Annotated in this window: 97 protein-coding genes and 3 pseudogenes (2 of these 100 cut by a window edge); 72 read left to right on the top strand and 28 right to left on the bottom strand. The window is 41.3% G+C overall.

The genetic code is table 11. The features are described from left to right. The 5 genes from metH to BACPLE_RS08945 all read right to left on the bottom strand — a co-directional run. Positions 1-2,408: the 5' portion of a methionine synthase gene (gene metH, locus BACPLE_RS08965; RefSeq protein ID WP_007561063.1), read on the bottom strand. It extends 355 nt beyond the left edge of the window; only the first 2,408 of its 2,763 coding nucleotides appear in the window; its start codon is at positions 2,406-2,408; its stop codon lies beyond the left edge, outside the window. A gap of 24 nt (positions 2,409-2,432) precedes the next feature. After that, complete coding sequence (gene smpB / locus BACPLE_RS08960; protein ID WP_007561061.1) at positions 2,433-2,891, bottom strand: SsrA-binding protein; 459 nt, start codon at positions 2,889-2,891, stop codon at positions 2,433-2,435. Then, the gene (locus BACPLE_RS08955) at positions 2,891-3,460 is read right to left on the bottom strand and encodes a YIP1 family protein (protein WP_007561059.1); all 570 of its coding nucleotides are present in this window, start codon (positions 3,458-3,460) and stop codon (positions 2,891-2,893) included. Before BACPLE_RS08955 ends, smpB begins: the two co-directional genes overlap by 1 nt. Positions 3,461-3,837: 377 nt before the next feature. Continuing rightward, on the bottom strand, positions 3,838-4,665 hold the full coding sequence (locus BACPLE_RS08950) for a hypothetical protein (RefSeq protein ID WP_007561057.1): 828 nt from the start codon (positions 4,663-4,665) through the stop codon (positions 3,838-3,840). Between the two features lie 126 nt (positions 4,666-4,791). Further along, positions 4,792-5,301: a DMP19 family protein gene (locus BACPLE_RS08945; RefSeq protein ID WP_007561054.1), complete on the bottom strand. Its 510-nt coding sequence runs from the start codon at positions 5,299-5,301 to the stop codon at positions 4,792-4,794. 292 nt (positions 5,302-5,593) lie between these two features. Here BACPLE_RS08945 and BACPLE_RS08940 point away from each other — a divergent pair, with 292 nt between their 5' ends. From BACPLE_RS08940 to BACPLE_RS18850, 21 genes and pseudogenes are all read left to right on the top strand, one after another. After that, the gene (locus BACPLE_RS08940; RefSeq protein ID WP_007561052.1) at positions 5,594-6,295 is read left to right on the top strand and encodes an iron-sulfur cluster assembly scaffold protein; all 702 of its coding nucleotides are present in this window, start codon (positions 5,594-5,596) and stop codon (positions 6,293-6,295) included. Positions 6,296-6,315: 20 nt separating this feature from the next. Continuing rightward, entirely contained in the window at positions 6,316-7,326 is a 1,011-nt protein-coding gene (locus BACPLE_RS08935) for a GGGtGRT protein (protein WP_007561050.1), read from the top strand. A 344-nt stretch (positions 7,327-7,670) separates the two neighbouring features. Continuing rightward, on the top strand, positions 7,671-8,888 hold the full coding sequence (locus tag BACPLE_RS08930) for a site-specific integrase (protein ID WP_007561048.1): 1,218 nt from the start codon (positions 7,671-7,673) through the stop codon (positions 8,886-8,888). A gap of 87 nt (positions 8,889-8,975) precedes the next feature. After that, on the top strand, positions 8,976-9,917 hold the full coding sequence (locus tag BACPLE_RS08925; RefSeq protein WP_007561045.1) for a hypothetical protein: 942 nt from the start codon (positions 8,976-8,978) through the stop codon (positions 9,915-9,917). Between the two features lie 302 nt (positions 9,918-10,219). After that, the gene (locus BACPLE_RS08920) at positions 10,220-10,705 is read left to right on the top strand and encodes a hypothetical protein (protein WP_007561043.1); all 486 of its coding nucleotides are present in this window, start codon (positions 10,220-10,222) and stop codon (positions 10,703-10,705) included. Positions 10,706-10,763: 58 nt separating this feature from the next. Beyond that, entirely contained in the window at positions 10,764-12,557 is a 1,794-nt protein-coding gene (locus tag BACPLE_RS08915) for a hypothetical protein (protein WP_007561042.1), read from the top strand. Positions 12,558-13,034: 477 nt separating this feature from the next. Then, a complete protein-coding gene (locus BACPLE_RS08910; RefSeq protein WP_007561039.1) occupies positions 13,035-13,229 on the top strand; it encodes a hypothetical protein in 195 nt (64 codons plus the stop codon). Positions 13,230-13,464: 235 nt separating this feature from the next. Beyond that, a complete protein-coding gene (locus tag BACPLE_RS19710; protein ID WP_235777919.1) occupies positions 13,465-13,803 on the top strand; it encodes a hypothetical protein in 339 nt (112 codons plus the stop codon). A gap of 473 nt (positions 13,804-14,276) precedes the next feature. Continuing rightward, the gene (locus BACPLE_RS08900; protein WP_007561037.1) at positions 14,277-15,296 is read left to right on the top strand and encodes a DUF3871 family protein; all 1,020 of its coding nucleotides are present in this window, start codon (positions 14,277-14,279) and stop codon (positions 15,294-15,296) included. Positions 15,297-15,430: 134 nt separating this feature from the next. After that, on the top strand, positions 15,431-15,721 hold the full coding sequence (locus BACPLE_RS08895; protein ID WP_007561035.1) for a type II toxin-antitoxin system Phd/YefM family antitoxin: 291 nt from the start codon (positions 15,431-15,433) through the stop codon (positions 15,719-15,721). Next, positions 15,709-15,984, top strand: coding sequence for a Txe/YoeB family addiction module toxin (locus tag BACPLE_RS08890; protein WP_007561033.1), 276 nt, complete (start codon positions 15,709-15,711; stop codon positions 15,982-15,984). The genes BACPLE_RS08895 and BACPLE_RS08890 overlap by 13 nt, the downstream gene beginning before the upstream one ends. A gap of 85 nt (positions 15,985-16,069) precedes the next feature. After that, on the top strand, positions 16,070-16,342 hold the full coding sequence (locus BACPLE_RS08885) for a hypothetical protein (protein ID WP_007561031.1): 273 nt from the start codon (positions 16,070-16,072) through the stop codon (positions 16,340-16,342). 10 nt (positions 16,343-16,352) lie between these two features. Then, complete coding sequence (locus tag BACPLE_RS08880) at positions 16,353-16,799, top strand: JAB domain-containing protein (protein WP_040312914.1); 447 nt, start codon at positions 16,353-16,355, stop codon at positions 16,797-16,799. A gap of 155 nt (positions 16,800-16,954) precedes the next feature. Beyond that, positions 16,955-17,542 carry a tyrosine-type recombinase/integrase gene (locus BACPLE_RS08875; protein WP_007561027.1) on the top strand — a complete coding sequence of 196 codons (588 nt, stop codon included), beginning with the start codon at positions 16,955-16,957 and terminating at the stop codon, positions 17,540-17,542. A gap of 442 nt (positions 17,543-17,984) precedes the next feature. Further along, the gene (locus BACPLE_RS08870) at positions 17,985-18,353 is read left to right on the top strand and encodes a hypothetical protein (protein WP_007561026.1); all 369 of its coding nucleotides are present in this window, start codon (positions 17,985-17,987) and stop codon (positions 18,351-18,353) included. An 11-nt stretch (positions 18,354-18,364) separates the two neighbouring features. Beyond that, positions 18,365-18,694, top strand: coding sequence for a hypothetical protein (locus BACPLE_RS08865; RefSeq protein WP_007561024.1), 330 nt, complete (start codon positions 18,365-18,367; stop codon positions 18,692-18,694). Between the two features lie 12 nt (positions 18,695-18,706). Next, positions 18,707-19,414: a hypothetical protein gene (locus tag BACPLE_RS08860; protein WP_235777918.1), complete on the top strand. Its 708-nt coding sequence runs from the start codon at positions 18,707-18,709 to the stop codon at positions 19,412-19,414. 27 nt (positions 19,415-19,441) lie between these two features. Further along, positions 19,442-20,098, top strand: a complete 657-nt coding sequence (locus BACPLE_RS08855; RefSeq protein ID WP_007561020.1) for a hypothetical protein — start codon at positions 19,442-19,444, stop codon at positions 20,096-20,098. A gap of 39 nt (positions 20,099-20,137) precedes the next feature. Continuing rightward, complete coding sequence (locus tag BACPLE_RS08850) at positions 20,138-20,626, top strand: lipocalin family protein (RefSeq protein ID WP_007561018.1); 489 nt, start codon at positions 20,138-20,140, stop codon at positions 20,624-20,626. Between the two features lie 211 nt (positions 20,627-20,837). After that, entirely contained in the window at positions 20,838-21,431 is a 594-nt protein-coding gene (locus BACPLE_RS08845; protein ID WP_007561016.1) for a putative polyvalent protein kinase domain-containing protein, read from the top strand. 165 nt (positions 21,432-21,596) lie between these two features. Continuing rightward, positions 21,597-21,773 (top strand): annotated as a pseudogene (locus BACPLE_RS18850) (GGGtGRT protein); the annotation flags it as partial. Positions 21,774-22,226: 453 nt separating this feature from the next. Here the strand turns inward: BACPLE_RS18850 and BACPLE_RS08835 are convergent. Both BACPLE_RS08835 and BACPLE_RS08830 read right to left on the bottom strand, forming a co-directional pair. Next, positions 22,227-23,447 (bottom strand): BACON domain-containing protein, encoded by a 1,221-nt coding sequence (locus BACPLE_RS08835; protein WP_007561014.1) that lies wholly within the window; start codon positions 23,445-23,447, stop codon positions 22,227-22,229. 365 nt (positions 23,448-23,812) lie between these two features. After that, a complete protein-coding gene (locus BACPLE_RS08830; protein WP_167535720.1) occupies positions 23,813-25,006 on the bottom strand; it encodes a multidrug effflux MFS transporter in 1,194 nt (397 codons plus the stop codon). Positions 25,007-25,149: 143 nt separating this feature from the next. Here BACPLE_RS08830 and BACPLE_RS08825 point away from each other — a divergent pair, with 143 nt between their 5' ends. After that, complete coding sequence (locus BACPLE_RS08825; protein ID WP_007561012.1) at positions 25,150-25,986, top strand: helix-turn-helix transcriptional regulator; 837 nt, start codon at positions 25,150-25,152, stop codon at positions 25,984-25,986. Position 25,987: 1 nt separating this feature from the next. On the opposite strand, the gene uxuA is transcribed toward BACPLE_RS08825, so the two are convergent. Together uxuA and BACPLE_RS08815 are read right to left on the bottom strand one after the other, a co-directional pair. Continuing rightward, the gene (gene uxuA, locus BACPLE_RS08820; protein ID WP_007561011.1) at positions 25,988-27,169 is read right to left on the bottom strand and encodes a mannonate dehydratase; all 1,182 of its coding nucleotides are present in this window, start codon (positions 27,167-27,169) and stop codon (positions 25,988-25,990) included. Positions 27,170-27,187: 18 nt separating this feature from the next. Next, positions 27,188-28,003, bottom strand: coding sequence for an SDR family oxidoreductase (locus BACPLE_RS08815; protein ID WP_040312912.1), 816 nt, complete (start codon positions 28,001-28,003; stop codon positions 27,188-27,190). 115 nt (positions 28,004-28,118) lie between these two features. Here BACPLE_RS08815 and BACPLE_RS08810 point away from each other — a divergent pair, with 115 nt between their 5' ends. Beyond that, entirely contained in the window at positions 28,119-28,985 is an 867-nt protein-coding gene (locus BACPLE_RS08810; RefSeq protein WP_007561009.1) for an AraC family transcriptional regulator, read from the top strand. A gap of 453 nt (positions 28,986-29,438) precedes the next feature. Here BACPLE_RS08810 and BACPLE_RS08805 read toward each other — a convergent pair whose 3' ends face one another. After that, entirely contained in the window at positions 29,439-29,732 is a 294-nt protein-coding gene (locus tag BACPLE_RS08805; protein WP_007561008.1) for a helix-turn-helix domain-containing protein, read from the bottom strand. Then, positions 29,707-30,006: a helix-turn-helix domain-containing protein gene (locus BACPLE_RS08800; RefSeq protein WP_040312769.1), complete on the bottom strand. Its 300-nt coding sequence runs from the start codon at positions 30,004-30,006 to the stop codon at positions 29,707-29,709. Before BACPLE_RS08800 ends, BACPLE_RS08805 begins: the two co-directional genes overlap by 26 nt. A gap of 321 nt (positions 30,007-30,327) precedes the next feature. Between BACPLE_RS08800 and BACPLE_RS08795 the strand changes: the two genes are divergently transcribed. Beyond that, positions 30,328-30,633 carry a helix-turn-helix transcriptional regulator gene (locus BACPLE_RS08795; protein ID WP_007561006.1) on the top strand — a complete coding sequence of 102 codons (306 nt, stop codon included), beginning with the start codon at positions 30,328-30,330 and terminating at the stop codon, positions 30,631-30,633. Between the two features lie 54 nt (positions 30,634-30,687). Here the strand turns inward: BACPLE_RS08795 and BACPLE_RS08790 are convergent, their stop codons facing one another. The 10 genes from BACPLE_RS08790 to BACPLE_RS08745 form a co-directional block, all read right to left on the bottom strand. Beyond that, the gene (locus BACPLE_RS08790) at positions 30,688-31,470 is read right to left on the bottom strand and encodes a PRTRC system ThiF family protein (RefSeq protein ID WP_007561005.1); all 783 of its coding nucleotides are present in this window, start codon (positions 31,468-31,470) and stop codon (positions 30,688-30,690) included. After that, positions 31,467-32,168 (bottom strand): prokaryotic E2 ligase family D protein, encoded by a 702-nt coding sequence (locus BACPLE_RS08785; protein ID WP_007561004.1) that lies wholly within the window; start codon positions 32,166-32,168, stop codon positions 31,467-31,469. The genes BACPLE_RS08790 and BACPLE_RS08785 overlap by 4 nt, the downstream gene beginning before the upstream one ends. 5 nt (positions 32,169-32,173) lie before the next feature. Next, positions 32,174-33,283 carry a hypothetical protein gene (locus tag BACPLE_RS08780; protein ID WP_007561003.1) on the bottom strand — a complete coding sequence of 370 codons (1,110 nt, stop codon included), beginning with the start codon at positions 33,281-33,283 and terminating at the stop codon, positions 32,174-32,176. Positions 33,284-33,319: 36 nt separating this feature from the next. Then, positions 33,320-33,541 carry a PRTRC system protein C gene (locus BACPLE_RS08775; protein ID WP_004326366.1) on the bottom strand — a complete coding sequence of 74 codons (222 nt, stop codon included), beginning with the start codon at positions 33,539-33,541 and terminating at the stop codon, positions 33,320-33,322. A 44-nt stretch (positions 33,542-33,585) separates the two neighbouring features. Beyond that, positions 33,586-34,647 (bottom strand): PRTRC system protein E, encoded by a 1,062-nt coding sequence (locus tag BACPLE_RS08770; protein WP_007561002.1) that lies wholly within the window; start codon positions 34,645-34,647, stop codon positions 33,586-33,588. Positions 34,648-34,665: 18 nt separating this feature from the next. Then, a complete protein-coding gene (locus tag BACPLE_RS08765) occupies positions 34,666-34,875 on the bottom strand; it encodes a hypothetical protein (RefSeq protein WP_039950479.1) in 210 nt (69 codons plus the stop codon). A gap of 18 nt (positions 34,876-34,893) precedes the next feature. Then, positions 34,894-35,109 carry a hypothetical protein gene (locus BACPLE_RS08760; RefSeq protein WP_007561000.1) on the bottom strand — a complete coding sequence of 72 codons (216 nt, stop codon included), beginning with the start codon at positions 35,107-35,109 and terminating at the stop codon, positions 34,894-34,896. Positions 35,110-35,401: 292 nt separating this feature from the next. Continuing rightward, positions 35,402-37,171: a DNA topoisomerase gene (locus BACPLE_RS08755; RefSeq protein ID WP_007560996.1), complete on the bottom strand. Its 1,770-nt coding sequence runs from the start codon at positions 37,169-37,171 to the stop codon at positions 35,402-35,404. A gap of 75 nt (positions 37,172-37,246) precedes the next feature. Next, positions 37,247-37,507 carry a DUF4099 domain-containing protein gene (locus tag BACPLE_RS08750; protein WP_007560994.1) on the bottom strand — a complete coding sequence of 87 codons (261 nt, stop codon included), beginning with the start codon at positions 37,505-37,507 and terminating at the stop codon, positions 37,247-37,249. Between the two features lie 53 nt (positions 37,508-37,560). After that, positions 37,561-39,378, bottom strand: coding sequence for a DUF3945 domain-containing protein (locus BACPLE_RS08745; protein WP_007560992.1), 1,818 nt, complete (start codon positions 39,376-39,378; stop codon positions 37,561-37,563). A 748-nt stretch (positions 39,379-40,126) separates the two neighbouring features. Between BACPLE_RS08745 and BACPLE_RS08735 the strand changes: the two genes are divergently transcribed. From BACPLE_RS08735 to BACPLE_RS08725, 3 genes are all read left to right on the top strand, one after another. Then, positions 40,127-43,438: a glycoside hydrolase family 2 TIM barrel-domain containing protein gene (locus BACPLE_RS08735; RefSeq protein WP_117652419.1), complete on the top strand. Its 3,312-nt coding sequence runs from the start codon at positions 40,127-40,129 to the stop codon at positions 43,436-43,438. Between the two features lie 238 nt (positions 43,439-43,676). After that, positions 43,677-46,739 (top strand): SusC/RagA family TonB-linked outer membrane protein, encoded by a 3,063-nt coding sequence (locus tag BACPLE_RS08730; protein WP_081458114.1) that lies wholly within the window; start codon positions 43,677-43,679, stop codon positions 46,737-46,739. 11 nt (positions 46,740-46,750) lie between these two features. Beyond that, positions 46,751-48,382: a RagB/SusD family nutrient uptake outer membrane protein gene (locus BACPLE_RS08725; protein WP_007560982.1), complete on the top strand. Its 1,632-nt coding sequence runs from the start codon at positions 46,751-46,753 to the stop codon at positions 48,380-48,382. A 103-nt stretch (positions 48,383-48,485) separates the two neighbouring features. On the opposite strand, the gene BACPLE_RS08720 is transcribed toward BACPLE_RS08725, so the two are convergent. Beyond that, a complete protein-coding gene (locus BACPLE_RS08720) occupies positions 48,486-49,388 on the bottom strand; it encodes a family 16 glycosylhydrolase (protein ID WP_007560980.1) in 903 nt (300 codons plus the stop codon). 295 nt (positions 49,389-49,683) lie between these two features. On the opposite strand from BACPLE_RS08720, the gene BACPLE_RS08715 reads away from it, so the two are divergent. The 34 genes from BACPLE_RS08715 to BACPLE_RS08560 all read left to right on the top strand — a co-directional run bounded on the left by BACPLE_RS08715 (position 49,684) and on the right by BACPLE_RS08560 (position 100,457). After that, entirely contained in the window at positions 49,684-51,477 is a 1,794-nt protein-coding gene (locus BACPLE_RS08715) for an alpha-L-fucosidase (RefSeq protein ID WP_007560978.1), read from the top strand. Next, entirely contained in the window at positions 51,455-53,065 is a 1,611-nt protein-coding gene (locus BACPLE_RS08710) for a sulfatase family protein (protein WP_007560976.1), read from the top strand. Before BACPLE_RS08715 ends, BACPLE_RS08710 begins: the two co-directional genes overlap by 23 nt. Positions 53,066-53,089: 24 nt before the next feature. Then, on the top strand, positions 53,090-54,262 hold the full coding sequence (locus BACPLE_RS08705; protein ID WP_007560974.1) for an iron-containing alcohol dehydrogenase: 1,173 nt from the start codon (positions 53,090-53,092) through the stop codon (positions 54,260-54,262). A gap of 264 nt (positions 54,263-54,526) precedes the next feature. Continuing rightward, positions 54,527-58,498, top strand: a complete 3,972-nt coding sequence (locus BACPLE_RS08700) for a hybrid sensor histidine kinase/response regulator transcription factor (RefSeq protein ID WP_007560972.1) — start codon at positions 54,527-54,529, stop codon at positions 58,496-58,498. Between the two features lie 132 nt (positions 58,499-58,630). Then, the gene (locus BACPLE_RS08695; RefSeq protein WP_007560970.1) at positions 58,631-61,729 is read left to right on the top strand and encodes a SusC/RagA family TonB-linked outer membrane protein; all 3,099 of its coding nucleotides are present in this window, start codon (positions 58,631-58,633) and stop codon (positions 61,727-61,729) included. 19 nt (positions 61,730-61,748) lie between these two features. Next, complete coding sequence (locus BACPLE_RS18590) at positions 61,749-63,785, top strand: RagB/SusD family nutrient uptake outer membrane protein (RefSeq protein ID WP_007560968.1); 2,037 nt, start codon at positions 61,749-61,751, stop codon at positions 63,783-63,785. A gap of 5 nt (positions 63,786-63,790) precedes the next feature. Further along, positions 63,791-65,515 (top strand): hypothetical protein, encoded by a 1,725-nt coding sequence (locus tag BACPLE_RS08680; RefSeq protein WP_007560966.1) that lies wholly within the window; start codon positions 63,791-63,793, stop codon positions 65,513-65,515. A 15-nt stretch (positions 65,516-65,530) separates the two neighbouring features. Further along, entirely contained in the window at positions 65,531-66,085 is a 555-nt protein-coding gene (locus tag BACPLE_RS08675; protein WP_007560964.1) for a hypothetical protein, read from the top strand. Between the two features lie 95 nt (positions 66,086-66,180). Beyond that, positions 66,181-68,004: a beta-porphyranase A gene (locus BACPLE_RS08670; protein WP_117892265.1), complete on the top strand. Its 1,824-nt coding sequence runs from the start codon at positions 66,181-66,183 to the stop codon at positions 68,002-68,004. Positions 68,005-68,054: 50 nt separating this feature from the next. Beyond that, complete coding sequence (locus BACPLE_RS08665) at positions 68,055-70,241, top strand: beta-porphyranase A (RefSeq protein WP_007560960.1); 2,187 nt, start codon at positions 68,055-68,057, stop codon at positions 70,239-70,241. A 5-nt stretch (positions 70,242-70,246) separates the two neighbouring features. Continuing rightward, positions 70,247-71,557: a hypothetical protein gene (locus BACPLE_RS08660; protein WP_007560957.1), complete on the top strand. Its 1,311-nt coding sequence runs from the start codon at positions 70,247-70,249 to the stop codon at positions 71,555-71,557. 410 nt (positions 71,558-71,967) lie between these two features. Then, complete coding sequence (locus BACPLE_RS19305; protein ID WP_007560953.1) at positions 71,968-72,162, top strand: hypothetical protein; 195 nt, start codon at positions 71,968-71,970, stop codon at positions 72,160-72,162. 401 nt (positions 72,163-72,563) lie between these two features. Then, a complete protein-coding gene (locus BACPLE_RS08655) occupies positions 72,564-73,529 on the top strand; it encodes a LamG domain-containing protein (RefSeq protein ID WP_007560951.1) in 966 nt (321 codons plus the stop codon). Positions 73,530-73,575: 46 nt separating this feature from the next. Beyond that, the gene (locus BACPLE_RS08650; RefSeq protein WP_007560950.1) at positions 73,576-74,067 is read left to right on the top strand and encodes a carbohydrate binding domain-containing protein; all 492 of its coding nucleotides are present in this window, start codon (positions 73,576-73,578) and stop codon (positions 74,065-74,067) included. Positions 74,068-74,304: 237 nt separating this feature from the next. Then, a complete protein-coding gene (locus tag BACPLE_RS08645) occupies positions 74,305-74,817 on the top strand; it encodes a hypothetical protein (RefSeq protein ID WP_007560946.1) in 513 nt (170 codons plus the stop codon). Between the two features lie 63 nt (positions 74,818-74,880). Further along, the gene (locus BACPLE_RS08640; RefSeq protein WP_007560944.1) at positions 74,881-76,611 is read left to right on the top strand and encodes a fimbrillin family protein; all 1,731 of its coding nucleotides are present in this window, start codon (positions 74,881-74,883) and stop codon (positions 76,609-76,611) included. A 111-nt stretch (positions 76,612-76,722) separates the two neighbouring features. Continuing rightward, positions 76,723-79,011, top strand: a complete 2,289-nt coding sequence (locus BACPLE_RS08635) for a DUF2264 domain-containing protein (RefSeq protein ID WP_007560942.1) — start codon at positions 76,723-76,725, stop codon at positions 79,009-79,011. Positions 79,012-79,031: 20 nt separating this feature from the next. Next, the gene (locus tag BACPLE_RS08630; RefSeq protein WP_007560940.1) at positions 79,032-80,603 is read left to right on the top strand and encodes a hypothetical protein; all 1,572 of its coding nucleotides are present in this window, start codon (positions 79,032-79,034) and stop codon (positions 80,601-80,603) included. A gap of 112 nt (positions 80,604-80,715) precedes the next feature. After that, positions 80,716-81,195, top strand: a complete 480-nt coding sequence (locus tag BACPLE_RS08625) for a hypothetical protein (RefSeq protein ID WP_147345519.1) — start codon at positions 80,716-80,718, stop codon at positions 81,193-81,195. 62 nt (positions 81,196-81,257) lie between these two features. Then, positions 81,258-81,431, top strand: a complete 174-nt coding sequence (locus BACPLE_RS19300) for a hypothetical protein (protein ID WP_007560936.1) — start codon at positions 81,258-81,260, stop codon at positions 81,429-81,431. Positions 81,432-81,624: 193 nt separating this feature from the next. Next, positions 81,625-82,008 (top strand): L-rhamnose mutarotase, encoded by a 384-nt coding sequence (locus BACPLE_RS08620; protein WP_007560934.1) that lies wholly within the window; start codon positions 81,625-81,627, stop codon positions 82,006-82,008. Between the two features lie 40 nt (positions 82,009-82,048). Then, positions 82,049-82,981 carry an aldo/keto reductase gene (locus tag BACPLE_RS08615; protein WP_007560932.1) on the top strand — a complete coding sequence of 311 codons (933 nt, stop codon included), beginning with the start codon at positions 82,049-82,051 and terminating at the stop codon, positions 82,979-82,981. A gap of 11 nt (positions 82,982-82,992) precedes the next feature. Next, positions 82,993-83,916 (top strand): amidohydrolase family protein, encoded by a 924-nt coding sequence (locus tag BACPLE_RS08610; RefSeq protein ID WP_025018820.1) that lies wholly within the window; start codon positions 82,993-82,995, stop codon positions 83,914-83,916. Next, positions 83,913-85,166: an L-fucose:H+ symporter permease gene (fucP, locus tag BACPLE_RS08605; RefSeq protein ID WP_007560929.1), complete on the top strand. Its 1,254-nt coding sequence runs from the start codon at positions 83,913-83,915 to the stop codon at positions 85,164-85,166. Before BACPLE_RS08610 ends, fucP begins: the two co-directional genes overlap by 4 nt. Positions 85,167-85,203: 37 nt before the next feature. Next, complete coding sequence (locus BACPLE_RS08600) at positions 85,204-86,220, top strand: zinc-binding alcohol dehydrogenase family protein (RefSeq protein ID WP_007560927.1); 1,017 nt, start codon at positions 85,204-85,206, stop codon at positions 86,218-86,220. Positions 86,221-86,249: 29 nt separating this feature from the next. Further along, positions 86,250-87,692, top strand: coding sequence for a tagaturonate reductase (locus BACPLE_RS08595; protein WP_007560925.1), 1,443 nt, complete (start codon positions 86,250-86,252; stop codon positions 87,690-87,692). Between the two features lie 42 nt (positions 87,693-87,734). Continuing rightward, positions 87,735-89,222: a UxaA family hydrolase gene (locus BACPLE_RS08590; protein ID WP_007560923.1), complete on the top strand. Its 1,488-nt coding sequence runs from the start codon at positions 87,735-87,737 to the stop codon at positions 89,220-89,222. A gap of 120 nt (positions 89,223-89,342) precedes the next feature. Continuing rightward, positions 89,343-91,898, top strand: a complete 2,556-nt coding sequence (locus BACPLE_RS08585) for a glycoside hydrolase family 2 TIM barrel-domain containing protein (protein WP_007560921.1) — start codon at positions 89,343-89,345, stop codon at positions 91,896-91,898. A 71-nt stretch (positions 91,899-91,969) separates the two neighbouring features. Then, positions 91,970-94,492, top strand: coding sequence for a glycoside hydrolase family 2 (locus BACPLE_RS08580; protein WP_040312738.1), 2,523 nt, complete (start codon positions 91,970-91,972; stop codon positions 94,490-94,492). Positions 94,493-94,500: 8 nt separating this feature from the next. After that, entirely contained in the window at positions 94,501-95,709 is a 1,209-nt protein-coding gene (locus tag BACPLE_RS08575; RefSeq protein WP_007560917.1) for a glycoside hydrolase family 117 protein, read from the top strand. Between the two features lie 26 nt (positions 95,710-95,735). Beyond that, the gene (locus tag BACPLE_RS08570; protein WP_007560915.1) at positions 95,736-96,686 is read left to right on the top strand and encodes a family 16 glycosylhydrolase; all 951 of its coding nucleotides are present in this window, start codon (positions 95,736-95,738) and stop codon (positions 96,684-96,686) included. 189 nt (positions 96,687-96,875) lie between these two features. Then, entirely contained in the window at positions 96,876-98,429 is a 1,554-nt protein-coding gene (locus BACPLE_RS19705; protein ID WP_235777917.1) for a sensor histidine kinase, read from the top strand. Further along, positions 98,354-99,193 carry a response regulator gene (locus BACPLE_RS19700; RefSeq protein ID WP_235777916.1) on the top strand — a complete coding sequence of 280 codons (840 nt, stop codon included), beginning with the start codon at positions 98,354-98,356 and terminating at the stop codon, positions 99,191-99,193. The genes BACPLE_RS19705 and BACPLE_RS19700 overlap by 76 nt, the downstream gene beginning before the upstream one ends. Then, positions 99,174-100,457 carry a sigma-54-dependent transcriptional regulator gene (locus BACPLE_RS08560; RefSeq protein ID WP_007560909.1) on the top strand — a complete coding sequence of 428 codons (1,284 nt, stop codon included), beginning with the start codon at positions 99,174-99,176 and terminating at the stop codon, positions 100,455-100,457. Before BACPLE_RS19700 ends, BACPLE_RS08560 begins: the two co-directional genes overlap by 20 nt. Before the next feature lie 3 nt (positions 100,458-100,460). Here BACPLE_RS08560 and BACPLE_RS08555 read toward each other — a convergent pair whose 3' ends face one another. From BACPLE_RS08555 to mobA, 6 genes and pseudogenes are all read right to left on the bottom strand, one after another. Then, positions 100,461-100,874 carry a hypothetical protein gene (locus BACPLE_RS08555; RefSeq protein ID WP_025018816.1) on the bottom strand — a complete coding sequence of 138 codons (414 nt, stop codon included), beginning with the start codon at positions 100,872-100,874 and terminating at the stop codon, positions 100,461-100,463. A 294-nt stretch (positions 100,875-101,168) separates the two neighbouring features. Next, positions 101,169-102,287, bottom strand: a pseudogene (locus BACPLE_RS08550) (TraM recognition domain-containing protein); the annotation flags it as partial. A gap of 121 nt (positions 102,288-102,408) precedes the next feature. Next, a complete protein-coding gene (gene ltrA / locus BACPLE_RS08545; protein ID WP_007560904.1) occupies positions 102,409-104,061 on the bottom strand; it encodes a group II intron reverse transcriptase/maturase in 1,653 nt (550 codons plus the stop codon). A gap of 639 nt (positions 104,062-104,700) precedes the next feature. Then, positions 104,701-105,621, bottom strand: a pseudogene (locus BACPLE_RS08540) (YWFCY domain-containing protein); the annotation flags it as partial. A gap of 62 nt (positions 105,622-105,683) precedes the next feature. After that, entirely contained in the window at positions 105,684-106,946 is a 1,263-nt protein-coding gene (gene mobB, locus BACPLE_RS08535; RefSeq protein ID WP_007560899.1) for a conjugal transfer protein MobB, read from the bottom strand. Continuing rightward, a complete protein-coding gene (mobA, locus tag BACPLE_RS08530; protein ID WP_040312737.1) occupies positions 106,931-107,353 on the bottom strand; it encodes a conjugal transfer protein MobA in 423 nt (140 codons plus the stop codon). The genes mobB and mobA overlap by 16 nt, the downstream gene beginning before the upstream one ends. Positions 107,354-107,449: 96 nt before the next feature. Between mobA and BACPLE_RS19295 the strand changes: the two genes are divergently transcribed. The 11 genes from BACPLE_RS19295 to BACPLE_RS08475 form a co-directional block, all read left to right on the top strand. Next, positions 107,450-107,626, top strand: a complete 177-nt coding sequence (locus tag BACPLE_RS19295; RefSeq protein ID WP_007560895.1) for a hypothetical protein — start codon at positions 107,450-107,452, stop codon at positions 107,624-107,626. Between the two features lie 539 nt (positions 107,627-108,165). Beyond that, positions 108,166-108,918, top strand: a complete 753-nt coding sequence (locus tag BACPLE_RS08520) for a ParA family protein (RefSeq protein ID WP_007560893.1) — start codon at positions 108,166-108,168, stop codon at positions 108,916-108,918. 5 nt (positions 108,919-108,923) lie between these two features. Then, positions 108,924-109,361: a DUF3408 domain-containing protein gene (locus tag BACPLE_RS08515; RefSeq protein WP_005776852.1), complete on the top strand. Its 438-nt coding sequence runs from the start codon at positions 108,924-108,926 to the stop codon at positions 109,359-109,361. 2 nt (positions 109,362-109,363) lie between these two features. After that, the gene (locus tag BACPLE_RS08510; protein ID WP_005776853.1) at positions 109,364-109,738 is read left to right on the top strand and encodes a DUF3408 domain-containing protein; all 375 of its coding nucleotides are present in this window, start codon (positions 109,364-109,366) and stop codon (positions 109,736-109,738) included. Then, positions 109,726-110,385: a DUF4122 family protein gene (locus BACPLE_RS08505; RefSeq protein ID WP_007560891.1), complete on the top strand. Its 660-nt coding sequence runs from the start codon at positions 109,726-109,728 to the stop codon at positions 110,383-110,385. Before BACPLE_RS08510 ends, BACPLE_RS08505 begins: the two co-directional genes overlap by 13 nt. 184 nt (positions 110,386-110,569) lie before the next feature. Then, positions 110,570-110,866 (top strand): DUF4134 domain-containing protein, encoded by a 297-nt coding sequence (locus tag BACPLE_RS08500; protein WP_007843736.1) that lies wholly within the window; start codon positions 110,570-110,572, stop codon positions 110,864-110,866. A 3-nt stretch (positions 110,867-110,869) separates the two neighbouring features. Next, the gene (locus tag BACPLE_RS08495; protein ID WP_005776857.1) at positions 110,870-111,193 is read left to right on the top strand and encodes a DUF4133 domain-containing protein; all 324 of its coding nucleotides are present in this window, start codon (positions 110,870-110,872) and stop codon (positions 111,191-111,193) included. Further along, positions 111,190-113,709, top strand: a complete 2,520-nt coding sequence (locus BACPLE_RS08490) for a TraG family conjugative transposon ATPase (protein ID WP_007560888.1) — start codon at positions 111,190-111,192, stop codon at positions 113,707-113,709. The genes BACPLE_RS08495 and BACPLE_RS08490 overlap by 4 nt, the downstream gene beginning before the upstream one ends. A gap of 5 nt (positions 113,710-113,714) precedes the next feature. Next, positions 113,715-114,329 carry a hypothetical protein gene (locus BACPLE_RS08485; RefSeq protein ID WP_185150572.1) on the top strand — a complete coding sequence of 205 codons (615 nt, stop codon included), beginning with the start codon at positions 113,715-113,717 and terminating at the stop codon, positions 114,327-114,329. A gap of 44 nt (positions 114,330-114,373) precedes the next feature. Continuing rightward, positions 114,374-114,733, top strand: a complete 360-nt coding sequence (locus tag BACPLE_RS08480; RefSeq protein WP_004294975.1) for a DUF3876 domain-containing protein — start codon at positions 114,374-114,376, stop codon at positions 114,731-114,733. Beyond that, positions 114,730-115,343, top strand: partial view of a DUF4141 domain-containing protein gene (locus BACPLE_RS08475; RefSeq protein WP_007560883.1) — the 5' portion only. It continues 16 nt past the right edge of the window; only the first 614 of its 630 coding nucleotides appear in the window; the start codon lies at positions 114,730-114,732; its stop codon lies off the right edge, out of view. Before BACPLE_RS08480 ends, BACPLE_RS08475 begins: the two co-directional genes overlap by 4 nt.

Here is a 115,343-nt window from a genome sequence, read left to right as displayed (position 1 = left end):
TCCACCTTTTCACGGATAGCCGTTTCCACAATCTGCTCGGCCGGTACCATCACGCCCAAGTCTATAATTTCATAGTTGTTGCACGCCATGACCACCGACACGATGTTCTTTCCGATGTCGTGCACGTCGCCCTTCACCGTAGCTACCAGCACCTTTCCAGCACTGCGGGTACCTTCTTCTTTTTCCGCCTCGATATAAGGCTGAAGAATAGCTACCGCCTTTTTCATGGTCCGTGCAGTTTTCACCACCTGCGGCAAGAACATTTTTCCCGAACCGAATAAGTCTCCTACATGATTCATACCTGCCATCAGCGGTCCTTCGATGATGCTCACCGCATTCGGATAACGTGAAAGCGCCTCCTGCAAGTCTTCCTCCAGATAATCCGAAAGTCCTTTCACCAGCGCATATTGCAGCCGTTCTTCCACCGTAGTATTATTCCTCCACAGTAGTTGAGCCGACGCACTTCCTTCTTGAGAAGCAGTACCTTCTTTCTCCTGCTTCAACCGTTCTGCCGTTTCAATCAAGCGTTCTGCAGCATCCGGCCGACGGTTCAGCACGACATCCTCAATCCGTTCCAGAATATCCTGCGGAATATCCGTATACAATACAGACGTAGCCGGATTGACAATTCCCATATCCATTCCCTGCTGAATGGCATGATACAAGAATACGGCATGCATAGCCTCACGAATGTAGTTGTTGCCACGGAAAGAGAACGACAAGTTGCTCACCCCTCCACTGACATGAGCCCCCGGCAGATTCTTACGTATCCATCCGGTAGCCTGAATGAAATCGACCGCATAATTATTATGCTCTTCAATACCCGTAGCTACGGCCAGCACATTAGGGTCGAAAATGATATCTTCAGGAGCAAATCCTACCTTATCTACCAGAATGCGATATGCCCGTTCGCACACCTCAATCTTGCGACTGTACGTATCGGCCTGCCCCTTCTCGTCAAAAGCCATGACGATGACTGCCGCTCCGAGCTGTTTTACTTCACGGGCATGCGCTATAAAGACCTCTTCTCCTTCCTTCAAGGAGATAGAGTTGACAATACATTTTCCCTGCACACATTTCAGTCCGGCACGTATCACTTCCCACTTGGAAGAGTCAATCATAATGGGCACACGGGCTATTTCCGGTTCCGAAGCCACCAGATTCAGGAAGGTAGTCATCTCTTGTGCGGCATCCAGCAAGCCATCGTCCATATTTACGTCGATGACCAAAGCGCCGTCTTCCACCTGCTTGCGGGCTATCGACAAAGCCTCATCGTATTTCTTCTCATTAATGAGTCGCAGAAACTTACGTGAACCTGCCACGTTACAGCGTTCACCTACATTAACGAAATTGATTTCCGGAGAAACTTCGAGCAACTCCAATCCCGACAACCACAAATGCGCGTGCTTCTTCACAGGCACACGAGGCTGTACCCCTTGTATCAGTTCCTGATACTTGGCTATGTATTGTTCCGTCGTACCGCAGCATCCTCCGATAATATTTACCAGCCCTTCTTCGATATACTCCTTCACTTCGGCAGCCATATCTTCGGGAGTCTGGTCATATTGTCCCAGCGAATTCGGCAATCCGGCATTCGGATAAGCACTGATATAATAAGGCGCACGTGAAGCCAGTTGTTCCAGGAAAGGTTTCAACTGACGGGCACCAAATGAACAGTTCAACCCGACGGAAAACAAGTCAGCATGTTCCACCGAAGCCAAAAAGGCATCCAAGGTCTGTCCAGACAAGGTACGTCCGGCAATGTCCGACACGGTAACCGACAGCATCAAAGGTACCCTACGTCCAATTTTTCCCATCGACAATTCTGCTGCCCGAATAGCCGCTTTGGCATTCAACGTGTCAAAAATAGTCTCAATCAGCAGGGCATCCACTCCCCCTTCCAGCAAGGCTTCCATCTGCTCACAATAAGCTGCCTGCAATTCATCAAAAGTCAGCGCACGAAAAGCCGGGTTATTTACGTCCGGACTCATGGAACAAGTCTTGTTGGTAGGCCCTACAGAACCCGCCACAAAACGCGGCTTTTCCGGATTCAATACTGTAAACTCATCGGCCATCCGGCGTGCCAGACGTGCTGCCGCAAGATTGATTTCCCGACAATAAGCCTGCACATGATAATCGGCCATCGACACCGAAGTGGCATTAAAGCTATTGGTTTCAATAATATCGGCACCTGCCACAAGGTATTTCCGATGAATATCTTCTATTACTTCCGGACGAGTAAGACACAGCAAGTCATTATTCCCTTTCAATTGCCCGGGAATATCCTTAAAACGTTCTCCCCGGAAATCAGCTTCCGAAAGATTATATTGCTGTATCATCGTACCCATGGCCCCATCGAGCACCAGAATACGTTCCCGTATCAGTTGTTGTATCGTCTTTGTCTGCATAGTTTTCGTGCACCATTATTTAATTTAGCGTTTGAACATACGGTCCATCATACGTCGGTCTTCTTTTTCCTTCAACGTCTGACGTTTGTCATACTGCTTCTTACCTTTGGCCAGCGCAATGACTACCTTGGCAAGTCCCCGCTCGTTAATATACATGCGAGTCGGCACAATTGTAAAACCAGGCTCATCAGAAGTACGCTGCAACTTGCGCAATTCTTTCTTTGTCAGCAGCAGTTTGCGGTCACGACGAGCCGTATGATTGTTATAAGAACCGTAGAAATACTCTGCAATGTGCATGTTCTTTACCCACAGTTCTCCACGGGAAAAGAAACAGAAAGTATCTACCAGACTGGCCTTTCCCTGCCGGATAGACTTGATTTCCGTTCCGGTCAGCACAATTCCGGCCGTGTACGTATCGATAAATTCATAATCGAACGACGCCCGCTTGTTCTTGATATTAATATTATTTGAAACAGGTCTCATCAATTCAAAATTACAGACAATTTATTAAACACAAATTCTATCATCACCGGAGAAAGCAGTATTAGAATGGAGGCGACAACCGTATAGGAAGTCAACTTACTCTCCGGAATTTCCAAAAAACGTCGTGCCCCTTCAAACACCACAGCCACAGTGTACAGCTGAAGAATCCAGTGAAGTATTTCAATGGAAATCAGCCCATTTACCATATCGAGCACAAACAGAACCGTCATAGAGTACCCCACAAACACTTGAAGAGTTTCCTTTGGAATATACTTATTGAACAGGTTCCAGCTGATTTTATCCAGCAGATACACCGCAACAAAAAATCCACCAAACAAAGACACGGCTATAGCGCAGCAGCGAGTTAAAGCCCACTGGAAAAACTCCGAGCTGACATCACGCCCGATAAAAGTACCTATAAATTCCGATAATCCGCACAATCCGATAAGCGGATAAACGTACTCCGACATCATCCTGCTTCCCTGCCCTTCAGCCGCTTCTTTTTCCCAAAAGCGTCCGGGTGAAGAAAGTAAAAATGCCATTTTATTGAACAATTCTTTATAATTCATTCCCAATTCTTTTCATTATGCGATGAAACGAATTGCAAATTTACAAAAAAGTATGAGATAAAGGAAAGAGGGACTTATCTTTTCAAGCTATTTAAAATTCGGTATTCCCAAAATAAAATCAGCCTAGAAAATTCAGAGAAAAACAGTGTATGGAAAAGACTTTCAGAGAGGTGTTTTAACGCCCCCAAAAATGTACTTACGTTTAAAACAAAACTCTTTTGTGTTTCAACTAAAACGCCCTTGCGTTTAACTCCAAACTCTTTGACGTTTGAATGTAAACGCAAGGGTGTTTTTTCAAAAAATAAAATCGGCACTATAAATAGCTGTATAAGCCATTTTATAATGCCGATTCTTATCTTTACGATTTATGTTTATTATTAATTAGCAGCAGTTTCTTTATACAAATCATATACTACCGTCTTAGTTCGTTTTTTATTGGTATCTTTTGTCGGTACAGTGTAACTGTTATTATTATATTCGTAATCTACTTCCAGTTTTTCGGGCTTCTCTCCATGAGCATTCTCATATTGAGCCAGTAAAGAAGACAAACTTACATAAACAGCATCTGAATATTTCACTGTATAATCATTTGCCCAAGCCTCAGATGTTTCTGCACCTTCTTCAGTAGAAGAATCATCTATACCCGTAAGCTGATAACGCAAATATAACTTCAGGGTCTTAGTCGTCACGTTATCTTCTTCAGGCACATAATACACATTCAAATGGTGATTTACCAACTCAGTACTTAAATTTTCATTGGTAGTACCTTTTTTCAGAAAATAGGCAGGAGTCAAAACCAAATATTTATTATATCCCCATATTCCACCACCATTTTCTCCTAAAGAATAGAGAGAAACTGTAGAAGTTACATCAGGTAAGGTTGACTCAGCATAACCTAAATCGTTCAAATAAACTGGGTCGCTTAACAATGTGACCGGTAATTTTTCTGTTTCTGCAGTCAAATCCACATCATTATACTGGCAATAAACAAAAGCCAACTTAGAACTAGCAGTAGTAGTAATAGTCTTATTAGGAACAAATTCCAAGCCATCGGGAGTTGAGAAAGTCACATTACCCCAGCCTGAATTCACTTCCAAATAACCGTAATATTCACTAATTCCATCATCTTCTGAGTTCAAACAAGAACTAAACCCCGCCATTGTTAATAATGCAGCAAAAATGACTGCCAATTTCTGTTTTTTCATACTCTATTCTACTCTTATCTTTAGTTTAATAAATATTTTTAGATTTAAAATTCACAAAATAAATACGAAAAGAAAAAAAGACTGCACGGGAACAGTGTTATTTTAACACAAATAAACTTTTCATGATTATTTTACTTCTGCAAAACTATCCAAATGCTCGTCTACATACGTCGCTATTTGTGCGGTAATCTGCTCCTCCTCTTCCATATATTGTTCTTCCAAATCATCAAAAGCTTCATATTGCTCATACATAGCCATGAATTCCTCTTCCGTACGTTCCTTCTCCAAATCCTCACGATGAGCATCGTATATTTTTTTAGCCTCGTATATTAACTTTGAAAACTCTTTTGCCCCAAACATACGCATCGCTTTGGCAAACGGATTATCAAAAATATACGGTCCGTATCCATTCTGGATAAGCTGTACGAAACCTCCTTCCATCACTTCCTCCCGAAAAAAATGATAGCCTAACAAAGTATGCTGATACCCGTTCAGCAACGGCATGGTATCCGCATTAATCTTTCCTCCTGTCACCTCCAGGTATTTATCGATAAATACTTTCAAAAAAGCATCCATTCCCTCTTCTGCCCCTTTGCGCAAATCCGCATCCGAAACCGTAATCTGATTCATTTCCATTCTATACCTAATAATTGTTACCTATCTCTATGCAAACCCATAACAGGGTATCTTTGCTGTATCCAGGACAAAGATACAAGTTTCTTTCAGAAGATGAAAAACATTTTGTCAACCGGAGTTTGCAAAACAGCCCAAACCGAAAAAAATATCATTAAAATGTAACAAAAAGTTTGGTTTCACCCGTTGCAGAACGAAATAAAACGACTAACTTTGCGAATGGATTAAGGAAGAAATTCCCTAATTCAGGGTTTACGAAATACCTATTTTTTATTACCAATAAAACGTAAAGAATATGACTTATTCACACGAAGTTGAACACATGTGTGTTGTAAAAAAAGGACCTAATCATGGTCCAGCTCCAATTCCTGAAGAAGGAAAATGGGTTAAATCAAAAGAAATTAAAGACATCTCTGGTTTAACTCACGGTATTGGTTGGTGTGCTCCTCAGCAGGGTGCCTGCAAGTTGACACTGAACGTAAAAGAAGGTGTTATCCAGGAAGCATTGGTTGAAACAATCGGTTGCTCTGGTATGACTCACTCAGCTGCCATGGCATCTGAAATCCTGCCGGGAAAAACCATCTTGGAAGCATTGAACACTGACTTGGTGTGCGACGCTATCAATACAGCTATGCGTGAATTGTTCTTGCAGATTGTGTACGGACGTACTCAGTCAGCTTTCTCTGAAGGCGGTCTGATGATCGGTGCTGGTCTGGAAGACTTGGGCAAAGGTCTGCGTAGCCAGGTAGGTACTCTGTACGGTACTTTGGCAAAAGGTCCTCGTTACCTGGAAATGGCTGAAGGCTATATCAAAACTATCGCTCTTGACAAGAACGACGAAATCTGCGGATACGAATTCGTTCACCTGGGCAAGTTCATGGATGAGATCAAGAAAGGCACTGACGCAAACGAAGCTTTGAAGAAAGTAACTGGTACTTACGGACGCTTCACAGCAGAACAAGGTGCAGTTAAACATATTGACCCACGTCACGAATAATATAAGGAGGAAAGAACATTATGATTAGAGAAGTAAAATTTGAAAGCCAGGACCGTCGTATCAAACAGATTCTTGCTGCTTTGAACGCTAACGGTATCAAAGACATCGAAGAAGCTAACGCTATCTGCGAACAATATGGTCTTGATCCTTATAAAACTTGTGAAGAAACTCAGCCTATCTGCTTCGAGAATGCAAAATGGGCTTACGTAGTAGGTTGCGCCATCGCTCTTAAGAAAGGTTGCAAAAACGCTGCTGAAGCTGCTGAAGCAATCGGTATCGGTTTGCAGTCATTCTGTATTCCGGGTTCAGTTGCTGATGACCGTAAAGTAGGTTTGGGTCACGGTAACTTGGCTGCAATGTTGCTGCGCGAAGAAACTAAATGTTTCGCTTTCTTGGCAGGTCACGAATCATTCGCTGCTGCTGAAGGCGCTATCAAAATCGCTGCTAAAGCAGACAAAGTACGTAAAGAACCTTTGCGTTGTATCTTGAACGGTCTGGGTAAAGACGCTGCACAGATCATCTCTCGTATCAACGGATTTACATACGTTCAGACTCAGTTTGACTACTACACTGGCGAACTGAAAGTTGTGAAAGAAATCGCTTACTCAGATGGTCCTCGTGCAAAAGTAAAATGCTACGGAGCTGACGACGTTCGCGAAGGTGTAGCTATCATGTGGAAAGAAGGTGTAGACGTATCTATTACAGGTAACTCTACTAACCCGACTCGTTTCCAGCACCCGGTTGCAGGTACTTATAAGAAAGAACGTGTTCTTGCAGGTAAACCTTACTTCTCAGTAGCTTCAGGTGGTGGTACAGGTCGTACACTTCACCCGGATAACATGGCTGCTGGTCCTGCTTCTTACGGTATGACAGATACTATGGGTCGTATGCACTCAGATGCTCAGTTCGCTGGTTCTTCATCAGTTCCTGCTCACGTAGAAATGATGGGATTCCTGGGTATCGGTAACAACCCGATGGTAGGTTGTACAGTAGCTTGCGCAGTTGACGTTGCTACTGCTTTGAATAAGTAATCTATACTTAATCAAATATATAAACTCCTGTAATCTAAATGGTTGCAGGAGTTTTTTATTTGCCGTAAATTATAGTTTAGGGATATTCTAATAGCCTTCTTTTTGGTTATCTTGTCTTATCAGGTAAGAAGAAAAATGATACTATAACAACCTAAAACATGGTTCCTCCAAAGGCTATTACAGTCAAGCCCAAAGCAGAACAATTGCCACTTAATTAAGCACTAAAAAAGTGATTTTTGCAGCCCATTTGCAGCCCAATTTGCCATTTTCAAAAATGGGCTGCAAAAACTTATATAATCAACTATAGTACAATGAGATATACTCCATTTTACAATCATTTTAATATGGAAAAACATTGTACGATGGTTTACTTTTCATTGAGAGAAAGTAAGCAAAACAAGAAAGGTTTATCACCTATTGAGGTTTCTATCTCCACAAACGGAAAAAGAATCTATTTCAGCACAGGTAAATATGCACGTTCTACAGACTGGAATAGAGAAAAACAGTTAGTAAAAGGTAAGAGTGAAGAAGCTCAATTAGTAAACAGCTATCTTACACAGCTAAGAAACAAAATATACCAGAAAGAAATTGAGCTACTTCAAATGGGCTACCTAATCACAGCAGAGCTACTAAAAGAAGCTGTTGCAGACAAAGTAGAAGCATTGAACGAAAAAAGCCTGTTCGAAGTCTTTGAAGAACATAACAGAGAACAGGAAAAGCTGGTTGGAAATGGAGTTTCTAAAGCTACTTATTGGATTTCGGTCTATACAGTAAGATTACTCAAAGAATTTGTTCAGCAGAAATACAAAAGAGAAGATTTATACCTACGTGAATTGAATCTGAACTTTATCCAGTCTTTTCATACATTCCTAAGAATAGACAAAGGAATGGCACAAAATTCATCTACCAAACATCTAAAACTACTTAAAAAGATTGTCAACCTTGCAGTAGCTAATTCATACATGGCTACCAATCCATTCATTACTTATAAGATAGAACGTGAACCCGTAGAAATAGACTTCTTAGATGAAGAAGAACTGAGAAAGATTATCAACTTTGACACTCCCCTACCCAGACTGGAGAGAGCAAAAGATATGTTCCTCTTTGGGTGTTTCACTGGATTGAGCTACATCGACATCAAAACCTTAGCACCAGAACATTTTGAAAAGGACAATACAGGTAGAATTTGGATTAAGAAACGCAGGGTAAAAACAGGAGTTCTATCACGCATCCCCCTACTCCCTATTGCCAAACTGATATTGGATAAATACAAAGGTGGAGAGAAATTACTTCCTATCCAAGACCCAGCAGATATAAACAAATACCTAAAGGATATAGCCATTTTGTGCGACATCAAAAAACGAATCACATTTCATACAAGCCGCCACACATTCGCAAGTACGGTTACTTTAGCTAATAATATCTCGCTGGAAGTCGTTTCTAAGATGCTTGGTCATACCAATACCAGAATGACGAACCATTATGCCAAACTGATAGATAAGTGCATAGGTGAACAGATGGACAAGCTCATGGACACATTTACAGGAGATTCCAACTACTAAGCCTTACAAACTATGATTATCCCATTTGCAGTATTTGTGAGTGGGATTTTCTTTTTTAATTTTGCCTATAACCAATAGATTTAAAATATGCAACCAATAGATAAATTTCAATGGAATAATATAAATAAAGAGAAAGAGTTATTAGAATATATTTCTATATTAGAAAATATATTTATCCCAGACTTTGACTTTGCAGATGAAGACCCTTTTTGCTATTATAATATATCCATTGTAACGGAAGAAGAGGAATCTCCAGAAAAATGGGAAGAAATAGGCAATCAGCCATTGATACCTGCTATATCAGAAACTTTACAGATATTCTCTGATAGATATAACAACAATCTAATATCCGAGTATTTTAATTATGGTGACTATTTAGGAAGTGCGTTAATCCAAAAATTCATAGCAGAATTAGAACTTGACGTAGAAAAATTTTGGATGCTTATACTTTTCATCTATGATTATAGTTATCATTATTATATAAATGGAGCAGAAAGAAAAGAATCACCTTATGAACAACTCCAAAAGTTTACTACATCTATAATAAATAACGTAGAAGATTTTAATGAAAATACTGGAACAACATTTATTAAACCCATAACTCTAAAACTATGCATAGAAGGAGAACCAGAAATCATTATAGATAGTCCTACCACAATCCATTATATAGCAAGCGCAACAGATACACTTGCGGAAAAAGAAAGTTTAAGCACTATGCCAGTAATGAAATATAAAGCAAAAGCACAAACATTTAAATCTACAAAAGATTCTCCACTCATAGCTTTTTTTGCAAAAATGTTTCTTAGTTTTTTTGATACACAAGAGCAAGTCGTAAAAAAAAGAAGAAAAGGAGCAAAACATTCTCAGAAAGAAGTTGACCTTATCTGCCAGTTGATAGCTTTTACAAAGCTATCCATTAAGGAATGTTGGAAACAGACAGAAAATGATACACTGAAAGCATTCTTAAAACAATACAAGAACTTTGAACCAAAAACAATAAACAGCATTTACCCCTCATTTAGATTATAAATTGTTTATCTTTTTTAGAAAATCCCATTACTCTATTCTCTCTAAAGGGAATAAAGTAGTGGGATATTTTATTCCTTAAACCTTACTCCATATCACTCTACTTTTGTACAGTCAAAGGAAATGAGATATATTCCTAAGCTAAGGGTAATAAAAAGCAATCAAGTTTTATTACCTATAACGAGGATAGAAAGCCCATACCTTTGCAACGTAATCAGAAATAAAACGGTGCGCACCTTTTAATGATGATTATCTGACAGTTCCCTCAGAATGGGAATAAAGTAAAAACTAAAAAAAGAAGAATCATGGAGTTTAATATTAATGGAACAGTTATTCCACAAGTAGAGAAGTACGATAATCAAGGTGCGCACAATGCCATCAAGTCAATGATGCAGAGAAAAGAAACTCTAAGCATTAGATTATATACCGACAAGGAAAACTATCCTTGCATTTGGGTAGAATCTTATAATGTTGCAGGTTTCAAATACTATGTCAATCCAGCTTCTTTCAAATGGATATACACTTATCTGACAACTGGAGAAAGTGAAGATGGAGGAATAAAGCCAACTGAACTTACCCCTTTTAAAGCAAACGAAGATAACAATTTTCAGTTATCCATATTGAAACAGCTCATTGAATCTGGAAAACGTGTGCAGTTCGTACCGTTGTTTCGTGAGGTCAATAATTATATCAGTGCAACCAGCGCATTTCTCCGTGGCAAGATATTCTTCCGAGTGGAACGCACGGATGAACTTCTGAACTACCTGCGTGAAAAAGAAGCTATAATCTGATAATTATTAACCTAAAGAGTGGGAGCTAAAAACTCCCCTCTTTTAAAACGAAAACAAGATGAATACTACATATATCAATATAGAAAAGAAGAACGGAAAAGTTCAATATCTGACAGAAGTCTTACCAGAAATTCCAACAAATACTATACTATATAAAAAACTGACAGGACTGGGAGCAACTTATGGCGAACTGAAAGCTGACAGAGATTCCATTATCCTAGAACCAAATGTTCCAGTAATCAAAGGTAAATGCAAAGACCCGAAACACACAAAGGACAATCTTATGGGAGTTTACGAGAATGTAACGGTAGATTCTATTGTAAAATACCTGCAAGCCAGTAAGGAAAAACATATAAAGCTATTATCCACTCCAGAAAGTTTTTCTAAGATTAAAGCTGCATTTGAAGAAATTGACAGGGACATTTATTCAACCTGCTATCTTTTATTCGACGAATGTCACAAGATTGTGAAAGATGTAGACTATAGAGAAAACATAACATTACCTTTCGATGATTTCTTCATGTTCGAAAACAAAGGGCTTGTGTCTGCTACTCCGCTGGATTTTACCGACCCAAGATTTTTTAAGCAGAAATTTCAGATAATGGAGATTCAACCCAATTTCGAATATGCCCAACCATTAAACCTATACCATACTAATAATGTGCTACAGGAATTAAAGAAACGAATCGGCAATACAGAAAAACCGATATTTCTCTTTATCAACTCTACGGAAACCATTTATTCAATTATGGATAAACTGGATATTCTGGAACAATCTACAGTATTCTGTGCATACAATAGTGTAAAGAACCTAAAGGATAAGAAGTTTAGTCAAGCCTATTCAGATTGGGATGCAGCCAAGATGAATAAATACAATTTTCTGACAAGCAGATTCTTTAATGCTCTGGATATTGAACTAGATTTCCAGCCAGAAGTTTTTATTGTAACCGATGTTACTATGGCTACCCAGAGCATAATAGACCCGTTTACCGATACCATACAGATAATTGGAAGATTCAGAAATGGAATAGCTTCAGCAAATCATATAACAAATACAGACTATAAATTTCAAGTAAGGTCAAAAGCCCAGTTACAGTTTAGAATCAATGTGTTTGAAGAAAATTATAAAATGCTCAAGGCATACTATGACAATGCAACCAATGATGAATTAAGGGATGCGGTCAAAGCAATACTTAATAATCATCCGCTCACTCCTTTATTAAACATAGATGGAACAAAGAACTGGTTTAAGATAGACAATTATCTGGCAGAAAATCTGGTACAGGGATATTACAACTGTTTTGATAAATTGATAGAGCACTACAAGCAATGCAAATCCTTTAAATTGAATTATGAATCAACCGCCTACAAATTGAGTGACACCGAAAGGCTTAAACGAGAAAACAAATCACTAAGCATTAAAGCTAAGCGTAGGGAAATTGTGGAACAACTGGAAATTCTGAAAGGGGATGAAACCAGCATAGCGATGGAACATAAAAGAGAACTTATCCGAACTGACGCTTTTATAGTTCAGGCTTATGATGAGTTAGGTAAGACAAAAATTGAGGAACTGAAATACTCCCAGTCCCAAATAAGAGAAGCCATAATACTTAAAAGGTACAATGAGAATCGGACAGGTACAGAGTTCATTGAAATGGTGAAAAACAAGTTTAAGACAGGACAATCCTATGAATTATCTCAGATTAATAAAATCAGGGATGAAATATACAGCTTATTGAATATGCCACCTATAAAGAAGAAACCAAAGGATTTTCTAAGTGATTTTTTTGAGCTAAGAGATTATTGGAAGAACAGACAAAGAGCATTATTTCTGGAATATGAAAAAGTTTAGTCAGATACAACATTTTATCATAAAACCTCTTATTATAACCCCTTTTCTAAAAATGTTGTACTTACCCGAAATGAAAGTCCAGATTCAATTTATCTGGATTTTCTTCTAAACTACAATACAGGCATACCAATAGTTTAAATTCAGAATATCCTCAAATTTGAATTTCCAATGTGTGACCCTAAGATTAGTTCCCCACCTATAAAGTAACTACCTTTATACTACCTCCAGTAGATAATCCCACTAACAAGATTCTCTATTTACAAATCATTCAATATTTCTAAAATGCAGGAATTTACCTATGAGCAAATCAGAGAAAAAGCATTAAGACAAGGAGTAAAAGATAACAGAGTTCATATAGGATTATGGGCTAATATTAATAACTATCTAAAGACAAGGAGAAAGAAAAATGGAAAGGTTACTACCTATTATATCTCATTGCAGAAACTGGCTTATTAACTTACTAATGCTTGAATTGATATGATAATCCACTTGCCAACTGGAAAGAAGTTCAACAACCGAAAGGAAGCCAAGATTTATTTTGGCACAGCCTACTATTATAAGATGGAACGTGAAAAGAAAGATTTAATGTTTACCCATAATGTTCAATCAGCTACTAATGAATATGAAGAAAAGATTAATACCAACAAATTGCGAGAACAGAGCAACGATTAATTATTCCATGCTGCCACATTTCAAATCTGCCAATATATTTAGGTTTTTCTGCCTGTCATTATTCAGAGATAAACACTACAATGTACGCAAGACTTTAGATGAACTGAAAAGAATCACAGGAGATAGTTTAAGCAATTTCAATAGTCAGTTTAAAGACTTCTTACGAATCAAGCATTACTATCTGGATAACGGATTTGAGAATAAGACCAAACGGTGCATATACCACATTCCACCTATGGAATTAAAATGCGTTACCTTTTCAAGAAAGATTATTGGAATTGAACTTGAATCAGAATATATAGGCTTTTTCATGCAGTTAGTTCTATTATCCAGATTTGCTGATATTGAACTATCCAAAAACAACATTATTGAGAAACTAAAAATGGATAAAAAGACCTATGAAAAATACATTATGGAATTGAAGTTGAAAGACCTTATAGATATTCATAATGACAAACTGATTCTTAAAGGTGAAGAATACATATTAGAAACTGATTTTAAACATCAAAGAATCCCCAGTACAGCAGAGCTGACTCCTAAATTCATACCGAAGTTCATTATAAAACACAAATAACCCTATCAGAGGGGAAAACAGCTATTATATTATATAATTAATACAAACAGCTTTTTCCCCTCTTAATACCTTAAATCTACTTTATAAGCACATAAAGTCTGATTTTTTTAACAGATACAACATTTAAGGTAAAAAATGGATTTTATAACCCCAATCCCAAAAATGTTGTACGGGATGCCATACCCCAATTTTATCCCCCCTCACACCAAGCAAAGGAAAAATGAAAATTGGCAGGCACCTACCCACCCCCAGATTCATTATAAATTTTACTATTTACCTCACATCATTGATAGACTTTATAGGATGATACACAAATACATAGATAATATAAATAGCCTAATCGTATCACACCTATAAATGTACCAAGAGTATTTGTAATCGTACCAAGAGGGAATCGAAGCAATTCATTGCTTCATGGCGATTCATTGCTCTGGAGTTAATTCAATCAATAATCATTTAAACAATTTATCATTATGAGAAATTTAGTTATTATGCCAGCTATGGCAAACAATCGTGAGAGAATGAATTTGGGTGAATATGCAGAAGAAGCTACCATTATCATGGACGAGCCAGTAAAGCCAGCCAATCATTTTATCGAAGCCAACACACAGGAGGTAACATTGAATCATTTGAAAAATGATTGCATTACACCAGTGTTCTCTAAAGACAATGAACTTACAATCAATCATGCTCAGTTTGTAGAAACAATACAGGATGCAGCACAATCTTTCTTTAGTGGTGAAAAGGTGGAACAAGCCACAATCAGAGCAAGCCACATTATCAAAGGTAGAATCCCTGAAGCTATCCATAAACCAGCCAATCAACTGTTGGAATCTGACAAGACTATCTATTATGAAAGGGCAGCTTTTAGCATTGATATTCCCACCATTTATGAAACAGTAGGAGGAAACAAGCTGAATCTCTCCATCGTAGGAGTAAGAGCTTACAACCAGATGAATCTATATTCAAAGAAAGTTCCTGAACTTTTCCGTTTGGCTATCGGATTCAAAAATCAAGTTTGCTGTAACATGTGCATCTTTACTGATGGTTACAAGGATGATTTGAAAGTAAGTAACACTACAGAGCTTTATCGTGCTGCACTGGAACTTTTCAGTAACTACAACCCAGCCAAACATCTTTATCTGATGCAGCAATTAGGTAACACTTCAATGAGTGAACACCAGTTCTGTCAAATAATAGGCAAGATGAGACTTTATCAATGCTTGCCAACAGGCTACCAGAAAGCACTACCCAGAATGTTGCTTACTGATACACAGATAAACAGTGTGGCAAAAGCATACATTAATGATGAAAACTTTGGCAGCTTTGAAAGTGAGCTTAATATGTGGAAATTCTACAACCTATTGACTGGAGCTAACAAGTCAAGCTATATTGATTCATTCTTAGACCGTTCTCTTAATGCTACAGAAATGGCTTTAGGAATCAATTCAGCTTTACATGGTGATGAGAAATATAAATGGTTCATTGATTAAATGAGCTTTATTGATTGAGAGAGAAAAGGGCATTCTTCATGGGTGTCCTTTTCTTAAATATCAAATAATTAACCGTTTATATTTGTAAGTACGCAAATAAGTACATATCTTTGTGCTATAACAAAGGAGGATTTATGAGAACAGCCAATTACACAGATTTAAGAGCCAACTTGAAAAGCTACATTGATGCGGTCATTGACGATTATGATACTGTAGTTGTCAATCGTGGTAATGGCAAAGGAGTAGTAATGATTTCTTTGGATGAATACAATTCTCTAAAAGAAACAGAATACATCATGTCGTCGCCCGAAACAATGGAAGCAATACATAAAGGCGAAGAGGATATTAAGAACGGAAATTCTATATCCCAGAATGAAGGTGAAAGCATAGAGGACTTCTTAAAACGGGTAGCATGTACAGAATAACATTATCAGAACAGGCACGAAAAGAATACCTATACTTTACCCAAAGCGGTAACAAAGCAATATTGAATAAAATCAAAAATTTACTGGAAGATATTGCGGCACATCCTTATACAGGAATAGGAAAACCAGAACCGCTTAAATATGAACTTGCAGGAAAATGGTCAAGAAGAATCAATGCAGAGCACAGAATTGTTTACTCCGTGCATGATGATATAATAGAGGTTTATATATTCTCTATGAGATACCATTATTCCAAGAAATAACACACATATTACTAATATTGAAGAAAGGACAGCTATTAAGTTAGTTGTCCTTTTTTATTTCTGCCAACATCTAAAATTTACAATCATGGATAAACAGATAGATAAACTTATAGACCATATCAGAGATTTAGAAAACCGTTTGGGTGAAGTGGATAACAACCTTAGATATATAAAGGTAGTACAGGCATTGAAACATTCCTTAGATAAATTGGATGATATGCTTAGAAATAACATCAAATTGCAGCGTGAATACCAAGCAATCTATCATAGATATTTCTATACAGGTTGCGGATTCTCCTTTTATGATAGAATCTGTAATTCTATACTGGATTATAAATATGGAAACAAACCTTTTTAAAATTGACATTATGAATATAGATTATAAAGTAGGAGAAGTGAAGCTTTCCTACAAACCCAAATTCAAGAATCAGCAAAAAGTAACCTGTTCAGAGGATGCTTATAAATATATGCTTTCTACATATAAGAAAGAAACTATATGCTACAAGGAATATTTCAAAGTCCTGTTCCTAAATCAAGCCAACCAAGTTTTAGGATATACTCTAATTTCAGAGGGAGGACTAACAGAAACAACAGCAGATGTTAGACTTATATTCCAAGCTGCATTACTTACTAATTCTGTAGCTTTAATTCTGGCACATAATCATCCAAGTGGAAACTTAAAGCCAAGCCCAGAGGATATAAGACTTACTAAACAAGTAAGGGATGCAGCACAGCTCATGCGAATAAAAGTCTTAGACCATATCATTCTTACTGATGCAGAATACTACAGTTTTGCTGATGAAGGAATGCTGTAGCATAAACAAGGGCACTCAATATTTTAGTTGGGTGTCCTTTATTAATAATATTCACTTTGGATAAAAATAATTGTTTCCTTAGTAATCAGTGAGTTAGTAAATCCAACTCAAAATTAATATTCACTCTTATTCATTTACTTATAAAACAGAACATTATGTCACTTAAATATTCAAACACGACAGCAGACTATCTTGTTTGGTCAGATGCAATGAACCTTATAAGAAAACTGGCTAAAGATGATAATTATAAAATATCACTTCTAATAGCTATTGGCTGTTTCACAGGATTGAGAATTTCTGATATTCTATCTTTAAGATGGAAACAGATATTAAATACAGACGAATTTACTGTAATTGAGAAAAAGACAGGAAAGCAAAGAACTATAAGACTGAATCCCCAATTACAGGAACATATCAGAGAATGTTACGAACATATAAAGCCAGTTGGAATAAATGCACCTATCTTAGTAAGTCAGAAAGGTACAGTCTTTTCAGTCCAGAGAATAAATATCATTCTTAAAGAAGTGAAGAAGAAATATAAGCTAAAGATTAAGAACTTTTCCTGCCATTCACTTAGAAAGACTTTTGGCAGACAGGTCTATAATATGAACAGTGAAAATTCAGAGCTGGCATTAGTAAAGCTCATGGAACTTTTCAATCATAGTTCTGTTGCCATTACTAAAAGATACTTGGGATTAAGACAGGAAGAAATATTGCAGACTTATGAATCTTTGAGTTTCTAAATTACAGGTAGGACAAATCAAGAACAAGGTTAGCTTTATATACCCCAATCAAAGTTTGTCCTACCTAAATTTTAAACTCCAGATATATCTAAAGTCTGATTATTTGTGTTTGGCATTTCAGCCTTATAGTAACAGGTCAAATCCATAAGTTTTTAGACTTTAGAACCACCTTAACCACTATATTCTATATTGGGAATAGCTGTTTGTAAATAGCCCAAAATATAGCCGCATAAAGAGTATATATGTTCCAAATCCTTTCCAGATTGTTAAAAATCAAGGATTCATACACTTTTATTCCTTTTATGTTTATTTGATAAATAATATATTAATATATTTGCAGAAAAATTTAAACATTGATAATCAGATGAAAGTTTGGTTATGTGTTCCCCAATGATTTTTTATTAATAGCTTATATAGGGAATAGATAAGCATAATATTTTTTATGAAGAAAATTCTATCAGTTTTATTATTAAGCTTGTTTACTTTACTTCCAATGCAAGTTCAAGGACAATTTGTGTCCTATAATCAAATTGAAAATGGAAAATACGAAGCCGTTATTTATTATAGTAGTACGACTGGACAAAAATCAACTTATGAGTTGGTAGTAACAGTAACTAATGATGTAGTAACAGCTATACATTTCGGGAATGGTGGTTCTGTACATTCTGGCTTCAACAATGAAGGATATACTTATTCTGGTGGGCAACTATCATTTAGTAGAGATTATCATGGAAATATAACTGGAGCATCTACAACTGTAAAAGTGACATATCCTAATGGAACTACACAATATTTTCAAATAGAATTATAAGATATACGGAAATGAAAGAAATTAGATTTCTGGCTATTTCATTATTGGTTGCATTAAGCATGGGATTTAGTTCATGTGCTACCAATATTCCGATAAGCCTTTTATGTAACGAACAACATATAGAAATTTATATTAATGAAGAATACGTAGGACGAGGATTGATTAACTATGTTGTTCCCAAAGGGACTGATTATATCAATGTTTCATGCAAAGAGAATGGTATTGAAATATACAATAGAAATTACTACGTAAAAGGAAAGAAAAATCAATTATTTGAATTGGATATCCCCAAAGATTATCGTTATTCTTCTGGACAGCAAATTAAACCTCAAATCAAATAATATAAGTCAATTATGAGAAGATTATTATTTTTAACAATGCTATTGTTTGTGTCTACGGTAATATGTCAAGCAGCCAAACGTCCTAAAATAGTCAAAATAACCGTCGAACCTAAAGAAGCGGCTATATATATAAACAATACTTTAGCAGGCTATGGATACGCTGAATTTACACACCCTAAGAAAAAGAATGAAGTTATAATCATACGATGTGAATGCAATGAATATAAATCCATACTAACTAAGTTCTATGGAGAAGATAAACGTAGCAGCATATCTTTTGCATTACAACAAGATGGGTTTTATCGTGCTTCTGCTGCGTCTGGTATTGTAAATAAATACTTCACAATCGATTTAGATTCCATTTATTACCAAATAGATGGAGATAAAGTAGATGTTTCACGTGCATGGAAATTACTTCATCAAATCCTTCTAAATTACTTTGATGAAATAGCCACTACAGATATATATGGAGGATACTTGCAAACCCCATGGCAATATAAAACATTCAATCTTTCTGAAAAACAAATTAGAAATAGAGTAACGATTAGAGATATTTCTACTCCTAAACGCGCTGCTTTCCAAATAAAGGTTTCATCTGAAGTTGCAGGAACTATGGCTGCAAGACATGGAGAATTTACAGAAGTTGACCGTATCCCTAAAGAGTTGGAACCTTTGATAGAAGAATTACAAACACGAATTGGTAAAGTTAGTAGTCTTTAATTTAAATCCTTTTTTAATATACAAATTATGAAAAAACTAGTATTTACTATTGGAATGGCATTTATTACATTTTTTCAAATAAATGCCCAAAGCTTTAAAGAAACATTTGATGCAAACTCACTTGAATGGACTGAATGTGCTTATGAAAGTAATAGTGGAACTGCTATTATTGACGAAGGGAAAATGACCATTATCTCAAAAGGTGAAAACAAAGGATTAGGAGTTGCCCTTACAGCCTTAAGTGGTGTAGCCACTAAAGTAGGAGAAAACACCTTTTTTGAAACACACTGCTATGCCCCACTTGATGTACAGAAACCTTTCAAGATAAGAACTCACGTCAATATTCAAAAATTAGCAAATGACCGCACGACAGGGCTGGTTTTTAACTATAGAGATGGGGGAAACTTCTACAGTTTTAACTTCAACAATGAAATGGTGCGCTTTGAACGTCGTGTGAATGGATTGGTAGTTGGTGCCATTCAGCAAGGAGTGAAATGGAAAGATAAAAAGAAAGTTGACCAAGAATGGGAACTTATAAGCGATGGTAACGTTCTTACATTCATTGTTGATGGAGTACAAATATTAAAAGTTCGTTATATGCCATTAGAATATTCTGGATTTGGTTACTATACATTTGGCAAACAAGAATTACAAGTTGATGATGTAGAATTCATTCAATTATAAAATAAATAATATAAATTATTTATAAACAATCCTATTACAATGAAAACATTAAGATTCTTAGGAATAACCTTGTTAACAGTCATGTTAGCTGTAAACTTTACAGCATGTAGTGATGAGGAAGAATCACTTGATTTAAACTCTTTAGAGGGTACTTGGATGCTTATTCACTCAAAAGGTTGGGAGTTATGCAGTAATGCCCCAGAAAAAGATGAATGGGATAAAGATTATGATTTTAGCACCCTTAATAGCGATAGTGAGAGAATAATAATTACAAAAATTGCAGATAATAAATATTCTTTCTCTTTTGGTTATTATACAGGTACTAATTGGTACAATGAACCAAGTACTACAGGAACGATTAATGGTCAAACAGCAGAGTTAAAAGATTCACCTTATTATTCAAATCCTGTTATTGAGAGTTTAACATCTGATAGAATGGTAGTACGAGTAACTTATAATGAAGTTTCCACTGGAGAAGAGGGACATTATCATAGCGGAGATATAACTAATACTTATATAAAGAAATAATACATAAGCAATAAGAACAGCATTTGAGCCTAAAAACTCTTATGCTGTTTCTTCTTTTATAGAGCTACTACATTTTAAGGAAATATCCAGATTATAAGCCCCAAGAAATAAAATGTCGTACCAATCATGGAAGTTAAAAAAGGAATAACTATCTTTGTTTTGAACTCATAAACATAAGATTTATGGAATATATAAATGAATTTCACAAAGAATGGATAGAACGCACTCGCCAATCAATAGCATCTTGGAGCAAGCAGCCTATATCGCTAGAAGAGAAAAGGAAACAGCAGGAACGCTTGAACCAACAGAGAGCTATAAGAGAGGGCAAACAAAAGAGCTGATTGACTTCGCCAATTCCAACAATTTATGGATTTCTCTTTCTGAACTAAATGTTGAATTTCTTAGTAAAGGTGGAGAAAACGAAGTCTATACAGGAAATAAAGATAATATCGTTATTAAACTGAATAATTTTGAATACGCAGGTGATGATTTGGAGAATTTCTTCATCCGCATAAATGCACACAACAAGTTATTTGGTAACGTACCTTATCAGATGATAGGTTTCGCCTATAATAGCCAACAAGAATTCTGTGCAGTTCTTATACAACCTTACATTTTGGCTGAACGAGAAGCTACAGAAGATGAAATAGCTACCTATATGAAAGCATTAGGCTTTGAAATGGACTATTACGACGAATATCATAATTCAGAATATGAAGTGTTTGATGTAGTTCCTAACAATGTACTTTATGGCATTGACGGTGATTTATACTTTATCGACACTCAAATCAGAACACGGTCTTAATCCAAATATGGATTTCTCTTACAAACGAAATTGCATTGGGAATTTGACCATAATGCAGCCCATTTTTATAATTAGTTCTTTTATTTATTTACACGGAGTTTATCTATTGCCACTATAGATTTGATTTATAGTTAATTAAGCTGGTTACAGGGATGCTCGGTCGCTGCTTCTTACGGTATGACAGATACTATGGGTCGTATGCACTCAGATGCTCAATTTGCTGGATCATCATCAGTTCCTGCTCACGTAGAAATGATGGGATTCCTGGGTATCGGTAACAACCCGATGGTAGGTTGTACAGTAGCTTGTGCAGTTGACGTTGCTACTGCTTTGAATAAGTAATCTATACTTAATCAAGATAATAAATCCCTGTAGCTCTATGAGTTATGGGGATTTTTATTTTGTCCGTACTTCATGGATAGAAGATAATTCCCTATTACTTTTTGCTTGCTTTTCTTCTTGTAAATAGTTATAGGTACATACTGATATTGAAGCTGAATATCGCTTTATTTGAGCTTGTTTTTTAAGGTTAAGAAGTGGCTGATTATCCTTGAAAATGGGCTGAAAAGAGGATATTTTGTGACCAATTTGTGACCATTTTCCCATTTTTTCAAAAGTGGTCGCAAAAATCAATTCATCTACCTAATACACAGAAAGATATATCATATTTAAAAGGACTTCCCAATGTACATTTTTTGTCCTTACAAATTCAAAGAAAACAGAATTTAAACAAAAAATGTACCCCTATTATCACTTAACGGAGCATAGGAGTACACTAAAATATTACACAAACGATTATTTCACCGGTTCATAAATCAGCGTATAGGTTTGAGTAATCACTTTGTCATTATATTTTGAATCGATTGTTTCTACAATCGTTTTAGGCAATCCAGTCGTTTCGTCAAAATGATAGGTATAAGTAGAAGACGTTTCCACATAACTTTCATCTCGATATACTTTACGTGTCACCATATAATTTATACTACGCTTGCCTATGTATCCATCAAAAAGCTTCAAATCACCTCCACCTAATAAACCTGTACTAAGATACTCATCAGAACCTATCATTCCCAACATTGCATTAATGTCAACATTCAGCTTTTCATTATTCAGATAATTACCATAAGTCATTGAGGTGAAACGAGGTTCGGCAATCGGCCCTACCTTTACCATGTTTCCATCTTCCCATAGAGCTGTAGCATACTCACTTTCCACAACCCTGCCTCCTTCGTCATACTTAATGAAGTATTCATCCGGCTCACCACCAGCTTCCATCAGTTCAATAACACGACCTGTAGAGATATCTACCTTATAAAGCATTGCAAAGTTATCCTCTGGAGTATCATAAAAATGAAAGGCTTCCGAAATCTGTCCGTTCTCACCATGGGTAAATACTACCGTTTCTTCAGGCCATTCATTGTATTTATAAGCGATACGAAGCGGACGATTCTGCTTGTCGTATATATAAGAAATATCATAAAGAGAAAATTCCTTAGAGCCTTCCATCAAAACCTTCTTCAAAAGATATTTTCCCGTTTCGGACTTCTGTATAGTCTGTTCTGCTTCTTTTCCTGTTGTCTGATTCACTTCTAACAAGGTGGTATCATTGTCAGCAATCACCATGATAGTAGCACTTCGATCTTTCCCCGTCGTATTTAACTGTAACTTCAAGTCCAATATCACATTTTCTCCAGCCTCGCCACTCTTGGGTTCAAAGTCTATCCAATCTGTCGATTCACCGGAACGTGTCGCTGTTCGGACAGAAGCCGTCCACTGGGCAGGTGCTGCAAACAATACCTCACCTGTTGACTGATCGGCATAAACTACCACTTTTTGATTTTCACTTTCAGGAACGGAAGGATCTGTATCTCCATCTCCATTCGGATTCTCCGGTGTCTCTGGAGCCGTAGATGTTACATCATCTTCGCTACATGCAAGTGTACCAGCCACCAAAAACAAAATAAAAACACCTCTCAATAATTGTTTACTTCCCCAATTCCATTGTCTAGTTTTCATAGATTTATTCTCATTTTATGTTATTTACAGGTGCAAAATTAGTATAAATTCATGAAATAGAATTTATACACGTGACTAATCAACAATAGATTCAACAGAGAAAACACTCTCACTGGCAGCACGCTCTTCCATACACTTGATTCTTAGATCAAGACCTGGGCGTGTAGAAAACAACTGGTTCAGTTGCAGGAAAACTGTCCGCCATCTGTTCCTGCAGCATTTTCAAATTCTGTAATAAAAGCACCATAGCCCAGAGAATTATACGGATACGCGCTTCATAAGATAAGTTTAGTTTATACAAAGATATAGAATTACACGTATCCATTTACTTAGAAATAATTGAGAAACAGAAAATTACCACAAACTCATTTACGGTAATATTGTGCCAATGAAAAAGCACGCCGAAGCGCTATGCGAGTGCAAACAAACGCACATACAGAACCAATAAAAAACAGCATTCCAGTAGAGACCATAATATTTCCCAGTCCTACAAGCGGAGAAACTACACCGCCAAAAGCAAAGCCCAATGCTCCCAGCAAAGCCGATGCCATACCCGCATTTGCCCGTTCACTATCCATCGCCAAGGTATTGGATGCGGTAAAAGTGAGTCCTAACATAGAAAGCAACGCCAAAAGCAGCACTTCATAAATCCAAAAACTGCAACCGGCACACAATGCTACACACAGAAGGAAAGAAGCGATTACCATTCCGACACTTCCCCTATATAAAGCTTGTTCCGGATGGGCAAATCTGACAGCCGAGGTCGCAGAAATGACAATGGCTATAGCATTGGCTCCAAAGCAGATGCTGAACATCAAAGGCGAAAAGCCATAATGCTCCTGCATAATAAAAGGAGAGGAAGCAATATTGGCGAACAACACTCCCTGAGCAAAACCAAACTGAAGGATATAACATACATACCGACGGTTGTGAATGACGGTAAGAAAACTCTTATACACATCTGACCAACGTGCATTCTGGCGACGTACAGCCGGCAGGGACTCCGCAAAATGCAGACTTCCAAGCAACAACAATATACCTAATCCGAACAATACCCAGAAAATACCGTGCCAGCCTACGCTTTCGGCCATTCCTCCTCCAGCCACCGGAGCTGCCACCGGAGCCACTCCATTGATAGCCCCAATAATAGCCAGCATCTTTGCCAGTTCCCTGCCGGAATACTTATCGGCTGCGATGGAGCGTGAAATCACAATTCCCCCGGCACCGGCTATTCCCTGCACCACTCTCCAGCCCACAAACTGCATGATGGTCCGAGAATAGAGACATCCCAACGTTGCCAAAAGAAACAGACACATGGCCACAATCAAAGGAAGCCGGCGACCATACTTGTCACTCAGCGGACCAAAGAACAATTGCCCCACGGCCAAACCTATCATGCTGGCCGTCAATCCTAACTGCACCTGTGAGGAAGTGGTATGGAAATAGTCAGTCATGGCAGGCAGAGTAGGCAGATACATATCAGTCACAAACGGACCAAATGCGGTTAATATACCTAAGAATACGAGAATAAATAATTGAGAATTGCTTCTTGTCATAATGTCCTTTTTTAAAACGCTGCAAAATTAGACATTATGACGAAGTTTTCATCTTCCTTTTACCGCACAAAATTTTTCAAAATCGGAACTATCTCATCTTTTTCTCGAAGAAAAACCGTATTTTTGTTTCATAAAACCATCTTCACATGGATATTTCCTTATTATCATCTCTCACCGCCATCCATTATGATGAAGGCAATCTGGCCTTTCTGAAAGCTTCCCTGCTCCATTTCGACTGTGGCATTCAACTACAATGCACCAGCGGAGAAGGTATTCTCTCCACCGGTGCACAGCAATTTCACCTACACAAAATGTCAGAACTTATTTTCTGGGAAGGAAGTATCATGCAACTTATAGATGCATCCGATGATTTTCACGTCCGCTTTCTGCTTTATCCCAAGAAGCTCTTTCTACAGGCAGCCATTTCACTCGACACCACGTATTTCAACTACATGAGAGAGTTTCCACAATACAACCACGAAGAAGAAAGCTGGAAAAACATCAGTCTATGGATGAACATGGGACAGTTGCTTTTTGCCCAGCCTCCTTCTGCATTCAGCGAACGGCTGGAACTGAATTTCCTGCAAGGTATGCTGATGTGGATTTTCAGTTCCATCCCCGACACGTACGTATCAGTGGCCGAATCGTACACCCGGAAGCAACTCTTGTTTCACAAGTTCATGCATCTGATTCACGAATATGCCGCACAAATGCATCAGGTATCGTTCTATGCCGGAAAGCTCTGCATCTCTCCGCGTTACCTGCACGAAATTACGGAAACCTACTCCAACGGAAAGACTCCGAAAGCGCTTATCGACGAACAGCTGACTGCCGAACTGAAAGTCCTGCTCAACAATCCGGCTTTATCCATTGCAGAAATAGCCTCCCTCTGCCAGTTTCCGGACTCTTCTTACCTGAGTCGTTTTTTCAAGAAAAATACCGGTATCTCTCCCAAAGAATACCGCACGCAAAAACAGCCCTGAATTATAGGAGTCCGCTTTCCATTTCATTACGAACTGCCGCCATCATGCCTTCCACTTGTGCCAGGGCAAACATACGTCCGCAGAAAGAGTAACCGGGATTGTATCCTTCTTTTTCATCGCCCAGCATCGTACGTCCATGATCTACTCGCATGGACAGTCCGGGATTTTCTTTCTCAAAAATACGGATTAGCTCCAGCAGATGACCTCTTCCTTCCAGATGTGATGTCTCTCTGAAATCTCCTTCGGGCAATATTTCCGTACTGCGAAGATGGACAAAGTGGGTTCTCCGGGCAAAACGACGGGCCAGTTCACGGGTATCATTCTGGCTTCCTGAGCTCAAGGAACCGGCGCAGAAAGTCAGTCCGTTATGCGGATTGTCCACGGCATTCAACAGCCAGTCGATGTCTTCTTCGCTGGTGACAATACGCGGAAGACCGAGCACCTGAAAAGGAGGATCATCCGGATGAATACACAGATTAACTCCATATTCATCGCACACCGGCATCACCGCATTCAGGAATTCACACAGATTTTCCCTCAACTTCTGGCGGTCTATTCCTTTATATAAAGCAAGCAGTTCGCGGAACTTACGGACGGGGTATTGTTCTCCCTCCTGAATGTTACCGTCGATAAACCCTTGCGTTTTTACAATAATCGTATCTATCAGCTCGGCTTTTTCCTCAGGAGTAATACGGCGGTCCAGTTCTTCCACCTTCTGCAATTCTTCCGGTGAATAATCACGTTCCGCTCCTTCACGCTGCAAAATCTTCAAGTCGAAATAGGCAAAACGTATCCGGTTAAAATAAAGCGAAGAACTTCCGTCGGGCAAGGCATAATGCAAATCTGTACGTATCCAGTCGATGACCGGCATGAAGTTGTAGCACACCGTCTTCACTCCACATTTCCCCAAATTAGCCAGACTGATTCTGTAATTCTCTATCAAGGCATCACGCTCAGGGCCGCCGTACTTGATAGCCTCGCACACCGGAAGGCTTTCTACAACCGACCATCTCATGCCGTACGATTCAATATAGTTTTTCAGGTCATTAATTGCCTCTGTGGTCCAAACCTCCCCGTTGGGCACCTCGTGAAGCGCCGTCACAATGCCTTCCACCCCAATCTGCCGAAGCATGGAAAGCGTGATGCGGTCTTTCTTACCAAACCATCTCCAAGTCTTTTCCATCGTTACCGTTCCCTTAAATTATACTCCACTGAATGAACTGAATCCTCCGTCGATGGGCAAAGTAACTCCCGTAATGAAGCTGGCCGCCTCACTGCACAGGAACTGTACGGCTCCATTCAGTTCTGAGATGTCACCAAAACGCCTCATCGGAGTCTTGGCTATGACTTTCCGGCTACGTTCCGTCAGCGAACCGTCAGGATTTATCAGCACAGCACGATTCTGGTTGCCGATAAAGAAACCGGGCGCAATGGCATTCACGCGAATCTTCTCACTGAACTTCAAGGCCATTTCCTGAGCCATCCAGCGAGTGAAATTCTCTACAGCACTCTTGGCCATGGAGTAGCCCGGCACACGGGTAATGGCTTCATAAGACGCCATAGAAGACACATTGATAATGCTACCGCTTTTCTGTGCGGCCATAACTTCCCCGAACACCAGGCAAGGATATACCGTACCGTTCAGGTTCAGGTCTACCACCTTGTTCAAGTCTTCCACCTTCATATCGAACACGTGCTGCGTTTCGGTCAGCGTACCTCCCGGGATATTTCCTCCCGCTGCATTGACCAGGATGTCTACTCTTCCCCACTGAGCCAGCACTTTTTCTTTCACTTCCCGCAAGCTGTCCATGTCGAGCACATTGCAGGTAAAACCGCAAACTTCTCCCCCGGTCGCTTGCAGTCTTTCCAACGTTTTTTCCACCCGGTCAGAATGTGCTCCAATCACTACAACTTTGGCTCCGCCCTTCAACAGGCCTTCAGATATGTTACTTCCCAATACCCCGGAACCGCCTGTAACTACAGCCACTTTTCCGGATACATCAAACAAACTGTTCATATTATGTCCATTTTTATCTGCCCCAAAGTTAGAGGAGAAATAAACATGAACATTTGCCAATTTTTGCAGGTTATTTGCGTAACTTTGCAGTATCTTACTTTTTCCTTTTCCTAACATGAGAAAGATACTCAATGAACAACTGGATATTACGGATGCCCACCCGCTGAAGGCCCGGTTCTACGATTACAAGAACTTCACTTATCCCTGGCATTTCCATAGTGAGTTTGAAGTGATTTACATCGAAAAGGGATATGGCCTGGGAATGGCAGGCGACGGCATGACCGATTTCTCCGACCAGCAACTGTTTCTTTTAGGTTCCAACCTTCCTCATTACCTGGAAAACGCACCGGAATATGACTTGAAGGAAGAATTAAGAGTGAACGGGGTTATCATCCAGTTTGAAAAGGATTTCATGCAATATGCTTTCTCGCACTACAGCCAGTTTCAAGGTATCAATCGCCTGCTGGAAGAGGCACAAAGGGGGCTGCTGTTTTCATTATCCAATTGCACGAATGATATTCCGCAGATAATAAAGCGCATCCCGCAAAAAGAAGGGGTGGGACAAATAGTGGAGTTCCTGCAACTGCTGGATGCACTGACGCATCTCACTCCCAAAAAAGTCATCTCCTCTCCTGCCTACGATCCGGTTCCAGCGCGGTTTAACGGACGAAAGATTGAAAAGGTCATGGCATTCCTCAACAAGCATTACACCCAGCCAATCTGCCTGGAGGATGTAGCCTCATACGCTGCCATGAACACGACTGCCTTCTGCCGTTTTTTCAAGGAAAACACCGGAAAAACATTCAGACAACATATCACGGACATGCGAATTGGCTATGCCTGCAAACTATTATTAAACGGGAAATGGAATATTTCAGAAATCAGTCTGGAATGCGGCTTTGAATCAGTTGCACACTTTAACCGATGCTTTAAAAAGCATACGGGGATGACTCCCACTTCTTATCGGAAGAAAATTCAATAAACTACATGTTATCAACACATTACCATTTTCTCTAAACGAGATAGAGATTAGCACTCAAAAACGCAAATACGTTTTCTCTCAAACATAAGTACATTTTAGTCTAAATACAAGTACATTTTAGATTAAACACCTTTGCGTTTGAAGTGAAACGTACTTGTGTTTCAAACAAGCCACAAAGCCATCCTTGAAAAAGCACATTTATATCATCATACAAACATGAAAAAAGCGACTATCTTTTTCAAGATAATCGCTTTTTTCTGAGTGATCCGCCTGGGGGCGGAACCTTATATTTTTTATCGCTAATAATCAATTACTTATCTTGTAGCTTACCATTTAGTCCACCTATTTCACCTCGATTGAACTTCTTTGTTCTGCACTGAGATACAACTCTTTGTCAGTAATGCAAAGATACTGATTTTTCTTTTGAAAATCAACGAATACCACAAGAAATGTTTACTGGAATGCCTCTTGCCTGTTTTTTTCAAGAAGTTCTTCTATATCAGATTCACGATAAAGTATTTTACCTCCAATCTGATAATAGGGTAAAATTCCATTATTCCTATATTCTTGTAAAGTGCGTCTTGATACTTTAAGGTAATTAGCCAGTTCCGAATCATTCATATATCTATGCCCATTGAGTGTTGGGGTATTATCTTTCAGAATACTTTCAAGTCTCATAAGCGTTTCTTTGAGTCTATTGTATATCTGAAGAATTTGTTCATTATCTTGTGTGATTACTTTGCTCATGACTGTTATGCTTTTCTATAAATTTCTGAATATCTTCTTTTTTATAATAAATCTTTTTCCCAATTTGAGAATAAGAGATTTGGTCTGTATCTCTAAGATTCTGTAACGTTCGGGGAGCGATTTTAAGAATCAGGCAAACTTCTTGATTATCCAACCATTCTCCTATCGTTTTATGTGAAGAAGCAGTTATCAATTTATCAATAGTATCAAGGAAATTTTCGATTTCCTTTAATGTCTTTTCATATGTGGCCGTTTCAATTCCAATGATTTCCATATCCAAAAGATTTTTGAGTTTGTACAAATGTATTTTGAATATGTATAAAGTACAAAATGTTGTCATCAGATGTCTTCAGGTAGCATCAAATATCAAGACTTGTATTTGTGTTAACCTGTTTTCAATTTCGTATTACATAGTTTACACTTTTGGTTTACATCAACATAAAATAGTAAAATTTTATATACTTGATTATCATGGATTTATAAGCATATCGGTCTTTGTCTCAGATTTAGGCATACTATTTTCATTACTATAAGTATATACTCTTAGAGTGCGCACGAAGAGAGTATCGATTTATTCACTTATAATATTGGAATTATGTCATATATAGATAATGAGATACTCGAAAGACTGATAGGAACTATGATAGAGGGATTTGCCCGCATTGAAAAGAAACTGGATCAGATGAACCGTCTGAAAGAATGTATGAACGGAGACAGACTGCTTGATAATGTGGATCTGGCAGAACTCCTTGGTGTGTCACAAAGAACATTGGCACGTTACAGGCAAGAGGGCAAGATTAAATATTACTCGGTTGAAAAGAACGGGAAATCATTCTATCTCGCCTCGGAGATACAGAGTTTCCTTCTCCAGCGAGGTAAGAACATAGTAAATAATAAGTAGCAAATAGAATAAGTGACCGTATTCTGATGGAAAGATGATACGGTCACTTATGCATTATACCGGGATTGCGGTTACTTTCAATGTCTCCAGATTGACATAGGCACCGCGATACAGTGTCTTTCCTTCCTTGAACATTCTCCATAATATGTCACATCCGATATGTGCCAGTGTGGAGTTAATGAACAAATCCTGTTTTTCCAGGGCTTCCGCCAAAGAACAGCTTGGTCCTGATTCTTTTTCCTTGATTTTCGCATAGTCCACTTCCTCGGTAATGACATTCATTTTAGGCATGGGAATATATTCCTGTGAAGAAGGTTGGAGAACTTTCTCACGTACCGTCCCGATGATGACCTGTCCTTTTGTCTGGCTGTTCCCGAAATCCATCCAGTATATAGGAACCAAATAGTCATTGAAGTTCTCTTTACGAGTTTTCTTTAGAAATTTCCAAATCTCAAGACGTGAACGTATATTGTCAGTGCAGGTAATAAATATGTTGGCTGTATCATATCCTGAAAATTTCTTCGTTGGGAAACATTTCGGTTCGGCAGTCCATGCGTATCCGAAGAAACGGTTGATGCGTGTGACAAGTGATACGGCCTTGTTCAGTCCCAGTTCCGTCTCACTGAAAAGCTGACGTCCTATATTGGCCTGGCTTACTGTGTCGGGATCGAATACGGTGACATGTAGTCCGGGATGGCCCAATGCTTGAAGTGCCATACTCATACGTGCCAAATTAGTTATCACTTGTGAGCCGGTACCTCCGGCTCCGATGACGAATACCGTTACCGGATGACGCGGATTGAGCAGGTAGCGGTCTGTAAAATGTATCTTTTTCATGGAAGTATGTCTTTAAGTTTTTTATTCATGGGCTTGAGTTCGTTCATGTCGAACGGATTGTTTCTTATGTTCTCGGTGACGATGACAAGATTTGAAACTGTAGGATTCACATTTCCTCCCAGATGGGAGAATTCGGTCAGCCAGAACCGTTTTTCCCAGTATTCCAGCAGGGAAAGGAAAGTCGGGTTCTGTGGCTTTTCCAGAGAGCTGCTGCCAAGGCAGACACTTGATCCGGTCACGTTGAAGAACGGGGCACGGAACAGCGGTGTCGTTTCCACCGGACGTTTTCCCTTGAAGGCGAACACGTCCATGCTTCCGTTTCTTACATGGTAGACAATTCCCGGCAGATTGAACATGCCGTCCTGTATATTGAGATTCTTGTGAAAGAACATCTGTCTTTTTCTGGGCGGATTGTACCAAATATATTCTTCCTGTCCTTTTCTCGGATTGCAGGCCAGCATATTTTCAGGGGCTCTGCCTGCCGGTATCCCGCTCATTTCCTCCGTATAGGATTCCAGCAGGGTATTCATGAATTCGTATGTGACGGGGATACCTGCCCCCATCTGTCCGCTTTTTCCGATGGGACGCAATTCTATGAAGTACCTGGTGTCAGAATTTCTTCTGTCTTCATACTTGTAGGCGATGATAGCAGCCTTCGGTACCATCATTTTCTGTATGTTTTTTGTCAGTTCATTCATGATGTTTATAAATTATTGGTAACATGTTCTACAAATTTCTCAAACCATTTCTCAAACCGTTCCGGATAGTTGTCCGGCTTGAACAGTTCCTCTGTTTCCGGTGTGATGAAGATAAAAGATACGGGAGTCTGGTTATATGTCTCCTGACAGTCGGCACTGAAGCAGCTTTCAACATCTTTTGTAACCGTATCCGTGATGGAATATACGAGTAGTATCTGGTAATTGAGCGGTGGTGGTTCAAAATCCTTTTCCTTTTCGCTTGCAAAATCATAGTCATAATTCATGATATGCGGACTGTCATTTGAGATCAGGGACATTCCTTCATTAATCAGCTCCAGCAGTCTTCTTTCATTGGCGTTGGAAGGATTACAGTTTCGGATATGCTCTTCCAGATTCCTGCAAAATGCTTTGGTGTACATCCGGCACAGTTTTCTGTGGATTCTTCCTTTTTCATATGACCTGAAGAGTTTTTCCTTTCTGTACAAATCCTTTTTCTCTTCGTTATCAAGTTGCTCAAAGTCCACACAGTCAATATAAGATTCCGACATCTCAAAATATGGGGTATCGGTTATATCCATCATCCAGTGATGCTTGATGAACCGCCTGATAAACTCCAGTGCGACCTTTTTAATTTCACCGTGCAGCCTTTCCGTAAAGTCTATCGGCATAAAGAAAAGCGTATAATCCGGCCATTCATGAAAATGGTAGATACAGAACTGGAGCCTGTCACCGACAAGTTCCAGATTCACATGATGAGATACTATGGAATCCAGCGCATTATATAGCAGGCATATTTTCTCTCTTGTGGAAGTCCTGCCTGTAGGATGGTATGGCAGCTCCACATCCAGGAGCTGCGCATACTTCATGGCTGAACGGTACAGGAAATCAAGATTCTCTTTGGTGGTGACATTTACCGTTGCATCCCTGTCATTCTCCACATACAGATCGGGAGCGATGGAAGGTATTCTCGTGTTCAGAAAACCATGAGGCTTTCTGCTGGAGGGAGTCTTCTTTTCTTCCTGCTCCTGATACCCCGGCTTATGTCCGTATTTTCGAGTTCCGATATGATAAGTCTGGCTAAATTTTCCAAAGCCCGTTCCGTAAGTTGTGTACATGGTTTCTTGTCTTTAAGTTGTCCTTTTTTCATGTCCTTACCCTTTCACTCCGATGGTTGTCTTGAATTCATATACCGCCCGGTCGTCCTCGATTTCAGGCCCATGTACGGTCGCGGTGGTCAGTTCTGGATAGTTCATTGAATAGAAGTCCATCACTTCAGCCGGAGACATGTTTACGTTCGGATCGTCCAGTACGATTTCCTGACTGTTTTTCTTCATCTTGAATACTCTTTTCATTCCTTTAATTTCCAGTGCCATATTGTTTATAGTTTATTGGTTTTACAAATCATTTATTTTGTATATCAGCAGTATACCATTTCTACCTGTGCCTCGTCCTTCATCCGGTACTCAGCCGGAAAATCCGGATATTCCGCATATGGGTCCTCTCTTAGAAGTTCCCTGTCATTCTCGTCTTCCGGATCGAAGCAGAATGTCTCATGTGTAGCCGGTGCAGTCTGGTATTCCCGTCCGTTTCCGTTCTGTACCTGTGCTGTTCCGTTCGGTATATGGCCGTTTGTCGGCTGCCGTACCTGTTGTTGTGGATAAGGAACCGTCTCAGGCTGGTAAGCCGGCTGCTGCGGATAGGGCTGCATTGTAGCTCCTTGTGGCATACTTGTTCCTTGCATTACGGGGCGGTTTGGAGCAGGTTGGATATATGCTCCGTTCGTTCCATATACCGGTTGAGGCATTTCCTGTGGAATCTGTTGTGGAGCAGGCTGCATGACAGGTTCAGGATTCATAGTATGGGTTGGTTGCTCCGGGAATATGCTTGTTTGCATACCGGGCTGTGGCTGACCGTTCATGTTGCCTTGTGGTTGGGGAATTACCGGTGCCGGTTCCTCTGTCATACCGAACAGACTTCCTTCGCTGGCCTGTTTCTGTACTTCCTGCATCTTTTCGTCAATCTCCTTCTGTTTTTCTGAAGGAGCCAGCACCCGTGCCTGTTTCAGCCATGTCATTGCTTCGGAGAACCTTTTTTCGACAGTTGCATCATCAGCCTTCTTGAGGAGCTTTTCCATCTTTTCACGTTTTTCCCTGGCTTCCTTTGATTCAGCCGGTACTGTTGGAGTTTTGGATGATTTGGCCTGTGATGTAGCCTTTTCTGCCTGTTTTTCGAAATTTTCCGCATTGACAAGCAGCCCCTGTACCTTCTGTATCGGTTGGAGTATGGTCTGCAGGAAGCCCATATCCAGTTCTGCCGGTGTTCCGTTCACTACCAGCGGCACCATGTTCTGCCGCGTATCCTCTTTCAGGCTGTTCCGCCTTGGCATGACTGCTACGCTCAGGCTGTTGTCCACTTTACGGATATTGATGTTCAGATCCGTACCCGCTGTAATCATCTGATAAATTGATTGAAAAAACATAATTGAAAAATTTTATGGTTATACATAAGTTTCCTTGAAGAATTCTTTCAGGACATCCTCCCTGTCCGGTCTGCTTGCAATATCACGCAGAGATTCCAGATAGTAGCCGATGTTTTTAGGCTCATCAACAGTATTGGGCAGACGTCTTTTGACCGGTCGGATATGTTCGCTCTGTGGCCATACAGCCGGCATGACAGGAGCGGAAGATATACATGTACTTGTTTTCATATATGTAGGTTTTATTGGTTAGAAAAACAGGAGTCCGACAATGAAAAAGATAAATGCTATCCTGACAATCAGTAGAAGAACTCTGAAAAGAAATCCTATGATTCCTCCGGTGAGCAGGAGCATTGCAATAATACCTGTAGGCATGATACCTTTTTCTGTCAGCATAAGTATTCCGATAACCAGTACCAGGGTTACCGCATGCTTGCTGATACTTTCGATAATCTGTAGTTTCATAATCCTTAATTTTATGAATGAATAATCCCATCGGGATGTGTTTTCCCGATTTTATAGGCCTCCGGCCTCTTGGATTGCCTTTTTGCGCAAGGCCTGGCAGGAAAAAATACCGGAGCGCAGCGAGGATGATTTTTTCCTGTCCAGCCAAGCCCTTGAGGGCAGCCTTGCGGCAAAAGGCAGGCAATCCAAGACCTTTGCCGCTTAAAAGCGGAAAAACATATTCTTTTCTGTACGGATACAAAAAAATGCAGACCTTCAGGCCTGCATTCTCTTGGTTGATTAGGTATAGATGTTATTCTTCTTTTGTGGAATAGGTGTTGAAAATGTCATCAGTCATTTCCTTGGCGAGAGTCCTGATCCTGTTCAGGAAGTCCTGTCCGGTTATCATTCCGCTTTCAAGTCCGGCCAGCTGTTTTTCCCAGTCTGCGGTGAGTGAAGTATCCGCAATTTTCTTTCCACGGATGGTTTCGTAGGTGAACATGCCTTTCGGGGTCGGAACGATATATTTCCCTGAATAACGGATATACTTACGGTTAACCAGTGTACGGATGATATTGGTACGTGAGGATACTGTACCCAGTCCGTTCTGTTCCATGTATTCCACCAGTTCTGCATCCGTGAACGGATTTACCGGCAGCTGTTTCTTGTGTACCATGTTGCATCCGCATACATTCAGAGTATCACTTTTCTCCACTTCGGGGAGTTCATTGACAGAATATCCTGATTTTGGAACCATGTCGGAACGCATAAACACATCATGCCAGCCGGCTTCAATGATTCTTGTTTGTTCGGCCTTGAAATGCTGTGCCGCACAAACCGCTTCAACATTTGTCGTTTCTATGCGGCATGGAGCCATGAATGTTTCAAGCATCCTTCCGGCTACAAGTCTGTAAACCTGCATTTCCTTTTCGGACATATTTCCGGGACGGATACCTGTAATGATGATGGCATGATGTACATTGGCTTTTTCTGCGTTTATTACGTGGCGGGACAAACTGGATATGTCAATACCTCCAGTTCCTTTAGCGGCAGGGAACAGCTCCCATGATAGCAGACGCGCCATGATTGGTGAAAGCGAGTCAAGCACATCCTCCGTCAGATAACGGCTGGAAGTCCGCGGATAGGAAATCAGTTTCTTTTCATAAAGAGACTGGGCGATGTCATACACCTCTGATGCGGTAAAACCATAGCGGATGTTCGCTTCCTTCTGAAGCTGTGTCAGGTCAAGCAGATCCGGTGGAAGTATTTCCTTTACGCTGTGACTGATACCTGTAATCTGTGCCTGATGTGCCAGCTTGCAGTCCTGAAAAAACATTGTTGCGGATTCTTTGTCGGGAAGATCCTGTGTGCGGCGCATCTTGAAGAGGATGCCGTCCTTTTGCAGGCTGATGTAGATGGGCCAGCTGTCCGATGAAATATGGTTCTCCCTTTCACGGTAGCGTCTGCTGATGGCAGCCAGTACCGGTGTCTGCACCCGTCCGAGGGAATTGTTGCCAAGGCCAGTCGCCTTACACATGGCATAGCTGGCGTTGATTCCGAGAATCCAGTCCGCCTTGTTGCGGCTGTCGGCAGAAAGGAACAGGCTGTCGTAGCAACTGTCCGGCTTCAGGTTTTCCATGCCTTTACGCACAGACTCGTCGGTAAGAGAGGAAATCCACAGACGGAAGCAAGGCAGTGTACAGTTCAGGTATTGATAGACATAGCGGAATGTCATTTCCCCGTCACGGCTGGCATCGGTAGCCGCAATGATGGTATCGCATGCCTGAAACACTCTCTCGATTACTTTAAGCTGGAGCACGGCATCAATGTCCGGTATCCATCCGTTCTCGGTGCGTGTATGCCGTACCATCAGTTCGAATTCGGACGGGATGAAAGGAAAGTCATTCCGTTCCAGCTTCTGGGTTCCGTAGTCCTTCGGCATGGCCAGTGACAGCATGTTCCCGAAAGTCCATGTAACCATGTAGCCGTTTCCTTCCACATATCCGTTTCTTACTTTGGTTGCACCGATGATTCTTCCGATTTCTTTTCCTACACTTGGTTTGTCTGTTAATATGGCAATCATGATAAATTCTGTTTTTATCTCTTTCCATACGGTAAGTCCGTATGGAAAGAGAGATGATACATTATGGTTTCTTATTTATTCACCTGAAGGGTTGATACCGTTTACGCTGATGACCGGATTTCCATTCTCGTCTTCAATCAGACTGAGTGTGGCGTCCATGGTCAGTGAAAATACAGGAGTCTTGATTTTAATGGACATGACATTGGTTTCCTCTCCCTGAAGGAGCAGGTCCATGTTTCCGTCCTTTTCAATTTGCGATCTGCTGATACCTACCGATTCCAGTTTCTCCCAGTCGATTTGTTCAGTCTTGTAGATATGATGATTGGTCTTGTTCATGTTCTTTCCTTTTTTAGTAATTGATGATTTGAATGATTTGAATCCCGTTCAGGTCAGACAGCCTGTTTTGCTCCCTTCTTCTGTTCCTGCTGCTGGGTATTGTCAGTCTGTGAAGCACGCTGTGAAGTATTGCGGCGCACATCCGGATTTTCCTGGAAATATTGCAGCTGTCCGGTGTTTGCGTTTACTTTCAGATAGGAATCGAACGGTTTGCCGTTGGGACCTTTCATACCCGTTACGAGGATAGCCTTTCCGTCCTGAAGATTAGCTCTTTCCTGTGCCGAAAGCAGGTGTCCGTAAACCTCAGCCGGGATGGCTGGTGCCTGTCGTTCGTTGAAACCGTCCGGAGTTCTGGAATACTGTGGTCTTCCGCTTGCCAGGTCCAGCTTGACGAATGACGAGAATTCCTCACCTTTACGGTTGATCATGTTCTCAAGATAGATGGGCTGCCCTTTGCGTAACGCTTCCTTGTCCTCCGGTGTGAGCTGTACCGAACAGATTTCCTTTGGTATGTAGATTTCTCCCGTTTCCGGATTGTGGCGCGTATATTGGAGCCCGCCTGTAACCTTGTCCATGGTAACAAAGGAAGAAAACAGTTCGCCGTTCTTTCGTTTCATATCCTCTACAAGGATGGTGTGTCCTTCGTTCAACGCTTTGAGCTGCATGGGGGAAAGCGGCACACCGCCGAGTGTCTGCTGGTTGAAGGCCTGGTCTTTCGGGAAGATAAATTCGATGCCTCTTCTTTCCGCACTATATTGCAGATTGGCATTAAACTCTTTACCTTGATTGGACTTCATTCCCTCTACGAATATCTGTTCTCCGTTTTTCAGTTTCTGGATTTCGTCCGGAGTCAAGGTTATCCCTTTGATTTCATTCGGGATATAGACATGCTCCTGCCGTACGGCTACCAGTTCGTTGGTATTCTTGTCAATGGAAATCAGACACGGCTCTGTCGTGTTGCCACGCAGGTTAAGGTCAGCCACGCGTCCCATGTTTCCACTTTCACGCAGGTTTTTCTTGTCCTCTTCCGTGAAGATATGTCCGAAATAAGGACGGTCCAGTTCAGGTTCCTTTCTGATACCGTGGATGCCCAGCATGACCTGCCCGCCGTTGGATATGAACGAAAGGCGTGCATCAAGTTTTGCGGTCAGTACCCCAGGAATGTTGAGTGTCAGCGGCATGGTTCTGTTGGTCTTGTATCCTTTCAACATGCTGTCAAGCTGTCCGGACTGCTCCAGCATTTCTTTGGATATGCCGAACTTACCCAGTTCCTCCCAATTAATCATGTTCTCGTTGTAGCGGTACGTGGGTGTCTGCTGACCTTGTGGTTCCTGCTGTTCGCGCCCCTGTGCGGCAGCTTCCACCTGTGATACCTGTTCAGGCTGAGCCTGTGTTGTCTGTTCCTGTTTCTTTGCCATTGTTGTTTCCTCCTCTTTTGTTTGACTGTTTTTCTGATTGTTTGCCTTCGGTACGATTTCATAGCGTTTCAGAAATTCCTTTACCGCGTCTGTCTTCTTGCCTTCGGCCAGGTCCTTGAGAGCCTGTTTGTTCTGCTTGTAATCGTTGAAGGTCATGCGGATAAGCCTGAAATGCGTAGGCTCCTTCAGCTGGCTCCAGAAGTTCTTGATGAAGTTTTCGAGAATACTCGAATTCTTGTCGAATTTCAAAAATGAGTTCTCGTTCTTCTCTTCCGGTGTAACCGTCTGATAATTGCCTTTCTCGTCCATCTTACTGATTACTCTCAAACCCTCCTTTGGGTCATTCTTGTTATGTACCAGCAGAAGTTCGTCAATTTGTTCCACATAAGGCTTTTCCGGTTTCTTAGTCCGGCCTTGCCTTTTTTCCTTGTCAGGACTGTTTTCTTGTGCCATAATCTTTTGTTTTGAGTGACTACTTGATTTGTTTCACAGTCCAAATGTAAAGTGATAAATTGAGTAAACAATTGATTTACAAATAGATGACATTAGATGTCATCAGGTGTCATCAAATGTCATACGAAGAATAGGAAAGAATGTAGAAACAGTAGAAAAAGAATGAAAAGAAGTAGGAAGAGTTGGAATAAAAGCATAGCAAAGCCACAGGACTATGCAGATCGGAGGGAGCTGAAATCCCTGTCTTATTTCGGGATTTGATAAACAGACTATGTTTTGTTATTTGGGAAAGTGGGTTTTCACAGTATTTGTGAGGCTATATATAGAATATAAGGATAGCCGCCTTTGATTCACGACTATGCGTCACGTCGGTCGCAGTTAATCCCTGTAATCTTTTCTTTAATGCCAATCCGTTTGCCGCCGCATTCTTTTTCAGGTGAATTTTCATGGCGATAGCCATAAAGAAAATTCTCCTGAAAAAAGAAATAAATGCGGCTGGCAAAGCTGGATTGGGATTTATCTTTGATGTAAGGGATAGGATGAGAATATATAAAAATTGTTTGAAAAGGCTTGTGACTTGGGAATATATAATATTTTCATATAGAGTGCTACATAGCATAGTATTCCGGACGATGTTCTGTAAAGTCTAAGCTCATATTTAAAAATACCACTCTATATAGATAGAAATACCCCCTATTCATTGTTCGTTATACTTATATATTTGCATAGAAACTTAAAATGCGAATTTATGAACTTGAACTTAAAATCTATTTTTTCATTTTCTGTGTTATTTTTCTTTATGCAATCTCTGTCTGCATCGGACAATGGTGCCAATCAGTGGAGAAACAATCAGAATGTATGGCAGGACCAGACCATAAACGGAATTAACCGTTTACCTTCCCGCAGTACTACTTATTCTTTCCGGAGAGTGGATTGGGCTTTGGATGGAGACAGAGAGAAATCGGAGTATATGTCGTTGAACGGCCAATGGAAGTTTAACTTTTCCGAGGATATGGCATTGGCTCCCGCCGGTTTTTATAAAGTGGAGTACAATTCATCATCATGGAAAACTATTCCTGTTCCTTCATGTTGGGAGATGCAGGGATATGGCTATCCTATATATACAAATACTATTTATCCTTTCCCTGATCGTCCGCCATATATTGACAGGAATAATCAGACGGGGTGTTATATCAAGGAGTTTGTTGTTCCTGACAAGTGGAAGAACGACAGGATTATACTCCATTTCGGAGGCGTCTATTCGGGATTTAATGTATGGATAAACGGACAGAAGGTGGGATATTCCGAAGACAGTTGTCTGCCTACTGAATTTGATATTACCGAATACGTTAAGAAGGGGGAGAATAAACTGGCGGTGCAAGTGTATAAGTGGACCGACGGAAGTTATATGGAAGATGCCGACCACTGGCGAATGGCTGGTATCCATCGTGAAGTATATATCATGTCCATTCCGCAGGTGGCAATATATGATTATGGAGTAAGGACACGCATCGATTTCCGGAAGAATATTGCACGGTTACAGATCCGTCCGGAAATAACAAATCAGAATATGGATGATTTGAAGGGATGGAATCTGTCAGCCCAATTATATGATGCCGATGGGAAACCGGTGTTTGGAAAAGATATTACCGTTACTGCCGATTATGTGGTGAACGAACCTTATCCTCAGCGCGATAATGTTTATTACGGAATGATGGAGGGAATCGTTTCCAAGCCGGAGTTATGGAATTCTGAACACCCTTATCTATATACTCTGGTTCTAAAGCTCACAGACAATAAGGGCAATGTGGTGGATGCGAGAAGTAGTAAGGTAGGCTTCAGGGATATTAAAATAAAAGGCAATCAGATTCTGGTGAATGACACTCCTATTAAACTCATTGGCGTAAACCGCCATGACCATAGCGAGACAGGAGGAAAGACTGTCACCCGCGAGGAGATGCTCGAAGACGTTCTGCTTATGAAACGTTATAACTTCAATACAGTCCGCACATCGCATTATCCTAACGACCCTTATTTCTATGAACTGTGCGATAAGTATGGTATATACGTAATGGATGAGGCTAATCTTGAAACTCATCATCAAAGGGGGTATCTGTCCAATAGGCCTGAGTGGGCTAACTCGTTCATGGAGAGAGTGGTAAGAATGGCTGTGAGAGACAGGAACCATCCTTCTGTGTTTATGTGGTCGTTGGGCAACGAGTCTGGATGCGGCCCTAATCATGCAGCTCTGTCAGGATGGCTGAAAGATTATGACCCAACCCGTCCTGTTCATTACGAGGGGGCGCAAGGACAGCCGGAAAATCCTTTATACAAACCTATCGGACGTAAGGAAGCGTCAATCGTTACTAGTGAGATAGATTTTAATGTGAACGAAGATGTCAAACCGGCAAAGAAAGAGCTTTGTGTGTATGCCAATCCCGATGATCCTTTATACGTCGATGTCATTAGCCGTATGTATCCTATGGTCGATGAGCTTATAGCAATGACTAAGAATCCGGTCATGAACCGTCCGATAATAATGTGTGAATATGCACATTCTATGGGAAACTCTACCGGCGGGCTGAAAGAATACTGGGATGCAATACGTTCTCATGATGCGCTTGCCGGCGGATATATTTGGGACTGGATAGACCAGGGATTGCTGGATAATGAACGGAAATATAATAAGAAATCATGGAATTATGGTGGTGACTATGAGAAAGGGGAGCACAACGACCAAAACTTCTGTATAAATGGTGTTATCAGTGCCGACCGCTCCATTAAACCTGCTACTGAGGAATGCAAGTACGTGTTTGCTCCTGTATCATTTACAACTGATAATGTCTATAGTGGAGAGATAACTGTAAAAAACAGAAACTTCTTCCTTTCAACAGATGAGTATCGTTATTTTTGGCAATTGAAGGACGAAGACAGTGTATTGCAGGAAGGTGAGATTATTGTGCCGACAACACCAGCTGGTGAGAGCTGTAAACTAAAACTTCCTATTCAGAATTTCAAGGCCGATGACGGTGCGGAATATTGGTTATGCCTGAGTGCCAGGCTCAAGAATGACAATCTGTATGCCAAAGCTGGATACGAGGTTGCCTGGGAACAGTTTAAGTATCTTTCTTTACCAAAGATAGTAGAATGCGTTGATACTACATTGGATATGGAAATCGATTCAGATAACAAGAAAGACATCAGCGTGAAGGGAAAGAACTTTTATCTGAATATCAGTGATGGTTATATCAGTCAGTATAAGATAGATAATGAAAGTATCATCACATCTGCTCTGAAACCAAACTTCTGGAGAGCGTCAACAGACAATGACTGGCGAGGATGGAAGGTCGATAGACTGTTTGCATTCTGGAAAGATGCTCCATTAAAGCTAAAGACAGTTTCTATAGATGTACGCAAATCGGAAGGCAATCTTGAGGTTAAGGTGCTAAAGGCTATAGATGAAAGACTGAGACTTACCTTGAATTATAAAGTAAAAGCAGACGGAACAATAGGCGTTCATTATTCAATGATGAAGTCTCCTGAAATATCAGAAATGTTGCGCGTAGGATTGCAATGCGAATGTACCAATCGTTTGTCGGATGTGACATATTATGGACGTGGCCCATGGGAAAACTATTCCGACAGAAAAGCCTCTGCAATGGTGTCTATATATAACTGCAAGGTGTCCGCTCTGGGATTTGACTATGTAATGCCGCAGGAAAACGGAAACCGTTGTGACGTGAGATGGTTTGCCTTGCAGTCGGATAAGGCAGGTGTGATGATTGTCGGCGATGAACCCCTATCTGTTTCAGTGTGGGAGATGTCGCAGAATGCGATTGATAAGGCTAAACATATAAATGAACTTGAAAAGGACTTGTATTCTAATACTCTTAATATCGACCTGGTTCAGGCTGGAGTGGGCGGAACAGATAGCTGGAGTCTGAAAGCCCGTCCTTCAATAGACAAGCGTCTTCTGAAGGGAAGCTATTCATACGGATTTACTTTTGTTCCACTGGGCAGGGATGCAAATCTTAAGGAAATGGGCAGAAAAATATATTGATTAACAGGCGATTGTTAGTGATAAAATGGCTGTTGGAGTCTGGGAATGGATTCTAACAGCCATTTTTCCTTAAAATATTTAGTTAATCTATTTCCCCCCCCCCCTATTTAAATGAAATTTTCCCCCTTTGGTTATATTACATAGTATATATATTTGCAAGTGTCAGTAAGTAGCGCGCAACTGATAGAACAAAACTTTTTATTTTAAGAAAAACACTAATTACAAAAAACTCTAGATTATGAACAGAACACTATCATTAATGTGTATGCTGATTCTTATAATGTTCAGCTTACCATTAAAAGCACAGAACGGGAGAGTTTCTGGTTGTATAACAGATTCCGATGGCTTACCTGTGATAGGTGCAAGCATTTTAGTTAAGGGTACAACAAACGGTATTATTTCGGATTTGGACGGAATTTATGTTTTGGAAAATGTACCAATGGAATCGACATTGATTTATAGCTTCGTAGGATATGATACACAGAATATTGTGTATAAAGGTCAGTCTACAATAGACGTTCAATTAAAAACCTCCGCCATTGCACTCGATGAAGTTGTAGCAATAGGATATGAGGTTAAGAAAAAAAGTGTTGTTACAGGTGCCATCAGCAGCATCGATTCCGATGATTTATTGCAATCCAAGCCTGCAAATGCCGTAAATGCATTGAGCGGTAGGGTTAGTGGTGTGAACGTTGTGACAAATTCAGGTCAGCCGGGATCAGCGCCCAAGCTGGTAATTCGTGGTGTCGGTACAAATGGAAACTCTAATCCTCTTTTTGTAATTGACGGACTGCCTATGGACGACATGAACAGTGTAAATCCCAACGACATTGAAAGCATGGAAGTCTTGAAGGATGCAACTTCAGCTGCTATTTATGGTGCCAGAGCCGCTAATGGTGTAGTCCTTATAACCACAAAGAAAGGAAAGAAAGGAAAGACATCGCTTGCTTATGATGGTTACTATGGTTTCTCTACAGTAGCAAAGAAACCAACCATGCTGAATGATGAACAGTACATTATGCTGATGAAAGAGTTTGCCGACAATGATGATATGCCGCTTGCCGGTGGTGTACCTACTGCTCCAACAGGTTATAATACAGACTGGTTTAATGAAATATTGAATACAGCTCCTGTTACTGAGCATAACATTACTGCTAACTTTGGCAGTGATAAGGGTTCAAGCTTGCTTTCATTGAATTATCTAGACCAGAATGGTATTATCGGTGAAGATGCGTCATTTTACAAACGATTCAGCACAAGGCTGAACAGTTCCTATTCTATAAATGATTTCTTAAGTGTAGGTGCAAACGTCAACTATGCATATATAGAGAATAGTGGAGTGGCAACCGGTATCAATGGTTATAATCCGATATCATACGCCTATAATATTGATCCTACTACTCCGGTTTATGATGAGAATAGCAACGATACTTTCGGATATGGAGTCTCTCCTGTACCTTATAGCCGTATGTGGAACCCTATTGCATTTATGGATGAGGCACCTAAGAATAAAAATATTACCCAGCAATTTTTTGGTAATGTTTATGCTGAGATCACTTTTATTAAAGACCTTGTTTTCCGCACAGATTTTGGTATTAATCATCGGAATTTCCGTGGAAGAATGTTTGCACCAAAGTTTTTTCATTCTGCAGAATGTAAAGAAGATAATTCTAGGGTAGAACAAAGTACAAATGCTAATAGTAGTTGGCAGTGGGAGAATACATTGCGATATAAAAAATCTTTTGGTGAACATTCTACATCTGTCCTGTTAGGTACTTCTGCATCAAGAGATGTTTATGAGTTTATGACCGGAACACGAAATAAATATCCAAATGAAGCAATGACCAATGAGAATTACTGGTATCTTAATGCTGGTGATGTTATGACATCAGCTAATAGTGGCGGTGCTAATCCTAGACATAGTATGTTCTCATATTTTGCTCGTCTAAGCTATAATTATGCTGAAAAATATATGGCGGAAGTTGTGGTCAGACGCGATGGGTCTTCAAATTTCGGTCCCAATAACAGATATGCTACTTTCCCGGGCGTTTCATTAGGTTGGAATGTTTCAAATGAGAAATTCTGGAAAATTAAGAACTTTGATGTCTTCAAACTTAGATTCTCTTGGGGACAGAACGGAAATGAGCGAATTTCTCCATTCTCCTATACTTCTATTATTGGCAATAATTATAATTACACGTTTGGTAATGCCATCACTGTGGGATCTGCTCCTAATAACCTTGTTAATCCAGACGTGAAATGGGAAACTTCTGAACAATTTAATGTTGGTGCCGATATGACATTCTATAATGGTATGATTAGAGCAAGTTTCGACTGGTTTAAAAAAAGTACTAAGGATTTGTTGTTCCAGCCAACAGTTGAAGCCATTAGAGGTAATAATGCAGCTTTTAGAAACCTTGGTAATATAACAAACCAGGGTGTGGAAATGCAGATGACATTTAATAAAAATTGGAACGAAATCAACTTCTCTATTTCCGCAAATGCCTCATATCTTAAAAATGAGGTTGTAAAGATAGGAAATGCAAATGGATATACTGATGGTGGTAGCTGGAGAACATCTGTTAATGTAACGCGTATGGAGGAAGGTCATGCTATGGGTTATTTCCGCCTTTATAAGAACTTAGGAATATTCCAAAATGAAGAGCAGATACAGAACTATAAATCAAAAGACGGTAAAGTGATACAACCTGATGCCGTTCCGGGTGACTTTATATGGCAAGATACAAATAACGATGGGCAGATTACAGATGAAGATAGAACCGATTGTGGCAATCCTTGGCCAAAATGGACATTCGGTTTGAATTTAGGTGCCGACTGGAGAGGTATTGATATGACAATCTTCTTAACAGGAAAAGCTGGATATAAAGTCTTCTCTGATATTTACCGACAGGAAGCATACGGACGCAGCAACCTTCCATCATTCTATCTTGACAGATGGCGGAAAGAAGGTGATGATAATGGAGTGCCTCGTCTTTCATCCAAAGATCCTAATGGAAACTTTGGCAAACCATCCGATTTTTATCTTTATGATGGTTCGCATTTAAAGATTTCTTCACTTGAGGTAGGCTATTCATTCCCAACTAAATTAATAAACAAGTTGATGCTGAATAAAGCAAGAATTTATGCAGCAATTGATAATCTTGCCACTTTCACCAGCTATCCGTTTATGGATCCTGAAGTAGGAAATATGGCAGGTGGCAATATTCTTAGCACAGGTATTGACTATGGTACTTACCCTCAGGCCCGTACATTCAGATTTGGTTTAAGTCTTAATTTCTAAAATTGAAAATTATGAAGTCGAAAATACATAATAATATTCTTGTCCTCATGTTTGCTGCTATTGCATCATCATCTTGCAGCGACAGTTTCCTGGATACAGCTCCTATAATGTCCGAAACAGAAAGTTCTTTTTATAGGACCGATGAACAGATGTTCAAAGCGCTTACTGCTTGTTATGATCCGTTAGCTCACATAGGTGGTGCTTCGGGTAATGCACTTGCTTCCATTGTACCTATGGGTGAAATCCGTTCGGATAATGCTCGTACTGGTGGTGGCTCTGATCAGGATCAGCCTTACATGCAGGCTATAGAGGATTATTCAAATACGAGTGTCAATTCTATTTCCGATAATTTGTGGAAAACTCGTTACCGTGGTATATATAGATGTAATCTTGTAATAAATTCAGAGTATGACAGTCCGGAAGCTAAAGTTTATAAAGCTGAAGCTAAGTTCTTACGTGCTTGGTATCATTTTGAATTGTTGAGATATTATGGTCCATGCTTTATCAGTCTTGAGACTCTTTATCCTGAAGGATTCAAGTTTACGAGAGATACTCGCGAAAATGTAAATAAAGCAATAGAGAAAGATCTTCTTGAAGCTATCCCTTCTCTAAAGGATAATTTCCCGGACACAATGAAAGGACGTATTACCAAGACTGCGGCTCAAGCCCTGTTGGCCAAGGTCTATCTTTATTGGGCTGACTGGAGCAACGATGATGCTAAGATTTTTGACAAAGCGAAACCTTTATTGGAGGATGTAATTTCAAGTGGTAATTATACTCTGACGGATGATTATTCTAAATTGTTTGCGGCTCATCAGGAGAATAACGAGGAATCTATATTTGAAATACAGACCTCTACCAAATCTGGTAATACAAACTGGGGTAATATTGATGCAGGCGAAGGTGCTATGTGGGTGACTTTCTGCGGACCGAGACAGTTGAAAAATAGTCCTGATTATGATAATGGATATGGCTTTTGTCTGCCTACTAAGGAATTGTATGATTATTTCCTTCCGGATGACCATGTGCGTCGTGATGCGGCGATATTTACTTACGATGAACTTGTAACCAAACCTAATGCCAATATTCAGGATGAATCAAAAAAAGTTGTTTGGGAGACAGGCTCTTACGGGCCTGATTTCCAGGGATATGCCCAGAAGAAATATCCTCCTTTCAAAAATTACGATATGATAGGAAACCCCAATCTAAACAAGCCTGGAAACGTAAGGGTCATCAGATATGGTGAAGTGTATCTGATGCTTGCCGAAGCATATCTCAGAGGTACTAATCCTGATGAAGCAAAAGCGAAGTATTACATAAATGAACTCAGAAAGAAGCATGTTCATGCAGACGACGGAAGTTATATTGATGTTGACAAGCTAATGCAGATGTATCCTGACAGATTTAAAAGCGTAATTGATGTTCTATGGTATGAGCGTCGTTGTGAACTGGCATGCGAGGGTGACAGATGGTTTGACCTCGTCCGCTCAGGACGTGCCGAGGAGGTCATGATGCCTATTCTTAGAAGAGATTATGGTATCTCTGCATGGAGCAAGAAGTTCAATTATCTTCCTATCGGCTCTATTGAAATAAGCAATTCGGGAAACTCGCTTACAGAGTATCCGGATGAAGTAAATGAGTGATAGGGCAGATTAAAATCTTTATCTTCTTGTTAAAAAGGCAGACTTTATCATCAGCATACTGATAATGAAGACTGCCTTTTATAATTTCAGATTATGTTATTTCTTATTTCTTGTACCACACCCTTACATAATCTATCAGATATTCAGAATCCATATTGTTGTCGTCCGGCAAGGCTCCGAACCATTTGTTCGATTCGTTGTTAAGATTGATGCGTAATGGCTGGTGCCAGTACTTGTTCTCTATTTCTCTGTACAGTACTCCGTCTATATATAGTCGGATATATTCCTTGCTCCAGTCAAGTCCCCATACGTGAAAGTCTTTCTGCAATTCGAATGGTATATAGTATTTGGCAGGGAAGTTGATATGTTTCTTTATATCACCCTTATCTGCTGGAGCTTTAAATACATGCACGTTCGAGTTCAGGTCATGTCTGTTGGCAGGATTGCCGGGGCAGTTCTCGCAAATGTCTATTTCAGTCCACCAGTTTCTTTCATTGTTCGACATCCAGAAACCGAAAACCCATGGCGAGTCGTTTGGTCTCAGTCTTGCTTCGAAATATCCGTAAAGGAAAAGTTCTTTGCTTACCAGGAAACCGGCAGTGTGAGTATATCCTTCGGGCAGTGATCCTGCTTCCGGCTTGTAAGTTCTCATCACGCAACAGCCGTCTTCAAATGTAGTATTCTCCTTTGCAAAGAAAGTAGGTTGTCTTCCTTTCCATTTAGGGTTGTTCGGGAACCATCTTTCCTCATTCAGCTTCTTTCCTTTGAACTCGTCAGAGGCCTTTTTGTTTAGAACCCATCCGCCTTCGTTCTTCTGGTCGGAAAGAGGGTACTTGTTGTTAAGTCTTTTCGGAGCATTGCTGAAATCAATGCTGTCCTTGTAGAACTTTTTCGGAATTGTAAGTTCTGTGGTTTCATTACCTGTTTTTGTACTGACTTGAGCATTTAGGTCTGCTACAGTTGTACACGATACTGCTGCGAGTAAGTAAATCAAATAGTTTTTCATAAATTTGTTTTTACAGTTTGTTATATTGGCAAATTTACTCTATATATATTTTATTCTTAGGGTGAAATTGTTGTGTAATAATAGGCTAAACCTTTTTTGTTGAAATATATATTTACTTGTAATTCGATATTGGCAGTTTATTATCATATATGAGAGGGGGTAAATTTGTTCAATAATAGGTGGTAAATATTTTACCCCTTACTATAGTAATTAAATTATTTATTGTAAATGGAACTCAAGTGTATCTTTGCTTACAGAAAAAATTAATGTCATTATTTAATGTAATAAGATTATTATGAATAAGAAATCCATGAAAACGGTTTTAGGAGTTGCGGCATTAAGCCTGTTGGCGTCGTGCAATTCTACATACGCTCCTAATGTAGATTCTACTGTATCTTTAAAAGGTACTGATGTGTTCAAGGCCGATTCGGCATCGATTGCTCAAAATTACACTATTCCTGAATGGTTTAAGGATGCCAAGTTCGGTATCTTTATCCACTGGGGAGTTTATTCCGTTCCTGCATACGGCAGTGAATGGTATTCCCGCTGGATGTACAAGGAAGGTCATCCTATTAATAAGTATCACGTACAGACTTACGGTCCTTTGACCAAATTCGGATATAAGGATTTCATCCCTATGTTCAAAGCCGAAAATTTCAATGCCGACGAGTGGCTGGCAGTGGTAAAATCATCTGGAGCACAATACATTGTTCCGGTGGCCGAGCATCACGACGGATTTGCCATGTACAGCAGTACTTTCAATAAGTGGAATGCTGTGGATATGGGACCGAAAAGGGATATAATCGGCGAATTGAAGGAAGCTACCAAGAAAGCCGGTCTGCGTTTCGGACTTTCTTCTCACAGATGCGAGAATGCATGGTTCTATGAATATGGAATGGAAACTCCTTCTGATGTTCAGGACACTACAATCACTCTGTATGGCGAAAGACTGCATGAGCCCGAAGGTCAGGGTATGACACCTTATTGTGGTAAGTATGAAGGCTCGAACGAACGTTCACGCCGTCAGTTCCTTATGCATACATACGAGCTTATCGACAAATATCAGCCTGAATTGATATGGTTCGACTGGACTGTGGGAAAATATCCGTTCCAGCCTACTTTCTATAAATTCATGGCTTATTATTACAATTCGGCTCTTGATTGGAATAAAGAAGTTGTGGTTAACACTAAATTCGGATATGGCGACAATATCCAGGTGTTCGATATAGAAAGAGGTAAGAGCGACAGAATCCGTGAATATCCATGGCAGACTGATACTTCTGTAGGCAAGAAATCGTGGAGCTATTGTGTGGGCGAGGAAAACAAGAGTCCTGACCATATCATCGACGACTTTGTTGATATTGTCAGCAAGAACGGTAACTTATTGCTGAATATAGGTCCTAAGGCCGACGGTACTATTACAGACGAACAGAAGAACGTACTTGCCGAGATAGGTAAATGGTTGAAGACTAACGGTGAGGCTATTTATGGCTCACGACCATGGGTGATTGCTTCCGAAGGACATAACGCAGGCACCGCAGGTTATATGACAGACAATACAAAAACTGAATATACAGCGGACGACATTCGCTTTACTACATGCGACAATAACCTCTATGCCGTGTCTCTGGCTTGGACAGATGGTAGTGTTACTATCAAGTCATTGGCTACTAAGTATTGCCGGAACGTAGAAATTGAGTCGGTTGAAATGCTTGGAAGCTCAGAGAAGATTGACTATAAGATGACTGACGAGGGTCTTGTAGTAAACTTCCCTAAGAACAAACCTACTGAATATGCACATGTGTTCAAGATTAAGCTTAAAGGGGTGGTGGTTTCCAAACCGCTATACGATAAGGTTGATAACGGATGCCTTATCACTGTACGTGTGGCAAACCATAATGCAGAGGATGCAAATGTCACTCTTAAAAGTGTAGTCGACGGTAATGAGGTTTCAACTCAGGTAGCTGTCAAGGCTAAATCAGAACAATGGGTTAAAATGCAGAATAAGGACGTAAAATCATTCGATGATATGTCTTGCAAGTTCTATTTCAATGATAATCTGACTTATGAAAACGAATTTAAAAAATAATATAATGAAGGGAATGGCTGTTATGCCATTCCTGTCTGTATGTGTTGGTGTCGCAGCACAGCAGAAACAGATGAATGTCATCTACATCATGTCGGACGACCATACTTCGCAGGCTATCGGCGCATACGGAAGTCGTCTTGCAGTACTGAACCCTACTCCTACAATTGATGAACTGGCAAGGGACGGTATGCTCTTCGAGAACTGTTTCTGTACAAACTCCATCAGTACCCCAAGCCGTGCATGTATCATGACCGGACAGTATTCCCATCGTAACAAGGTGCTCACTTTGGATGAAGTGCTTCAGCCGGACCAGGAATATCTGGTTGATGAGTTCCATAATATGGGATATCAGACTGCCATGATCGGTAAATGGCATTTGGGATGCGAACCGTCGCACTTCGACTATTATTCTGTATTCAACGGTCATGGCGGACAGGGCGAATACTTCGACCCTACTTTCCTTACAAGTGACGTAACTGACAAGAAATGGCCTAATAACCAGATAAAGAAAATGGGTTACTCCTCGGATATCGTGACCAACCTTGCTATTGACTGGTTGAAGAACAGACGCGACAAGTCCAAACCTTTCTTCATGATGCATCATTACAAGGCACCGCACGATATGTTCGAGTACGCACCGCGCTATGAATATTATCTTGACGATGTGGAAGTGCCTGTTCCATTGTCATTGTTCGATACAGACAAATGGGGCTCCGAAGGCACAAGAGGCAAGAACGATTCACTTCGTCACTTCATCGGAACTTCTGTCTCAAGCCGTCATGAAATCCGCAATTATGTAATGGAATATAAGTGCAATACAGGTGATGAAATGGAGAATACATACCTTGCCTACCAGCATTACCTGAAATCGTATCTGCGTTGCGTAAAGGGTGTGGATGACAACCTGAAACGTCTTTTCGACTATCTCAAGAAGGAAGGACTCTGGGAAAATACCATTATCGTATATACAGGCGACCAGGGTATGATGCTTGGCGAACACGACCTGCAGGACAAGAGATGGATGTATGAAGAATCTCAGAGAATGCCTTTCATAGTCCGCGACCCGAGATGTCCTTACAAGGGAGCCAAGTCGGACCTGATGATTAACAACATTGATTTTGCTCCAACTCTTATAGAGATGGTCGGTGGCAAAGAACCTTCATACATGGATGGAAAGAGCTTTGCCTCTGTGTTCGAAGGCAAAAAGCCAGAAAACTGGAAGGATGCTGTTTACTACAGATACTGGATGCACATGATTCATCACGACGTTCCGGCACACATAGGTATCCGCACGGAAAACTATAAGCTGATACTTTTCTATGGCCGTCATTACGACGACAAACGTTACGGACAGAAATCAATGTCATGGTTGAAGAACAGCCACAAGATTGTTCCTACTCTGGTTTCTTTCGAACTCTACGATGTGAAGAACGACCCTTACGAAATGGTAAACCTGGCTGATAATCCTAAATACGCCAAAGTTCTTAAGGACATGAAAAAGAAACTGCGTGAGTTGAGAAAACAGGTGGGCGATACAGATGAGGCTTATCCTGAACTCAAGAAAGTGATTGATAAGGCTTTAAGATAGTAAGTTGACTGACTGATAATATTTATGGACAATAATTTTGTTTTTGGTTATAATATTCCGACGAAGATTCTCTTCGGATGTGGCGAACTTAAACGTCTTTCAACAGAGACATTGCCCGGCAAAAAGGCTTTGATAGTCATTTCATCCGGAACATCAATGCGTAAATATGGTTATCTGGATAAGGTGATTGGTCTGCTGAAAGAAAATAATGTTGATGCCGTGGTGTACGACAAGATATTGCCTAACCCAATAAAAGACCATGTAATGGAAGGTGCGGCAATCTGTCGTGAGGAAAATTGCGATATGATTATAGGTTTGGGAGGCGGAAGTTCGATAGATACAGCCAAATCCATTGCAATCATGGCATGTAATGATGGCGATTATTGGGAATATGTTGAAGGAGGTATCGGCAAGGGGCTTCCTTACAGCAAAGCATTGCCCATCATAGCCATTCCTACAACAGCCGGAACCGGAACCGAGGCTGACCCATGGACTGTCATAACCAATCTGGAAACAAACGAAAAGATAGGTATCGGCTCCACTTTAACTTTCCCATGTCTGTCGATAATCGACCCGGAACTGATGGTTTCAGTTCCGCCACATCTGACTGCCTATCAGGGATTCGACGCATTCTTTCATGCAGCCGAAGGCTATATTGCCAATTGTGCAACCCCAATAAGTGATATTTTCGCTCTTGAGGCCATCAGACTGCTGTATAAATATTTACCTGTTGCGGTGAAGGATGGAAATAACCTGAAAGCGAGGGCAAAGGTGGCTTGGGCAAGTACGCTGGCGGGAATGGTTGAATCCACATCCAGTTGTACTTCCGAACATTCTCTCGAGCACGCTCTCAGCGCATACTATCCCGCTCTTCCTCATGGTGCTGGCCTGATAGCTATAAGCGAGGCCTATTTCTCTACTTTTATTTATGACAGGACAAAGAGATATATGCGCATGGCAGATGTTATGACCGGACGCAAGAACCTTAATCCCGAACATTTTATAGATGCTTTGGTGAGAATGCAGAAGGAATGCAATGTCCGCGATTTGAAGCTTAGCGACTGGGGAATAGTAAAGGAAGATTTCCCTAAGATGATTGATAATGCGCGAACTGCCATGGGTGCATTGTTCAGTCTGGACCCTCATGAACTGTCGGATACCGAAATACTCGACATATATATAAAGTCATACAGATAAGTCTTTTTAAGAACAATCCCAATACAGTCTGTTACTGTAATTTCTTTCGGGCATCGTATCTATTATTGAGTGTAATGGTACGATGCTTTTTTGTTTTATACTATGAAATGAAGTTAAAGATTTATTTTTTTCTTGATTGATTTTGATACGCATTCTAAAGTGGAAAATATCTATAATTATCTATTAACTACTGTAAATACTTGATGTTTTAGATAAAATCAATAACTTTGTAATCTTGATGAAATATAAAGAATACATAGTTATATGTTTAGATTAATCTTAAGTTTAATATCAGTTCTGATTATAGTTTGCAAATCCTTTGCATCCAATGAGTTTGTCACAAGAAAGTACACTACTCTTGATGGACTTTCCCAAAATGATGTGCAATGTATTTATCAAGACTCTAAAGGCTTTATATGGTTGGCCACGAACGACGGACTGAACAGGTTTGACGGATATGAATTTAAGGTTTACGGATATCAGTCAAACGGTTTTAACAGTAATCTGATAGTATGTATTGACGAAGATTCACATGGAAATCTGTGGATAGGTACAGCCGATAGAGGAGTGTTCCTGTTCAATTCTGTAAAGAACGAATTCGTTTCATTAAATCTTGGTCACAGCGGTATTGATAAAAATTTCACTTGCGATAAGATTCTTGTCGACTCTAAAGACAGAGTCTGGTTTCATTCCTCTGATGAGAGTATATACCTTGTAAATTATGATTTTCAAAATGGCAAAATAAATACTGTCTTAAGATCAACATTAAAATTACCATACATTTCCGACATCATAGAAATAGATAATACGATAATGCTCTCCTCCGAAGACGGCCTGTACGAATGTAACGTCGATGGAGATGAATTACTGCTTAACAAACTATTGGGATGCCCTATAGCTTCAGCCATAGTCATCTCATCTTCTCAAATATTGTACTCAAATCTGGAAAATCATCAATTATGTTTATACGACAAGCATACCTGCAAGGTAAGTACCCTGTTGGAAAACTGCGATATACGAAAAATGGTATATAAAAACAAAAGATTATTTTATGCCACTACAAGCACTGTGAATGTGTTGACTTTTGATGTATTGCATGCCATCGAGTCAAAACCACAGGTTATTGCTACATATTCTTACAGCTATCCGCAAACTGTAGTTCTTGATAAAAACGATATTCTTTGGATAGGATTTTTCAAGAGTGGCTTTATGAGTATACGCGAAAATAATAAACCTATAGATTTATTCAGAGGAATAGGAAATGACCATATATCGTCCGTTTATACATTTGCCAAATCCGATATATATTTAGGTACAGAAGGCTCAGGGCTATATCATTTTAATTCCATTACCGGTAATGCCAGACTTATTCCTTTCACGGCAAACAGGATAGTATACTCAACAGCATACTCAAACTACACCGACTGCATGTATGTGTCTCTGATGTACGATGGTATTTACAGTTTCACTTCTGATAATGATTATAAAAAGATCTCAGGCTTGAGAAATGTGCGCGCAATGCTTGCCGATGGAAAATATTTGTGGATTGGCACATATAATAAAGGTCTTTTTAGATATGATTTGTCCACAGGTGTGATGAAGGAAATCAAAACATCTGACAATAAAGAACTTAAGATAGTAAGAAACATCGTTAAAGATCATAAGGGTAATATATGGGTAGCTTCCAGCTTCGGTCTTAAAGTATTGGAATCTGCAGATTTGTATATAGATAATCCTGTTTTGAACTCAGTCAAGGGACTTGATGAACTCGACTATATAGTGCCTGTATGTGAAGACTTGAATCATAATATCTGGTATGGAACACTTGGACGCGGGTTAAGGAAAATCGTGGATTTGGATGAAAACCATAATGCCTGCGTTGAAAATTTTAGCTCTGCAGACGGGTTGAGCAGCAATACAATAAAATCAATTGTTAATGGCACGGATGGAACATTATGGATTTCTACCAATAAAGGAATTAATTCGTTGAATATCAACACACAGAGAATAAGATCTTATGATATTTTCGATGGTCTTCAGGATTATGAATTTATGGAACTTTCTGCTGGAGTAATGACGAATGGAACAATGATATTCGGTGGCGTAAACGGAATTAACGTCTTCAGACCTGACGACTTTGATGTGATAGATTTCAACGGTAGTCCTACACTCGTTGATTTTAAAATCTTCAATCACAGCGTTGAGGCAGATTCCACATATTCAGCTTATTTCGACAAAAGTGTAAGTTTTACAGAGCACATTGAATTGCCTTATAATTTAAACACTTTCTCATTCCAGTTCAGCTCCCTGGATTACAGAAGTCCTTATAAGGTTGGTTACGAATATATGCTCGAAGGCGTAGATGATTCATGGATTTCCACCTCCGCTTTTCATCGTGAGGCTTTCTACACAAAGCTTCCTTCAGGCGAATATATGTTCAGACTGAGGGTCAGGAATAGCGATGGAGTCTACAGTTTGAATGAACTTTCCATACCTGTCATTATTAACCCTCCTTTCTGGCGTACATGGTATGCCTATACACTCTATTTTATATTGCTTGTCTTGTCTTTATACCGGTTCAAGGTGTATTATACCTCACGGGTGCAGCGCAGAAATGCTCTATATATAGCAAACATGGAAAAACGCAAGACTGAAGAACTTCTTGAAAAGGAGACTACATTTTTTACCAACATATCGCATGAATTGAGGACACCACTCACACTTATTCATTCTCCACTTAGTATGATTATTGAATCGGGCAAGTATTCGTCCGACAAGTATCTTGCCGGCATGCTGCAGACAATGGAGCATAACAGTAAGTTCCTGTTAAGTCTTGTCAACCAGCTGATGAACTTCTCAAAGAGCGAGAAAGGAATGCTTAGTCTGAATCTCAAATATGGCAACTTCTCGTCTTTCTCAAAAGAAGTATTTCAGCAGTTCACGTATTGGGCAAAACAGAAAGGTGTAGGGCTGGAATATTCTGTCTCACGCAGTGATATAAGCTTTCTGTTCGACCCTCATCTTATGGAACAGATAATCTATAATCTCGTATCGAATGCCATTAAGCATACTCCTGCCGGAGGATTTGTATCGTTTACTGTCAATGAACAGGATAACAAAATAAACATCTCTGTGGCAGACTCGGGAAACGGAATATCCGACAACCTGAAAACACACCTCTTCGAGCGTTTCTACAGTCAGAATAAAAACTCTGCTGAAGGAGGTACCGGTATAGGTCTGTTTCTGACCAAGCGGCTTGTAGAGATACATAATGGAAATATTACGTTTGTATCAGAGGAAGGTAAAGGCACTGTTTTCCATGTTGTAATTCCTATGATAACTGAGGGGGACATGGTTACGGAGAATATCTCTGCCAACAGTGGGGAGGATGAAAAGTTTGCTGATGTGTTAAGAAGTGAATCGTGCGAGCATGAAGAGATGATAGACATAGAAGTGGACGGAGAATCTCCGGCTATATTGATTGTTGATGACAATAAGGATATATGTAATATGTTGTCATTACTGTTGTCGGATAAGTATAAGATAATGATAGCCCATGATGGGGAGATGGCATGGAACATGATTCCAGATTTGCAACCGGATCTTGTTTTATCCGATATAATGATGCCGGGCATGAATGGTCTGGAACTGTGTGAGAGAATCAAGCAGGATGTAAGGACATCTCATATTCCTGTAGTATTGCTTTCAGCCAAGACTACATTGCAGGATTATTTCATCGGATATAAATTCCATGCAGATGCTTATTGCTCTAAACCTTTCGACAACAAGATAATGAAAGAGCTGCTTAATTCCATTATAACCAACAGGAAGCGGATTCTTCAACACAAGAAAGTTCCGGCAATAAAGATTTCCGAGGTAAGCACTACATCTACCGACGATAAGTTCCTTGAGAAACTTGTAAAGATAATAGAGGACAACATTACAGACTCTTCGTTCCAGATAGAGGATATATGTAAAGGTCTTGGCGTGACGGCCTTGGTTCTGAACAAGAAGCTGAAAGCACTTATGGGAGTAACAGCCAATGCTTTTGTACGTTCAATAAGAATGAAGAGAGCGGCAGAACTGTTGAAGACAGGACGGTATTCTGTATCAGAGGTGACATACGATGTAGGGTTCAATGATTTGAAGTATTTCAGAGAATGTTTCAAGAAAGAATTCGGTGTATTGCCGCAACAGTACAAAGAACAGAGTATACAGACCGATTTGGATTCTTAATATAAGTGGGGGTAAAATTTTACCCTCTTTTTAAATATATAATTCTCCCCTTTTGTACCATTATAAATAAATAATTTAGCGTCAGTTATAAAAGGAATTTCATAACCTATTGCTAAATTAAAATTTTTACAAATGAGAAATCAGAAAAAATGGTACCATGGCAGGTACATGTTGTTCGTGATGCTTATCTTCTATACATTGTCTATGTATTCACAGAAGATAACAGTTAAAGGAAAGGTGATTGATGCTGCCAATAACCTTGAAGTTATAGGCGCAGCTGTTCAAGTTGAAGGTACTTCTCTTGGAACTATTACTGATATGGATGGTAATTTCGTTCTTCAAGGGGTACCGACTAAAGGTAACTTAGTGTTCAGTTTTGTTGGGTATAAAACTGTAAAAGCTGCAATCAAGAATGGTCAGATTTATAATATCAAGCTTCAGGAAGACACAAAAGTGTTGGATGAAGTGGTTGTTGTAGGTTATGGCTCAATGCGTAAAAAAGAGGTGACAGGTGCAGTGGCACGTGTAAACTCAGATGAGATTACTAAGATCAGTACTTCCGACTTGGGTACAGCTCTTCAGGGTATGGTTGCCGGAGTTAACGTTCAGGCAAGTTCTGGTGAGCCTGGAGCCAAATCCAACATCCAGATTCGTGGTTTAAGTTCTATCTCAGGCGACAGTTCTCCTTTATATGTTGTCGATGGTGTCCCGTTCGAGGGCGACCCGGGATTGAGTAGTAGCGAAATAGCAAGTATAGATATTCTTAAGGATGCTGCTTCGGCTGCCATTTATGGTACTCGCGGTGCTTCCGGTGTTATCCTTATTACCACAAAGAAGGGTAAGGAAGGAGAAATGAAGATAGCTGTCGACGGATATTATGGTGTACAGCACATTACTTCGAATATTCATTTGCTTGATGCCAACGAGAGTATATTTGTAAAAGTGATGTCTAACAGAATGATGGAAGGAAACCAGAATACAGACGACCTGGCCTGGTCTAATCTGAAAACATATCCTGTGAATTTCTTCAACAACTCTAGTTTATATGAATATGTAGTCAATAATAACGCGCCAATACAGAATTATTCTGTTACTGCGAATGGCGGCAAGAAAGATTTGACATATAACCTTACCGCGAACTATTTCGACCAGAAAGGTGTGTTGATAAATTCCGATTACAAAAGATATAATATTCGTTCGAATACACATTTTCAGCGCGGAAAATGGACTATCAACACTAACATCGCTATGAAGATAGAAAACCAGTTATCTCCGGCTTGGGGGTTATTGAACGAATGTTATGACTACTCGCCTACTCGTTCTCAGATTTATCCACAGGCAAGTATAGTAAATGCAGCTGGCGATCCTGCAGATTTACAGGGCGTAAGTTATACATTGGGAAGATTGAAAGAGGAAAATCATAAGGACACAGAATCATTTAACGGTAATTTTTATCTTGCTTATAATGTAATTCCCGGACTGAATGTTTCCACACGTTTGGGCTTTGGATATAACAATCAGAAAGCTGTCTCAATTCGACCTGAGTTTGAGGTATATAATCAGAAAGGCGAAAAGGTAACCAGCTCTAATTACCGTTCGCAATTAAAAGATACTCATTCAAAGAATACCAGTCTCACTTGGGAAACAATGGTAAATTATAATAAGAAGATAAAAAAGCATGATATTAAATTTACCGGAGTTTTCAGTATGGAGAAATATACATACGAGATGTTCTATGCCAGTATAATGGATTTGGTTACTAACGAGATTCCGAACCTAAATGCGGGAACATCCGATATGACTGTGGGTACAGGCAGTGGCCAGTGGGGACAGGACCGTATCAGTACAATGGTTGGTATGTTGGGTCGTCTACAATATAGCTATGCAGACAAATACATGGCAAGTGCCAGTATCAGGCGCGACGGTTCATCTAAGTTCTCCGAAGAAAATCGTTGGGGATTGTTCCCGTCATTGTCTGTAGGATGGAATATTTCTGAGGAATCATTCTTCGACAGATTCAGGTGGCTAGTAAATTCGTTAAAATTAAGATTCAGCTATGGTACTACCGGTAATCAGAACTTCCCTGATTATTCATACGCACCAGCTATATACAAAAACTACGACTATACTTTTGGTACCGGAACTTCCGAAATTCTTGCAAATGGTTTTACCCAATTGGGATTTGCCAATCCGAATGTGAAATGGGAAACAACCCAGCAGCTTAATGCCGGTATCGACATGGCTTTATATAATAACAAGCTTATCTTAGGTCTTGATTTGTACAAGAGTAACAAGAAGAATATGCTTTTCCCGATGGTCGTGCCACCGTCAAATGGAGGGGGCCAGAGTTCAACTGTTACATTGAATGCCGGAGATATGGAAAACCGTGGTGTTGAGTTTTCACTTACTCACCGCAACAAAATACGTGGTGTTAATTACAGCTTGACTGGTACATTTACCAAAAACGTGAATGAGATTGTGTCTATGGCAGGAAAAAATGAGTTATATTTCTTCCCCGACGGTAAACCTGTTTCATCAGGAAGTGATTATGTAACTGCAATCAAGAAAGGATATGAAGCCGGTGCTTTCTTTGTTATGCCAACCGCAGGGGTAATCAATACTGAACAGAAGCTTGCAGAATATCAGAAATTACAGTCAAGTGCCCGTATGGGTGACCTTATGTATATCGATACCAATAATGATGGTGTTCTTAATGATGACGACCGTGTTTATGCCGGTAGTGGTATGCCGGATTATGAACTTGGTTTGAACTTCTCGGCCGACTATAGAGGCTTCGATTTCTCTATGAACTGGTATGCTTCAGTTGGAAATGAAATAATAAACGGTACGAAGATATATACATATCAAAGAAGAACCAATAAGGAACTGATATACATGTGGACCCCTACCAACTATACCTCTACCATTCCTTCTTATCGTACAGAGGGTCATAACAACTATCGTGCTCATACTGATATGTGGATTGAGGACGGTTCATTTGTCAGACTTAAAAATATTATGTTAGGATATTCATTCCCCAAGAGTTGGGTATCAAAGCTTGGATTGGGCAAGTTCCGTTTATACGTTGCAGCCGATAATCTTCTTACACTGACAAAATACGACGGATACGACCCTGAGGTCGGTAGTAATGGATTGTCACGTCGTGGTTTGGACTATGGAACATATCCTATAAGTATCCAGATGCGTGGCGGATTCCAGATTAATTTCTAACTTTTAATAATATAAATATATGAACTTCAGATATAAAACAATAGTATTCAGTCTGTTGATGTCGGGCATGACATTGGTTTCATGCGACGATTTCCTTACGCAGGAAAACATACATCAGCTGACAACACAGAATTTTTATAAAACAATAGGCGACTGCGAGAAAGGACTGGCTGCTGTATATAATGCTTTGAAAAATACCAATATTTATCATCCGCTCGATGAGAACCGTAGAAGTGATATAGCAGTTGAAGGTAATAAGGACAGAAAGCAGTTTGATAACGAAGCCTATAAGCAAACCTTTAATGATTCATACGGAACAGTCCGTGGTAAATGGTCTGCACTGTATACTGGTGTGTTCCGTGCGAATCAGGTTCTGGCCAGTATAGAGAAAATCCGTCCAAATGTTACAGATGAACCTCAAATAACCAAGCTTGCTCAGATTGAGGCACAGGCATATTCTTTGCGTGGCTTGTTTTATTTTTATCTCAATAATTCATTCAATAATGGTAATGTTCCTTATATTAATGAAATTGCAGAGGTAGAAGAAGATTACTATAAAAAGGTTACACCAAGTGATGAAATCAAGAAATATTACAGAGAAGATTTACAGAAAGCTCTTGACCTTGGCTTGAATGACAAATGGGAGAAAACCGATTTGGGACGTATCACCTCTTGGGCTGTAAAGGCAATATTAGGCAAAAGCTACCTTTATGATAAAGAGTATAATAAAGCTGCCGAATATTTTAAGGATATTATTGATAATGGAGGTTTTGCTTTGGTTGATGACATAGTCGATAATTTTACTGCTGCCAATGAATTCAATTCGGAATCTATTCTCGAGGTTTCCTATTCTACACAGTATAATACAGAATTCGGTACATGGTCGGAGTCTACCTTATATAATATATGGGGAATGAATGTAAATGGCTTGGGCGATGCCTGGCTTAACACTGTTCCTGCTTTTTGGCTTGTTGAAGCATTCGAAACAGAGCCGGTGGACAGACTTGATGAACGTAACTGGATAAAAATGCAGTCCGACAATTATGGTGATCCTGAACATAGGGATATTATATACGACCAGTTGGGAACAACTTTCAGCTCGCAGGTGGACCGTCAGGGTGTCGTATATAACAGAACGTACGTTTATACGTGGGATGCAACAGCAGGAAAATATGTTGGAGTACGCGAACGACTCGTCTCAACTGTCGGAGATAATAAAGTTTTATACAATAAGATTACCGGCTACGATGACATAGTTCCGGAATTTAAATGGGAAGACGGTCAGGCATATCGCCTCAGAAGCTATTCCATGCGTGCATCTGCCTCTCTTGCAATAAACGGCGATGAAAGTCTGATATATTATCAGTCTCTCCCACAACAGGTATCAAAATTCAACCGTGGCTCTTCAGCGTATTTCAGAAAATTATCAAATTGGGATACACGTAAGAGTGAAACTGAATTTAAGCCTGCTATGGCCTCAGGAATAAACTATCGTCTTATCCGTTTGGCAGATATATATCTGATGTATGCAGAATGTCTGATTAAAGGCGGTGCAAGCGATGGAAATGTTCAGTCAGCTATCAATGCCATCAACAAGGTACGTCACCGTGCTGGAGTTGTGCTTATCGGAAAATCGGAACAGGGAGAATTCAAGAGATATACATACGATGAGAAGGAATATGCTGCAAGTGATGTAATGAATCATCTGATGTATGTGGAACGTCCTCTTGAACTGTGTATGGAAGGACATGCCATACGTGTCATTGATTTGAGACGCTGGAATATAACTAAGGAAAGGTTTGATCAGTTGGCATCCGACGAATATAAGTACTGTATGATTCAGACCAAATATCTTAAGCCTAATCCTGATGACCCTAATGCTTTGGTATCAGCATTCAACTTTGGAAAGCAGTACAGATTTTATGAGCTGCCGCCAGAAAAGAGAGGAAACGCTTTTGTGGATTATTTCCAAGCATCATTGAACTACGGTCCGCAAGTGGCATACTGGCCTATTCCAAATATAGAAATTACATCAAATCCTGATATTAATAAATAAATACGATGAAAAATAGATTTTTATATATTGCTCTTTCATTAATCTCGGTTCTGACATCTTGTAAGGATGATGAGTTTGAACCGTTGAATAACGTGGCTGAATGTACCTGGCATGTGAGTACAGATCAGGAAAACGTTTCACCTATTCAGCTGAATCTTAATAACTATATAAGTATAATGGACTTATCCCAAGGCATGTTGTCGCATCAGTGGGTTGTGTCGGATGATGGTACAAAGTTCCTTAATGGTAAGATGGAGTGGGGACAGACAGACTATACAAACCTGATTGATGAATCCATCCCTCATACCAACGATTTGAAAACCATACATGTGTATTTCACTAAACCCGGTGACCATACGGTACGTTTGTGCAATACTTTCCGCAGACAGGTTGTATATCCATATTCGGTGTATGACGACAATACCGGAGGATATATCAAAAAATATTGTTATGCTAAGCAGGAGGGTGATGTATATGTGATGGATACAACTTTCCATATCCGCGTGTATGATCCTAACCTCGTACCGGCCGTAAAGGTATACAGTGATCCGGAGTGTACACAGGAAATAAAGACCGGAATAGTCGGTGGAACTGAGGAAGCTCCCGAATACGAAAAATACGAACTTGAATATGGTAAGTCTGTCTATATTAAGGACGATTCATACGGATTGCCTAACAAATGGACTTTCAAATGTGCGGATACTGGCGTAAATGACGAATTAACCAGTTTTGACACTCCATACCAGTTCACTGCAAAGAAATTCAGCGATAAGCCATTGCTTCTTTCCATGACAATAGAAAGAACTTCTGCCAGTGAGGGTAAAGGTAAGTACACTCCAAAAGCTTCGCCAAAAACTCTTGTTGTGCCTTTGGCTATTACAGTAGTACCTAGTGATGATCCTATTACTTATAACATCCGTCAGATTGACCAAACACACATTGCTATAGATTTGGATAATTCTGAGTTTGGATATAAAGAGATAAATCCATCATCTCTAAAGCTTACTTACTCCAACTCGTATAACAGACCGTCAGCTGTCAGGGGTAGCGTAAACATCACAGCAGCAGAAGTAAACAAGCAAAGCAGATATGAACTGATTCTTACTTTGGTTGAGAAAATCTATAACACAGATGAACTGACCCTTACAGGAACTTTAACTGAAGCGTTGGTTGGAAATCAGAACCTTGAGATAAAGGCTACAGCTCCAAACGTAGCGACTACTTTTGGTGCGTTCCTGGATGAAGATTTTGAAAATCCTGACACATATGCCGACTGGAAAGTTATTGATGCCGATACCAAAACACATCCTGTAGTTCCTTCACAGGTTGTGGACAATCCTCTGAAGGATGGAATAAACAACAGTGCAAAATGTATGTTTGTCGAAGCATTTGACCGATGCAGGGCATTACTCTCCAAGACATTTACTGGTGGTAAAGGTACATATACTTTCAGCTACAAATATTATACACCGGGGTATAAACAGGGTAAGGGTATGAGTCCGTATTTCGTTCCGGCAGGTAAAGAAGGAGCTGAAGATATGACATGGCAGAGCAATAAACCATGGTGCGGCATTGTGAATGGCTCCGACAGCAAATGGATGTCGGCCACAACCACTGTGACTTCAAAGGCTGAAATGGACAATATATTGCTCAGTATGCGCTTTAATGCCTTTAAGGATAATATTTATTTTGACGATATATTCTTCGGATATATTGAAGTAAGACCATAATAAATTATAGTAACAATGAAGCTAATAGATAAAATTTATAAGACAATTACATTCTTATGTGCTTTGGTTTTGTTCGGAGCATGTGATAATGACAAATGGGCTGAGGTAGAACTTGATTCTACTCCCGTGTATGAACTTACCTATCTCAAGAATGTGGAAACAGGAAAGACAGGCGAGGTTTCCAAGTTTTCTGTTTATCGCGAATTGTTCGACCTCATTGCCTGGAAGAATGACTATCAGACTTTGAGAATGAATAAGATCGAGTTCTTTGCCGAGTCGTCTGAGGCTCCTTCGGAATTGCCCGAGTGGCTGAAAATCAATTCGGATACAGAAAAATATCTCTCATTCTCTTTCAATGAAGTCTATACTGAAAAGGAAGAAGTTATCAATCCTGAAACAGGCGATAAAGAAGAACAGGAAGTGACGAAGAAGAGAATGTTCATGTTTGAAGGTAAGAAAGAAAATAACTCAAGTGGCGGTTACGGCCATCTTACTGTTACTGAAAACGACGGAACAGAAGTTGAATATGAAGTGGTGCTGAACGATGTACTCAAACCGGCCGATTTCTGATATTAGTGTTTAAACAGAAGTGATAATCTTAATGGCAGGGAATACTTTAATTGAACTATCGGAGTGTTCTCTGCCTTTTAAATTTTGATAATACAATGAATAACATAATTCTTACAGCTTTGTCTGTGTGTTTGTCTTTCTCGGTTTTTCCTTTATCATCTTCCGAGAATAAGACTTATAACACTACTGTCACAGTGGATTATGCCACTCAGAGATACCTGAATGATGTATCGGCACTTGACAGAGGTAAATATTTCAATATACACACATCTAAAGATTCTGATCCAGATGTCAGGAAATTTCTTGCAGATTACGGTGTAGGAATCGGCCGCTCTTTCTGGGGACCGTTCTCTTATTCATATGGCAAGACAAAAAAGGTTGGCGAATATCCTTTTTCAGAAAAGCCTTTGAACTACACTGATTTGAAGGAAACAAAACGATATGTCGCTACGGAACATGCCAACGCGCGTACCATACAATGGGGCATAGACCCAGTGAAGGCGGGTGCATGGGCTGCCGAATACTATTCCAAGCATGTGAAAGGGGCAGTTCCTGAATTTTTCGAACCCATTAACGAACCCTTTGTCCATGCACGCGACAAATGTTTCAATATGCATGGTCAGGAAATGAGGATGCTCATGGCAGATTTTTATGCACAGACAGGAAAGCATATTCACGCTGAGCCAAGTCTGAAAAAAATGAAAATCATTGGATATGCCGCGGCATATCCGGCTATGGAGTTGCGCGATTTCGACCATTGGAATAATACTATGAAGATGTTCATTGACCGTGCCGGGGAGTACATGGATGGCTTGTCGGTACATCTTTACGATGGAATAAACATAGTAGGCAAGAGTTCCCGCCGTTCGGGAAGTAATTCCGAAGCTATTCTCGACCTTATGGAAAACTACTCGTTCATCCGCTTGGGGAAAGTTCTTCCTCTTGCCGTAACCGAATATGGAGGAATAGACAACACTTCCAAAGGATATCATCCGATAGCCTCTGTACGAACTGTCGCTTCGTTCAATCATATACTGTTCAATCTTCTTGAACGCGAAGACAAGATGCTCATCTCAATACCCTTTGTTTCTGACAAGGCCGAATGGCATATAACGAAACAATATAATTTCGAACCATACGGAGCTGCTTTATTTGTTGCCAACAATCCTTACGACTTGAAGAATACCGCATGGAAACTGAACGACAAGAAATATTTCTTCAAGTTATGGAAGGATGTGAAAGGCGAACGTGTAGATATTGTTTCCGACAATCCGGACATACAGGTGGCAGCTTTTAAGGACGATGACAGGCTTTACATAGCTATCGACAATCTTGATGACTATACACATAAGGTAAACTTGAAAAACGTACTGAATTGGAAGGGTGTAGATAATGTTTCAGTGCGCTCTTTGAAGATGATTTTCGATAAAGGTATAGTTTATGATGAAAAGACGCTGAACTCTATGCCTCAAAGTATTGACATTATAAAAGATGAGACAATAATATTGTGTGCCGACATCAGCCGTAAAAAGTATTCAAACAGAATAGTTCGTACTAAATATTATAGCAACACTTATCTTCAGCCGGTGGAAGCCGGAAAACCAATTGTGTTTGATTTCGATGGTCTGAAACCGGGTACAGGAAGAGCTGTTCTGCGTATGTCAATAGGCAGGAAGCACGAGATGTCGAAGAAACCTGAAATAATGGTTAATGGCAAGAAAGTCGACATGCCCGACAATTGGAGAGGATATGACCAGACTGGCAGAGACGATTTCTTCGGTATGATAGAAATACCTTTCGACTACCGGTTAATCAGAAAAGGAAAAAATTCGGTGTCAGTAACATTCCCGGATAATGGAGGCCGTGTGGCTACTATGATTCTTCAGACTGAACGCTACGATAAGAAAGTGAGAAAATAATGTATCCACATCAGGACTGACAAGTTTCTGTGTCTAAAAGGAAAGAAATTATGAGCTATAAATATATTTTTCTGTTATCGGCATTTACCCTAGGTGTTCCTCCCGGTATTTATTGTCAGGGAAGGAACGAGGTGGTTGTCGACTATAATACCCGTCGCTTTTTGAGCGGTGTTTCAGAACTCGACCGTTCTAAATATTTCAATATTCATTCCACCTCCGATGATGATAAGGATGTAGGCAAGTTTCTTGCCGACTATCAGGTCGGTCTTGGAAGAAAGTTCTGGGGACCATACTCGTATGCGTATAACAAGACGCATGAGGTAGGCAAATATCCTCAGATGAAACCATACAGCGGAAATATTTCCGTAAAAAGATATATTGCCACAGAGCATCCCTATGTACAGCACATACAGGGCGGCATAGACGTTCAGGCTGCAGGTGCATGGTCGGCTGAGTATTATTCCAACAGCGAGCTGGTACCTGAGTTTTTTGAACCCCTCAATGAACCGTTCGTTCATGCAAATGATGCCGGTTTTACCGTTCAGGGACAGGCTATGCGCGAACTGATGGTCGATTTTTATGCTTCAATAGGTAAACATATACACAATAATCCGCGTCTTAACGGAAAGATGAAGGTGATAGGCTATGCCGCAGCCTACCCCGCCTGGGAGGATGGGAACTTCAATTACTGGAACACCCGCATGAAAATGTTCATCGATCGTGCAGGTGCATATATGGATGGATTCTCTGTACATCTTTATGATGGAATAAATGTAACCGGCACCGATACGAAACGTTCAGGAAGTAACTCCGAAGCAGTTCTTGATATGGTTGAGGCGTATTCCTATATTAAGTTCGGACATGTCAAGCCTCTTGCCATTTCCGAGTTTGGAGGTATTGACAACAGCAAGCCCGACGACAGCTATGATGACATAAGCAGTGTGCGGAGTGTTTCGTCGTTTAATCATTTTCTGTTTAATCTGATGGAACGTCAGGACAATTTGTTTATCTCAATACCTTTTGTCTCAGATAAGGCTGAGTGGCATATCACCGCTGCAAACAATTATACTTCATATAGTGCGGCACTGTTTATTCCCGACAATCCTCAGAATCTGAAGAATACCACATGGAGGCTTAATGACAAAAAATATTTCTTCGAACTCTGGAAGAATGTAAAAGGCGAACGTGTTGATATAACCAGCAGTAATCCTGATATTCAGGTACAGGCATTCAAGGATGGAGGCAGACTCTATATCGCCCTTGATAATCTTGATGATAACCCGCAGACTGTATATCTGAACAATAAGAATAGCTGGAAGGATGTATCGAATGTCACAAAGCGTTCTCTATATGTCAATTATAACGCAGGTATAGAATATACGGAACAGAATGTCCCGTCCATGCCTGAAAGCATCTCAATTGTCCCAAATCAGACCATAGTCCTTGTAGCAGATGTGTCTTCGTCAGCATTCACGAACTCCATAATCCGCAATAAATATTACAGCAGTGAGTATCTGAAACCGATTTCCGCCGGATCATCCCTTTCGTTCCCCTTCACAGGAATCGAGTCCGGTTCGGGCAGAGCAAGCTTGCGTATGTCGATAGGCCGTCCTGTCTCTGCTTCCAAGAAACCGGTGGTAAAGATTAATGGTACCGCTGTGAGTGTTCCCGACAACTGGAAAGGCTACGGCCAGAGCAACCGCAATATATTTTTCGGTATGATAGAAGTACCGTTCGACATACAGCTGCTGAAGAATGGCGATAATAATGTCGACATCACCTTTTCCGACGGAGGAGGTCACGTATCGTCCATGATACTGCAGGTTGAGAAATATACTGTCTCTACCTTGCAGAATGGAACCTTCAGCGAAGGACTTTCAGCATGGCAGCCATTGGGTAACTATGGTACGGTTTGCGTACAGACTGACAATGCAGGCAATAATGTAGCCTGTATATCTGGTCATGCAGGACTCATGCAGAGGGTTGACATGGAGAGTGGCAGGACTTATCGCTTCTCTGCTGATGTAAAGACCGAAGGAGCATGTAAGTTGAAAGTCATGCTACAGGATATGTCTACAGGAACGGTATATACAGAGGAATTTTCTTCTCCCGGCAATTATAAAGCCGTATCTTTCGATTTTAATTCTACAGTGAAAAAAGTAGTGTGTGCCATTGTGTGCGAAAGACAGAACGACGCGGCTTGGATTGATAATATAGTCTTATTACCACAAAACTGATTGTTATGAGGAATTTTATTAGCTTTTATGTACTGATAGTTCTCTGTTTCACAATAATCTCGTGTAAGGATGAAACAGAAATTTCCGACTTTGAAGTGTCTGAAGTGACTTTTGATACAAAGTTACGCGATGTCTTGACCCGGAAAGGATTTAATTTCAGCGAAAACGGAGAGCTGATTTGTGACAATCAAGTTCTCAATACCACTTCTTTGGACTTGAGTAGATGCGAACTTACATCTATTAGCGGTTTGAGGAGTTTTCCTTCGCTCGCAGATGTCAATCTTGAGTGTAACAGTTTTTCTATATTCGACTTTGCTGACCTGCCCGAAGGAATAAAATCGGTAGCTTTACGCGGCAATGACGGCATAACTTCGTATCTCAATCTTATTTCAACCGATGGCACTACGGTGCTTTGTAAAAGTCTTACAAATCTGAAACTTCCTTACTTTGCAAAATGGAATACAGATGTCATACCTGCATTCTATAAAGCCATGACGGACAAATGTCTTGTCGTGATGTCGGACGAGGATGGAAATTACACTGAATATACAGTAAACCGAAGAGTACCGGATCCTTTGCTCCGTTCATATCTTTACAGAAACTTCCCGTCGGTGTTTGTCTCATCGTTGGAGATTGATGTCACGAAGAGGATAACCGAAGGGAACGACCTCATTTTCCTGTCGCAGACAGCTAACCTTGAGGGTGTGGAGTATATATTGTCAAATCCCGGTTTCAGAGGAAAAGTAGACATTTCGGGAGTGAAGTCCAAGCATTATTCCATGTCGTATGTCAAGCCGTCTTCGGGAGTTTCAGTATTTTCAATCTCTAATATTGATACACCTTTGGGAATGGATTTAAGTTCCGCATCATCATTGAAAGTACTTAGGGTGGAGAATAACAGTTCGCTTCAATTGGTAGTTGTTCCTTCTGTTATACTTAATGATGATGTTTCCGAAACTTCAATATTCGACAGTGAAATCCATATATCCGGTTGTTCTTCATTGGAGCGTGTCTCTCTTCAGGGCAGCAAAGGCGGCAATATGATAGGAAAATTGCACTTCGCAGATCTTCCGGCACTCGATTATCTTGATGTGTCAGCGGTGGAAGCTGTAAATACAGTCGTTCTGACTGACGTAAATCCAGGTATTGGCAGTATACTCCTCCCATCTGAGCTTACAGCGTTTCTTGACGGGACAGGACGTTTTTCGCCTACATCACAGATAGCTCTGTGTATAAATCATCCCAAGGTCTCTTCATTTATGGAGTATTGTAAAAATGTTGCAGATATTATTGATGTGAGCTTTTTTTATAAATAGATTTTGTTAACATTGTTTAGCGTGTTTATACCTATTTTTGAAATATGTGTTCTGTGAAGAACACATATTTTTTTCTTCGTTTTTTACTTGTTTTAAATGCGGTCGCATTCTATCTAAAATGCGGGCAAGTTTTACCTTAAACTTGCCCACATTTTATCCGGAACTTGCCCGCATTTTTTTCCTACTGCTTTTTCTTCATTTTATGGCGTGTAAATATATAGGTTCTGTATTCGCCATCGTTTACTGAAAATCTTTGCACCTTGTTTGTAATATATTTATATACAAGATGTTAAGTTTTTTACCCCTTGCCAAGACTTTACTGATTTTTACTGAAAGATACAACCCCGTCCGATACCTCATAATTTTGCATCAGACGAAAGTCAGAAACGTAATCATTAAAATGAAATATTATGAACACAGAATATCTACTGTTAAAATCGGTTAAATTATTTCCCCTGCTGCTGTTCAGTCTGTGCAGTAGTTTCAATGCCTCTTCGCAGACTGTATACAAGTCGGAAATCAATGAATTGAGAGTATCCGGTTATATCAGATCAGGATTTGCAAGAGAAGTAGGTGGTAAAATACCGGAAGGATTATCCGTCTGAACAACATACTTAGCACAGACGAGATAATATGGTTCGGAAAGAGATTCTATGACAGATACGCAATCCACATGCTCGACAGTTAGTGGTTGAATCCGAGGCAGAAAACCATAGATCTCGATATGGAAAACATATTGCCGGAGTCGAGGACTGAGGGTACGGACGTAAAGTGGGGTATATGGCGGTTTGAAAAGTTATTCTTATGTAAATTAGCCGGTAATACGGTATTATTCTTCTGTCGGGTTTTATATATCGTAAAAACACATGGTTTCAGTTGCGAAATAATTGTGTTTCAGGGAGTGGTAGAATTTTACCCCACCTTTTACGATGTAAATCCCCCTTAATGCTTTCATGAAACTTATATACTTTTGTCGTGTAACAAAAAATCTAAAACGACAAAGTTTATGAGAAAAACAGTATTGTATTTATCTGCTGCATCTTTATTCCTGTCATCTTATACATTAAAAAATGATAAGGAATATTCTTTGGCTGAAGAGCATATAAAAAATTTGCCTGAGGCTCCTGAGGGTTATAAATGGGTAGTTAACGAAGATTATACTGATGAATTCAATGGTAAACGTCTTAATGCCGCTAAATGGCATGCTAAAAGTCCTTATTGGACTAACGGTCGGCCGCCTGCAACTTTCAAGGCAGAGAATGTTAGTGTCAAGAAAGGTTGTCTTCGTATAATCAATACCGTTTTGTCGCCAACAGAAGGACTTGATGGAAAGCCGGGCGATAAATATCGTCTTGCCGGTGGAGCGGTTGCTTCTGTAAAGAACCAGGCACATTATGGGTATTATGAAACAAGGATGAAGGCTTCGCTCACTACCATGTCGTCTACTTTTTGGCTTTCCAACCGCCCGGTAATGAAGGAAATAATGAAAGGCGGCAAGAAGATAAAGACATGGAGCAGTCAGGAACTTGATATTATAGAAACAATGGGTATAATAAGAAGTGTCAACCCTGATAATCCGTGGAACAAGACATGGAATATGCAGATGAACAGTAATACTCACTATTGGTATCAGGAACAAGGAGGCAAACGTACTGACAATACGGCGAAACGTTCGGATGTGGTTTCGTATATGACAGACCCATCGGCAGAAGATTTCCATACTTACGGTTGTTGGTGGGTGGATGCAAATACCGTGAAATTCTATTATGACGGAAAGTATATGTACACTATCAAGCCTACAACAAAATATACAGATACTCCGTTTGACCGACCTATGTTCATACATATAGTTACTGAAACATACGATTGGGAAAAACAAGTACCTACAGCTGAGGACTTGAAGGATAAGGACAAAAGTACTACTTATTATGACTGGGTCAGGGCTTATAAGTTGGTTCCAATAGAAGAGTGATTTTAATAGATACAACATAATACTTAAATTAAAAACCTTAGAAAAAATGAAAAAAGAAATTTTAGCAATGATGGCTTGCGGAATGATGATGACTTCTGCATACGCTCAGGAAATTAAGAACGGTGATTTTGAGTCAGGTGACTTGACATCATGGAATGTCTGGGAAAAGAAAGATAACAAAATAGTTGATGCGAAAAAGGCACATTCAGGCAACTATGCTGTTGAGGTGAAGGTTGGTATGTGGCAGGCTGTAAACATCAGCTATGAAACTGGAGCAGAATATCAGATTTCAGCTTATACCAAATACAGTTGGGGTGACAAACCTAACTTCAGGATTGAGTACTATAATCCGGATTCAAAGAAACTGGAAGAAATTGCCACTGCTGAGGTCAAGAAAGACCGTAAGAATTACAATCTTACAACAGTTAAATTCAAATTGCAGGAAAATGGTTTTGTATATCGTTTCACAGCTGTTCCGGGTTCAGGTAATGGTGGATGCTTCCTGCTTGATGATGTCAAGATAGAAAAGGTTAAATAACATTGTTTGAGGGTTTAGTTATAAGATTAGGTAATTAGATTTAGTTGTTGATTTATTTATTGTGATTGTAATCTGGCAAATCGGAAAAATATGTTCTAAATAAATAACATATTTTTCTGATTCCGGATTGAAAAAGGTAGATTGATTTGTTTTCATGGTAATAAGGCATATTCAGGGTTTCCTCTTATGCCTTTTGAATATTGAAAATTTTGTTTGGCGCTTAAATAACATTTTATTATGGTTGATATAAAACCACGGATTCTGTCAGTATACAACCTTTTCATACTTCTTTTTATACAGTTTACGGCAATCTCGTGTGATAAGGATGATGATGGCGTAGGTGGAGGTGATGGAACACCGGCTGAGGAGATAAAAATTGAATATGTAGTGTTCAAGGATGGGCAGACTGACAACAAACCTGTCAGTTATATAGAATTACCATATAGTGGCACTGTGGAGTTGGGTATTAATATAACCAAGGATAATCTCCCTTATACCGGTTACAAGTCAATAGTTTGGGGAACTTCTTTCCCTGATGTGTTGATGATTACACCATCGGACGATAAAATGAGATGTACGGTCGTGGCAATCGACGGGGGCAGAGATTCTAATATCGGTGCTTCTGTAGATACGGGTAATGGAATAAAAAGTGCGGTATGCCGAATATCAATACCTCCCGGAATTGTAGATGGCGGTCATGATGATTTTGAAGATGACGGTACTGAATGGAAACCTGATCCTAAAGAATAAGAATATGAATAACAAGTGATGTGATTTTTTATTATTGAAACTGTTTAACAAATAATTTATGTCATGAAAAATACGATGCTATTTTGTGGAGCGGCTTTGATGAGTATTGCAATGCTCCAGTCTTGTACAAAAGACGAACTGTCGAATGTAAATGCAGTCAGTGGTCCTCAGGATATGACTTTTGTTGCCGGTACGCCTTCAAGCCGTAGTTCGTTGCAGAATGGAACAACGGTGTGGTGGACAACAGGAGATGCAATCAATATCTTTTCAGGCCAAGAAAATAACAAGTTTACTACCGCTACAGGTGGTAGCACAGTTACAACGTTTACAGGTAAGGCTACACCTAACAATTCGTATACAGCTCTTTATCCTTATAATGCCGAAGCTGTGTGTCTTGAAGGTGTCGTAACTACTACACTGCCATCTGAACAGACAGCTCCGGCTTGGGGATTCGATGCAAATGCAAATATATCTTATGCTACTGCAACAGATAATAACAAATCTTTAACTTTCCAGAATACTTGTGGATTGGTTAAGTTTAAAAATAATCTTACTGACCTTACAGGTATTAAACTTACTGCTGGTGGTGATGTAAAGATTGCAGGGAACGTAAAAATTGATGCTTCAGCAAACCTGACAGTGGAATCCGGTTCTAATGTTATAACTCTAACCGCTAAAGAGGGAACATTTGTTGGTCCTAATGAACAAAATAAAAATGCCAAGGAATACTCAATGGTTGTAGCTCCGGTGACATTTACCGATGGATTTACTTTGGAACTTACAAGAAATTCTGGTACTAAAACTTATAACTTCAGTGGTGAAAACCTTATAGTTACTAAAGGACAGATTGTAACGATAGTATTGAATGATGATCAAGGAGGCGGTGAACCTCCTGTAGATTTGGAAAAACAAACTACTGTTGCCGTTTCTTCAGCTAAAGAAATTGTTCCTGATCAGACAACAGGTAATGACCGAATTGAACTTACACTCGATAAGGAAGTTTCTGGAACATTCACTGATGCTGTTAACAAAGCATTTACCATAACAGTAGCAGGAAAAACAATTCCTGTTGCTTCCGGTTCTGTGAATGGAACTACTATGACTCTTATTCTTGGTGATAAGATTTATAGTAATGACGCAAATATTAGCGTAAGTTATAACACTGATTATGCTGTTAGTGCTTTGACTGCTAAAAACGAAAACAACGAAGATGCTAATATCAAGATTGAATCTGCCAATGTTGCTTTGACTCATGCAGATGCTTTTGATTTTAACTTCGCTAACATAGATGCAGTTAAGGAATATCTTGCAGAAGGAGTTGCCGAAAAAATTAATGCAAGTGGAGAATTGGAAATTGTTCCAGCAGATAATCAATTCCCAGTTACTAAATCAATGTCATTCCGTGATGGTTGTACTTACAAATTTACTTATACATACGCATCTAACGACTGTGCAACAACATTCAGATTGGGAGCATCTGATAAATATAAATTCTGGATTGGAAGAAATACCGGAAGTGGAACCTATACAAATACATTCACAATCAGTAGTTCTACTTCTGCTGAAACTCCAGCTTCAAGAGCAGATGGTTCACTTGTGTGGCCGGTTCTTGAGAACGTTATTTTAACTGTACAGACTAATGTCCCTGGTGGTACTGATGCTACTGGAACCGCTAAAATCACTTCTTTTAAGATTGAAGAAATTACAGAAAGACCAAGTACAGGAGCAGATGCAAGTTTTGACTCTACAACAGAAGGTTTCAACAACGGAGCAGAATGGACTCCTAACAAATAAATATAATAATACAATTATTCGTGAAATGAGGGAGGAATATATATTCTTCCCCATTTCGTTTTAGAAAATGTAAACAATATCACAAAGATGAACTGTTATAGATACTACTGGATGTTATACATCCTTATAGCCGTTTTACCTTCATTTTCCTTCGCAAAAAAAACTGATGCTCAGCAAGTTAGGGAGATGATTGAACAAGTGAACGATGCCTGGCAGAAAAATCATGCCCCCGAAGCAAGGTCTTTCTGGGATTATGCGGCATATCACACCGGTAATATGGAAGCCTATTTCCTTACTGGGAAAGAAGAATACAGAAAGTATTCGGAGGCATGGGCTGAGTATAACCAGTGGATGGGTGCGAAAAGCAACAACAAATCTGAATGGAAGTATAAATACGGGGTAAAGGATGATTATGTGCTGTTCGGCGATTATCAGGTGTGCTTCCAGACTTATGCGGACTTGTATAACATCATGCCGGAGAATTATAAAATCAAGCGTGCACGCGAAGTCATGGAGTACCAGATGAGCACACCGCGTAAGGATTACTGGTGGTGGAGCGACGGACTTTATATGGTGATGCCGGTAATGACGAAGATGTATAAGATTACGCATAATCACCGGTATCTTAAGAAACTGTATGAATATCTTTGTACGTCGGACTCAATAATGTATGATGAGGAGGAAGGACTCTATTATCGCGACGCAAAATATGTTTATCCCAAGCATAAGAGTCTGAACGGAAAGAAGGATTTCTGGGCAAGAGGCGACGGATGGGTGCTTGCCGCTCTGGCAAAGGTGCTGAAGGACCTGCCGGAGGGTTATGAGCATCTGTCTTTTTTCGAGGATAAGTTTGTGCGTATGGCAAAGGCGGTTGCATGTCTGCAGCAGCCGGAGGGCTACTGGACAAGAAGTATGATGGATCCGGAACATGCTCCGGGACCGGAAACAAGCGGTACCGCTTTCTTCACTTACGGTATGCTTTGGGGGATAAACAACGGTTATCTTGACAAGGATGAATTTATGCCTGTAGTGGAGAAAGCATGGAAATATCTTACCAAGACTGCACTGCAGAAAGACTGGTCGGTGGGTTATGTCCAGCCAATCGGTGAAAAGGCTATTCCGGGACAGGTGGTTGACGCCAAGTCGACTGCCAACTTTGGGGTAGGCGCATTCCTTCTTGCCGCTTGCGAGTATGTGCGTTATCTCGAGGCAAACAACAACGAGACAAGAAAATACTGGACGGATATGGCTTACAGGATGGCTGCTCCTGTGTTGAGCAATATGGCGAAAGGGGAACTACAGAAAAATATGATTCTTGAGGTAAGTCCAAACTGGGATAACCGTAACAAGAAGGTTGCATATATGGAAACTTTCGGACGTCTCATGGCCGGTATAGCTCCATGGTTGAGCCTGCCTGACGATGATACAGCAGAAGGACAGCAGCGCAAGCAACTGAAAGAATGGGCATTGAAGAGTTATGCAAATGCGGTGGACCCTAATAGTCCGGATTATCTGTTGTGGAACGGTCATGGTCAGGCACTGGTTGATGCTGCCTATATTGCGGAAAGTTTCCTGCGCGCGTTCGACCAGCTGTGGAAACCGCTGGACCAGACAACAAAGGAACGCTACATAAAAGAGTTCAAAGGTCTCCGACGCATTGACCCTCCTTACACTAACTGGCTGCTGTTCTCGGCCACCATTGAAAGCTTCCTTGCCAAAATTGATGCCGGACAGGATACATATCGTATAAATTCTACTTTCCGCAAGGTGGAGGAATGGTATGTAGGCGACGGATGGTACGCAGACGGACAGCACTTTGCATTCGATTATTATAGCAGTTATGTGTTCCATCCTATGTATCTCGAATCTATACATGCAATAATGGAATCGGGCGTGAGGACACGTTTCGACTATCGCAAGTACTATGACAGGGCATTGATGAGGGCACAGAGGTTCGCCATGATTCTGGAGCGTTTCATATCTCCTGAAGGAACATTCCCTGTTTTCGGACGCTCTATACCTTACCGTATGGCAACAATACAGCCACTGGCTCTTATAGCATGGTATAATGAGTTGCCGGCGGGAGTATCGAAAGCACAGGTGAGATGTGCGCTGACAGCGTGTATGAAACGTATGTTCAAGTCGGGCAATAACTTTAATGAGGGCGGATTCCTCACCATAGGATTCTGCGGACATCAGACTGGCATTTCGAATCATTATACAAACAATGGCAGCCTGTATATGACTACACTTGCATTCCTTCCGTTGGGATTGCCTGCCTCTGACCCGTTCTGGACTGATGCCGACCAACCTTGGACTTCTGTTAAGGCATGGGGAGAAATGGAGTTCCCGATAGACCACCGATGGGGGGATACAATCAGGACATGGGATTTATATTAATTTACTAAATATTTGCAACAATGAAATATTCTACTATTATTACTAAAACCATTTGCTTGAGTGTTCCGTTCTTCGCTTTGTCATGTGAAGACCCTCAGGAAGAGTTCTCATATATTCCGCCTGAGGTTATTTACTCACAACCGGGGAATGTGGAGGACTATAATACTCCCGGCGACAATGCAGGCGATAATGACGATGATGATGTGGAACTGCAACTGCCTGTTCCCGGTCCTGCTGAAACCTATCCTAATAGCACCAAGCAGTATCAACCGATAATTGTCGAGTATGCGGAAAAACCTGACAAGGCTTTTATAGAGGCAAAGACAAGGATATTGCCATACCTGGTTGGTTATGAACAGCAGACAAAAACACAGGATGAGTATTTGCAAAGCGTGAATAAATATGGCTCATACGCAAAAGGGCAAAAATTCAAGGCTACCGGACGGTTCAGGGTTGAGAAAAACTCAAATGGAAGAAGTTGGATAGTCGACCCCGAAGGTTATCCATATTATGTAAGGGGTATCGCCTCATTCAGAATGGATGGCAACAGCTCAGCTTTCGGCAAGCTTTACAGTTCAGTAGATGACTGGGTGGCAAAGTCGCAGAAACAATTCTCTGAAATAGGATTTCATAGTGTCTGCGCTTTCGGTAAGGAAGAAGGCGACAAGGCTGTAAATGATTATAATAAATCGGCTTCAAGTCCTCTGACACAGGCTCCTTCCTTTTCATTCCTTGCAGAGTTCAAGAATAGCAAGGGAATTAGCTATCCGGGGCAGAACGTGAATCTTAAGATAGGTCTTGTGTTTTATGATGGATGGGATGAATGGTGCAAGGAGTATCTCAATTCGGATGCTTTCGGCATGTTCAGAAACAACCCGGATGTGTTGGGATTCTTCTCGGATAATGAGATAGACTTCTCTACATGGGGAAACAGGCTGCTCGACAGATTCCTGAAAATTTCAAACAAGCAGGATCCTGCTTATATTGCAGCCGCCAAGTTTATGACGGATAAGGACAAGAGTGCAAATGTTTCTGATGTAACGGATGAACTGAACAATGAGTTTGCCGGTATTTGTGCGGAAAAATATTATTCTGCCATAAAGAATGCGGTTAAGGCATCGAAGGACCCTGAATTGCTTTATCTGGGTTCACGCCTGCACAGCCTTCCTAAATACAACAGTTATATAATTAAGGCAGCGGGAAAATATTGTGATGTCATTTCCATAAATTATTATAGTAAATGGTCGCCTGAAAAAGGCTACATGGATGGCTGGAAGAACCAGGCGGGCGGTACTCCTTTCATGGTAACGGAATTCTATACCAAGGGTGAGGATACTAAGCTTGACAACTCAAGTGGAGCCGGTTTCGTGGTACGCGACCAGCAAAACCGTGGATTCGCTTACCAGCATTTTACCTTGGGACTGCTCGAAGCCAAGAATTGTGTAGGATGGGTTTTCTTCAAGTATCTGGATGATGAGGATTGCAATAAAGGTATGCTCGATTATAACTATAAACCTTATACATCATTGACCAAATACATGTCGGATATTAACTGGAATGTTTATAATCTTATAGATTATTTCGACAAATAAATCCATAATAATAATTTAAAACCGATTTTCTACTGCTCTGAGTATGATACATATATTATCATTGGATACCTGTAAGTATAAAAAGCGACTGTTAATTCCAGTATTTATATTTTTGTCAGCAAATGTTCAGGCTCAGCTTCATTTCAGTACTACTCTACAGAACATGATTCTATGGCGTGGCATTGAAGTGGCCGACGGACTGATTCTCTCGTCCGATTTGTCGGTTTCCGACCCATCGGGGAGGTTTACCGTCGGTTTCCTTGGCGGATCGAACACCAGGGGGAGTTATAAGGAGCTGAGCCAGTATATAATATATACTCATGGCAGGTTTCAGATTAAGGCTATAGATACATATAATTTCTCGCCGGGGGCTACATATAATAATAAGGAGTTCTTCAACTATAAGCCTGATGAGACGGGACGTTTTATAGACCTTATGCTCAATTATACGGGCGACAGGAAATTTCCGCTGGAGTTGAGCCTCTCTACACTTGTTTACGGTCGCGACAGGGATCTGGACAACAGCAAGAACATATACTCCAGTTTCGTATATGTGGGCTATACCATCTCATCTATCAGAACGAAAAGCTAAGGGTCGGTCCTGGTATTGGAACAGCTTTCGCATTAAGAAATTCAAGAAATGAAAGTGGGGAAATGGTGAACAGAACCATGTATGCCGAATCGGCAGGAATTACTCAGGTGTCCTTGAATGTAATTTATAAACTTCGGGTAATGAAATATGAAATCCCGTTGACGGTGATGACGTATTGGAATCCGAAATCCAACCAGGGATTTTTCTACACAGGAATGCAGTTCAATCTGTTTTGATTTTTATAGAGTTTGGGGTGACTTTTTATCTCCTTCATGAGGGGTAAAAATGTCGAAAAAGAGGGGGTATAATATCCCCTCTTTCTTTTTTAAAAATCTCCTCTATTGTTTTGATGGATACTTCATACTTTAGCATCATCGAAAATATAAAGAAAGTGAAATGTAATACTAACATAATAATATTAATAATATCATGAAGACAGAAGGATATAAAGTGAAAAGTTATTCTCAGCCAGTGAAAAGATATTGTCAGACTTTGAGTCTGCGTGACAATCCGGAATTGATTGAAGCCTACAGGAAGGCTCACAGTAAGGAAGAGTCATGGCCTGAGATACGTGCCGGAATACGTGAAGTGGGAATTCTGGAAATGGAAATATACATATTGGGGTCTAAACTTTTTATGATAGTGGAAACTCCTCTGAATTTTGACTGGGATAAAGCAATGGCAAAGCTTGCCACTCTGCCTCGTCAGGCCGAATGGGAGGAATATGTGGCAAAATTTCAGCAGTGTGCCGAGGGAGCCACATCGGACGAGAAATGGCAGATGATGGAACGTATGTTCTATCTGTATGAATAATAAATAGAGTAAAAAATTAACCTTTAAATTCTTTTTCAAAATGGAATATCGTGAATTGGGAAAGACAGGACTGAAAGTGCCTGTATTGAGTTATGGTGCATCTTCGTTGGGTGGAGTTTTTCATTCTATTAAAGAAAGTGAGGCTATACAGTCTGTTTTTACAGCAGTAGAACATGGACTGAACTTTATTGATGTTTCTCCATATTACGGACATTATAAGGCAGAAACAGTACTGGGTAAGGCTCTTAAGGAGTTGCCAAGAGAATCGTTCATACTTTCAACCAAGGTGGGACGTTATGGCAAGGATGGTGTTAATACATGGGACTACTCGGGCAAGCGCGCACAGGAAAGTGTATACGAAAGTATGGAACGTCTGAATATAGATCATATTGACCTTATCAATGTTCACGATGTTGAGTTTTCGGATATGAACCAGGTGGTGAACGAAACATTGCCTGCTCTGGTGGAACTGAAGGAGAAAGGCCTGGTGGGTCATGTGGGTATAACCGACCTTCAGCTTGAAAACCTGAAATGGGTTATTGACCATGCAGCTCCGGACACAGTTGAGGCGGTGCTTAATTTCTGTCACTATTCGCTTAACGATGACAAACTTGTTGACTTCCTCGATTATTTCGATGAAAAGGGTGTAGGGGTGATAAACGCTTCACCATTTGGTATGGGACTTCTCACACAGAGAGGTGTTCCTGAATGGCATCCAGCCCCAAAATCACTGATTGAGGCATGTGCAAAGGCTGCGAAGTTTTGTAAGGAACAGGGATATCCTATTGAGAAGCTTGCAGTACAGTTCTCTGTTAGTAACCCAAGAATACCTACAACACTGTTCAGTTCGGCAAAATCAGAATCTGTACTTCAGAATATTAAATACATTGAGGAACCTATCGACTGGAGTCTTGTGGAAAAGGTTAAGGAGATAATAGGTGATCAACAAAGAGTAAGTTGGGCAAATTCATAAATACTGTTGCTATGGATTATACAATAATTGACGCTCACTCACATCTGTGGCTTTATCAGGATACTGAAGTAGATGGCCTGAAAATAAAAACTACAGAGAATGGTCAATCATTGTTTATGGGGGAGGTGAGACAAATGCTTCCTCCCTTTATGATTGACGGAAGAAATACGGCAGAGGTTTTCCTGGCAAATATGAACTATGCCCAGGTTGGAGGAGCTGTTGTTACTCAGGAGTATATCGATGGTATACAGAATGACTATCTACTAGAGGTCATGACAAATTATCCCGACAGGTTTTTTGTGTGCGGTATGTGTGAATTCAGGAAGCAGGGTTACTTTAATCAGACTGTTGAACTTATAGACAAAGGGTTTAAGGCCATAAAGATTCCAGGACACCGTCTGCAGCTAAAGGACGGAAGGGTGATGCTCAATTCGGACGAAATGATGAAGATGTTTCATTTGATGGAAGATAAAGGAGTGATTCTTTCCATAGATATGATAGAGGGAGACCTTCAGGTTGGCGAGATGGAAGAAATCATTTCAGAATGTCCGGGTTTGAAAATAGCCATCGGTCATTTCGGCATGGTTACAAAACCGGACTGGAAGAAGCAGATAATGCTTGCCCGCCATAAAAATGTAATGATTGAGTCTGGCGGTATCACATGGCTGTTCAATGACGAGTTCTATCCGTTCAACGGTGCTATAAGGGCTATCAACGAAGCTGCCGACCTTGTCGGTTTCGAGAAACTGATGTGGGGTTCCGACTATCCGCGCACAATTACAGCCATCACCTACAAAATGTCGTACGACTTTGTGATTAAATCAAAAGAATTGGAAGAGAGAAGCAAAAAACTTTTCTTGGGCGAGAACGCGAAAGCCTTTTACGGTTTCAAGAATCTGCCTGAGTTACCTTATATTAAAAACATGTCAGAATGAAAAACAAATATTTTATACCGCTTTTACTGATATTCAGCTTGTTCTTCATGTGGGCTATCAGCAGTAATCTGTTGCCTACAATGATCAGGCAGTTGATGAAAACCTGTGAACTGAATGCTTTCGAGGCCTCGTTCACTGAATCTGCCTATTGGCTGGCCTACTTCCTGTTTCCCATACCGATAGCAATGTTCATGAAACGTTTCAGCTATAAGTCGGGTATAATAGTCGGTCTCATTCTTGCTGCTATCGGAGGTCTGCTTTTCTTCCCTGCAGCTGAGATAAAGGAATACTGGGCATATCTTGTAATCTTCTTTATTATGGCAACGGGAATGTGCTTTCTTGAGACGGCTGCCAATCCGTATGTGACAGCTTTGGGTACACATGACACGGCTTCGCGAAGATTGAATCTTGCACAGTCGTTCAACGGTCTTGGTGCTTTCATCTCCGCAATGTTTCTGAGCAAGCTTATACTTACCGGACAGAACTATACGCGCGAAACGCTGCCTGCCGACTTCCCGGGAGGCTGGGAAGGATTTATCCAGATGGAGACAGACTCCATGAAGATGCCTTATCTGGTTCTTGCCGTGTTACTCATCATTCTTGCAGTAGTGTTTACACTGTGTAAACTTCCAGACATAGATAACGAAGAATCGCACGGAGAGAAGGGCAAGCTTATCAATTTTGCAGTGTTGAAACGCAAGCATCTGAGATGGGGAGTCATCGCACAGTTCTTCTATAACGGAGGGCAGACAGCCATCAACAGCCTGTTCCTGGTTTACTGCTGCATGTATGCAGGTCTGTCGGAGGATGAGGCGACCACATTCTTCGGACTGTATATGCTGGCTTTCCTTGGCGGCAGATGGATAGGTACTATGCTAATGTCGAAATTCAGACCTCAGGATATGCTGCTTACATACGCTATAGTAAATATCATACTGTGTGGAGTAATTATTATGTTCGGTGGTATGACAGGACTTTATGCCATGCTTGCAGTGTCGTTTTTCATGTCAATCATGTATCCTACCCAATTCTCACTTGCTCTACGCGACCTCGGCGAGGACACCAAGAGTGGTTCGGCATTCCTTGTAATGGCTATTATAGGTAATGCATGTATCCCTCAGTTTACCGCATTTGTGATGAATCATAACGCGGATTTCTATCAGGTGGCATATATAATACCTCTGATATGTTTCTTCTTTACAGCATATTATGGCTGGAAAGGTTATAAGATAGAGAAAAAACATCATTAAAATAATACAATAACAAATTTAAATAAATACATAGATTATGAAAGCTGTTCAAATTACTGAAGCCGGAAAGGTTCAAGTAGCTGATATAGTTAAACCAACACTTGGAGTCGGAGAAATTTTACTTCGTATCAAATATGTCGGATTCTGTGGTTCCGACCTTAATACTTACCTTGGAAGAAATCCTATGGTCAAGATGCCTGTTATCCCGGGACATGAAGTGGGTGCTGTGATAGAGGAAATAGGCGAAGGCGTTCCTGTCGGTTTCGAGAAGGGAATGAACGTGACTGTAAATCCATATACCAACTGCGGAAAGTGTGCCTCATGCCGCAACGGACGTGTCAATGCCTGCGAACACAACGAGACTTTGGGCGTTCAGCGTAACGGTTCGATGCAGGAGTTCCTTGTCCTCCCTTGGACAAAGGTTATTCCGGCTGCCGGCCTCTCGGATAAGGAATGTGCATTGATTGAGCCTATGAGCGTAGGTTTCCATGCCGTCTCAAGAGCACAGGTAACTGACATTGATACTGTGGCCGTGATAGGTTGCGGAATGATTGGACTTGGTGCCATAGTAAGGGCATCGCTTCGTGGAGCAAGAGTAATAGCCATGGATATTGATGACGAGAAACTTGAACTGGCAAAACGTCTCGGTGCATCGATGGTTATCAATTCTAAGACAGAAAATGTGGTTGAAAGAGTAAGGGAACTTACTGACGGTTATATGGCTGATGTGGTGATAGAAGCTGTGGGCAGTCCTGTCACATACGTAACTGCCATTGATATTGTTGCTTTCACAGGTCGTGTGGCATGTATAGGCTATGCCAAGAGTGAAGTGGCTTTCCAGACAAAATATTTTGTTCAGAAGGAACTCGACATACGCGGTTCGCGCAATGCAATGCCTGAGGATTTCCGTGCCGTGATACATTATCTTCAGAATGGAAATTGCCCGATGAACGAACTTATCTCTGCCGTAGTGAAACCTGAAGAGGCAGGTGAGGCTCTGCAGAAATGGTCGGAAAATCCAGGTAAGGTATTCAGAATGTTGGTTGAATTTTAATTTTATCAATTTTAATTTTTGACATTACAATGAAAGCTTTAAATAATAAGACTGCAGTAAAGGCAGTACGTCCGGAACGTATCATACAGTTTGGTGAAGGCAATTTCCTTCGTGCGTTCGTTGACTGGATTATCTCGAATATGAATGAAAAGACAGATTTCAACAGCAGTGTTGTTGTGGTGCAACCTATAGATAAAGGTATGGTTGATGCCCTCAATGCTCAGGACTGTCTTTATCATGTCAATCTTCAGGGACTTAACAATGGCGAGGTGGTGAACTCATTCAGAATGATTGATGTCATCAGCCGTGCCCTGAATCCATATAGCCAGTATAATGATTTCATGGCACTGGCAGAACAGCCTGAGATGAGATTCGTAATCTCGAACACTACTGAAGCAGGTATCAACTTCGATCCGTCGTGCAAGCTCGAAGATGCTCCTGCAAACTCTTATCCGGGCAAGCTGACACAGTTGCTTTATCACAGATTCAAACATTTCAACGGCGACAAGTCGAAAGGACTTATCATCTTCCCATGCGAGCTTATCTTCCTCAACGGTCACAAACTGAAGGAAACAATCTATCAGTATATTGAATTGTGGAACCTTGGTGAAGAGTTCAAGTCATGGTTTGAAACAGTATGTGGTGTATATGCCACACTGGTGGACCGCATCGTACCGGGATTCCCTCGTAAAGACATAGATAACATAAAAACTAAACTAGACTTTGATGACAATTTAGTTGTACAGGGTGAGGCTTTTCACCTGTGGGTAATCGAAGCACCGGAATCGGTTGCCGAAGAATTTCCTGCAAACAAGGCGGGGCTGAACGTTCTGTTCGTCCCGTCGGAGGAGCCATATCATGAACGCAAGGTGACTCTCCTGAACGGTCCTCACACTGTATTGTCGCCGGTGGCATTCCTTTCGGGCGTCAATATCGTGAGAGATGCTTGCCGGCATGAGGTGATAGGTAAGTTCATCAAACGTGTGATGTTCGACGAGCTGATGGAAACCCTTAACTTACCGAAAGAAGAACTTAAGAAGTTTGCAGATGACGTTCTTGAACGTTTCAACAATCCTTTCGTGGATCATCAGGTGACATCAATCATGCTTAACTCATTCCCTAAGTATGCCACACGCGACCTTCCGGGAGTGAAGGAATATCTGAAACGCAAGGGTGTTCTTCCTGAAGGACTCGTCCTCGGTCTTGCAGCCATCATAGTATACTACAAAGGTGGAAAGCGTGCCGATGGTGTAGAGATAGTTCCTAACGATGCACCGGAAATCATGGCGATGCTTACAAGTTTGTGGAACGATGGCTCGGTAGAAAATCTTGTGAAGACAGTTCTCGCCGATACTTCCATCTGGGGTGAAGACCTTAATACCATCCCGGGACTGGCAGACCGTGTAATTTACTATATCAACAAAATCCAGAGCGAAGAAATGCTTCAGACAGTAAAAGACCTTGTAGATTGATACTTCTACCTGTATTCTTCAATTTATAAATGTTAGTTTGTTATGACTGAATATATCCAGATAAACCCTGCGGACAATGTGGCTGTGGCACTGCACCCATTGTCCAAGGGTACTATAATAGAGGTAAACGGCAATTTTATAGAACTGGCTGAGGATATACCTGCCGGTCATAAGATTGCCTTGAAGGATTTTGCAGAAGGTGATATGGTGATAAAATACGGTTTCCCTATATCGCACACTGTGAAAGAAGTCAGGAAAGGACATCTGCTGAACGAGAAAACTGTTAAGACTAACCTTTCCGGTCTGAGTACATATACTTACACTCCGAAGTTCGAGAAACAGACTTTTTCGAACGAGAACCGTACATTCAAAGGATATTTGCGTGCCAACGGAGAAGCCGGCATACGTAATGAGATATGGATTATCCCTACGGTGGGTTGCGTGAACGGAATAGCAAACCAGTTGGCCGAACAGCTTCGCAAGGAAACAGATTGCGAGGGGGTTGACTCCATTATATCTTTCCCTCATAACTACGGATGCTCGCAGTTGGGTGACGACCATGAGAATACCCGTAAGATATTGCGCGACATGGTCCTTCATCCCAATGCCGGAGCTGTCCTTGTCGTAGGTCTTGGCTGTGAGAACAACCAGCCTGATGCCTTTCGCGAGTTTATAGGTGACTATGATACCCAAAGGATCCGTTTCCTTGTTTCTCAGAAAGTAGATGATGAGATAGAAGAGGGTATGAAACTTCTTCGTGAGATGTATGCCATAGCCAGGGAAGACAAGCGGACTGATGTCCCCCTGTCAAAACTGCGTATAGGACTCAAGTGCGGCGGGTCTGACGGACTGTCCGGTATCACGGCCAATCCGATGCTTGGGGTGTTCTCTGACTATCTTGTTGCCCAGGGTGGGACAACAGTCCTCACGGAGGTACCTGAAATGTTCGGAGCCGAGACACTGCTCATGAACCGTTGCCGTACGCAGGAGATATTCGACGATACAGTGACCATGATAAACGACTTCAAGAACTACTTCATCTGCAATGACCAGCCTATATATGAAAATCCTTCGCCGGGAAACAAGGCGGGAGGTATTTCTACACTTGAGGAGAAATCATTGGGATGTACACAGAAGTCGGGAAGCTCGATGGTGGAGGATGTTCTGAAATATGGCGACCGTGTCACAACACACGGACTTAATCTGTTGAGCGCACCGGGCAACGACCTTGTGGCAAGTACGGCTCTTGCTTCTGCCGGATGCCATATCGTACTGTTCACAACAGGTCGAGGAACACCGTTCGGAACATTCGTTCCAACCGTGAAGGTATCGACCAACACACCGCTGTACGAGCAGAAACATACGTGGATTGATTTCAATGCCGGAACTCTGGTAGAGGGAGAAAGCATGGAATCTTTAAGCAGACGTTTTATAGACTTTGTGGTGGAAGTGGCAAGCGGAAAGCAGGCACTGAACGAAAAGAAGGGATACCGGGAAATAGCTATCCTTAAGCAAGGAGTAACTTTATAAAATGTTTTATTTTTTTAAATGATGAAACTCTCCGTTGATATCTGAAATATAAATGGAGAGTTTTTTTGTTTTTACACTTTTGAAATTATTTTTGTCATTAATATTAATCTGAAAATCGATATGACCATAAAAAACATTATCACAGTCTTAACTATCTTTCTGTCCGGATTCTGTTATGCCGGAACCTCCACTAAAGTGGATTTCAACTTCGATTGGAAATTCAGCAAACCAGCAGGCTTCGTGCCTCAGGACACTTTGTTCCTGAGTCCAGATATAAAGTGGGAGGATGTGTGTCTGCCTCACGACTGGAGTATCAGCGAAGGATATACCAAGACTCAGACAGCCGGAAGCAATGGTTTTCTGCCTGGCGGTGTGGGGATTTACATGAAGAATTTTCTCACCTCGGATGATATGAATGGGAAAAAAGTGTTCATTCATTTCGAAGGTGTATATAATAACTCAAAGGTTTGGATAAACGGGCATCTGTTGGGATTCCGTCCTAACGGATATGTGGGATTTGAATATGAACTTACTCAATATCTGAAACCAAAAGGTTCGATGAATACAATAACTGTCTGCGTTGACAGAAGAGCGTATGCCGACAGCAGATGGTATGTCGGTGCCGGTATATACAGGAATGTGAGTCTTATTCTAAGAAACGAGCTCTATATTCCTTCAGACGGAATATTCGTTACCACACCACAGGTAGGCAACCGTTCGATGGTGAATGTGGTATGCGAGGTGAAGAATGCTGGAACAGGTGTAAAAGGAGTCACCGTGAAGCACGAAGTAGTGTACGACGGCAAGACAATAGCTTCTGTTTCCGATGATTTTGTTGCCCTGAAAGGCGATTTCAATGAGTTCACTGCATCTGTTGAACTGGAGAATTGTCATCTCTGGAGTCTTGAAACGCCTTCGATGTATGAGCTTCATACTACTCTGATTGCTTCTGACGGATATGTGATGGATAAGAAAACAACAAAATTTGGTATCCGCAACATTAAATTCGATGCGGATGAAGGCTTCCTTCTAAACGGAAAATCCGTAAAAATAAAAGGAGTGAACATACACCACGACTTGGGATGTATGGGTGTTGCCGCATACGATGATGCCCTGTTGCGACGCCTTCTGAAACTTCGTTCCATAGGCTGCAATGCCATACGTACAGCCCATAATCCGCATTCGGAAAGTCTGCTGGAAATGTGCGACAGTCTGGGACTTCTTGTAATGAATGAATTTATCGACGAATGGAAGGTAGCAAAGAAAAAGTGGATTACTGAGCGAGCTAAGGAAGATGCGCCCGACAGCATATCAATAGGATATACCAGATACTTCGATACGCATGCCGAGCACGACCTCAAGTCGTTCATCAGGCGAGACAGAAATCATCCTTGCGTGATACTCTGGAGTATAGGCAATGAAATAGAATGGACCTATCCATATTACTGGGCATCGAGCAAAGACAATAAAGGGTTCAAGGGGCTTATCCATACGGGCGACCCGGAAACAGACAACAAGTCTATACTGAAAGAGTTCAACCGTCTGTCAGGAGGAAAAGACGATTTGGCTGAAACAGCCGCTGTCCTTGCCGGTTGGGTTAAGGATGTGGACACTACCCGTCCCGTCTCTTCAGGAGTCGTTGTTCCGTCAGTTTCGCGTCTCTCCGGATATACAGACGTGCTTGATGTAGTGGGATATAACTATAAAGACAAATATTATGAAATCGACCATAAGCTATATCCATATCAGCCTATTATCGGTTCGGAGAATGTTGGTCAGCTCTTTGAATGGACAGCCGTGGCCGACAAGAAGTACATAGCGGGCATCTTCGTGTGGACAGGATTCGACTATCTTGGCGAGAACGGTCCATGGCCTGCAAGGGGTGGAGACTGTTCTTTCTTCGATTTCGTGGGCAACAAGACAGCGCGTGGCCATTTCTTTGAATGTCTGTGGAAAGACACACCGAAAACCCATATTGTAACAATACCTGAAAAAGAAAGCGAGTTCAAGATGGATGCTGACGGAAGTTTCACCTACACTCCACGCCCGGGATGGATCAGACGCTGGGAGTGGTACGACACACGCGATAAATGGAAGTACCGCAGGGACGAGGACATACTGGTACAGGTATATACCAACGCCCCAGAAGTGGAACTGTTTCTGAACGGCAAATCGTTGGGAACAAAGAAACGCAGCGATTTCATGGAGCATAATATACTGATGTGGAAGGTGGCATACAAGGAAGGAACACTCCTTGCGGTAGGCAAGGACGGCGACAGAATATTGTCGAAAGACACTTTGTCCACAAGCGGCAAGCCGTGCCGTCTGGCACTGAACTGCGACCGCAAAACAGCTACCGACAACGGTTATGACCTTATCCATGTAGAAGTATCCATTGAAGATAAAAAAGGAAACACAGTAGTCGATATACCTTCGGATGTGAGGATAATCCTCGACGACAAGTTTGAACTTGCCGGACTTGACAATGGATCGCCTTCGATAGAAGATTTGAACATCAACGTCATAAACAATAGTGTAAGGACATATAACGGAAAGTGTCTGTTTGTCCTGAGAACCATAAGAGGGAAGAAAGGAACATCCTTTGTAAAGGTTGTAGGTGACGGTGGAATACAGGGCAGATGTAAAATTCTGATTTCCCACCCTATATCACATTAATATCCCCCTCATATATTATAAGTGAAAGATATAGTTTTATGACATCAAAAAAACATGTAAAACCTAAGATTATGAGAAATAAAAATCTTTTAGCTTTAATAATCCTATTATCAACCCTAAAGGTTTCAGCATCTGATTCAAATGTTGATTTCAATAAAGATTGGAAATTCGTACTGAAAGATTCTGCTCATTATTCATATACTTCTTATGTCCCTGGTGATGAATGGAAGAAAGTGAACCTGCCACACGACTGGAGTGTTGGTCTGCCTTACGACTCCATCTCTGGCGAAGGGTGTGTAGCTTTCCTTCAGGGAGGAATAGGATGGTATAGCAAATCATTTCCCACAACAATCAGCGCAAATCAGAAATGCTATATAGTGTTCGATGGAGTATATAATAATTCTGAGTATTGGATAAATGGCAAAAAACTTGGATATCATCTTTCGGGATATGCTCCTTTTTATTTTGATGTCACAGACTATCTCAATCCCAATGAGGATAACCGCATGACTGTAAGGGTCGACCACAGCCATTATGCCGACAGCAGATGGTACACCGGTTCAGGTATATACAGGGATGTGAAAATGATTGTAACCGACAGACTGCATATTCCGGTTTGGGGAACATTTGTCACTACTCCCGTGGTTACTGATAAATATGCTAAAGTAAACAACCAAATTACCGTGCGCAACAGTTACTCTGAACCCAGAACAGCTGTTGTTGAGATAGTGTATAAAGATAATAAAGGCAATATCGCAGCCTTTGAGGTCTTCAGTATAAAACTGAATGCTGGTGAGGAGAAAATTATCGACATCGTATCGGAGATAAAACAGCCGGATTTGTGGAGCGTCGAGATACCAGTCCTCTATACAGCCGAGACCCGTATTAAGAATGGCGATGAAGTCATTTCTGAAAACACTGTCAGGTTCGGTATACGAACATTCCACTTTGATGCAGACAAAGGTTTCTTCCTTAACGGAAAAAATATGAAGATAAAAGGAGTATGCCTGCATCATGATGCCGGTATAGTTGGCACAGCAATGATACGCGATGTGTGGTACCGACGTCTGAAAACCCTTAAGGAAGGAGGATGTAACGCCATCCGCCTTTCGCACAATCCGGGAGCGGATGAGTTTCTGTCTTTGTGCGATGAGATAGGTCTTCTGGTCCAGGAAGAGTTCTTCGATGAGTGGGATTATCCCAAAGATAAAAGGCTCAATATGAAGGAAACGGTAGAAGACTATCCTACTCATGGTTATTGTGAGCATTTCCAGGAATGGGCTGAAAGGGATTTGAAAAACGTAATGAGGAGAAGCCGTAATCATGCCTGTATCTTCCAGTGGAGTATAGGTAATGAAATAGAATGGACTTATACCGGATGCCGTGAGGCAACAGGTTTCTTTGGAGCCGATTCCAACGGTAATTACTTCTGGAACCAGCCTCCATACTCTAAAGAAAAAATCAGAGAAATGTGGAAAATCCAGCCTAAACAAGCATACGACATTGGTCGTACAGCGCAAAAATTAGCAGCATGGACACGCCAGATGGATACTACACGAGTGGTTACCGCCAACTGCATCCTGCCTTCCATAAGTTTTGAGACAGGATATATCGATGCACTTGATGTGGCTGGTTTCAGCTACAGACGCGTGATGTATGATTATGCTAAGAAGAATTATCCTGACAAACCTATAATGGGTACAGAAAATCTTGGTCAGTGGCACGAATGGAAGGCGGTGATTGAAAGAGATTTCGTTCCGGGTATGTTTATATGGACAGGAGTCGATTATCTGGGAGAAAGTGGAAGCCGCCTTTCAAGATGGCCTCAAAAGTCAATAGGATGTGGTCTCCTGGATATGTGCGGCTATGTGAAGCCTTCGTACGACATGATGAAATCATTGTGGACTGACAAGCCTTTTATTGCTATATATTCACAGACTCCAGACAAATCTTCGTATCTCCAGGTAAAAGATGGCTTTACTGATAAGAAAGGACATGAATGGGATAGAAGATTATGGGTTTGGGATGATGTAAACTCTCACTGGAATTATCAGAAAGGTGACTCGGTAATAGTAGAAATATATTCCAATTGTGATGAAGTGGAACTTTTCGTTAACGGCAAGTCGATGGGAAAGAAGTATATAGACGATTTTGAGGATCATATCTATAAATGGGCAGTTCAGTACAAGCCTGGCACTATTACCGCAAAAGGAAAAAATAAGTTAGGTAATACCACTACAGCTATAAGGACTTCAGGCAAAGAACATTCGATATTGCTAGCGGTTGACAAACAAAGTATCGCAGCAAATGGAAAGGATGTTCTGCATGTCACAGCCCAGCTTACAGACAAAAAAGGTAATCCTGTAAAGACAACAGAACAGATGCTTAAGTTCAACATCGATGGAGAGTACCGTCTGTTGGGTATAGACAATGGAAATGTAAAGAACGTATCTCCATATCAAAGCAAGGAGATTATGACATATCAGGGAAGATGTATGCTGATGCTTCAGTCAACAGAAAAAACATCGGTACTGAATATCAGTGCAGAAACAAGTGAATTACAGTCGAATAAACTAACAATTAATATAAAATAAAGTCTAGTATGAGAAAAATTATTTTTGCAGCCGGCATGATGTCGCTATTGGCAGCATGCGGAAATACAGGCAATACACAGACTATTGCCGTTGACGACACTCAGAATTATGATGAGCGTAAGGCCGATTCATTGGGAATACCTAAGGGAAATAAGTTAAGTGCAGCTATGAAACGTGCCATGAAATGGGAAAATCACGACAATAAATGGTTCTTTGAGTATAAGATGGAACCACTTAAAGGTGATCTTGCTTATGAAGAGGGCGTAGTAAGAAGAGACCCGAGTGCAATGCTGAAAATAGGTGATACATATTATGTGTGGTATTCAAAGAGCTATGGACCTACCCAGGGATTTGCTGGAGATATAGAGAAAGATAAGGTTTTCCCGTGGGACAGATGCGATATATGGTATGCCACATCAAAGGATGGATTGACATGGAAAGAGCAGGGAATTGCAGTGAAGCGTGGTGAAAAGGGTGCTTACGACGATCGTTCTGTTTTCACTCCTGAGGTAATGGAATGGAAAGGAAAGTATTATCTTTGCTATCAGGCTGTAAAATCTCCTTATACAGTCCGTGTTAAGAATACTATCGGTATGGCATGTGCTGATTCCCCCGAAGGACTGTGGACCAAGACAGACAAGCCAGTACTGGAACCTTCTGATACCGGCGAATGGGAAGGCGATGAGGATAACAGATTCAAGGTTGTATCGAAAGGCGATTTCGACAGTCATAAGGTACACGACCCGTGTATAATACCTTATAATGGTAAGTTCTATATGTATTACAAAGGAGAACGTATGGGAGAAGAAATAACATGGGGTGGTCGTGAAATCAAACACGGTGTGGCTATTGCTGAAAATCCTATGGGTCCGTATGTGAAATCGGAATATAATCCTATTTCAAACAGTGGGCATGAAGTCTGCGTCTGGCCTTATAAAGGAGGTATAGCTTCTCTTATTACTACCGATGGTCCTGAAAAGAATACACTTCAGTGGTCGCCTGACGGAATAAACTTTGAGATAATGTCTGTAGTAAAGGGTGCACCACATGCCATTGGTCTGAACCGTAGTGCAGATGCCGAAAAAGAACCTACCGAAATATTGAGATGGGGTCTTACTCATATATACAACAGTTCTGATTACCAGAGTATAATGAGATTTTCTACTTGGACATTGCAGACACATACTGCTAAGGGTGAATCAAAAGAACGTAAATAAATTATTCTAATTTAAATTAAGATACCATGAAGAGAAAACTGTTTACTATTTGTTTAGCATCGTTGCAATTTGCATGTGCAGCAGAAAATTTAAATAATAAATCATACGAGTGGGACATCTATCCTGTACCAGCTAATGCTGGTGACGGTATGGTGTGGAAACTTCATCCACAGTCGGACGACTTTAATTATATTGCTGACGAAAAGGATAAAGGAAAAGAGTTCTATGCCAAATGGACTGATTTCTATCATAATCATTGGACAGGGCCTGCTCCTACAATATGGCAGAGAGACCATGTTTCCGTTTCAGACGGATTCCTTAAAATCAGAGCCAGCCGTCCTGAAGATGTCCCTCTAAAGAAAGTTGTAAGCGGACCTAACACAAAGGAACTCCCGGGAACCTATACAGGATGTATTACATCGAAGACTCGTGTAAAATATCCGGTTTATGTAGAAGCATACGCCAAACTTTCAAATTCAACCATGGCATCCGATGTATGGATGCTTAGCCCTGATGATACTCAGGAAATCGATATTATAGAGGCATACGGTGGTGATAGAGACGGTGGAGGTTATGGTGCCGACAGACTTCACTTAAGCCATCACATATTCATCCGTCAGCCATTCAAGGATTATCAGCCAAAGGATTCAGGTTCATGGTATAAGGATGACAAGGGAACATTGTGGCGCGATGATTTTCATCGTGTTGGAGTATTCTGGAAAGATCCTTTCACACTTGAATATTATGTAGATGGAGAACTCGTCAGAACTATAAGCGGTAAGGATATTATTGATCCCAACAACTACACTGGTGGCACGGGGTTGGTTAAGGATATGGACATCATAATAAATATGGAAGACCAAAGCTGGAGGGCCGTTAAAGGTTTAAGCCCTACGGATGAGGAACTGAAAAATGTGGAAGATCACACTTTCCTTGTCGACTGGATAAGGGTTTATACACTGGTCCCAGAAGAATAGGATTTTTATAGTTTATATCGTAATTTAATAAACACTTCATATATTCAACTTTTTCATTAATGAGTTTCAGTTGTAATATGAAGTGCTTTTTTATTGCTTGAATTTGAAATAAATATTTGAGAATGATATATACTATGACTAGTTAAATATATAAAATTATGATGTCAAAAAATCAATAGAATGTTCCTGATGACTTCATTATTGCGTAAAAGACTATTTATTGGATATTTTATTACTGGATTTATAGTCATAAGTATGGTTACTGCGATGATAAATGAACGTTGTCGGTTAAAAGAACTTAAGAATCTGATAATTCAAATTAATGAAGCTTATGAGAATTCCAATAAAGTTCATTTGTATATTACTAAGTTGGCAACTTTAGGTGAATCGGTTATAGCATGGGATGAGTCTGATTATAACATATTTCATAATCACCTTTTTAAAACAGATAGTGTTTTACTTGAAATTAAATTAAGGAGTGGTGATTTTTTATGTCCGGTTCAAATTGATTCTTTACGGGGATTGCTTAGAACGAAAGAAATGTACTTGTTTCGAATAATGAAAGCAATCCAATTTGCGAATAAATCTGATAGTATTCTTACTAATGAATTGCCTATAATAGCTACTCAAACAGTAAAAGTGAAGACAATAACTCAGAAAAAGAAAGGAATTGCCGGATTATTTGGAAAGAAGGAAAAGATACAAGTTCCCTATATTACTAATGAAATACAAGATTTTAATAATAGATTGGTTTCTGCCAGAGATTTGCGAAACAATCAGATTGAAACCTATGTGGATAGCCTGCGTTTGCATAATAGGATGTTAAATCAGAAGTTATATGATTTTGTATCGTTTTTAGATAATCAGGTACAGTTGTCATTTACAGAACGAAACTCAGAGGTAACAGAAGTCAAACAAGAATCCTTCCGATTATTTATCGTAATGATGAGTATTGCGGTTTTTATAATATTAATTTCATTTTTAATTATACAATCAGATTTACGTAAAGAAGAAATAATTAAAGCCAAATTACAACAAGCTATTCAGGAAAACGAGAATTTGCTTGATATGCGCAAGAAAATCATCCTGACAGTTTCACATGATATTAGAGGCCCACTTGGTAATATCCATAACTGTGCCGATCTAGTATCGGAAACGCGAGAGAAGAAAAAGCGTGAAATATATTTAGATGACATCCGCCATTCTTGCCAGCACGTCTTGCATTTGGTCAATAATCTGATGGATGCTTACCGTATTAATGAAGCTGGAGATTTACATAATGATATACCTTTTTATCTTAACCGTTTTTTAAAACGAATTTCAGATGAGTTTTCTCGTAAAGCGACTTCAAAAGGTCTTATTTTATATTCTGAACACAAAGGATTAAATGTAACTGTAAAAGGTGATGCGGACAAACTCGAACAGGTACTGGCCAATCTACTTACAAACGCTATCAAATTTACTTCCAGAGGAAACGTCAATTTTCATACTGAATATTCAGAGGGAAAACTTCGGATTGAAATTAGAGATACCGGTATAGGGATGGACGAGGAAACAATGAAAAGAATATTTGCTCCATTTGAGCGTGCCGCACAGGATGTCAATTCTGAAGGTTTTGGTTTGGGACTTTTTCTTACCAAAGGATTAATTAAGGTTTTGGAAGGAAAATGGATGTGGAAAGTACACTCGGTAAAGGAAGCGTATTCAGGCTGGAACTTCCTTTGCCTGAAACGGATGAGTTAGTTGAGGAAGACAAATCGGACCATAATACAATAACTATATTGCCTAAGAATGTTCTTGTAGTGGACGATGATCCTATACAACTGAAAATAGCAGAAGATATGCTCGGGCGCAAAGGTATATCCTGTAAAACCTGTAAGAATGCACGTGAAGTAGTGGCCGCTCTTGAAAATTCTGAATATGATTTGGTCTTGACAGATGTACAAATGCCTGATACTGACGGATTCTGTTTGTTAAGATTGCTTCGCAATTCGGACATCGGCAATTTTAGAACTGTTCCAGTAGCAGTCATGACTGCCCGTGGTGATGGAAATTCCGGAATTTATGAAAAAGAAGGATTTGCAGGCTGTATTCATAAACCGTTCAATATCCACGGACTGCTCGCTTTTTTATCCACCATTGTATCTCGTACACAAGTTTCAGTTTCCGGAGATTTTGATTTTTCCAGTTTACTGGAGAATACGGATGATTATAGTCATATGCTTTCTCTCGTTGTTATGGAATCTGAAAAAGAACTGGAGGAGATGGAATCTGCTGACAGGATAACCGACCGTGAGACCATGAGAAAAATAATACACCGGATGATGCCTGTATGGGAAATGCTCGAGAAAGATAATATTTTACGTGATTTTCAAAGAATATTGCATGACAGTGATAGCCAAAACGAAACTGTTCATGAACATGCAATACAAATCATGGAGTGGCTTAAAAAATTAATAGAAGAAACAAAAAAGGAACTGAAGAAATATGAAAATCCTCATAGTTGAAGATAATATGATACTCTGCGGTATGATTGAAAAATGGTTGCAAAAAGCCGGTTACGAAGTTCTAACCGCAATGGACGAGCCCGGAGCACGTAGTATTCTGAAGAAAAACGAAATCAATCTTGTGTTGGGAGACGTACGTCTGCCGGAAGGAAATGGTATCAGCCTTCTGGAATGGATGATGCGTTCTAATGTGGAAGTTCCATTTATTGTCATGACAGATTATGCCTGTATCACGGATGCGGTCCGTGCCATCAAGCTCGGTGCTAAGGATTATTTGCAAAAGCCTGTTCATCAAGAGCAACTGATAGAATTAGTACATAGCATGCTTAAACAACCTGTTATTGTACGTAAAGAATGTTCTTTTGTTGAACGTACCAGTGAAGCAGCAAGAAAATCCGCTTCACTGGCTCGTCGTGTGGCACCGTCGGATCTTTCTGTTATGATATTTGGTTCGAGTGGAAGCGGTAAAGAGGTGATAGCCCAGATGATACACCGTTATAGTGACAGACGTGACAAACCATTCGTTGCCGTCAATTGTGGAAGTATACCTAACGATTTGCAGGCTTCTGAATTTTTCGGTGTAGTCAAAGGAGCTTTTACAGGAGCTGTTGCTGATAGGAAAGGACATTTTGAGACGGCCAATGGAGGAACCTTATTCCTGGATGAAGTTGGTAATATGCCGTATTCCATGCAGATTCTTCTTCTACGTGTCCTTCAGGAAAAGGAGTTTAATCCGGTAGGAAGTGATAAAGTGAAACATACGGATGTACGTATCATTTCTGCTACCAATGAGGATATGAAAAAAGCGGTGGAGGAAGGTCGCTTTCGTGAGGATTTGTATTATCGCCTTGCAGAACTCGAAATTGTTCAACCGCCATTAAAAGATTGCAAAGACGATATTCTTCCGCTTGCCGAATTCTTCAGAAGAGAACATTCCTGTAGAATCCGTGTCAAGAATGAGGGATTTACCGAAGAAGCGAAAGCATGCATGCTGGGATATGACTGGCCTGGTAATGTGCGGGAATTGAACGCAAAAATCAAACGTGCGGTAATTGTTGCGGATAATGTATTATTGGATGTTTGTGACTTGGGACTGGACAATGTAGATTGTAGTGACAATCCGGATATTCGTATCATTCAGGAAAAGGAAAAGATACGAAACCTGCTTGAGAAAAATCATGGTAATGTCAGCAAGACAGCAGTGGAACTCGGTTGCAGTCGTACAGCCCTGTACAAGAAAATGAAGAAACTTGGTCTGAAGTAATCTTTATTCTTTAAGGCGGTATACCAGTCTGCATACATTGTTTCGGAATGTTTTGGACTCACGCAAAGTCCATTGTCCGAATTGAATCTTTCCGGTTATGTTTTTCCCGCTTTTGTATGATATTGGAAGCAGGTAAATGACCAGTTCATCTGCGAGTCGGAAGAGAAATACACCACCCACATATTCTGCACTTTTTTCATCTTCTACCTTCATGAAAAATGTGCAGTCTTTTTCATGTCTTTCCTTGGCATCCATCAAATCAAGCATACCGTAATGCGGATACATGTTAAATGTAGCCCGCTCTTCCCAATAAGGGAAACCGTTCCGGTCTGTCCTGAGCCATTCCATCAGTTCCTCATTTTTATCCGGTAGAAATCCGTCCAATGTGACGGGCATAATAATCTGTACTTTTGCCATACCTCTGCTTGTTAAAAATAAAAGCATGAAACCCATGCTTATTTCGAACAGAGGCTCTGACAAAGCCCAACACAGAAACTCGCATGGGCTCACGCTATAAGGTATAGCATAAGCCTCACGCAATAGCCTCCGTGTTTTTGAATTTGTCAGATTCCTGTTCGAGACATCTTGCGACTTATGTATATAATCGACGGAAACATCCCGTAATCCGCCGTTATGTTCTATTTCAATTTCAAAGATAAGGAATGTTCCCTGAAAATCAAACTGATTCAGGATTTATTTGTCATTCTGTATCTATTCAGCTTTTCTTTTCTCCTCTTCTGCACTTTCTATTCCCAGCCGTTCACATAGTTCCGGGTCGCTCTTGATACGTTCCATCTCATCGTTGATGATAGCCTGTGCATCCGCCTTTATCTGGTCATAATTGCGCTGTATCTGTTGGAGCATGATGTCATTTCCTTCACTGTCCTTGAACCTGTTGATAACCGGGATTTTTTTATAAGCCTTTTCTTCCGCACTTACTTTGGCATGGTCCACGATAATTTCCGCATGGAAAATCTTTTGGTCGATTTTCTCACCGAAATTATCCGATACGGAACCGACAAACGTACCCTGTGAGAGGTTGGAAATTTTGGATGCTGGAATCAGTGAGTCCAGCTGGGTGTTGATAGATGTAGAGACATCCTGACGGTTGATGGATATGGACTGCCGTTTCTGCAAAATCTTTCCGAAGCGTTCGGAAAGTGTCTTGGCCGTTTCGCCGACCACCTGACCGCTGAATATGTTGCCGACTGTATTTTGAATCACCTTGCTTTCCTTTTCACCGTAGTCACGGTTAAGCTGGCTGAAGTCCTGGAATCCCAGACAGACCGCCACCTTGTTGGAACGTGCCGTTGCAATCAGGTTGTCCAGTCCTCGGAAATAGATGGTAGGAAGCTCGTCTATAATGACCGTGCTTTTAAGCTGCCCTTTCTTGTTTATCAGTTTGACGATTCTGGAATTATACAGTCCGAGCGCTGCGGAATAGATGTTCTGTCGGTCCGGATTATTGCCCACACAAAGGATTTTAGGTTCCTTCGGATTATTGATGTCCAGAGAAAAATCATTGCCTGTCATGACCCAGTACAGTTGTGGAGAAATCATTCTGGTAAGCGGAATTTTCGCCGAAGCTATCTGGCCCTGAAGCTGGTCTTGTGCCCCACCCTTCCAGGCATCCATGAAAGGAGAAAGGTAGTTCTCCAGTTCCGGATAGGAAGTCAATATGGTAAACAAATCAGAATAAGGTTTGTTCAGCAGTTCCACGGCATGAGGGAAGCTGCAATAGATACCATTTTTGTATATTTTCAAATACCAGATTATAGCTGCCAAAAGGATAATAGGAGACTCTACAAAGAAGTCACCCTGTTTTTCAATATCGGGTAAGTCAAGGGCATTGCTGCCCCCTTCTCCCCTAAGAACCGTACATGAGAGTTTCCCCTCATACGGCTCAAGCAACTCAATATTTCTATTTGTTGTTAGAAATCGGCTCATACTTTCAACATTTTCGTTTATTTCGCTTGTAGCAGTTGTTGTGGACAAGTTGCCGTACAATCGAACCACCAACAGATATTTCGTTGACGTTCCATGCTTTTGTACAATCTATTTCCTTGCCACATAACGGACAAATCCGGTTCTGCTTGTTCCATAAATATAAGAGAGACTTACGTCCCTTGAGAGATTCCAGCATTTGTTGCTCCTTTCGCTGAAAGAAATAATCATCGTATTCCGGGTCGAAAGGGTTTGCCTCACCTTTGATTTGCTTGTACGGAGTATAATGTATATCCGACAACCTTTTAAGGGTCAGGTAGTTCACTTTCTTGCTCTTGGTTTCATATTTCCATGCAAACGTCCATTTACGCCCCCGAATTTCATGCCAATATTTGTCTGCAACCCAAGACTTGCGTTTCTTTGGATGGCGACGTAAAGCCCATTTCTTCGTGAGATTGTAAATGTGATTGTCACAACCATGAAAAGCATCGGTTGATGCACCATATCGGTAATAGTTGCCCCAACCTGTGATTACAGGATTAAGCATTCGTATCAGCGATTCCTGCTTACACATTTTATGTCCTTTAACGATGTCACCGATTTTTGCCCTGAAGCGTTTCTGTGCATCTTTGGACGGGGATGTGTATAGCCTTTTGCCAAACTTCCTCACATTGAAACCTAAGAAATCAAAACCGTCGTATATGTTCGTAATGGTAGTTTTCTCTTCGGATAAGGTTAGCCCTCTTTCTTTGAGAAATTCTATCACGATAGGTTTGACTTCGTTTTCCAATAGCTCCTTTTCTCGACCTGTGATTATAAAGTCATCCGCATAACGAATAAGGTTTACCTTGTAGTGGAATGTCTTATTGTTGCGCCATAATCTTTTGAATCTTTCAGCCAAGAGTGGTTGAAGTCCGTCAAGTGCTATATTTGCAAGTGTCGGTGATATGATACCTCCTTGTGGTGTACCCTCTTCTGTCGGGAATAGTTTGCCATTGAATACAGCTCCACATTTCAGCCATTTTCTGAGTATCGTCTTATCCATAGGGATATGATTAAGAAGCCAGTCGTGGCTGATATGGTCGAAGCAGCCTTTAATGTCTCCCTCCAAAATCCATTCGGGAGAATGCTGGCGGTTTAGAACCGTATCAATCTGACGGATAGCGTCCATTGTCCTGCGTCTCTTGCGGAAACCATAAGAAAAGCGGTCGCCTGTCGTTTCGGCTATCGGTTCCAATGCCATGAGATATAATGCCTGCATCGCCCTGTCTTTCATTGTCGGTATTCCCAGCGGTCGGAGTTTACCGTTCTTTTTCTTGATGTGAACCCTACGAAGCGGCTGCGGATTGTAACCACGACGTTTCAGTTCACCGATTGCTTTGTACTTGCGCTTGGGAGAATCCCAAAGCTGTTTATCTACTCCAGACGTTTTCTTCCCTTTGTTGGAAGTAACCCTCTTTACCGCCAATGCCTTGGCGTAAAAAGAGTGGGTCAGCATCCACTGCAAGGCTTTCACCTTGTTATGTCTGCCTTCCTTTTGAGCCTTTACAATACGCGCTTGTAGCTTTCGGACATAGGCTTCACACTTGGACCAGTCCATTCCGTCCCAAGTTAGATTCCTACTATCAGCAGGCGCACACGATGTTTTAGTTTCGTTCATTTGCTTTCCTCCTTTTGAAAGTTCTAAAAGTTATCTTGTAAAGAGTTACCATATACGGAAGTCTGCCCACTTTCGTGTCGGATGATGTCACCAATAACAACCCGTGATGTTGATTCAATCCGTATCCACCCCATTACAGGGTGGCATTCGCTTTTTCCGTTATCTCATACCTGCACCCCATTCGGCTTGCCTTGCGGTTCGCTTACTCGCATTCTTACGAGAGAGATACAGGCTTGCCCTGTTCCACGTAATTGACAAACGGATAGTTTAGGTTCTGCCAAGTCCGCCGGCAGTGCTGTGTCCGTGTAACCCCAACATGGGCAAGGGTTATCCGACTGCTTACCTTTTGGTGAGAGCTAAAGTATCTTGCGCTCCTTCAAACCTTACGACGGCTAAAGTCAGTTCACTTACGTTAACCATGCTATCCAGCCTCGCCACTCAACGGTATGATACTAACCGCCCTTGACATTCCCTCACGGTTCAGTCTTGTCCTTTCGGAAAGTGTACTTTGTCCTATAAGCTTGGCACAACCCATCACTGGAGATGCACCTTATAGTAGGCTACCGCTGACGGAACAGCGGGTTAAATCATGCAATTAATATTACTGTCTAATAATCAATTACGTGACTTTACAGGTCACACCCAGGTCTTGTTCAAATTTAACATGATGGTATAGCTTGCTTCGTATGCGTCAGATATGTCTGTCATGAACTCCGGATTGATGGGATTGCAGCGGTGTGAACGGTGCGGATCATCAAAATTGATGACGTAAAAATGCGGTTTTACCTTATATTTGTCCATATTGTGCAACAATGTATTATAGGCAATGGTTGAAAGGTCATCGAATTTGTAATCATAGATATATACACTGAAACCTTTGGAAATCATCTGTTTGATGTAGTTGTTCACCACTGCGTAGGATTTACCGGAACCCGGTGTTCCCAATACGATGGTCGCGCGGAAAGGATTGACCACGTTGATCCAGCCGTCGTTGAGCTTGCCGCCATACTGGAATCTGGTGGGCAGATTGACAGAATATTCATTCTCCATCAGCCTTGTCTCCTGCATGAAGGATTCGTTTTCCATATTGAACACATCCTCCATCAGGTTATGCCTGTAAAGCCTGCTGATCCACAGTCCCGCCATGAGCAGGCATAGATAACCGGCTGCAAGTGTCACCACATACAGGGCAGTAATCGCTTCGTGTGGAAAAGGCAGGTCAAGCAGCCACCAGTTCATGAAAAACAGAACCGCCCCGGCAGTGAGTACCGCCCATATACGCTGCCATGTAATCTTCTCACCCTTGACTCCGATAGTACCCATACAGGATATGGCCAGCAGAAGCACTGCCATCAGTTTTGTCCAAAGGATACAGCCGAATATACCGGTTGTCCTGTCAAAGTTCATCAGTATCCGGTCTATGACATCCAGATTCAGATGCCAGGCACTCATACTGGGATAGCAGTATACATAAACGTGGACTACCAGAATAAAAATACTGACAGCCCTGCCGAATTCCATAATCTTGGCAAGGGCTCTCAAATCGTCTTCCTGTTGCATAATGATGTAGATGATTGTGGGGGAATCCGTTGTTCCCCCTGTTGTTGACTCATTTTGATTGATCAGATACCGCGTGATTTGCGTTTCTGCGGTTTCTTTTTCCGTTTCATGCGGCGACGGAACGCTTCTTCCTCGTAATCGACTGCCGGATTTGCCTCAAAGGAGAAGATGCCTGCCGCCTGTTCAAGCGCACTGTTTTCTTCCATACGGTGGCCGTACCGTTTCCAAAGTTCCTCCGGACCGGACTGTTGTCTGTCCTGCCAGGGTATTCCTTCCCACCAGTTGACAAGGCCGTTGAATACGTTGGCGGAAAACTCCTTTCCCATACGTGAACCGTTGAACGCCTCGCGCCGTTCATGGTCTATGAATGTGACACCGTAGATACGTCCGGTATCGTTCCTTCGGAATACCACATCAATGTGCTCCTGTTTCAGCAGTTCCCTGAATTCCTGTTCCGATTTTGCGTTACGCATGGCCCATACGACCTTGCCGGATATGGCAGGAGCCCATCTGCCTTCCTTGAAGTCCTGTGTATGCCGTAACATACGTTCGGACAGTCCCGTATTTCCGAAACGCTTGCCGAACCTTGCACTTTTTATCGGAGGGCTGACTACTTTTCCAATATCATCTGTAGCCGAATAGATGATACCCGTATAGGGTGTTCCCATGTAATCGCCTAGTAGTTGTCGGGCTTCAATGTTCAGTGTGGAAAGCAGTGCGGAATACTCTCCGAAAGTCTGGAAACGGTAGCTTTCCAGTACGGCCTTTAGTGTGTTTCCTATCTGATGGCGTATATCCCCCTGTGAGGCATCCACCTTTTTCAGTTCCGCTTTCGGATTCCGTCTTTCCGCATCCGCACTGTTACGCAGTCCGAATTCCTGTTCCAGTTCCCGGCAGGCTGTCATTGAACGGCGGTGTTCATAGGAGTCATTGATTTTCCTTCCTTCATCGTCAATGCATACACTCACGATATGTATGTGCGTGTTGCAGGTATCTCCATGTCTGTACACGATGAACGGCTGGTCACCATAACCCATTTTCTGCATGTATTTCTCTGCCAGTTCCGCCAGCCTGTCATTGTCCAGCCTGTCTTCCGGTGCCGGGCTGAGGGCGATATGCAGGACCGGCTTATCCGTCCTCCTGTTTGCCGTCAGATGGTTTTCAAATGAAAGGAGAGCTAGACGCATGTCCTCGCTCGGCAGTCCCGGGCGGTCGGAAATCATCCGGTGTCCGGAAAGGATTTCCGCCGTCCCCTGAAATACCTTTTCATGATTATAGGCCAGTGCCCCGTAAAGACTTTCTCCGTGACTTATCTTTGCAACCATTTCTTTTCATATTCTTTAGTTAAGGCCATAATCTGTTTGTTGAGCAGTATCAGTTCCAGGGTAGCCTTTTCAAGTTTGTAAAGCAAGGACATCGCCCTTTTTTCCCCGAAGTTTTTCTGTACGGCCCTTACGACCTGATTGTAATTGTTGCCTATTGCCTGGAATTGTCTGTAAAATTCCCCGAGCCGGATGTAATAGTCCATGGAAACCTTGTCCACCTTGATTACCTTCAGCTGTTCTGAAAAGATTGATTTCTTGATAAAGATTGTCCTGTCCCTTGCTCCGGATTCCAGAAACAGTCTTTCAAATCTGCTTTTCTCCTGTGCGTTCAGACGGAAATTGTACTTGTAGTCCGCCGGATCAGTCTTCGGTTTTCTGCCTGTCCTTCTTGCCTGTTTTTTCTCCATGCTTTTCTGCTTTTGGGTTATTTTTCTTTCTCCGTCAGATTTTCCGACTTTGGAGGAAAATCTCCCGACCGTTAGGGAGGGCAAGTTGGTTTTTGTATGGCAGAATACTTTCTGTCGTACAAAAACACAACTTGCTCTGTTCGTTTGAACAGAGAATCCACCTCCGGCGGATTGCTGCGCGACGTGAGCGGCGTGCTGCTGTCCGTCGGAAGATATTCCAAGCCGTCTATCGGTTCTGACTTTGCAAAATTATGGCTGTGTAAACAGTTGTGAAATAGTGGATTATATGACATATAAAGACGTCTGATGACATCTGATGTCATGGTACAGGCTACATATTACCTGTATGCTTGAAAGACCTTATTTTTGACGCGATTTAAGCGTGCAATATTGCAATAACATAATAACATAACAACATGGTATTGCAATAATATAAGGACATAATAACATGGCAATATAACATTGCAATAACATAAGGACATAATAACATGGCAATATAACATTGCAATAACATAAGGACATAATAACGTAACAACATAGTATTGCAATAATATAAGGACATAATAACATGGCAATATAACATTGCAATAACATAAGGACATAATAACATGGCAACATAATATTGCAATAATATAAGGACATAATAACATGGCAACATAATATTGCAATAATATAAGGACATAATAACATGGCAACATAATATTGTAATAACATAAGGACATAATAACATGGCAATATAGTATCACAATAGCGTAATGCCATTGTAAGATTAGTGAAAGAAAAAGTGAATATTAACCCCAAAAACAAAAGGTATGAACAAACGTCCGATTCTTGTCGCCTTCAGCAATCAGAAAGGCGGTGTGGGCAAGTCCACGGTAACAGCGGTTCTTGCCAGTTATTTTAATTATGTAAGAGGTCTGAAAGTTGCTGTCGTTGACTGTGACTATCCACAGTTCAGTCTGGAAAAACTAAGGGGAAGGGATTTGAAGAACCTTGAAAAAAGCGAGTATCACCAACGGCTTTTCTGCCGTCAGTTTGAAGACGGTTCCCGTAAGGCCTATCCGATTGTTACTTCCACGCCGGAGTCAGCCGCAGAGATTCCCGGCAAGCTGGAAGGCGACTATGACCTGATATTCTTCGATCTTCCCGGAACGGTGAACTCCCGTGGTGTATTTGAGTCCGTCATGAACATGGATTTTATTTTCACTCCCATTGTAAAAGACCGTATGGTCATGCAGAGCAGCCTTTCCTTTGTATCGACCGTTCAGGATTTTATCGGACAGCATCCGGAAGCTCCCCTGAAGGACATACGTTTATTCTGGAACCGTATGGACAGCCGTACTTCCAAGGAACTGTATGTAATGTATAATGCAATAGTGCTCCGTATGGGTTTGAAGGTCTTTAAAACCGTACTTCCGGATCTTGAACGCTTCAACAAGGAAATGACACCTTCTTCCAGACAGCATTTTCGCTGCACCCTTCTTCCTCCTTCCGAATCATTATTGAAAGACAGCCGTCTTGAGGCGTTTGCCCAAGAGATGGAACGTATCATATTTCCGGGATAAGAACTATGGCAAAGAAAAGAGAGATATTCAAGGTGGATGAGGATGCCTTGAAGGACATGATGGCCAGTGAATCCATTTCCTGTGGTAAATCTGGAACTGATGTCGGCGAGAATGTTCTTCCTGTCACAGAAAAGGAAAAAAATGTGCCGGAAGTAAAGACACAGGGACAGGAAAAGTCCCGCAAGACGATTCGCGCTGACCCCGGACTGGAAGAGAAGGTGGAAATGTATAAGGAACTGTTTCTGGACAGAAAGAAGTCCGTACACAGAAAGCAGACCTATATCAGCTATGACATGTATTGCAGGCTGGCCCGTATCCTTCCCCTTCTGAGTGATGACATGAGTGTGCCCGCTTTTTTGGATAATGTGCTGGCACACCATCTTGAGACTTACAGTGAAGAGCTTGGCGAGCTGTTTCGCCGAAAAACCCCAAAAACATTCTGAAAATGATGTGGATTGTATTGACTGTTGCCGTATTGGTTTGCGGCCTGCTGTTATGTTGCGTTTATGTACTGTCCAATAAGATTTGTTCACTGAAAAGACAGGTCAGAGAGTTGAATGAGAAAATAGGAATAGCGAACTGCTTTCCCGAATATAGCCGTGTGTATCTGAACGATGCTCCAGTCGGGAAAGGACGTCAGATTCGTATCCGTTGCGGTTTGTACAACAAGGCAAGCCGCCTTATTCCGTTTATGGCTCCCGGCATGAGTGTTTCAGTCTATGTGAGCAATATCGTGGAGGAACACTTGAAACGCCACGGAGAATTGCTGAAGAATGAACTTGAATGCTTTCTCTATAAGGATTCTTTATGGAAGAACTGATATACTTCTGTGTACGGATTGTCTGTATAGGCTATTTGCTGTACAGCGTGTATAGCTGGAGAAGGCGTATCGAAACTGTTTGTACCCTGCTTTATGGGAAACCTTGCGTGAAGAAGGAAAAGAAAGAAGCTGCCGGAACGGAATCTGCGGTTTCAGATGCAGAAGTGATGGGAAGTACCCGTTATGTCTATCTGGACGAGAATGCCGGAAAGACTGTCGCTCCCTTCATGAGCCAGCCACTTGAAAGGAATTTTATCGGTGAGGAGGAGGACGTGCAGCAGGAAGATGTGGAATGCAACCTTCAGCTGGAAAAGATGAAACTCCTGCAGGAAGTCCAGGAAGACCTTGATGCGGAGTCTCCCGAAGTTGAATCCGTATCACCTGTTCTGTCCAGCAGGGACATGGAAGTACTCGGCGAATATCTGACACATCAGGATGAAGCCGACCATGAGAAGGCCATGCAAGCAGCCCGTGTCCTGTTCTCCATCAGGCAGACCAGCCTGATGGACGTGTTCCTTTCCAATATGGAGAATTCCGCTATTGTAGAGGAACTGATAGACAGGTATCTTGATGAGGACGGCAATCCCAGACCGCTTAAGGTAAAGGATGGGAATGAACCGTCTGACGAGTGGCGGAAATATATCTGACACCGATATATTCAGGCATCCCGGAAATCTTTTCGGGATGCTTTTTTTATGTCTGTAAGGCTTCCTGAATGACATCTGATGACATCCGGTGACACCTGATGACAGTGTTGTATCACAGCGGTTTAAGCCTTATATATTTGCAGTCGAATTCAACATTTATGTCAAACCCAAAAATGATTCGACAATGAAGAGAAGAATCCTATTTTCAGTATTGTGTGTGCTGGCAGCGGCAGGTGCCTTCGCACAGGGACAGGGTCTTGCCGGCATCAATGAGGCTACCAGCCTTATGACTTCGTATTTCGATCCGGCCACCAAATTGTGTTATGCCATCGGAGCCGTACTCGGTCTGGTCGGCGGTATCAAAACGTATGGTAAGTTCAGCAGCGGTGACCCGGATACGTCCAAGACTGCGGCAAGCTGGTTCTTCGCCTGCATCTTCCTGATTGTGGCCGCCACCATTCTCCGTTCCTTCTTCCTGTAAGCCATGGATTACCGTATCAACAAAGGAGCAGGCCGTCCGATTGAGTTCAAGGGCTTGAAATCACAGTACCTGTTCTTTTTTGCCGGAGGCCTTGTATCGGTCTTTCTTGCGGTGGTTGTCCTGTATATGGCCGGTGTCAGCCAGCTGGTATGCCTGTCTTTCGGGGCGGTATCCGGTACCCTGGCCGTATGGCTGACCTTCCGCATGAATGCCCGCTACGGTGAGCACGGGCTGATGAAGATGCTGGCCGAGAAACGCCATCCGCGCTATCTGTCAGCCCGTCGCAGAATATTCAGAGCATTAACCAAAAAGAAGAGAAAGAAATGAGAAGTGTATTGAAGGCCTGTGATCTGGAAGACAGATTCCCGATTTTGGCCGTGGAAAACAACTGCATCGTAAGCAAGGATGCGGACATTACGGTAGCCTTCGAGGTCGAGCTGCCTGAACTGTACACGGTGACGGCGGCGGAATATGAAGCCATTCACGGTACCTGGGTAAAGGCCATGAAGGTGCTTCCCAATTATTCGGTCGTGTACAAGCAGGACTGGTTCGTCAAGGAAAACTACCGGAGCGAAGGAGACGGGACGGAAAGTTTCCTGTCCCGCAGCTATGAGCGTCATTTCAACGAGCGCCCGTATCTCAGGCACCGCTGCTTCCTGTATCTGACAAAGACCACACGCGAACGTGCCCGTCGCCGCAGTGATTTCAGTACCCTGTGCCGCGGCTATATCCTTCCCAAGGAAATCACGGACTGGGATTCGGTCGTGAAATTCCTGGAGGCGGTGGAGCAGTTCGAGCATATCATGAACGATTCGGGGCATGTCAGGATGAAGCGTCTCAGAACGGAAGAGGTGGTCGGAACGGAAGAATGTCCCGGGCTGATTGAAAGATACCTGACTCTCGGTATGGAGGACACGCACCCCGTATTACAGGACATCTGCCTTGATCCGGAACGTATGCGCATCGGTGACAAACGTCTTTGCCTGCATGTGCTTTCCGATACGGAAGACCTTCCCGGCAGTGTGGGCACGGACATGCGCTATGAGCGCTTATCCACGGACCGTAGCGACTGCCGTCTTTCGTTTGCGGCTCCGGTAGGACTCCTGCTTTCATGCAACCATGTCTATTCGCAGTACGTGTTCATCGATGACGCGCAGGAAATCCTGCAACGCATGGAAAAGACCTCACGTAACATGCTGTCCCTGTCGAAATACAGCCGCAGCAATGCCGTGAACTATGAATGGGCAGAAATGTATCTTGACGAGGCGCATACGAAAGGGCTTGTTCCGGTACGGTGCCACTGTAACGTACTGGCCTGGGCGGAAGACGAGGAAGAGTTAAGGCGTATCAAGAACGATACCGGCAGCCAGCTTGCCCTGATGGGATGCGTACCCCATTACAACACGATAGATACCCCGGTGCTGTACTGGTCTGGTATTCCAGGCAATGCGGGCGATTTTCCGGCTGAGGAAAGTTTCTATACCTTTCTGGAACAGGCTGTCTGCCTGTTTGCTTCGGAAACGAATTACCGCAGTTCGCCCAGCCCGTTCGGTATCCGTATGACGGACAGGCAGAGCGGCGTACCGCTTCATCTGGACATCAGTGACCTGCCCATGCGCAAGGGAATCATCACCAACCGCAACAAGTTCATACTCGGTCCCTCCGGCAGCGGTAAATCCTTCTTTACGAACCATCTTGTCCGCCAGTATTATGAACAGGGTACCCATATCCTGCTGGTGGATACCGGAAACAGCTATCAGGGACTTTGCAGCCTGATTCATGACCGGACACATGGCGAGGACGGTATCTATATCACCTATGAGGAGGACAATCCCATCGCCTTCAATCCGTTCTATACGGATTCCGGGGAATTTGACGTGGAAAAGCGTGAAAGCATCAAGACACTGATACTCACACTCTGGAAACGTGAGGATGAAGCCCCAAGGCGTTCGGAAGAAGTGGCCCTTTCGGGAGCGGTGAACGCATACATCCGCAGGATAACGGAAAACAGGGATGTCAGACCCGATTTCAACGGATTCTACGAGTTTGTGCGTGATGACTACCGCCGGATGATTGAGGAGAAGAAAGTCCGTGAGAAGGATTTTGACATCGACGGTTTCCTGAACGTACTGGAACCGTTCTACCGTGGCGGTGATTATGATTTCCTGCTTAATTCGGACAAGGAACTGGATCTTACCAACAAGCGCTTTATCGTATTTGAACTGGACAATATCAGCGGAAACAAGGTGCTTCTGCCCGTGGTCACGCTGATAATCATGGAAACCTTCATCGCCAAGATGCGCCGTTTGAAAGGTATCCGCAAGATGATACTCATTGAGGAATGCTGGAAAGCCCTGATGTCCGCCAATATGAGTGAGTACATAAAGTATCTCTTTAAGACCGTCAGAAAATATTTCGGGGAGGCTGTCGTGGTCACCCAGGAAGTGGATGACATTATCAGTTCCCCTGTCGTAAAGGAAGCTATCATCAACAACAGTGACTGCAAGATTCTTCTTGACCAGCGGAAATACATGAACAAGTTCGACCATATCCAGCGCCTTCTCGGACTGACCGACAAGGAACGCGGACAGATCCTGTCCATTAACCAGGCCAACCATCCCGGACGTTTCTACCGTGAGGTCTGGATCGGTCTTGGCGGTACCCACTCGGCCGTGTATGCCACGGAAGTCAGCGATGAGGAATATGCCGTATATACCACGGAAGAGTCGGAAAAGCTGGAATTGCAGAAGCTGGCCAAGGAACTGGGCGGAAATCTGGAACTGGCCGTGAAACGCATTGCGGAAATGAGAAGGGAAAGGAAAAGGTCAAACGGTAAAGCATGACGGTTATGAATGACAGTTTTGAATCGGATGAAAGAAAGCGTAAGGAGACCATTGAATGTCTCTACTGGTCCCTGATGAACGGATGGGACATACCGAAGGAGATCCGTGAACATTACGGATTTTCAGAAGACTATGAGCTGTATCACCGGCTTGAAAGTATGGAACCGGAAGATTACAGGGAAAGAAGGCTCAGAGGCGAGATACCTGATGCCGTAGAGGTCGATGTAAGACTGACACATGCTGTGGAGAAGGTCTTCGAGCGGCTTTGTTCCCCTCCTCCCGTACAGTATCTCGACAAGCTGTACGGGGAACTGGAAAAGCTGGGAGGTTTCATAGCCAACCCGAAGAATATTGACAGCCCTTTCATTAATTCCGGTTTTCTCATGAAATACGGCATTGACCGGAATTCCCCTGATGAAATCAGGCGGCAACAGTCAGAAAAGGCCTATAAGGAACTTTATGCCAGGTTTGAAACCATGGTCGGCCTGAAGTCCCCAAACAAAAAGGACGACAACGCTATCCGCAAGGAATGCCAGCAGCCAGCCTGTAAAGAAAGGCTGTCCGGAAAAGCCCGCATCCCGGTCAGTCCGAAGCCAAAAAGACGCAAGATGGGGCTTTGAAAAATTTAGTAAAACAAGAACAACATCATTAAAAAAGACAAGACATGAAAAACAGACAGTTGTACAGACTGGCCGCCTGCCTGATCGGGGCGGCATCACTGCTGCTGCAGAGCTGCAGTGAGAGCAGGTTCAAGGACTGTGACCGCCTGTGCGGTTCATGGAGCAGTGTGGAAGGCAAGCCCGATGTCCTTATATATAAGGAAGGGGACGCCTACAAGGTGACGGTCTTCGCACGCAGCGGAAAGACACGGAAGCTGAAGCCGGAAACCTATCTGCTGGTGGAAGAAAACGGTAACCTGTTCATCAATACCGGCTACCGCATAGACATCGCCTACAATGAGGCGGCTGACGTATTGACCTTTTCTCCGAACGGTGACTATGTAAGGAAGGAGGTACGTCCATGAGAAAAAGACTGCTGCTGCTTTGTGCAGGAACCTTATTCCTTGCCGGACAGATACGGGCACAGTGGGTGGTGACTGATCCGGGAAACCTTGCCCAGAGTATCATCAACATGTCGGACAATATCGTGCATACCTCTTCAACTGCGACAAGTACCGCCCAGAATTTTGCGGAGACGGTGAAGATATACCAGCAGTACAAGAAATACTATGATGCCCTGAAGTCCGTCAACAATCTGGTGAAGGATGCCCGTAAGGTCAGTGAGATTATTCTGATGGTCGGTGACGTGTCGGAAATCTACGTGACCAATTTCCAGAAGATGCTGGGTGACGAGAACTTTTCTCCCGAAGAGCTGGATGCCATCGCTTTCGGTTATACCAAACTTCTGGAAGAGAGCAACGGGGTGTTGCAGGACCTCAAGCAGGTAATCAACGTCAGCACCCTTTCCATGACCGACAAGGACCGTATGGACGTGGTGGATGACTGTTATGCCAGTATGCGCCGTTACCGCAATCTCGTGAATTACTATACGAACAGGAATATAGCCGTGAGTTTCCTGCGTGCCCGCAAGAAGAATGACCTTGACCGTGTCCTGAAGCTCTATGGTAATGACAC

It is taken from the genome of Phocaeicola plebeius DSM 17135 (assembly GCF_000187895.1).
GTDB lineage: Bacteria > Bacteroidota > Bacteroidia > Bacteroidales > Bacteroidaceae > Phocaeicola > Phocaeicola plebeius.
This window is presented reverse-complemented; position numbering and strand designations above follow the sequence as displayed.

Excerpts from the sequence above, each read along its gene's own strand:
- BACPLE_RS08865 (WP_007561024.1), top strand. The coding sequence starts at position 18,365 with ATGAAAGAAATTAGATTTCTGGCTATTTCATTATTGGTTGCATTAAGC.
- BACPLE_RS08920 (WP_007561043.1), top strand. The coding sequence starts at position 10,220 with ATGGAGTTTAATATTAATGGAACAGTTATTCCACAAGTAGAGAAGTAC.
- BACPLE_RS08495 (WP_005776857.1), top strand. The coding sequence starts at position 110,870 with ATGGATTACCGTATCAACAAAGGAGCAGGCCGTCCGATTGAGTTCAAG.
- BACPLE_RS08630 (WP_007560940.1), top strand. The coding sequence starts at position 79,032 with ATGAAATATTCTACTATTATTACTAAAACCATTTGCTTGAGTGTTCCG.
- BACPLE_RS19710 (WP_235777919.1), top strand. The coding sequence starts at position 13,465 with ATGGAATTAAAATGCGTTACCTTTTCAAGAAAGATTATTGGAATTGAA.
- BACPLE_RS08670 (WP_117892265.1), top strand. The coding sequence starts at position 66,181 with ATGAATAACATAATTCTTACAGCTTTGTCTGTGTGTTTGTCTTTCTCG.
- BACPLE_RS08755 (WP_007560996.1), bottom strand. The coding sequence starts at position 37,171 with ATGATTGCCATATTAACAGACAAACCAAGTGTAGGAAAAGAAATCGGA.
- BACPLE_RS19700 (WP_235777916.1), top strand. The coding sequence starts at position 98,354 with ATGGATGTGGAAAGTACACTCGGTAAAGGAAGCGTATTCAGGCTGGAA.
- BACPLE_RS08680 (WP_007560966.1), top strand. The coding sequence starts at position 63,791 with ATGAAAAATAGATTTTTATATATTGCTCTTTCATTAATCTCGGTTCTG.
- BACPLE_RS08790 (WP_007561005.1), bottom strand. The coding sequence starts at position 31,470 with ATGAAAAAGATACATTTTACAGACCGCTACCTGCTCAATCCGCGTCAT.
- BACPLE_RS08825 (WP_007561012.1), top strand. The coding sequence starts at position 25,150 with ATGGATATTTCCTTATTATCATCTCTCACCGCCATCCATTATGATGAA.
- BACPLE_RS08560 (WP_007560909.1), top strand. The coding sequence starts at position 99,174 with ATGAAAATCCTCATAGTTGAAGATAATATGATACTCTGCGGTATGATT.
- BACPLE_RS08745 (WP_007560992.1), bottom strand. The coding sequence starts at position 39,378 with ATGGCACAAGAAAACAGTCCTGACAAGGAAAAAAGGCAAGGCCGGACT.
- BACPLE_RS08485 (WP_185150572.1), top strand. The coding sequence starts at position 113,715 with ATGAATGACAGTTTTGAATCGGATGAAAGAAAGCGTAAGGAGACCATT.
- BACPLE_RS18590 (WP_007560968.1), top strand. The coding sequence starts at position 61,749 with ATGAACTTCAGATATAAAACAATAGTATTCAGTCTGTTGATGTCGGGC.
- BACPLE_RS08805 (WP_007561008.1), bottom strand. The coding sequence starts at position 29,732 with ATGAGCAAAGTAATCACACAAGATAATGAACAAATTCTTCAGATATAC.
- BACPLE_RS08785 (WP_007561004.1), bottom strand. The coding sequence starts at position 32,168 with ATGAATGAACTGACAAAAAACATACAGAAAATGATGGTACCGAAGGCT.
- BACPLE_RS08895 (WP_007561035.1), top strand. The coding sequence starts at position 15,431 with ATGAGAACAGCCAATTACACAGATTTAAGAGCCAACTTGAAAAGCTAC.
- BACPLE_RS08760 (WP_007561000.1), bottom strand. The coding sequence starts at position 35,109 with ATGAAACTACAGATTATCGAAAGTATCAGCAAGCATGCGGTAACCCTG.
- mobA (WP_040312737.1), bottom strand. The coding sequence starts at position 107,353 with ATGGAGAAAAAACAGGCAAGAAGGACAGGCAGAAAACCGAAGACTGAT.
- BACPLE_RS08705 (WP_007560974.1), top strand. The coding sequence starts at position 53,090 with ATGGACAATAATTTTGTTTTTGGTTATAATATTCCGACGAAGATTCTC.
- BACPLE_RS08505 (WP_007560891.1), top strand. The coding sequence starts at position 109,726 with ATGGAAGAACTGATATACTTCTGTGTACGGATTGTCTGTATAGGCTAT.
- BACPLE_RS08925 (WP_007561045.1), top strand. The coding sequence starts at position 8,976 with ATGCAACCAATAGATAAATTTCAATGGAATAATATAAATAAAGAGAAA.
- smpB (WP_007561061.1), bottom strand. The coding sequence starts at position 2,891 with ATGAGACCTGTTTCAAATAATATTAATATCAAGAACAAGCGGGCGTCG.
- BACPLE_RS08770 (WP_007561002.1), bottom strand. The coding sequence starts at position 34,647 with ATGTTTTTTCAATCAATTTATCAGATGATTACAGCGGGTACGGATCTG.
- BACPLE_RS08950 (WP_007561057.1), bottom strand. The coding sequence starts at position 4,665 with ATGAAAAAACAGAAATTGGCAGTCATTTTTGCTGCATTATTAACAATG.
- mobB (WP_007560899.1), bottom strand. The coding sequence starts at position 106,946 with ATGGTTGCAAAGATAAGTCACGGAGAAAGTCTTTACGGGGCACTGGCC.
- BACPLE_RS08910 (WP_007561039.1), top strand. The coding sequence starts at position 13,035 with ATGATAATCCACTTGCCAACTGGAAAGAAGTTCAACAACCGAAAGGAA.
- BACPLE_RS08845 (WP_007561016.1), top strand. The coding sequence starts at position 20,838 with ATGGATAGAACGCACTCGCCAATCAATAGCATCTTGGAGCAAGCAGCC.
- BACPLE_RS08835 (WP_007561014.1), bottom strand. The coding sequence starts at position 23,447 with ATGAAAACTAGACAATGGAATTGGGGAAGTAAACAATTATTGAGAGGT.
- BACPLE_RS08695 (WP_007560970.1), top strand. The coding sequence starts at position 58,631 with ATGAGAAATCAGAAAAAATGGTACCATGGCAGGTACATGTTGTTCGTG.
- BACPLE_RS08570 (WP_007560915.1), top strand. The coding sequence starts at position 95,736 with ATGAAGAGAAAACTGTTTACTATTTGTTTAGCATCGTTGCAATTTGCA.
- BACPLE_RS08555 (WP_025018816.1), bottom strand. The coding sequence starts at position 100,874 with ATGGCAAAAGTACAGATTATTATGCCCGTCACATTGGACGGATTTCTA.
- BACPLE_RS08860 (WP_235777918.1), top strand. The coding sequence starts at position 18,707 with ATGAGAAGATTATTATTTTTAACAATGCTATTGTTTGTGTCTACGGTA.
- BACPLE_RS08585 (WP_007560921.1), top strand. The coding sequence starts at position 89,343 with ATGACCATAAAAAACATTATCACAGTCTTAACTATCTTTCTGTCCGGA.
- BACPLE_RS08815 (WP_040312912.1), bottom strand. The coding sequence starts at position 28,003 with ATGAACAGTTTGTTTGATGTATCCGGAAAAGTGGCTGTAGTTACAGGC.
- BACPLE_RS08580 (WP_040312738.1), top strand. The coding sequence starts at position 91,970 with ATGAGAAATAAAAATCTTTTAGCTTTAATAATCCTATTATCAACCCTA.
- BACPLE_RS08900 (WP_007561037.1), top strand. The coding sequence starts at position 14,277 with ATGAGAAATTTAGTTATTATGCCAGCTATGGCAAACAATCGTGAGAGA.
- BACPLE_RS08765 (WP_039950479.1), bottom strand. The coding sequence starts at position 34,875 with ATGAAAACAAGTACATGTATATCTTCCGCTCCTGTCATGCCGGCTGTA.
- BACPLE_RS08510 (WP_005776853.1), top strand. The coding sequence starts at position 109,364 with ATGATGTGGATTGTATTGACTGTTGCCGTATTGGTTTGCGGCCTGCTG.
- BACPLE_RS08595 (WP_007560925.1), top strand. The coding sequence starts at position 86,250 with ATGAAAGCTTTAAATAATAAGACTGCAGTAAAGGCAGTACGTCCGGAA.
- BACPLE_RS08850 (WP_007561018.1), top strand. The coding sequence starts at position 20,138 with ATGAAAACATTAAGATTCTTAGGAATAACCTTGTTAACAGTCATGTTA.
- BACPLE_RS08490 (WP_007560888.1), top strand. The coding sequence starts at position 111,190 with ATGAGAAGTGTATTGAAGGCCTGTGATCTGGAAGACAGATTCCCGATT.
- BACPLE_RS19705 (WP_235777917.1), top strand. The coding sequence starts at position 96,876 with ATGACTTCATTATTGCGTAAAAGACTATTTATTGGATATTTTATTACT.
- BACPLE_RS08700 (WP_007560972.1), top strand. The coding sequence starts at position 54,527 with ATGTTTAGATTAATCTTAAGTTTAATATCAGTTCTGATTATAGTTTGC.
- BACPLE_RS08870 (WP_007561026.1), top strand. The coding sequence starts at position 17,985 with ATGAAGAAAATTCTATCAGTTTTATTATTAAGCTTGTTTACTTTACTT.
- BACPLE_RS19300 (WP_007560936.1), top strand. The coding sequence starts at position 81,258 with ATGGTGAACAGAACCATGTATGCCGAATCGGCAGGAATTACTCAGGTG.
- ltrA (WP_007560904.1), bottom strand. The coding sequence starts at position 104,061 with ATGAACGAAACTAAAACATCGTGTGCGCCTGCTGATAGTAGGAATCTA.
- BACPLE_RS08935 (WP_007561050.1), top strand. The coding sequence starts at position 6,316 with ATGATTAGAGAAGTAAAATTTGAAAGCCAGGACCGTCGTATCAAACAG.
- BACPLE_RS08610 (WP_025018820.1), top strand. The coding sequence starts at position 82,993 with ATGGATTATACAATAATTGACGCTCACTCACATCTGTGGCTTTATCAG.
- BACPLE_RS08590 (WP_007560923.1), top strand. The coding sequence starts at position 87,735 with ATGACTGAATATATCCAGATAAACCCTGCGGACAATGTGGCTGTGGCA.
- BACPLE_RS08945 (WP_007561054.1), bottom strand. The coding sequence starts at position 5,301 with ATGGAAATGAATCAGATTACGGTTTCGGATGCGGATTTGCGCAAAGGG.
- BACPLE_RS08955 (WP_007561059.1), bottom strand. The coding sequence starts at position 3,460 with ATGAATTATAAAGAATTGTTCAATAAAATGGCATTTTTACTTTCTTCA.
- BACPLE_RS08515 (WP_005776852.1), top strand. The coding sequence starts at position 108,924 with ATGGCAAAGAAAAGAGAGATATTCAAGGTGGATGAGGATGCCTTGAAG.
- BACPLE_RS08500 (WP_007843736.1), top strand. The coding sequence starts at position 110,570 with ATGAAGAGAAGAATCCTATTTTCAGTATTGTGTGTGCTGGCAGCGGCA.
- BACPLE_RS08650 (WP_007560950.1), top strand. The coding sequence starts at position 73,576 with ATGAAAAAAGAAATTTTAGCAATGATGGCTTGCGGAATGATGATGACT.
- BACPLE_RS08930 (WP_007561048.1), top strand. The coding sequence starts at position 7,671 with ATGGAAAAACATTGTACGATGGTTTACTTTTCATTGAGAGAAAGTAAG.
- BACPLE_RS08800 (WP_040312769.1), bottom strand. The coding sequence starts at position 30,006 with ATGGAAATCATTGGAATTGAAACGGCCACATATGAAAAGACATTAAAG.
- BACPLE_RS08735 (WP_117652419.1), top strand. The coding sequence starts at position 40,127 with ATGAACTTGAACTTAAAATCTATTTTTTCATTTTCTGTGTTATTTTTC.
- BACPLE_RS08720 (WP_007560980.1), bottom strand. The coding sequence starts at position 49,388 with ATGAAAAACTATTTGATTTACTTACTCGCAGCAGTATCGTGTACAACT.
- BACPLE_RS08620 (WP_007560934.1), top strand. The coding sequence starts at position 81,625 with ATGAAGACAGAAGGATATAAAGTGAAAAGTTATTCTCAGCCAGTGAAA.
- BACPLE_RS08640 (WP_007560944.1), top strand. The coding sequence starts at position 74,881 with ATGAAAAATACGATGCTATTTTGTGGAGCGGCTTTGATGAGTATTGCA.
- BACPLE_RS08855 (WP_007561020.1), top strand. The coding sequence starts at position 19,442 with ATGAAAAAACTAGTATTTACTATTGGAATGGCATTTATTACATTTTTT.
- BACPLE_RS08710 (WP_007560976.1), top strand. The coding sequence starts at position 51,455 with ATGAAAACGAATTTAAAAAATAATATAATGAAGGGAATGGCTGTTATG.
- BACPLE_RS08655 (WP_007560951.1), top strand. The coding sequence starts at position 72,564 with ATGAGAAAAACAGTATTGTATTTATCTGCTGCATCTTTATTCCTGTCA.
- BACPLE_RS08890 (WP_007561033.1), top strand. The coding sequence starts at position 15,709 with ATGTACAGAATAACATTATCAGAACAGGCACGAAAAGAATACCTATAC.
- BACPLE_RS08575 (WP_007560917.1), top strand. The coding sequence starts at position 94,501 with ATGAGAAAAATTATTTTTGCAGCCGGCATGATGTCGCTATTGGCAGCA.
- BACPLE_RS08660 (WP_007560957.1), top strand. The coding sequence starts at position 70,247 with ATGAGGAATTTTATTAGCTTTTATGTACTGATAGTTCTCTGTTTCACA.
- uxuA (WP_007561011.1), bottom strand. The coding sequence starts at position 27,169 with ATGGAAAAGACTTGGAGATGGTTTGGTAAGAAAGACCGCATCACGCTT.
- fucP (WP_007560929.1), top strand. The coding sequence starts at position 83,913 with ATGAAAAACAAATATTTTATACCGCTTTTACTGATATTCAGCTTGTTC.
- BACPLE_RS08645 (WP_007560946.1), top strand. The coding sequence starts at position 74,305 with ATGGTTGATATAAAACCACGGATTCTGTCAGTATACAACCTTTTCATA.
- BACPLE_RS08795 (WP_007561006.1), top strand. The coding sequence starts at position 30,328 with ATGTCATATATAGATAATGAGATACTCGAAAGACTGATAGGAACTATG.
- BACPLE_RS08875 (WP_007561027.1), top strand. The coding sequence starts at position 16,955 with ATGTCACTTAAATATTCAAACACGACAGCAGACTATCTTGTTTGGTCA.
- BACPLE_RS08635 (WP_007560942.1), top strand. The coding sequence starts at position 76,723 with ATGTTATACATCCTTATAGCCGTTTTACCTTCATTTTCCTTCGCAAAA.
- BACPLE_RS08915 (WP_007561042.1), top strand. The coding sequence starts at position 10,764 with ATGAATACTACATATATCAATATAGAAAAGAAGAACGGAAAAGTTCAA.
- BACPLE_RS19295 (WP_007560895.1), top strand. The coding sequence starts at position 107,450 with ATGGCAGAATACTTTCTGTCGTACAAAAACACAACTTGCTCTGTTCGT.
- BACPLE_RS08940 (WP_007561052.1), top strand. The coding sequence starts at position 5,594 with ATGACTTATTCACACGAAGTTGAACACATGTGTGTTGTAAAAAAAGGA.
- BACPLE_RS08615 (WP_007560932.1), top strand. The coding sequence starts at position 82,049 with ATGGAATATCGTGAATTGGGAAAGACAGGACTGAAAGTGCCTGTATTG.
- BACPLE_RS19305 (WP_007560953.1), top strand. The coding sequence starts at position 71,968 with ATGAACACAGAATATCTACTGTTAAAATCGGTTAAATTATTTCCCCTG.
- BACPLE_RS08750 (WP_007560994.1), bottom strand. The coding sequence starts at position 37,507 with ATGAACAAGACCAATCATCATATCTACAAGACTGAACAAATCGACTGG.
- BACPLE_RS08665 (WP_007560960.1), top strand. The coding sequence starts at position 68,055 with ATGAGCTATAAATATATTTTTCTGTTATCGGCATTTACCCTAGGTGTT.
- BACPLE_RS08810 (WP_007561009.1), top strand. The coding sequence starts at position 28,119 with ATGAGAAAGATACTCAATGAACAACTGGATATTACGGATGCCCACCCG.
- BACPLE_RS08880 (WP_040312914.1), top strand. The coding sequence starts at position 16,353 with ATGAATATAGATTATAAAGTAGGAGAAGTGAAGCTTTCCTACAAACCC.
- BACPLE_RS08725 (WP_007560982.1), top strand. The coding sequence starts at position 46,751 with ATGAAGTCGAAAATACATAATAATATTCTTGTCCTCATGTTTGCTGCT.
- BACPLE_RS08520 (WP_007560893.1), top strand. The coding sequence starts at position 108,166 with ATGAACAAACGTCCGATTCTTGTCGCCTTCAGCAATCAGAAAGGCGGT.
- BACPLE_RS08715 (WP_007560978.1), top strand. The coding sequence starts at position 49,684 with ATGAATAAGAAATCCATGAAAACGGTTTTAGGAGTTGCGGCATTAAGC.
- BACPLE_RS08780 (WP_007561003.1), bottom strand. The coding sequence starts at position 33,283 with ATGTACACAACTTACGGAACGGGCTTTGGAAAATTTAGCCAGACTTAT.
- BACPLE_RS08480 (WP_004294975.1), top strand. The coding sequence starts at position 114,374 with ATGAAAAACAGACAGTTGTACAGACTGGCCGCCTGCCTGATCGGGGCG.
- BACPLE_RS08775 (WP_004326366.1), bottom strand. The coding sequence starts at position 33,541 with ATGGCACTGGAAATTAAAGGAATGAAAAGAGTATTCAAGATGAAGAAA.
- BACPLE_RS08600 (WP_007560927.1), top strand. The coding sequence starts at position 85,204 with ATGAAAGCTGTTCAAATTACTGAAGCCGGAAAGGTTCAAGTAGCTGAT.
- BACPLE_RS08730 (WP_081458114.1), top strand. The coding sequence starts at position 43,677 with ATGAACAGAACACTATCATTAATGTGTATGCTGATTCTTATAATGTTC.
- BACPLE_RS08885 (WP_007561031.1), top strand. The coding sequence starts at position 16,070 with ATGGATAAACAGATAGATAAACTTATAGACCATATCAGAGATTTAGAA.
- BACPLE_RS08675 (WP_007560964.1), top strand. The coding sequence starts at position 65,531 with ATGAAGCTAATAGATAAAATTTATAAGACAATTACATTCTTATGTGCT.